The 115,343-nt window shown below is 70.9% G+C and carries 95 protein-coding genes and 2 pseudogenes (1 of these 97 cut by a window edge); 54 read left to right on the top strand and 43 right to left on the bottom strand.

Annotation, left to right across the window (positions count from 1 at the left end; all coding sequences use genetic code 11):
- Positions 1-173 carry the 5' portion of a hypothetical protein gene (locus KF837_09825; GenBank protein ID MBX3227602.1) on the bottom strand. 121 nt of this gene lie to the left of the window's left edge, so only the first 173 of its 294 coding nucleotides appear in the window; it begins with the start codon at positions 171-173; the stop codon falls past the left edge of the window.
- A gap of 157 nt (positions 174-330) precedes the next feature.
- Between KF837_09825 and KF837_09820 the strand changes: the two genes are divergently transcribed.
- Positions 331-978 carry a hypothetical protein gene (locus KF837_09820; GenBank protein ID MBX3227601.1) on the top strand — a complete coding sequence of 216 codons (648 nt, stop codon included), beginning with the start codon at positions 331-333 and terminating at the stop codon, positions 976-978.
- Positions 979-1,005: 27 nt separating this feature from the next.
- On the opposite strand, the gene hisN is transcribed toward KF837_09820, so the two are convergent.
- Genes hisN through KF837_09805 form a run of 3 tightly spaced genes read right to left on the bottom strand, consistent with a single transcriptional unit; the run spans position 1,006 to position 4,315 of the window.
- Positions 1,006-1,806 carry a histidinol-phosphatase gene (gene hisN, locus KF837_09815; GenBank protein MBX3227600.1) on the bottom strand — a complete coding sequence of 267 codons (801 nt, stop codon included), beginning with the start codon at positions 1,804-1,806 and terminating at the stop codon, positions 1,006-1,008.
- Positions 1,787-2,734: a hypothetical protein gene (locus tag KF837_09810; protein MBX3227599.1), complete on the bottom strand. Its 948-nt coding sequence runs from the start codon at positions 2,732-2,734 to the stop codon at positions 1,787-1,789. The genes hisN and KF837_09810 overlap by 20 nt, the downstream gene beginning before the upstream one ends.
- A gap of 45 nt (positions 2,735-2,779) precedes the next feature.
- Positions 2,780-4,315, bottom strand: coding sequence for a hypothetical protein (locus tag KF837_09805; protein MBX3227598.1), 1,536 nt, complete (start codon positions 4,313-4,315; stop codon positions 2,780-2,782).
- 91 nt (positions 4,316-4,406) lie between these two features.
- Between KF837_09805 and KF837_09800 the strand changes: the two genes are divergently transcribed.
- From KF837_09800 to KF837_09765, 8 genes are all read left to right on the top strand, one after another.
- The gene (locus KF837_09800) at positions 4,407-4,571 is read left to right on the top strand and encodes a hypothetical protein (GenBank protein MBX3227597.1); all 165 of its coding nucleotides are present in this window, start codon (positions 4,407-4,409) and stop codon (positions 4,569-4,571) included.
- Between the two features lie 93 nt (positions 4,572-4,664).
- Positions 4,665-5,651 (top strand): MoxR family ATPase, encoded by a 987-nt coding sequence (locus KF837_09795; protein MBX3227596.1) that lies wholly within the window; start codon positions 4,665-4,667, stop codon positions 5,649-5,651.
- A gap of 8 nt (positions 5,652-5,659) precedes the next feature.
- Positions 5,660-6,637: a DUF58 domain-containing protein gene (locus KF837_09790; protein MBX3227595.1), complete on the top strand. Its 978-nt coding sequence runs from the start codon at positions 5,660-5,662 to the stop codon at positions 6,635-6,637.
- Complete coding sequence (locus tag KF837_09785) at positions 6,634-7,893, top strand: hypothetical protein (GenBank protein MBX3227594.1); 1,260 nt, start codon at positions 6,634-6,636, stop codon at positions 7,891-7,893. The genes KF837_09790 and KF837_09785 overlap by 4 nt, the downstream gene beginning before the upstream one ends.
- A gap of 77 nt (positions 7,894-7,970) precedes the next feature.
- Positions 7,971-9,080, top strand: a complete 1,110-nt coding sequence (locus KF837_09780; GenBank protein ID MBX3227593.1) for a VWA domain-containing protein — start codon at positions 7,971-7,973, stop codon at positions 9,078-9,080.
- Positions 9,081-9,103: 23 nt separating this feature from the next.
- On the top strand, positions 9,104-10,309 hold the full coding sequence (locus KF837_09775) for a VWA domain-containing protein (GenBank protein ID MBX3227592.1): 1,206 nt from the start codon (positions 9,104-9,106) through the stop codon (positions 10,307-10,309).
- Positions 10,306-11,325 (top strand): tetratricopeptide repeat protein, encoded by a 1,020-nt coding sequence (locus tag KF837_09770; protein ID MBX3227591.1) that lies wholly within the window; start codon positions 10,306-10,308, stop codon positions 11,323-11,325. The genes KF837_09775 and KF837_09770 overlap by 4 nt, the downstream gene beginning before the upstream one ends.
- A complete protein-coding gene (locus KF837_09765; protein ID MBX3227590.1) occupies positions 11,322-13,970 on the top strand; it encodes a BatD family protein in 2,649 nt (882 codons plus the stop codon). Before KF837_09770 ends, KF837_09765 begins: the two co-directional genes overlap by 4 nt.
- Before the next feature lie 395 nt (positions 13,971-14,365).
- Here KF837_09765 and KF837_09760 read toward each other — a convergent pair whose 3' ends face one another.
- A complete protein-coding gene (locus KF837_09760; GenBank protein ID MBX3227589.1) occupies positions 14,366-15,364 on the bottom strand; it encodes a hypothetical protein in 999 nt (332 codons plus the stop codon).
- Between the two features lie 190 nt (positions 15,365-15,554).
- Here KF837_09760 and KF837_09755 point away from each other — a divergent pair, with 190 nt between their 5' ends.
- Entirely contained in the window at positions 15,555-15,776 is a 222-nt protein-coding gene (locus KF837_09755; protein MBX3227588.1) for a hypothetical protein, read from the top strand.
- A gap of 52 nt (positions 15,777-15,828) precedes the next feature.
- On the opposite strand, the gene KF837_09750 is transcribed toward KF837_09755, so the two are convergent.
- Both KF837_09750 and KF837_09745 read right to left on the bottom strand, forming a co-directional pair.
- Positions 15,829-17,103 (bottom strand): aminopeptidase P family protein, encoded by a 1,275-nt coding sequence (locus tag KF837_09750; protein MBX3227587.1) that lies wholly within the window; start codon positions 17,101-17,103, stop codon positions 15,829-15,831.
- Positions 17,090-17,518: a hypothetical protein gene (locus KF837_09745; protein MBX3227586.1), complete on the bottom strand. Its 429-nt coding sequence runs from the start codon at positions 17,516-17,518 to the stop codon at positions 17,090-17,092. The genes KF837_09750 and KF837_09745 overlap by 14 nt, the downstream gene beginning before the upstream one ends.
- 201 nt (positions 17,519-17,719) lie before the next feature.
- Here KF837_09745 and KF837_09740 point away from each other — a divergent pair, with 201 nt between their 5' ends.
- The 4 genes and pseudogenes from KF837_09740 to KF837_09725 all read left to right on the top strand — a co-directional run bounded on the left by KF837_09740 (position 17,720) and on the right by KF837_09725 (position 20,709).
- Positions 17,720-18,031, top strand: a complete 312-nt coding sequence (locus KF837_09740; GenBank protein ID MBX3227585.1) for a hypothetical protein — start codon at positions 17,720-17,722, stop codon at positions 18,029-18,031.
- Between the two features lie 167 nt (positions 18,032-18,198).
- Positions 18,199-18,318, top strand: a pseudogene (locus tag KF837_09735) (metallophosphoesterase).
- Between the two features lie 408 nt (positions 18,319-18,726).
- On the top strand, positions 18,727-19,314 hold the full coding sequence (locus tag KF837_09730; protein ID MBX3227584.1) for a hypothetical protein: 588 nt from the start codon (positions 18,727-18,729) through the stop codon (positions 19,312-19,314).
- Positions 19,315-19,416: 102 nt separating this feature from the next.
- Positions 19,417-20,709 carry an HTTM domain-containing protein gene (locus tag KF837_09725; GenBank protein ID MBX3227583.1) on the top strand — a complete coding sequence of 431 codons (1,293 nt, stop codon included), beginning with the start codon at positions 19,417-19,419 and terminating at the stop codon, positions 20,707-20,709.
- 15 nt (positions 20,710-20,724) lie between these two features.
- Here KF837_09725 and KF837_09720 read toward each other — a convergent pair whose 3' ends face one another.
- Positions 20,725-21,036 (bottom strand): hypothetical protein, encoded by a 312-nt coding sequence (locus KF837_09720; protein ID MBX3227582.1) that lies wholly within the window; start codon positions 21,034-21,036, stop codon positions 20,725-20,727.
- Positions 21,037-21,282: 246 nt separating this feature from the next.
- Positions 21,283-21,798 (bottom strand): Uma2 family endonuclease, encoded by a 516-nt coding sequence (locus KF837_09715; GenBank protein ID MBX3227581.1) that lies wholly within the window; start codon positions 21,796-21,798, stop codon positions 21,283-21,285.
- Between the two features lie 100 nt (positions 21,799-21,898).
- Here KF837_09715 and KF837_09710 point away from each other — a divergent pair, with 100 nt between their 5' ends.
- Both KF837_09710 and KF837_09705 read left to right on the top strand, forming a co-directional pair.
- Positions 21,899-24,484: a PQQ-like beta-propeller repeat protein gene (locus KF837_09710; GenBank protein ID MBX3227580.1), complete on the top strand. Its 2,586-nt coding sequence runs from the start codon at positions 21,899-21,901 to the stop codon at positions 24,482-24,484.
- A gap of 410 nt (positions 24,485-24,894) precedes the next feature.
- Positions 24,895-25,524, top strand: coding sequence for a hypothetical protein (locus KF837_09705; protein ID MBX3227579.1), 630 nt, complete (start codon positions 24,895-24,897; stop codon positions 25,522-25,524).
- A gap of 40 nt (positions 25,525-25,564) precedes the next feature.
- Here the strand turns inward: KF837_09705 and KF837_09700 are convergent, their stop codons facing one another.
- Positions 25,565-27,190 (bottom strand): urate hydroxylase PuuD, encoded by a 1,626-nt coding sequence (locus tag KF837_09700; protein ID MBX3227578.1) that lies wholly within the window; start codon positions 27,188-27,190, stop codon positions 25,565-25,567.
- Positions 27,191-27,285: 95 nt separating this feature from the next.
- On the opposite strand from KF837_09700, the gene KF837_09695 reads away from it, so the two are divergent.
- Complete coding sequence (locus KF837_09695; protein MBX3227577.1) at positions 27,286-27,855, top strand: hypothetical protein; 570 nt, start codon at positions 27,286-27,288, stop codon at positions 27,853-27,855.
- 12 nt (positions 27,856-27,867) lie between these two features.
- On the opposite strand, the gene uraH is transcribed toward KF837_09695, so the two are convergent.
- Positions 27,868-28,206 carry a hydroxyisourate hydrolase gene (gene uraH, locus KF837_09690; protein MBX3227576.1) on the bottom strand — a complete coding sequence of 113 codons (339 nt, stop codon included), beginning with the start codon at positions 28,204-28,206 and terminating at the stop codon, positions 27,868-27,870.
- Positions 28,203-29,747 (bottom strand): allantoicase, encoded by a 1,545-nt coding sequence (gene alc, locus KF837_09685; protein MBX3227575.1) that lies wholly within the window; start codon positions 29,745-29,747, stop codon positions 28,203-28,205. Before alc ends, uraH begins: the two co-directional genes overlap by 4 nt.
- A 158-nt stretch (positions 29,748-29,905) precedes the next feature.
- Here alc and KF837_09680 point away from each other — a divergent pair, with 158 nt between their 5' ends.
- Positions 29,906-30,598, top strand: coding sequence for a Uma2 family endonuclease (locus tag KF837_09680; protein ID MBX3227574.1), 693 nt, complete (start codon positions 29,906-29,908; stop codon positions 30,596-30,598).
- A 60-nt stretch (positions 30,599-30,658) separates the two neighbouring features.
- Here the strand turns inward: KF837_09680 and allB are convergent, their stop codons facing one another.
- A complete protein-coding gene (allB, locus tag KF837_09675; GenBank protein MBX3227573.1) occupies positions 30,659-32,029 on the bottom strand; it encodes an allantoinase AllB in 1,371 nt (456 codons plus the stop codon).
- Positions 32,030-32,056: 27 nt separating this feature from the next.
- On the opposite strand from allB, the gene KF837_09670 reads away from it, so the two are divergent.
- The 5 genes from KF837_09670 to KF837_09650 all read left to right on the top strand — a co-directional run bounded on the left by KF837_09670 (position 32,057) and on the right by KF837_09650 (position 37,688).
- The gene (locus KF837_09670; protein ID MBX3227572.1) at positions 32,057-33,421 is read left to right on the top strand and encodes an amidohydrolase family protein; all 1,365 of its coding nucleotides are present in this window, start codon (positions 32,057-32,059) and stop codon (positions 33,419-33,421) included.
- A gap of 52 nt (positions 33,422-33,473) precedes the next feature.
- Entirely contained in the window at positions 33,474-34,508 is a 1,035-nt protein-coding gene (locus KF837_09665; protein ID MBX3227571.1) for a hypothetical protein, read from the top strand.
- A 24-nt stretch (positions 34,509-34,532) separates the two neighbouring features.
- The gene (locus KF837_09660) at positions 34,533-35,240 is read left to right on the top strand and encodes a carbon-nitrogen hydrolase family protein (protein MBX3227570.1); all 708 of its coding nucleotides are present in this window, start codon (positions 34,533-34,535) and stop codon (positions 35,238-35,240) included.
- Positions 35,241-35,754: 514 nt separating this feature from the next.
- Complete coding sequence (locus tag KF837_09655) at positions 35,755-37,368, top strand: protein kinase (GenBank protein ID MBX3227569.1); 1,614 nt, start codon at positions 35,755-35,757, stop codon at positions 37,366-37,368.
- A gap of 14 nt (positions 37,369-37,382) precedes the next feature.
- Complete coding sequence (locus KF837_09650; protein MBX3227568.1) at positions 37,383-37,688, top strand: hypothetical protein; 306 nt, start codon at positions 37,383-37,385, stop codon at positions 37,686-37,688.
- Between the two features lie 646 nt (positions 37,689-38,334).
- Here KF837_09650 and xdhB read toward each other — a convergent pair.
- The 3 genes from xdhB to KF837_09635 form a co-directional block, all read right to left on the bottom strand.
- On the bottom strand, positions 38,335-42,165 hold the full coding sequence (xdhB, locus tag KF837_09645; protein MBX3227567.1) for a xanthine dehydrogenase molybdopterin binding subunit: 3,831 nt from the start codon (positions 42,163-42,165) through the stop codon (positions 38,335-38,337).
- Positions 42,166-42,183: 18 nt separating this feature from the next.
- Entirely contained in the window at positions 42,184-43,920 is a 1,737-nt protein-coding gene (locus KF837_09640; GenBank protein MBX3227566.1) for a hypothetical protein, read from the bottom strand.
- 108 nt (positions 43,921-44,028) lie between these two features.
- Positions 44,029-44,796, bottom strand: coding sequence for an XdhC family protein (locus KF837_09635; GenBank protein MBX3227565.1), 768 nt, complete (start codon positions 44,794-44,796; stop codon positions 44,029-44,031).
- A gap of 132 nt (positions 44,797-44,928) precedes the next feature.
- Here KF837_09635 and glgC point away from each other — a divergent pair, with 132 nt between their 5' ends.
- The 14 genes from glgC (at position 44,929) to KF837_09565 (ending at position 61,092) form a co-directional block, all read left to right on the top strand.
- Entirely contained in the window at positions 44,929-46,164 is a 1,236-nt protein-coding gene (gene glgC, locus KF837_09630) for a glucose-1-phosphate adenylyltransferase (protein ID MBX3227564.1), read from the top strand.
- Positions 46,152-46,886 (top strand): serine/threonine protein phosphatase, encoded by a 735-nt coding sequence (locus tag KF837_09625; protein ID MBX3227563.1) that lies wholly within the window; start codon positions 46,152-46,154, stop codon positions 46,884-46,886. The genes glgC and KF837_09625 overlap by 13 nt, the downstream gene beginning before the upstream one ends.
- 15 nt (positions 46,887-46,901) lie before the next feature.
- The gene (locus KF837_09620; GenBank protein MBX3227562.1) at positions 46,902-47,537 is read left to right on the top strand and encodes a hypothetical protein; all 636 of its coding nucleotides are present in this window, start codon (positions 46,902-46,904) and stop codon (positions 47,535-47,537) included.
- A gap of 48 nt (positions 47,538-47,585) precedes the next feature.
- A complete protein-coding gene (locus KF837_09615) occupies positions 47,586-48,881 on the top strand; it encodes a serine/threonine protein kinase (GenBank protein ID MBX3227561.1) in 1,296 nt (431 codons plus the stop codon).
- 45 nt (positions 48,882-48,926) lie between these two features.
- Positions 48,927-49,817, top strand: coding sequence for a hypothetical protein (locus KF837_09610; protein ID MBX3227560.1), 891 nt, complete (start codon positions 48,927-48,929; stop codon positions 49,815-49,817).
- Positions 49,818-49,830: 13 nt separating this feature from the next.
- A complete protein-coding gene (locus tag KF837_09605; GenBank protein MBX3227559.1) occupies positions 49,831-50,697 on the top strand; it encodes a 50S ribosomal protein L11 methyltransferase in 867 nt (288 codons plus the stop codon).
- The gene (locus KF837_09600; GenBank protein ID MBX3227558.1) at positions 50,694-51,410 is read left to right on the top strand and encodes a 16S rRNA (uracil(1498)-N(3))-methyltransferase; all 717 of its coding nucleotides are present in this window, start codon (positions 50,694-50,696) and stop codon (positions 51,408-51,410) included. The genes KF837_09605 and KF837_09600 overlap by 4 nt, the downstream gene beginning before the upstream one ends.
- 325 nt (positions 51,411-51,735) lie before the next feature.
- Entirely contained in the window at positions 51,736-52,407 is a 672-nt protein-coding gene (locus KF837_09595) for a hypothetical protein (protein ID MBX3227557.1), read from the top strand.
- Positions 52,408-52,833: 426 nt separating this feature from the next.
- On the top strand, positions 52,834-54,930 hold the full coding sequence (locus KF837_09590) for a hypothetical protein (GenBank protein MBX3227556.1): 2,097 nt from the start codon (positions 52,834-52,836) through the stop codon (positions 54,928-54,930).
- Positions 54,927-57,452, top strand: coding sequence for a hypothetical protein (locus tag KF837_09585; protein ID MBX3227555.1), 2,526 nt, complete (start codon positions 54,927-54,929; stop codon positions 57,450-57,452). The genes KF837_09590 and KF837_09585 overlap by 4 nt, the downstream gene beginning before the upstream one ends.
- Positions 57,453-57,736: 284 nt before the next feature.
- Positions 57,737-58,435 carry a Uma2 family endonuclease gene (locus KF837_09580; protein ID MBX3227554.1) on the top strand — a complete coding sequence of 233 codons (699 nt, stop codon included), beginning with the start codon at positions 57,737-57,739 and terminating at the stop codon, positions 58,433-58,435.
- Between the two features lie 710 nt (positions 58,436-59,145).
- Positions 59,146-59,433 (top strand): hypothetical protein, encoded by a 288-nt coding sequence (locus tag KF837_09575; GenBank protein ID MBX3227553.1) that lies wholly within the window; start codon positions 59,146-59,148, stop codon positions 59,431-59,433.
- Positions 59,434-59,497: 64 nt separating this feature from the next.
- The gene (locus KF837_09570) at positions 59,498-60,313 is read left to right on the top strand and encodes a DUF692 domain-containing protein (protein MBX3227552.1); all 816 of its coding nucleotides are present in this window, start codon (positions 59,498-59,500) and stop codon (positions 60,311-60,313) included.
- A complete protein-coding gene (locus KF837_09565) occupies positions 60,310-61,092 on the top strand; it encodes a putative DNA-binding domain-containing protein (GenBank protein ID MBX3227551.1) in 783 nt (260 codons plus the stop codon). Before KF837_09570 ends, KF837_09565 begins: the two co-directional genes overlap by 4 nt.
- Before the next feature lie 9 nt (positions 61,093-61,101).
- Here KF837_09565 and KF837_09560 read toward each other — a convergent pair whose 3' ends face one another.
- Positions 61,102-63,192: a M13 family metallopeptidase gene (locus KF837_09560; protein MBX3227550.1), complete on the bottom strand. Its 2,091-nt coding sequence runs from the start codon at positions 63,190-63,192 to the stop codon at positions 61,102-61,104.
- Positions 63,193-63,270: 78 nt separating this feature from the next.
- On the opposite strand from KF837_09560, the gene KF837_09555 reads away from it, so the two are divergent.
- Together KF837_09555 and KF837_09550 are read left to right on the top strand one after the other, a co-directional pair.
- Positions 63,271-64,788 (top strand): hypothetical protein, encoded by a 1,518-nt coding sequence (locus KF837_09555; GenBank protein MBX3227549.1) that lies wholly within the window; start codon positions 63,271-63,273, stop codon positions 64,786-64,788.
- Positions 64,788-65,891 (top strand): hypothetical protein, encoded by a 1,104-nt coding sequence (locus KF837_09550; GenBank protein ID MBX3227548.1) that lies wholly within the window; start codon positions 64,788-64,790, stop codon positions 65,889-65,891. The genes KF837_09555 and KF837_09550 overlap by 1 nt, the downstream gene beginning before the upstream one ends.
- Before the next feature lies 1 nt (position 65,892).
- Here the strand turns inward: KF837_09550 and KF837_09545 are convergent, their stop codons facing one another.
- A complete protein-coding gene (locus tag KF837_09545) occupies positions 65,893-67,398 on the bottom strand; it encodes a hypothetical protein (GenBank protein ID MBX3227547.1) in 1,506 nt (501 codons plus the stop codon).
- A gap of 77 nt (positions 67,399-67,475) precedes the next feature.
- Positions 67,476-68,180, bottom strand: a complete 705-nt coding sequence (locus KF837_09540; protein ID MBX3227546.1) for a hypothetical protein — start codon at positions 68,178-68,180, stop codon at positions 67,476-67,478.
- 123 nt (positions 68,181-68,303) lie between these two features.
- Between KF837_09540 and KF837_09535 the strand changes: the two genes are divergently transcribed.
- On the top strand, positions 68,304-69,101 hold the full coding sequence (locus tag KF837_09535; GenBank protein MBX3227545.1) for a GNAT family N-acetyltransferase: 798 nt from the start codon (positions 68,304-68,306) through the stop codon (positions 69,099-69,101).
- 32 nt (positions 69,102-69,133) lie between these two features.
- Here KF837_09535 and KF837_09530 read toward each other — a convergent pair whose 3' ends face one another.
- Positions 69,134-69,655 (bottom strand): DUF2505 family protein, encoded by a 522-nt coding sequence (locus tag KF837_09530; protein ID MBX3227544.1) that lies wholly within the window; start codon positions 69,653-69,655, stop codon positions 69,134-69,136.
- Between the two features lie 42 nt (positions 69,656-69,697).
- On the opposite strand from KF837_09530, the gene glyS reads away from it, so the two are divergent.
- The gene (glyS, locus tag KF837_09525; GenBank protein MBX3227543.1) at positions 69,698-71,809 is read left to right on the top strand and encodes a glycine--tRNA ligase subunit beta; all 2,112 of its coding nucleotides are present in this window, start codon (positions 69,698-69,700) and stop codon (positions 71,807-71,809) included.
- Positions 71,810-71,821: 12 nt separating this feature from the next.
- On the opposite strand, the gene KF837_09520 is transcribed toward glyS, so the two are convergent.
- Genes KF837_09520 through KF837_09510 form a run of 3 tightly spaced genes read right to left on the bottom strand, consistent with a single transcriptional unit; the run spans position 71,822 to position 74,233 of the window.
- A complete protein-coding gene (locus tag KF837_09520) occupies positions 71,822-72,508 on the bottom strand; it encodes a hypothetical protein (protein ID MBX3227542.1) in 687 nt (228 codons plus the stop codon).
- Positions 72,505-73,200: a hypothetical protein gene (locus KF837_09515; protein ID MBX3227541.1), complete on the bottom strand. Its 696-nt coding sequence runs from the start codon at positions 73,198-73,200 to the stop codon at positions 72,505-72,507. The genes KF837_09520 and KF837_09515 overlap by 4 nt, the downstream gene beginning before the upstream one ends.
- A 31-nt stretch (positions 73,201-73,231) precedes the next feature.
- Entirely contained in the window at positions 73,232-74,233 is a 1,002-nt protein-coding gene (locus tag KF837_09510) for a hypothetical protein (GenBank protein MBX3227540.1), read from the bottom strand.
- Positions 74,234-74,287: 54 nt separating this feature from the next.
- Here KF837_09510 and KF837_09505 point away from each other — a divergent pair.
- From KF837_09505 to KF837_09495, 3 genes and pseudogenes are all read left to right on the top strand, one after another.
- A pseudogene (locus tag KF837_09505) lies at positions 74,288-75,718 on the top strand (pyruvate, phosphate dikinase).
- Positions 75,719-76,498: 780 nt separating this feature from the next.
- The gene (locus KF837_09500) at positions 76,499-78,319 is read left to right on the top strand and encodes a hypothetical protein (GenBank protein ID MBX3227539.1); all 1,821 of its coding nucleotides are present in this window, start codon (positions 76,499-76,501) and stop codon (positions 78,317-78,319) included.
- A 109-nt stretch (positions 78,320-78,428) separates the two neighbouring features.
- Positions 78,429-79,568 (top strand): hypothetical protein, encoded by a 1,140-nt coding sequence (locus tag KF837_09495; GenBank protein ID MBX3227538.1) that lies wholly within the window; start codon positions 78,429-78,431, stop codon positions 79,566-79,568.
- A gap of 23 nt (positions 79,569-79,591) precedes the next feature.
- Here the strand turns inward: KF837_09495 and KF837_09490 are convergent, their stop codons facing one another.
- The 9 genes from KF837_09490 to KF837_09450 form a co-directional block, all read right to left on the bottom strand.
- On the bottom strand, positions 79,592-80,503 hold the full coding sequence (locus KF837_09490; protein ID MBX3227537.1) for a diguanylate cyclase: 912 nt from the start codon (positions 80,501-80,503) through the stop codon (positions 79,592-79,594).
- 15 nt (positions 80,504-80,518) lie between these two features.
- Positions 80,519-82,729 (bottom strand): response regulator, encoded by a 2,211-nt coding sequence (locus KF837_09485; GenBank protein ID MBX3227536.1) that lies wholly within the window; start codon positions 82,727-82,729, stop codon positions 80,519-80,521.
- Positions 82,726-83,310: a RedB protein gene (locus KF837_09480; GenBank protein MBX3227535.1), complete on the bottom strand. Its 585-nt coding sequence runs from the start codon at positions 83,308-83,310 to the stop codon at positions 82,726-82,728. The genes KF837_09485 and KF837_09480 overlap by 4 nt, the downstream gene beginning before the upstream one ends.
- Positions 83,311-83,340: 30 nt before the next feature.
- Positions 83,341-84,120 carry a hypothetical protein gene (locus KF837_09475; protein MBX3227534.1) on the bottom strand — a complete coding sequence of 260 codons (780 nt, stop codon included), beginning with the start codon at positions 84,118-84,120 and terminating at the stop codon, positions 83,341-83,343.
- A 190-nt stretch (positions 84,121-84,310) separates the two neighbouring features.
- Positions 84,311-86,002 (bottom strand): FAD-dependent monooxygenase, encoded by a 1,692-nt coding sequence (locus KF837_09470; protein ID MBX3227533.1) that lies wholly within the window; start codon positions 86,000-86,002, stop codon positions 84,311-84,313.
- Positions 85,999-87,285: a glutamate-1-semialdehyde 2,1-aminomutase gene (hemL, locus tag KF837_09465; protein MBX3227532.1), complete on the bottom strand. Its 1,287-nt coding sequence runs from the start codon at positions 87,283-87,285 to the stop codon at positions 85,999-86,001. Before hemL ends, KF837_09470 begins: the two co-directional genes overlap by 4 nt.
- 22 nt (positions 87,286-87,307) lie before the next feature.
- A complete protein-coding gene (locus KF837_09460) occupies positions 87,308-87,952 on the bottom strand; it encodes a hypothetical protein (protein ID MBX3227531.1) in 645 nt (214 codons plus the stop codon).
- 48 nt (positions 87,953-88,000) lie between these two features.
- A complete protein-coding gene (locus tag KF837_09455; GenBank protein MBX3227530.1) occupies positions 88,001-88,612 on the bottom strand; it encodes a hypothetical protein in 612 nt (203 codons plus the stop codon).
- A gap of 29 nt (positions 88,613-88,641) precedes the next feature.
- Complete coding sequence (locus tag KF837_09450) at positions 88,642-91,563, bottom strand: M20/M25/M40 family metallo-hydrolase (protein ID MBX3227529.1); 2,922 nt, start codon at positions 91,561-91,563, stop codon at positions 88,642-88,644.
- A gap of 183 nt (positions 91,564-91,746) precedes the next feature.
- Here KF837_09450 and KF837_09445 point away from each other — a divergent pair, with 183 nt between their 5' ends.
- From KF837_09445 to KF837_09430, 4 genes are read left to right on the top strand one after another with little or no spacing between them, the layout of a single operon-like run.
- Positions 91,747-93,105, top strand: a complete 1,359-nt coding sequence (locus tag KF837_09445) for a sigma 54-dependent Fis family transcriptional regulator (GenBank protein ID MBX3227528.1) — start codon at positions 91,747-91,749, stop codon at positions 93,103-93,105.
- Positions 93,105-94,229, top strand: coding sequence for a hypothetical protein (locus KF837_09440; GenBank protein ID MBX3227527.1), 1,125 nt, complete (start codon positions 93,105-93,107; stop codon positions 94,227-94,229). The genes KF837_09445 and KF837_09440 overlap by 1 nt, the downstream gene beginning before the upstream one ends.
- 32 nt (positions 94,230-94,261) lie before the next feature.
- Positions 94,262-94,540 (top strand): hypothetical protein, encoded by a 279-nt coding sequence (locus KF837_09435; GenBank protein ID MBX3227526.1) that lies wholly within the window; start codon positions 94,262-94,264, stop codon positions 94,538-94,540.
- Positions 94,537-94,911: a PIN domain-containing protein gene (locus tag KF837_09430; GenBank protein MBX3227525.1), complete on the top strand. Its 375-nt coding sequence runs from the start codon at positions 94,537-94,539 to the stop codon at positions 94,909-94,911. The genes KF837_09435 and KF837_09430 overlap by 4 nt, the downstream gene beginning before the upstream one ends.
- Before the next feature lie 7 nt (positions 94,912-94,918).
- On the opposite strand, the gene KF837_09425 is transcribed toward KF837_09430, so the two are convergent.
- The gene (locus KF837_09425) at positions 94,919-96,541 is read right to left on the bottom strand and encodes a protein kinase (protein MBX3227524.1); all 1,623 of its coding nucleotides are present in this window, start codon (positions 96,539-96,541) and stop codon (positions 94,919-94,921) included.
- Positions 96,542-96,571: 30 nt separating this feature from the next.
- On the opposite strand from KF837_09425, the gene KF837_09420 reads away from it, so the two are divergent.
- Together KF837_09420 and KF837_09415 are read left to right on the top strand one after the other, a co-directional pair.
- Positions 96,572-97,489 (top strand): hypothetical protein, encoded by a 918-nt coding sequence (locus KF837_09420; GenBank protein ID MBX3227523.1) that lies wholly within the window; start codon positions 96,572-96,574, stop codon positions 97,487-97,489.
- A 109-nt stretch (positions 97,490-97,598) separates the two neighbouring features.
- A complete protein-coding gene (locus KF837_09415; protein ID MBX3227522.1) occupies positions 97,599-98,363 on the top strand; it encodes an SH3 domain-containing protein in 765 nt (254 codons plus the stop codon).
- Here KF837_09415 and KF837_09410 read toward each other — a convergent pair.
- The 6 genes from KF837_09410 to KF837_09385 form a co-directional block, all read right to left on the bottom strand.
- On the bottom strand, positions 98,350-99,075 hold the full coding sequence (locus KF837_09410; GenBank protein ID MBX3227521.1) for a glutathione S-transferase: 726 nt from the start codon (positions 99,073-99,075) through the stop codon (positions 98,350-98,352). The genes KF837_09415 and KF837_09410 overlap by 14 nt on opposite strands.
- An 81-nt stretch (positions 99,076-99,156) precedes the next feature.
- Entirely contained in the window at positions 99,157-100,569 is a 1,413-nt protein-coding gene (locus KF837_09405; GenBank protein ID MBX3227520.1) for a hypothetical protein, read from the bottom strand.
- A gap of 157 nt (positions 100,570-100,726) precedes the next feature.
- A complete protein-coding gene (locus KF837_09400) occupies positions 100,727-101,782 on the bottom strand; it encodes a trypsin-like serine protease (protein ID MBX3227519.1) in 1,056 nt (351 codons plus the stop codon).
- A complete protein-coding gene (locus KF837_09395; protein ID MBX3227518.1) occupies positions 101,779-103,206 on the bottom strand; it encodes a hypothetical protein in 1,428 nt (475 codons plus the stop codon). The genes KF837_09400 and KF837_09395 overlap by 4 nt, the downstream gene beginning before the upstream one ends.
- Positions 103,203-103,946, bottom strand: coding sequence for a hypothetical protein (locus KF837_09390; GenBank protein ID MBX3227517.1), 744 nt, complete (start codon positions 103,944-103,946; stop codon positions 103,203-103,205). Before KF837_09390 ends, KF837_09395 begins: the two co-directional genes overlap by 4 nt.
- Entirely contained in the window at positions 103,943-105,058 is a 1,116-nt protein-coding gene (locus tag KF837_09385) for an HmuY family protein (GenBank protein MBX3227516.1), read from the bottom strand. Before KF837_09385 ends, KF837_09390 begins: the two co-directional genes overlap by 4 nt.
- 227 nt (positions 105,059-105,285) lie before the next feature.
- Here KF837_09385 and KF837_09380 point away from each other — a divergent pair, with 227 nt between their 5' ends.
- Positions 105,286-106,539 carry a serine hydrolase gene (locus KF837_09380; GenBank protein MBX3227515.1) on the top strand — a complete coding sequence of 418 codons (1,254 nt, stop codon included), beginning with the start codon at positions 105,286-105,288 and terminating at the stop codon, positions 106,537-106,539.
- Here KF837_09380 and KF837_09375 read toward each other — a convergent pair.
- The 3 genes from KF837_09375 to KF837_09365 form a co-directional block, all read right to left on the bottom strand.
- Complete coding sequence (locus KF837_09375; protein ID MBX3227514.1) at positions 106,530-108,395, bottom strand: TonB-dependent receptor; 1,866 nt, start codon at positions 108,393-108,395, stop codon at positions 106,530-106,532. The two genes, KF837_09380 and KF837_09375, sit on opposite strands and share 10 nt — an antisense overlap.
- A gap of 134 nt (positions 108,396-108,529) precedes the next feature.
- Positions 108,530-111,145 (bottom strand): protein kinase, encoded by a 2,616-nt coding sequence (locus KF837_09370; protein ID MBX3227513.1) that lies wholly within the window; start codon positions 111,143-111,145, stop codon positions 108,530-108,532.
- Between the two features lie 36 nt (positions 111,146-111,181).
- The gene (locus KF837_09365) at positions 111,182-111,856 is read right to left on the bottom strand and encodes a hypothetical protein (protein MBX3227512.1); all 675 of its coding nucleotides are present in this window, start codon (positions 111,854-111,856) and stop codon (positions 111,182-111,184) included.
- Between the two features lie 45 nt (positions 111,857-111,901).
- On the opposite strand from KF837_09365, the gene KF837_09360 reads away from it, so the two are divergent.
- Positions 111,902-113,242: a serine/threonine protein kinase gene (locus KF837_09360; GenBank protein ID MBX3227511.1), complete on the top strand. Its 1,341-nt coding sequence runs from the start codon at positions 111,902-111,904 to the stop codon at positions 113,240-113,242.
- Positions 113,242-114,252 (top strand): hypothetical protein, encoded by a 1,011-nt coding sequence (locus KF837_09355; protein MBX3227510.1) that lies wholly within the window; start codon positions 113,242-113,244, stop codon positions 114,250-114,252. Before KF837_09360 ends, KF837_09355 begins: the two co-directional genes overlap by 1 nt.
- A 225-nt stretch (positions 114,253-114,477) precedes the next feature.
- On the opposite strand, the gene KF837_09350 is transcribed toward KF837_09355, so the two are convergent.
- A complete protein-coding gene (locus tag KF837_09350; GenBank protein MBX3227509.1) occupies positions 114,478-114,741 on the bottom strand; it encodes a hypothetical protein in 264 nt (87 codons plus the stop codon).
- Positions 114,742-114,779: 38 nt separating this feature from the next.
- Here KF837_09350 and KF837_09345 point away from each other — a divergent pair, with 38 nt between their 5' ends.
- Positions 114,780-115,340, top strand: coding sequence for a hypothetical protein (locus KF837_09345; GenBank protein ID MBX3227508.1), 561 nt, complete (start codon positions 114,780-114,782; stop codon positions 115,338-115,340).
- The last annotated feature ends 3 nt before the right edge of the window (positions 115,341-115,343 follow it).

Raw genomic sequence — 115,343 nt, 5'->3', positions numbered from 1 at the left:
GAGATGTTCGCGCGGTAGACGCCGGAGGTGCTCGTCTTGAAGCACCCGACGTACTCGGCCTGACCGCCCGCCCCGACGCGGTACGCCTTGAAGACCGCCGCGACGCGCGCGGGCGACGGGCTCGCGCGATCCGTGGGGAGCAGATAAGACGTCCGTGCGCTCCTCTTGCGCAATTAGCGCAACCGGCGGGTAGCCAAACGTAGGTGGGTTGTCGCTAACTGGTCGGCGCTGCACCACTGGATCATGGTCCGAGGGGCACCATGCCACTCATTGTGCAAACTTACGCATACGCTGTACACGGCATGGAGGCTGCTACGGGGGCATCTCACGATGCCGCTCAAGCCGCGAAAGCCTGTCGTCGCTGTCGTGCACGAGCCGGCTCCATCGATCACGCTCGTCACGCCCCCCGCCGGGCTCCTGGCCCTGCCGGAGGAGTGCTCGAACGGCGACGACGTCAGCGTGGACGTCTCCTTCGAGTCGATCTCGCAACCGTCGACGTCGTTTTCGTCGACAGAGCCGATGCTCCCGCGCGTCGCGCCGTACCCGAGTTACGAGAGCTTCGAGAGCTTCGAGCCCGCCGCGAGCTACGCGCGATACGAGAGCTGCGAGGACTACGGATTCGCTCCGCGTTACAGCGAGCCGGTCCTCCCGCGCATGGTCACGATCGCGGACATCGAGGACGAGCGCCCCAGCTTCGGCCACCGCGCCGCGCGCGCGCTCACACGCCTCGCCGTCACGTCCGCGGCCTTGGTCGCGATCGTCACCGCGGTCGCGTTCGGAGTCTCGTGGAAGCTCGACGTGCCCGTCACGACGGTCCACGCCATCGCGGCCCGCGAGGTCAACGCGCGGTTGGACGTCGGCGCGGTCGAGCACGAGCCCATCGTCGTCACCCCGCTCGAGGTGCAGCCTCACGCCCCGGTCACGGTGCAACAGCCCCGCGCGGCGCGCCCCGGCACCGTCGCCCGCGCACGCCGCTGAGCACGCGTACGCCGCGGAGCCCGCGCATCACGCGACGCCGCGGAGCACCGCGAGCGCTTCGGTGTGCACGCGCGGGTCGCCCGCCGCGACGATGCGGCCGCCGTGTTGCGGGTCGCCGCCGTCCCAGGTCGTGATGATGCCGCCGGCGCCTTCGACGATCGGGACGAGAGCTTGCACGTCCCACGGCTTGAGCGACGCCTCGACGATGAGGTCGACGAAGCCCATCGCGAGGAGACCGTAGGCGTAGCAGTCGCCGCCGAAGCGCGTCATGCGCGCGGCGTCGCCGAGCTCCTGGAAGGCGGCCTGCTCCGCGGGAGTGAAGTAGCCCGTGGGGTGGGTCGTCGTCAGGACCGCGGTCGCGATCGACTCGCACGCGCGGGTGCGGAGCTTCTCGCGGCCGCTCGCGGTGACGAGGTGCGTCTCGCCTCCGGCGCCGATCCAGCGCTCGCGCGTGATGGGCTGATCGAGCACGCCGAGGATCGGGCGCGCTCCGTCGTTGAGCGCGATGAGGATCCCCCATTGCGTCTGCCCGCAGATGAACGCGCGCGTGCCGTCGATCGGATCGAGCACCCACGTGAGCGGATCGGCGCCGCGCTCTTCGCCGTGCTCCTCGCCGATCACGCCGTGGAGCGGGTAGCGCTCGGCGATGAGACGGCGCATCGCCGCTTCGCCCTCACGATCGGCCTCCGTGACGGGGTCGTAGCCCGCGCGGCCGCTGCCCTTGTCGACGACGTCGAGGCGGACGCGGAACCAGGGGCGGATCACGTCGCCCGCGGCGTCCGCGAGCGTGTTGGCGAAGGCGACGAGCTCATCGAAGGGCGGCGTCATCGTTCGACGATACGCGGGAAAGTCGCGCCGCGCAGCGCGTGACGAAGTCGTCCTCGGTGACGAACGGCGCGGCGTAGCCCTCGCACGTCGTCGTCGCGATCGACTGCGCGAGGATGCTCTGCACCGCGATGCTCTTCAGCGGCGTCGTCTCGTCATGGGTGCTCGACTCGAAGACGAAGAGGACGTCGTCGGCCGCGGTGCCGGCGCCGAGCGGGTCGCGCATCCCTGTCATCACGAGGGGCGCGCCGCGGCGGCCAATCGCGGGGACCGACCACGCCGCGCTCTCGGCGCGGAAGCCGGCGACGGCCTGCGCGACGTCGAGCTCGCCGATGATCTCCGCGAGGCGGCGCAGCGCGGGGCGGCCTCGTTCGAGCTCGCGCGTGAGGACGAAGGCGTCGACGTCGAGCCGGAACACGACCTTGACGAAGCCGAGGAGCGTCGCCGTCGTCTCCTTCACCACCGTGCGCCGCCACTCCTCCGCGACGACGAGCGCGAGGCGCAGCGCGTCGAGGTCGTCCGCGACGCGCTCGCTCTCGAGCGCCGCGACCGCGAGCGCGGCGGCGAGCAGGCGATCGATCGGCGCGAGGACGTCGCCTCGCTCGACGCAGGCGTCGCCCCAGAGGAGCCCCGCGAGCGCGCCTTCGCTCGCGAGCGGCGCCACCGCGCCCGCGAACCCCGCGCGCAGCGCCTCGTCCGCGGCGAACGCGCGCACGCGTCGATCGACCGCGGTGACGGCGGCGCTCCCGTCGCTCGCGCGGCGGAGGCGGCGATAGAGCGTCTGCCGCCCGATCTCGGTCGCGCAGCGATCGAGCCGCGCGAACACGTCGTCCATGCCGAGCCCCGACCAGGACTCGTCACTGACTCCGCGATCGTGCGGGTCCTCTCCACGTCGAGCGACGTAGAGGCTGCCGGTGGCGGGTACATCCATCGGTCTCTCGAGCGCGCGCATCCGTAAGGTCGCCACGGCGGGTTGTCATCCCCCCGTCATGCGATTTTCAGTCCTCGCGTCGGCGATGACGTCGGCCGGCACCCCGGTGAGCTCCAGCACCGCGATCGCGTTCCTCGGCGCCGCGCGGCCGGCGCGGAGGAGATAGTCGAAGGCGAGCGCGGCGCCCTCGACGCGCTCGGCGAAGTAGAACGGATCGAAGTCGCGGGCGAGGCGCGCGATCAGCTCGTCGTCGTGCGTCGCCGCGAGCACGCGCGCGCCGCGACGGTGGAGGCCGCGCAGCACCGCCGCGCCCGCCGCGACGCGCTCCGCCGTGTTCGTGCCGCGGAACAGCTCGTCGACGACGCAGAGCCGGTCCTTGTGCGCGCATTTGTCGTATTCATCACATTCATCATCCTCGCAGAGCATGTCGCGCACCGCCTCGGCCTCGACCTGGAAGTGGCTCCGCCCGCCCTCGACGTCGTCCTCGACGTGGATGAGCGTGCGCACGCGGAGCGGCGGGGCGGCGTAGCGCTCGCACGTGACCGTCGCGATCGACTGCGCGAGCACGACCTGGAGCGCGATCCCCTTCAGGCACGTCGACTTTCCCGACGCGTTCGAGCCGAGGACGAGCCAGCCGCGCGCGTCGATCCGGACGTCGTTCGGCACGGCGCCGGCGACGAGGGGATGGCGCATCGCGGTCATGACGATCGGCGCGCCCGGCGGCAGGAACGACGGGACCGCGTGCGCGTTCTCCGCGCGGAACAGCGCGACCGCGCGCGCGGCGTCGAGGTCGCCGGCGACGGTGAAGAGCGTGCGCAGCGCCGCGCCGCGCGCGCGCAGCAGGCGGAGCGACGCGACGAACGCGTTCACGTCGACGAGGAAGAACACGTTGACGTAGGCGATGAGTGACGCGGCGACCTCGTCGAGGCCGCGCGCGTCGAGCGTCGCCCACGTGAGCGATCGCCGCCACGGCGCGACGGCGGCGACGGCGGCGCGGAGCGTGCGCGCGTCGTCGCCGAGCGCGTCGATCGCGGCGACCTTCTCCGCTGCCGCGACGAGCGACGCCACGGTCGCGAGCGCGTCGGCGTGCGCGGTCATGAACGGATGAAGATGGAGCCGCAGCGCGATGTTGCCGAGGACGAGCCCGACGAAGACGAGGAGCGCGAGCGGCCAGACCGCCGACGCGACGGCGGCGGCGAACGTGAGCGCGGTCGCGACCGGGAACATCCGCGCGCCGCGCGGCAACGCGGGCGCGTCGCGAAACAAGACCGGCGCCAGCGCCGCCGAGCGCTCCGCCGCGAGCGGCTTCACCGCCCGCTCGAACCGCCGCCGCGCGTCCACCTCCCCGAACGCGCGAACCCGCCGATCGAACCGCCGCATCTCCGCGTCCGCATCGAGCTCGCTCGCCACGGGCGCGCCGCGGAGGCGGGCGTAGAGGACCTGCGCTCCGATCGCGGTCGCGCAGCGGTCGAGGCGGGCGAAGACGGCGTCGAGCGCGAGGTCGCGCCACGTGCGATCGGAGAGGCCTTGGCCGCCGGTCGCGGAATGGAAAGCGGCGGCCGCCGCTGCGTCGCGCGTCATCGGGCAGCATCGGTAAGCACCGCCGGGCGCTCCGTCAGCCCCGCCGCACGAGATCGTTGGAAATGCAGGCCGGTTCGAGTAAATCAGGCACATGCAGCGCGGCACCGCGGAAATTTTCCTTGGGATCGGTCTCATCCTCCTGGGCATCCTCGCGCTCAAGCTGACGGACCAGAACTACTGGTGGGCCGCGATCGCGCTCGGCGCCGCGGTCGGCTCCAAGGGCGGCATCGCGATCTCGCAGCGCGCCCGCGTCTAGTCTCGAGCGGCCGCCGGGAATTCTCGCGACGGTGCGTCGGTTCTGCACGGGCCGCGCTGCATCTGCAGCGCCGTTCGTGGTAGGAAGCCGCCGATGGTAGACGCCCGGGAGCTCAACGAAATCGTCGCGCGGGAGAGCGCGTTCGTCGACCGGATCCAGACGGAGGTCGGCAAGGTCATCGTCGGCCAGACCTACATGATCGAGCGGATCCTCATCGGTCTGCTCACCGGCGGGCACGTCCTCCTCGAAGGCGTCCCCGGCCTCGCGAAGACCCTCACCGTCCGCACGCTGTGCGACGCGATCAGCGCGAAGTTCGCGCGCATCCAGTTCACGCCCGACCTCCTCCCCGCCGACGTCATCGGCACCGTCATCTACAACCAGCAGAAGGGCGAGTTCACCTCGAAGCTCGGCCCCATCTTCGCGAACCTCGTCCTCGCCGACGAGATCAACCGCGCGCCGGCGAAGGTGCAGAGCGCCCTCCTCGAGGCGATGCAGGAGCGCCAGGTCACGATCGGCGATCGGACCTACCCGCTCCCGTCGCCGTTCATCGTCATGGCGACGCAGAACCCGATCGAGCAGGAGGGCACCTATCCCCTCCCCGAGGCGCAGGTCGATCGCTTCATGCTCATGTGCAAGGTCGGCTATCCCTCGCGCGAGGACGAGCGGAAGATCATGGACCGCATGACCTCGATGGTCCCGGTGAGCGCCGAGTCCGTCGTCACGCCGCAGGAGCTCGTCGAGGCGCGGAAGACGATCGGGCAGATCTACGTCGCCGACAAGGTGAAGGACTACATCGTCGACGTCGTCTTCGCGACGCGCGAGCCGTCGAAGCACGGCCTCAAGGACCTCGCGCCGCTCATCGAGTTCGGCGCCTCCCCGCGCGCCTCCATCGCGCTGAACCTCGCCGCGCGCGCGCACGCGTTCCTCCGCCACCGCGGCTACGTCACCCCCGAGGACGTGAAGGCGGTCGGCCCCGACGTGCTCCGCCACCGCGTCGTCCTCACCTACGAGGCCGACGCCGAAGAGGTGACGAGCGAGCAGGTCGTCCGCCGCGTGTTCGAGGTCGTCGAAGTCCCGTAGCGCCGCGCATGATTCCCCGAGAGATCCTGGCGGCGCTCCGCACGATCGAGATCCACACCGCGCGGCTCGCGAACGAGCAGCTCTCGGGCACGTACAAGTCCAGCTTCAAGGGCCAGGGCCTCGCCTTCCGCGAGGTGCGGCCGTACCAGCCCGGCGACGACATCCGCACGATCGACTGGAACGTCTCCGCGCGCATGAACGAGACCTTCGTGAAGGTCTTCCAGGAAGAGCGCGAGATGACGGTCATGCTCGCGGTCGACCTCTCCGCCTCGGAGCGCTTCGGCACCCAGCGCGCCCCGAAGGCCCGCGTCGCCTCCGAGGTCGCCGCCCTCCTCGCCTTCAGCGCGATCCGCAACAACGACCGCATCGGCCTCATCCTCTCCACGAGCAAGGTCGAGCGCATCGTGCCGCCGAAAAAAGGCGAAAAACACGTCATGCGCGTCGTCCGCGAGATCCTCGGATTCGAGGCGCCGCAGCCCGCCGGGGCGCGCCACGCGGAGGACCGGGTCGCGCAGAAGAAGCCGAAGAAGCGCGCCAACGACCGGTTCCCCGCCGCGCCATATCCCAACCTCGGCGCGCAGACCGATCTGAAGGCCGCCCTCGAGGCGCTCACGCACGTGTCGCGCCGGCGCTCGGTCGCGTTCATCGTCTCCGACTTCCTCGCCGCGGGGTGGGAGCGCGCGCTCTCGCTCGCGAGCGCGAAGCACGACGTGATCCCGGTCGTCCTCGTCGACAGGCGCGACTTCGAGCTCCCCGACGTCGGCCTCGCGACGTTCGAGGACCTCGAGAGCGGCGAGATGATCGTCGTCGACACGTCGGACAAGTACGTCCGCGCGCACTTCGAGTCCGAGATGAAGAAGATCAAGGAGGCGCGGCGCCAGGTCTTCCTCAAGCTCGGCATCGACGCGGTGGAGGTCGACACCGGCGGCTCGTTCGTGAAGCCGATCCGCGATCTGTTCGCCCGCCGCGCCCGGAGGATCCGGTGAGGCTCTTCGCTTCGCTGCTCCTCGCCTTGCTCCTCGTGAGCGCGCGCGCCTTCGCCGCCGACGCGACCGACGCGGGCGCGGGCGAGTCCACGTACGGCTGCGTCGAGCACGTGCCGAAGGGCGCGGAGAAGATGACGGTCACGGACACGTTCCCCGCGCGCGGCATCAGCGGCTACGCGGCGACGCTGTCGATCACGGTGCGCCACGGCAAGGGCGAGCGCGTGCTCCCCTCCGGCCTCGATCTCTCCGGCGCGGTCGAGGCGAAGAAGGTGCTGAAGCAAGCCGGCTTCGTCGTGCCGGAGCAGGACGCCGGCGCGGGCGCGCGCCTCTGGTCCGACGCGGAGGACACGGCGTCGGGGACCGCGGTCACGCACCTCGAGCTGCCGCTCGTGCTCCTCCCCGAGAAGCCGGGGCGCAACGTGATGGCCGTCCCTCCCCTCCCCGTCGCGGTGTCGCGCGCGAACGGCGAGATCGCGACGCTGTGCACGCACCCGCACACGATCCTGGTCGAGGACCCGACCGCGAACACGCCGGACGCGATGCCGCGCGAAAACCCGCCCGGCGTCCCGCAGCGCGAAGAGTGGACCGCGATGAAGAAGGCGGTCCTCTGGGGCGCGCTCGGGCTCGCGGCCGGCGCGATCATCGCGCTCCTCGTCCGGCGCTGGCTGAACCGCCCTCGCCCGGTGCCGCCTCCGCCGCCGCCGCGCCCGCCGTGGGAGGTCGCGCTCGAGGAGCTCGAGGCCGTGCGTCACGCGGGGCTCCTCGAAGCGGAGCGCTACGGCGAGCACTTCGATCGTACGAGCGACGCGCTCCGGCGCTACCTCGGCGCGCGCTTCGACTTCGACGGCCTCGAGTCGACGACGGACGAGATCCTCGCCGCGCTGAAGAAGAACGCGGGCGGCTTCATCCGCTTCGAAGACCCGGAGCCGGGCGCGGTCGCGTTCGCGCCGGGGATGTCGATCGAGCGCATCGCGACGTTCCTGCGCGACGCCGACCTCGTGAAGTTCGCGAACCTCACCCCGACCCCGGAGCAGTGCGCGCGCTCGATCACGAGCGGCGAGGCGATCGTCCGCGGGACGATGCCGTTCTCGCAAGGCGGCACGCCGGCGACCGACTTCGCGGTCGACGATCCCGTCGCCGCCGCCGGCCTCCGCTCGCCCGACACCGAGGCCGCGCCGCCCGCGCCGCCGAAAGAAGAGCGCTCGCCGTACGCGCCACCCGACGACTACGTGCCGCCGAAGGAGGGTGACTCGTGAGCCGCGTCGGCCGTGCGCTCTCGATCGTCTTCGGCACGCTGCTGCTCGTCGCGCTCGGCCTCGTCTACCCCGCGGTGATGCGGGGGGAGGCGTGGCTCAGCGCGATCTGGACCGTGCCCGTGCTCGCGTGGCTCCCGCCCGAGGCGCGGCTGCCGGTGCTCGGGGCGCTCGGCGTGGTCCTCGGCGCGATCGTGGTGTGGCGCACCACGCTCGGCGCCGACGCGCGCACGCCGCGCATGCGCATCGGCGCGATCGCGCCGCTCTTCACCGGTCCGCGCGGCTTCCGCACGAAGCTGCGCGACGTGCCGGGGATGATCCGCGGCGCCGCGATCGTGCTCGCCGTCCTCGCGCTCGGGCGCCCGCAGAACGTGCTCCGCGGCGAGAACGCGGACGAGAAGGGCATCGACATGGTCGTCGTGCTCGACCTCTCGTATTCGATGAAGGCGCTCATGGACGCCGACGCGACGGAGCCGGCCGCGCCCGGCGCCGCGCCGCGCCGTCCGGTGCAGCGCCTCACGCGCCTCGAGACGGCGAAGGAGGTCATCCTCGACTTCGTCGCGCGGCGGAAGAACGACCGCATCGGCGTCGTCGTCTTCGGGCGCAGCGCGTACATCCTCTCGCCGCCCACGCTCGACAAGTCGCTCCTCTCCACCCTCGTCAGCAAGATGGAGCTCGGGCTCATCGACGGCGCCGGCACCGCGATCGGCGACGCGGTCGGCACCGGCGTCGCGCGCCTCCGCCGCTCCACCGCGCGCTCGAAGGCGATCATCCTCCTCACCGACGGCGACTCGAACGCCGGCTCGATCGCGCCCGACTACGCCGCCCACCTCGCGCAGGAGCAGGGCGTGAAGGTGTTCACCGTGCAGATCGGCAACGGCGACGACGTCGACGTGCAAGAGGGCGTCGACCTCTTCGGCCAGCCGAAGTACGTGCGCGAGCACTTCCCGACCAACCCGGAGCTCTTGAAGCGGATGGCGTCGAGCACCGGCGGCGACTCGTTCATCGCGACGGACAAGAAGGGGCTCGAGCAGAGCATGCACTCGATCCTCGACAAGCTCGAGAAGACGATCTTCGAGCAGCAGCGCTCGACGATGGAGGACCTCTTCTCGCTCATCCTCGTCCCCGCGGTCGCGCTCGTCGCGCTCGAGGCGCTCGTGCGCCTCCTCGTCGTGCGGAGGTTCCCATGAGGTTCGCCTACGACCTCCTCTTGATGCCGTACCTCTTGATCGCGATCGCGTGCGTCGCGCTCGTGGGGGGGTTCGCGGCGTCGCTCATCCTCGCGTCGGTGCGGCGCGGGCGGGCGACGAAGGTGTTCGGCGATCCGAAGCTCGTGACGCGGCTCGAGACGTTCGACGCCTCGGGGCGGCGCGCGCTGAAGGGGGTGCTCCTCGTCGTCGCGATGGTGTGCGCGTTCCTCGCGCTCGCGCGCCCGCAGTGGGGCCGCGGCACCAAGCTCGTCCCCGCGACGAACCTCGACGTCGTCATCGTCCTCGACTTCTCGAAGAGCATGTACGCGCGCGACGTCGCGCCCTCCCGCATCGCGCGCGCGAAGGCGGAGATCGGCAAGCTCGTCCGCGAGCTGCCGGGCGCGCGCTTCGGCGCGATCGCGTTCGCGGGGGAGCCGATGAGCTTCCCGCTCACGAGCGACTCCGCCGCGATCGCGCAGTTCTTCCGCCAGCTCGAGCCGAACGACATGCCGGTCGGCGGCACCGCGATCGGCCGCGCGCTCGAGCGCGCGCGCGAGGTGTTCGCGCGCGATCCGAAGTCGAAGGACCACGTCCGCGTCATCGTCCTCGTCACCGACGGCGAGGACCTCGAGGGCGACCCCGTCGCGGTCGCGCGCGCGGCGGCGGAGGACAAGACGCGCATCGACGTGGTGCAGATCGGCGGCCGCATGCCGGAGGCGGTCCCGGAGGTCGGCCCCGACGGCCGCGTGACCGGCCTCCGCCGCGACGAGAACGGCGAGACGCTGATGACGTCGCTGAGCGCGGAGGGCGAGAAGCAGCTCGCCGACATCGCGGAGACCACCGGCGGCGCGATCGTCCGCTCGGCGAAGGGCGAGACCGGCATCGACGAGATCGCGCAGGGCCTGAAGCGCATGATGCGCGAGGAGCTCGCCGAGCGCGTCGAGATCGCGTTCGACGAGGAGTACATGTGGCCCCTCGGCGTCGCGATCGCCCTCCTCTTCATCGAGGGCATGGTCCCCGAGGCTCCGCTCCCCCGCCTCGCCTTCGGCTTCGTCGGCGGCACCGCCGCGGTCGCACCGGTAAAGAAGCGGAGCACCGGAAAAAGGAAGCGCGGGGACGTCTCCTCCCGGGGGTCCGGGGGCGTAGAGCGCGTCTCCGCGCGACCGGCCCCCGGCGGGGAGAGCTCGAGAGGGGCAGCGCCCCTCTCGAAGAAAAGAGCGAAGTCGTGACGCGGTTCCGGCGCCTCTTCTTCGTCGCCGTCGCCTGCGCCGTCGTGGCGGCGTGCGGCTGGGACCCGTCGCGACCCTTCGATCGGGAGTCGCCGCAGGTGAACGAGGCGCTGCGTGTCTACGACGCCGGCGAGGCCGGGAGCGCGGCGGAGCTCCTCCAGGACTACCTCGCGACCGGCGGCTGTCAGGAGGGCAACATCGGCACGCCGCCGCGGGTGCGCGACAAGTCGAACGGCAGCTTCGACCTCGGGCTCGCGCTCTTCAAGATCGCGGAGGCGTACGGCCATCGCTTCGGCGACGAGGAGAACGACGCCGGCTTCCTCGATCCGGACCTCCCCAAGATGCGCGGGTCGCAGGTCGACTGCGCGCTCCGCGTCGTGCGGGCGATCGCGGAGGACGCGACCCAGCCCGCCGCGCTGCGGGCGCGCGCGCGCTACCTCGAGGGCAACCTCCTCTTCTTGACCGCCGCCTACAAGGAGGCCGTCACCGCCTACGAGAAGGCGCTCGAGCTGATCCCGGCGATGGGCGACGCGGGGCCGATCGGCGCCGCCGCCGACGCGCAGGTCACCTGGGACGTCGACCCGATCGGCCGCGACGCGGCGTGGAACCGCGCCGTCGCGCTGCGGCGGATCGAGGACAAGAAGGACGCGAGCCCGCCCGACAGCGGCCCCGGCGACGGCGGCGGCGAGAACCAGAACGAGGACGGCGGGAACGACAAGCAGGATCAGGACGGCGGGGACGGCAAGGACGACGACAAAAACAAGGACGGCGGCAAAGACGATAAAGACGACCAAAACAAAGACGCGGGCAAGGACGCGGGCGGCGACGACAAGAAGGACGACCCGAACAAGGACGACCCGAAGGACGCCGGCCCCCCGCCGCCGCCTCCGCCCCCGTCGCGCCAGAGCCAGGACGAGCGCATCCTCGACCAGCTCGAGAACGCGCCCACCGTGCAGCAGGAGGCCGCCAAGAAGCAGGGGCGCGCGCGGAAGGTGAAAGGCACCGCCGACAAATGACGTGGCTCCGGCAACTCGCTGCGTTCCTCGCCGCCTTCGCGGTCGTGTTCCTCGCGGGGATGCCGCGCGCGTTCGCGCAGAGCCTCGACGTGACGTCGAACGTCGACGCGGCCGAGATCGGGCTCGGCGACACCGTCGTCTACACGCTGCAGGCGATGTCGCGGACGAAGGAGCAGCCGAGCGATCCGCGCATCGGGCAGCACCAGGGCTTCACGCTCGTGGACACGGGCTCGTCGCCTTCGCACATGGTGTCGATCGTGAACGGGCGCGCGAGCGAGCAGCACGGGCTCACGACGCAGTGGCGCCTCCGCGCCGATCGGCTCGGGACCTTCACGATCGGCCCCGCCTCCGTCGCGTTCGGGAACGGTCGCGTGAGCGGGCAGGCGCAGAGGGTCGTCGTCGTCGCGCCGGGCCAGGGGCACGCGAGGCCGCGCCGGCCGCGCGATCCGTTCGGCGGCGGCTCGCCCTTCGATCCGTTCCGCGGCATCTTCGGCGCGCCCGACGACGACGATCCTTTCAACGCGATCCAGACCGATCCGAAGCTCTCGCTCCCCGCCGAGCGCGCGCCGGTCGCGTTCCTCCACGCGACGATCGACAAGCAGCGCGTCGTCGTCGGCGAGCAGGTCACGCTCACGGTCTACCTCTACGAGGACCTCCATCAGCGCCAGGGCCGTCCCTCCGACGTCCACGAGGCGACCGCGAACGACTTCGTGAAGCGCTCGCTCATGCAGGACGAGTCGCGCGCTGTCCTCGTCGGCAACGCGAGCATCGGCGGCAAGGTGTGGAGCGTGAAGCTCGTGCGCAAGAGCGCGCTCTTCCCGCTCAAGACGGGGCGCCTCGAGATCGCGCCGATGTCGCTCTCGCTCCCGCAGGTGCGCGTCGGTCTCCGCGAGAGCGAGCGGCTCTACGTCGACGTGATCGAGCCCCCGGTAGAGGGCCGGCCGGCCGGCTTCCAGCTCGGCGACACGGGGGACTTCTCGCTCTCGGCGCAGGTCACGCCGCGCTCGCTCGAGCAGCACGGCGCGGTCGGCGTCACGGTGGAGCTGCGCGGCACCGGCAACATCCCGGCGACGATCCCGATGCCGGAGATCGCGGGCGTGGAGTGGCTCGAGCCCTCGACGCGCGACGCGCTCGGTCCCGCGAGCAACGACCTCTACGGCGGCACGCGGACCTTCGCGTACGTCGCGCGCGTCCACAAAGAAGGGGCGGTCGACCTCGGCGAGATCCGCCTGCCCTACTTCGATCCGAGGACGCGCGGCTACAGCGTGGCGCGCGCGGCGCTCGGCATCCTCTCGGTCGCGAAGTCCGACGGCCGCGACGGCGGGGCCGACGTGAACGAGCCGGTCCTCGCGAACATGCCCGCGCCGCGCGCGGAGCTCGAGGGCCGTCGCGCGGAGTCCTTCATCACCGAGCGCCCCGTCTACTGGGGCGCGCTCTTCGGCTCGCCGTTCGCCTGCGCGATCGCGATCGTGCTCGGCGACGCGGTCCGTCGCGCCCGCGAGCGCCGCGCGAGCGCGACCCCTTCACCCGAGAAGATCGCGAAGGACCGCCACGCCGAGGCCACGTCCGCGCTGAAGGGCGACGACGGCGCGAAGGCGGCCGCCGCGATCGCGCGCGCGGTCGAGGCCGACGTCCTCGCGAAGCACGGCGTGAACCTGCGCGGCACCTCCGGCGACGCGGCGCTCTCCGAGCTCACCGACGCAGGGATGGACGAGACGAAGGCGAAGGAGGTCCTCGCCGTCGTCGCCGCGTGCGAGGACGCGCGCTTCTCTCCGAGCGGCGTCGAGATCGAGCCGATGCGCGCGCTGTGGAAGCGCGCCCTCGCGGCGCTCGTCCTCGCGCTCTTCGTCCTCTTCCCCGCCCACGCCGGCGCCGCCGACGAGGGCGACGAGCAGACCGATCCCGCCGCGCTCTTCCGCGGCGCGACGCAGGCGCTCGCGGCCGACAAGCCGGCGGAGGCGATCGCGAAGCTCGAGGCGCTCGGCGATCGCGGCGTCGTCGACGCGGTCATCAGCTTCGATCGCGGGCTCGCCTACGCCGCGCGCGTGCGCCTCGGCGCCGAGCAGCCGGGCGACCTCGGCCGCGCGGCGCACGGCTTCGAGGAGGCGCGCGCGCTCACCTTCGACCGCCGCCTCGAGGACGACGCGACGAACGCGCTCGCGAGCGTCCGCTCCGAGGTCGCCCGCCGCCGCGCACGCACCGGCGACCCCGTCGAGATCGCCTCCGGCTTCTCCCTCGGCCGCTCGATCGTGGAGCTCTTGCCCGAGAACGCGTGGGCGATCCTCGCCGCGGTGATGGCGGCGGTGCTGACCGGCGCGATCGTGGCGCGCCGCCTCGCGGAGCTGCCGCGCGCGAAGGTCGCCGCCACGACGTCGGCGTCGATCGCGGGCGCGCTGCTCGTCGCCGGCGCCGTCCTCGCGTACGCGGCCCGCGACGCGCGCCTCCACCTCCGCGAGGGCATCGTCGTCGCCCCGAACGCCCGCCTCCTCGACGGAAAACACGTCGCGATCGACGGCGTCGCCCCGATCCCGGAGGGCGTCCGCGCCCGCATCCTCGAGGAGCACGGCGGCTTCAGCCGCGTCCACCTCTCCGGCGCCGACGGCTACTTGCCTTCGAGCTTCGTCCTGCCGATCGCGAAGCGGTAGCTACGGTGAGCGTGCCCGTGGCTGTTCAGGTTCTGGTCACGACGGCACGCGCTCGTCGATCTCGCCCCATTGGAGCTCCAAATCGCACTGCGCGACGACCCAGCGTCCCGATTCGTCGCCGAGCGGTGGTAGGTCTGCGGCGCGGCACAACAAGCGGACGAGGTCCAACGACACGACGTCGAGGACGAATGGGTCACGGTCTCCGAGGACCAAGCGGCGCGAGCCCCACCACCAGGCGCCGCCTTCGACGACCTTTCCCGATGGCAGAGTGCCGAGGCTCCGGAGAATCGCCTTCGCGGCTGCGCGCTCGACGGGGACACGTCGTTCCTCGCCCTTGCCGGAGACGATCAGCTTCCCTCGGTTCAGGCTGACTCTGTAGACGCCGTCCGGCGACGTCAGGCCCGTTGCCTCGGTCGGCGAGATCGAGCCGCCGCGAACCCGAAAGAGCCTCTTCGGTTTGGGTGCCTCCCCACGCGACTGTAGAGGAGGAGCCCATCCGACGACCATGAGTGCGGGCAGAGCGCCTCGTCCGGGAGGGCGTGCTCCGCCACCGTCGCGCCGTTCTCGAGGTCGATCACGCGCGTCGCCCATACCCATTCACTGGAGCCGGCCGACCGGCCGCTCACTTTTCGGGAACCAGAGATGGCAAGAGAAGCTCCACCTGGCTCCGCGACGACGTCGGCAAGCTCGAACTTCGCCGTGCTCTCGACGATCGTCCTCGTCTTGCCGCTCTCGAGGTCGACGAGGAGGAGGTACGCCGACGATCCCAGCCTCTCCATGGCTTGCAACTTCAGCATGGTGGCCGCGTGGCCTTCGTCCGCGGACGCGCCAAGCGCCTTTCCATTCGCCAGGAATGGCCATTCGGGAGCGATCAGAGCGATGACCTGATTGGTCCTCGGAGCCGCGATCAGTCGCGTCGCGAGACCGTCGACCTCGCAGACGCTGAGGGGAGGCTTGCTCGGGTCGCTCCACGCCAGGACCCGCGTCTTCCCTCCGAGCGCGTCGAGGGCGACGAGGCGCGTGCCCGCGGAGCGGAAGTCTTGAACATCGCGCGGCGCGGAGGCCACCGGAGAGAGGTTCTGAATGAGCGGCAGCGGGGCACCGAGCTCGGAAGCGCCCGACCTGCTCATGCGGACGAATCTACATCGGCCTGCGTCGGCCGGAAACTGGAAGGAGACGAACGCGGCGCCGGCAGCAACGGGCGAAGACGGCGCGATACGGCCGACGCCGACCGACGCGTCCGACGAGGGCTCGCCCGTCGCGGACGCCAGCGTCGACGCCGATGCCGACGTGCACGCCGATGCGTGCACGACCGAGCCGATCGGCATGACCTGCGCTGAAAATGCGGCGGCATCCAGAACAACTGCGGTGAAGAGGTGCTGTGCACGTGCCAATCCGGGGACGTTTGCACCGGCGGATTCTGCTGTGTCCCGCGTCCACCGCGACCACGTGTGCCGGGAGATGCGGCGTCGTCGAGAACAACAACTGCGGGCAGCTGGTCACGTGTCCGAACACGTGCACGCCACCCGCGCTCTGCGGCACCGGCGCGGCTGGACCGAACCAGTGCTGCACGCCGGTAGGGGCGTGCCCAACGAACCAGTGTGCCGGCACCCGATCGAACGCGGCGACTTCTTCCTCCTGGCGTCACGCGGGATCACGGAACGCTATCCGGCGGAGGAGCTCCGCGACGCGCTCCTTCGCCATCGCGCCGACGCCGCCCTCCGTCTGGTGGTCGAGCGGACGAGTGACGACTTCGAGTGGCATCCAGACGTCACCATGGCCGCGGTCACGGTCGAGGTCCTATAGTCACTCGTCCTCGCCGTGGGGTTGGGTGAATGGAGGGTGAATGGAGTCGGGTCTATAGACGAGGAGGCCTCTGCGATAGGACGCGGGCTCCCGTGCTCGTGCAGGCGACCTGCTCTTCGAGGCGAACGCCGAGCTCGTTCGGGATATAGATCCCAGGCTCGACGGAGAACACGAGACCGGGCTCGAGCGGACGGGGATTGCCTTCGACCATGTAGACGGGTTCGTGGCCGTCCATCCCGATGCCGTGGCCCAGGCGATGGGTGAATTGCGGGCCGAAGCCGGCGCGCGCGATGACGGCGCGGGCGGCCCGGTCGATGGCCTGGGCAGGGACACCCGGTGCGACGGCCGCGATCGCCGCGCTCTGCGCGTCGTGCACGAGGTTGTAGAGCGTCACGAAACGCGGTGACGGCGGCTCGTCGCCGAACCAGCGCGTGCGCGTCACGTCCGATTGCCAATCCTGGAAGGAGCAGCCGCCGTCGATCAGGACTGGGGTTGCGCTGGCGAGAGGCGCGGACGTCGGAGCCCCGTGCGGGAACGCGGCGCTCGGGCCGAACTGGACCAGCGCGCCGCCCCTCACGCCTCGGAGCCGATGCTCCTCTTCCACGATGCGCGCGACGTCTTGCTCCCGCATTCCCACGACGAGGCGCGCGAACGTGGCCGCGAAGGCGTCCTCGGTGATGTCGACCGCGCGCTGCATCCGCGCGATCTCTTCGTCGCTCTTCACGACGCGGAGCTCTTCGAACACCCCCGAGCCGTCGATGAGCGTCGCCTGCGAGCCCAAAGCCCGATGCACCGCGGCGGCCACGGCGTAGTCCGTGTGCGGCTCGAGGAGGATCGCGCGCCGCTCGCCGATGGCGTCTCGCACCTTGGCGATCGGATCCTCGCTCTCCTCCCAGCCGCGAAGGATGAGCGAGGCAGGCGGCGTCGCGCGGACGCGCTTCTGAACGCGTGCGAGCTCGAAGGAAGGCGCGAGCAAGACCGCGTCGCCGACGACGGACAAGACGAGCGCGATGAGGCGCTCACTTCGCCCGAAGTCCGCGCCGGCGAGGTATCCAAAGTTCGCCGAGCCGGACGTCGCGAGGATGACGTCGGCGCCGGCGCTCCGAGCGCGTTCACGCGCCGCCGCCCGCCTCGCGGCGTAGACCTCGTCGGGGAGCGGTGGAAGCGACGGGTACTCGGTGCGGACTCGAAACGTCGTCTCGGGGATCGTTCGGACCCGCGACGGCGCGCGGGATGGTCCGGTGCTCCGCGGCGCGCACGCGCCGAGCGCCGCGCCCGCGAGGCCCCCGAGGAGCTGACGCCTCCGAATGACATCAAACGTGCGCAACCTGTCGCCCTGCGAGCTCGCATACCACGTCGCGGCGCGTGCGTGACACCGTTGCCGTTCTCGTGAGGTTTCGGCGACGATGGGACGAAGTGTGGTGTCGGACGGTCTGGAAGAGCGGCTCGTCTTCGGTGACGAGCTCATGGCCAAGGGCGACCCTCGTGGGGAGCTCATCGTCGTGCAGTGCGAAATCGAGCGCGGAGCGTTCGACCGCCGACGCGGGATCGAGCTCCGGAAGCGGGAGGTGGCGCTCGTCCGCGAAGCCCGCGAGCGACTCCGAGACACGCCGCTGCACGACAAGAACGTTCGGTTTCGGCGCGGGGCGATCGACGAGATCCTGATCGACGTCCAGCTCTATCTTCGCGTCGAGGAGGCCATCTGGAAGCTCGCGCCGGAGCTCCGTCACGTCACTCTTCACGGGCTCGGGGACGATGCGAGCGGAGCCTGCTCGCGGAGGCGAGGACGCCTGGCCCGGAGTCGAAGAAGGACAAGAGGGCGGCGTCCGGTCGACCTGACCTCGCGGCCATCTGAAGTTGCCCCCACGGTCGGCCGCCCCCTACCCTCGCAGGATGAACACACGCGCTGCGATCGGGTCCTCTCTCTTTGTCTTGTCGCGACGGTGCTGATCGCCTGCTCGTTTCAAACCGCGGAAGAGGCGATTCGCGAGGTCGGGCAGGCGTTCTGCGCGAAGCTCAAGGAGTGCGCGGCGGAGGGCTACGCCAAGAAGTACGGCACGGACGACAAGAAGTGCTCCGACACGTTCGTGAATGCGCTTCCGGAGGACGATCGCGATCGCCGGAGCGCTTGCAACGAGGAAGAGATCGACACGTGCGAGAAGGACATCCGCGCGATGACGTGCGAGGCGCTCGCCGCGTTCGCCACCAGCGACGCGACGACGGCCGCGCTCCCTCCCTCCTGCCAGAAGTGCTGACCCGCGCGCGCCGAGACCGGCGCGTGAAAGTCGGCCGCGGCCGTCACCCCACGTCGAAGCCCTTCTCCTTGGCGACGGCGATGGCCGCTTCGTAGGTCGCGTTCCTCGGCGCGATGTCCACGTCGGTTGTCCTCGTACTCGTCGACGTGCAGAAGGACGCTCCGTGTGTCGACCTCACCGTCCATGGCCATGTCCACTCGTATTACGCGTTCGCGAACGCCGGCATCCCGGCGTTCATCACCGGCGGTGGCGGCGCGATCCCCGAGCGCTTCGACGCGATCGGCCGTCAGGGTCGTGACCGCGCCGCCGGCCGCAAAGAGCGCGAGCCCTTCACGTCGAAGAGCCGTGGCCGGCAGGCCTCGGCGTCCCGATCCCGGAGGGCGTCCGCGCCCGCATCCTCGAGGCGCTCGCGGGGTGCCTACCCTGGCAGCGAAGTCACCGTGCAAGGAAGCGGCCATCGACGCCCGCGGCGCGCTCGTTCGACGGTGCTCGCCCATGCGTACGCATGCTCCAAGAAGGACGAAGGCGCTGAAGGGCTGATAGCGCCTTTCCTTGCACGATGACTCGAGGCGACGCCTGCCTCGTCGAAGAAGACTGCACGAAGTGGGAAGAGAACAATGATCATGAATACGAGCACGAACAGCGCCTCCTGCACCCGTCGTAGCGTCCTCGCCTGCCTCGGTATCGCCGCGTTGATGGCCGTCGCCTCGGACGCCTCCGCCCAGTCGATGGGCACGCCCCTCAGCGACGCGGACATCGCCGCGTTCAGCAACGGGACAGCGAGGCACATGCCCGATGCCCGCATTCCGTCGACCGCGACCTCGCCCGGCTTCAAGGCGAGGATGAGGCGAGCTCTAAAGCCGGGCGCGCCCGCCGGATCGAACGGCAATATCGAGGTGACCTTCACCGGCCAGGTCTACGTGCCGCCGTTCTCGTTCCAGACGTACGAGGGGCCGCCGAACGGCAAGAAGGTCGTCACGAAGCAGTACCCGGGTGGCTTCATCACGGTCGGCGGTATGGAGAGGATGGATAAGCAGGCGTCGAGCCTCGTGTTCCCAGAGGGCGGGGGCATCTCCATGCCCGTCGATGGGAATCCGAGCGTCAAGCTCCACGTCTTCTTCAACCGGGTGAGCAGCCCGAAGACCATCCTCGTCAGCGTGACGCAACGGCAGCCCTTGTTTCATCCCACGATGCCGTCGTCGGGGCAGGTCGTGGGCTACCAGGACAAGCCGCTCGGCGCTGCGTTCATCTACCGCGTCAACCCCGACGGCGGCGGCGCCTGAGCGCTGGGCCTCCACGACCTCTTCGCGCGGACGTTCGCGCTCGACGTCCGCGCGCTCGCGGCCTTTCGCGTCTCTGTCGCGGCGATCGTCCTCGCGGACCTCGTGTCGCGCGCCTCCGATCTGCGTGCATTTTACACCGACGACGGCGTTCTCCCGCGCGCGGCGCTGGCGGAGCTCGAGGCCACGCTGGTCCGGAGCTGTCCTTCGTGGTCGCTCCACGCGCTGGGGGGCGGGGCGGCGTGGCAGGTGGCGCTCTTCGTCGTCGCGGCGGCGTGCGCGATCGGTCTCGCGCTCGGCTGGCGCACGCGGGCGATGACGATCGCGACGTGGGCGCTCCTCACGTCGCTCCAGGCGCGGATGCCGCTCGTGCTCTACCGCGGCGACGTCGTGCTGCGGGCCATGCTCTTCGTCGCGATCTGGCTCCCGCTCGGCGCGCGCTTCAGCCTCGACGCGCGGCGGCGCTCCGGCTCTGCGGATGCGTCCCCATCGCAGGTGTCCGGCGCGGCGTGCTTCGTGGCCGCGGCGCAGCTCGCGATCGTGTACCTCGTCGGCGTCGGACACAAGAGCGGTCCGACGTGGCGGGACGGCACCGCCGTCTACTACGCGCTCCAGCTCGACGACTACGTGACGCCGGCGGGTCGCTGGCTCGGCGCGCGCGCCGCGTGGTCGCTCGCGCTGACGTACGGCACGCTCGTGATCGAGCTCGCCGCGCCGCTCCTCCTCTTCGTGCCGTGGCGGCGCGACGTGCTCCGCATCGTCGCGGTCGCGGCGGCGTTCGCGCTCCACGCGGGCATGCTCGTCACGATGCGCCTCGCGCTGTTCCCGTGGATCATGTTCGCGTGCTGGGCGCTCTTCCTGCCGCCGCGCTTCTGGGACGCGTGCGGAGTACGTGGAGGTCCGGCGCGAGGCTCCGCGAGCGAGGACGGGCGCGGCCGGGCCCACGATCGACGGTGGGCGCCGGTCCTCGGCGCGGCGCTCTGTGCGATCGTCGGCTGGAACGCGGGCGAGCTGGCGGAGCCGCCGTCGCCGTCTCCAGCGCTCGGGGCCGTCCTTCGCCCGCTCGGGCTCGTGCAGCGGTGGTCGATGTTCTCTCCCGATCCGAGGCGCGACGACGGCTTCCTGGTGGCGATGGAGCGCCGCGCGGAAGGCGCGAGCAAGAGGCCGCTCCTCTACGACGACCTGCGGTGGCGGATGTACCTCGCGCTCGTCGCGCGCGACGCGAGCGGTCGTCTCACCGCGGGCCTCCTCGCGTGGCTGTGCAGGCGCGACCCGAGCGCCGAAGAGCTCTCGCTCGTCTTCAAAGGCGAATACACGATGCCCCCGGGCGAGCCTCCCTACCGCGACGACCGCTTCCTCGACGGCGCGACCTGCGAGACGACGACGCTCACGCGCTGAGTGGTCGCCTTTCTCTCAGGGGCGCTTGCAGACGACGTGCGCCTCGACCTGCGCGGCCGCGCTGGTATTGAAGAACCCGCAGGTCCAATTGAATGGGAGGCTCGGATTGCTCAAGTTGCTGCCTGGCCTGCTGACGGTGAGTCGCGCGCCGCTGTTGTCGGGGGCGGTACACCCGCCCGTCACCGGGATGTCGAACGCGTTATTGCAGTATGCCTCGCCGATCGTGACGCCACCGCTGCCGCTCGTGAAGGTCTTCTTCGCGACGTAGTACTTCTGGCGCTCCGCAGCCTGGGCGGCCTGGAGGGTCTGCGGGGTGGACGGTTGCACCGAAGGGCGGCGCGCGCGGCTCGAGCGCCGCGCCCTGTCGTTCGCTACGGCGCTCTACCGCTTTCCCCCCACGTCGCACGCGAGGCGAGCGCTACGCCGTCTCGAGCAGGTCGATCTGGTCGCGCGCGGATCGTGATGCCACCATCACGCTCTTCGTCTCGACGGTGCCCCGGCGTCGCTCGCCGATCCGGCCCGGTTTCGGCGCGTGAAGGACAAGCTCCCTCGGCCCCGAAGTTCCTCCGAAGCTCAGTCGAGCTCGAGTGCGTCGAACGGCTCTGCGCGAACGTGGTCACCACGCTCGGCTGTCAGCATGAGGAGGTATCCGTCCATGTGCCAACGAAAGACCTCGAGGGTCGCTTCGTCCGGATCGAGGATCCAGTAGTGGCCGACGCCGCTTCGATGGTACACGCGCCGCTTTCGGATGGTGTCGTTGCGCTTGTTCGAACGTGACAAGACCTCACAGATCCAGTCCGGGCGTGCGGTGACGGGGACCTCCTCGGGAAGCTCCGGGAGCCGGTCCCGTCTCCACCCTGACACGTCGGGCCGGTAGATCTGGGTCGCGGCTCGAGAGTCGAATTCGATCTCGACCTCCGTGGCGAACCACCAGCCGCCCGCGCCGCGCCGTGACGAGCTCACCGTCGACGATCTCGTGGAAGCGCTCCTGACGCGAAGGGCCAAGAAGGCCTTCGACACAGGCCCGTATGCGACCACGCGGTGAGCGGATTTCAGAAGCGAGGACTCGAGTCGCGATCTGCGGCCAATCGGCGGCGGATCGCGCGCGACGCAGGCCAAAAAAACCCTCGTGTTTTCAAGAAAGGCCCCGATGTAGGACTAGGTACGCGACCTGCATCGACGCGGAGGCATGCGAGCTCTCCGCGGTCTGGCCGTCTCGGTTCCCGTCCTCCTCCTCTCTCTCGTCAACGGATGCAGCGTCACCGACGAAGAGGCCGCGTCGTCGGAGGCGAACGCGAGCGTCGCGTGCGAAGGGGGCGGCGTCTGCTCCGATCGCCCGCTCGACCCGAAGAGCCCATGGCCGAAGTTCCGGCGCGGTCTTCGTCAGGACGGGCGGAGCCCTGTGCGCCCGCGGCCGAGCGACGTCGCGCCGTGGTCGTTCAAGACGGGGAAGGGCATCTTCTCGACCGCGGTCATCGACGGCGACGAGAACGTCTACATCGGCTCGGCCGACACGTTCTTCTACGCGCTCGATCGCAGGGGCGAGCTCCGCTGGAAGGTGAAGAACGGCGAGGTCATCGACTCGTCAGCGCTCCTCGACGACAAGGGCCGCGTCTACTACGGCGCCGGGGACGGCTTCGTGCGCGCGCTCGATCGGAGGGACGGGCGCGAGCTCTGGCGCTTCCAGGCGGCGGCGCCCGAGTCAACCGGCGGCTACATCAACTGGTTCGAGGGCAACGTCGCCATCGGCCCCGACGGGACGCTCTACGTCCCGAACGACAACCGGCACGTCTACGGCCTCGATCGCGACGCCGGGCGCAACAAGCCGGGTTGGCCGTGGACGATGAACGACCAGACGTGGTCTCTCCCGGCGATCGATCCGACGACGGGGAACCTGTACCTCGGCAACAACTACATCGCCGGCTACGCGTGGATGACGCACTTCTGGCGCAACACCTTCGCGCTCTCTCCCACGGGTCAGGAGCTCTGGGGCGACGGCGTGCAGGCGACCATCGCCGCGAGCCCGATGCTCTCCGAGGGGCGCATGGTCGTCGGCGCGTACGACGGCTACGTGCGCTCGTACGATCAGGCGAGCGGCCGCGTGGTCTGGTCGTTCGCCACGAACGATCACGTCTACGCGAGCCCCGGCCGCCTCTCGGACGGCACGATCATCCAGCCGTCGTCGGACGGCACGGTCTACGCGCTCGACGCCGAGAGCGGGGCGCTCCGCTGGCAGTTCGACACGCGCGAGCCGATCCGCTCGTCGCCGGCGATCGACGGCGACGACAACATCTACTTCGGCGGCGGCGACGGCCGGCTCTACGTCCTCGATCGTCACGGCGCGCTCCGCTGGAGCCGGCGCCTCATCAAGGAGGACCGCAACGACTTCGGCGGCTCGCCCGCGCTCGGCCGCGACTTCATCGTCATCGCGGGCGAGAGCGGCGAGATCTTCGCCACGCCCTACGACTACTGCCTCCGCGCCGGCGCGGCCTCCGATCCGGACTGCGTCGCCGGCGGCGGCGAGGCGATGCCGCGGGACGGCGCGAACCTCCTCTTCACGACGCCGCTCGGGAGCGTGCTCGCCGAGCCGCCGCCCCAGGTCGAGGCGAACCAGCCGCTCGCGTTCACGCTCACGAAGCGGGAGGGCGGCGACACCAAGCTCGCGCTCATCGACGACCGCACGCTTAAGGTGACGCTCGATCCGCCCGCGCCGGTCGACGTCGACACGTCCGGCGATCGTCGCTTCGTCACGATCGTGCCGCGCAACCGCTTCGCCGCGGGCGCGGACGGCAAGGTGAAGATCCGGCTCCGCGGCGACTACCTGATGAGCCCGACGCGCGAGGGCCTCCTATTCTCGGGCGGTCGCCGCGCCGGGAGCTTCGATCAGACCTTCGAGCTCGCGCTCGGCGCGGGCGGCCCGGCGGCGGAGATCCCGGTGCCCGCGCGGCCGGGCGACGCCGCCGGCGTCTTCGAGCTTCATCGCATCGCGGTCCCGTACCCGACGGTGATGCCGAGCTACAACCAGATCGGCTTCGACTCGCTCCACTACCTCGTCGGCATGGTCGAGGGCACGAGCGAGCGGCGCGTCGGCTGGGTGGTCGGCGGCATGCTCGACGCGGCGGGAGGCACCGTCGTCGATCCGACGACGCAGGTCCTCTTCCCCGTCGAGGCGACGTACAAGGACGGCCTCCTCAACCTCGTCAACGAGTCCGGGTTCACGGTGAAGGCCATGAACTTCGACATGCCGTTCGACGTCTTCCGCGTGAGCGCGCACCTCGGCGCGGATGGCACACCGCTCTCGCAGCCCGGCGTCCACGTGAAGACGAAGTGCGCGAACATCCCGTTCTACGGGCCGTTCCTCGCGAAGCTCGGCTTCTGCAACCCGACGACCGACGTGCTCAACGTCTTCGGCTCGACGAACATCCGGCCGCACGCGGGCGGCACGACGACGATGCCCGCGGGCGTCGGCGACGTGCGCTTCTCGGTCGCGGGCGGCTGGGTCGGCGGCCTCGTCACGAACCCGACCGTCACCGCGACGATCACCGGCTCGAGCCTCCGCGCCGACGAGCACAGCTTCGGCGTGCTGCTCGTCGACGCCGCCACCGGGCGGCCCGTGAGCCTCAAGTACGGCCTCGCCTCCACGACGACGCGGACCTCGACGCCGGCAGGCAAGATCGCCTCGGTGACGGTGAACCTCCCCGAGAGCGCGCGGCCCGCCCGGATGCGCGCCTACCTCATGGTCGACACGTACCCCGCGGCGTCGCAGTCGCTCTGAGGTGGAGCCGAGCGCCGAGCGCTCTTTCTCCGTCGCGCGCGCCCTACTCGCCGACCCGTGGTGGACGACCTCGACGTTGTTGCCGTCCGGATCGAGGAGGAAGCCCGCGTAGTAGCCGGGGTGATACTGCGCGCGGATGCCGGGGGCGCCGTTGTCCTTGCCGCCGGCGGCGAGGCCTGCGGCGTAGGCCTTGTCCACGGTCGCCTGGTCCTTCGCCTGGAACGCGAAGTGGGCGCGGCCCGTCAGCTCGCCCTGCGTCTCGGGTCCGCCCTTCGCGGAGACTCCGCGATCACGTCGCCGTTCTCGTGGTCGTCACCGATCACGGGCGGTGACGGGGGGAGCGCTGGACGTTTGACAGCCGGCGGACGGCGATGGGATGGTTCGAGATCCATCTTCGACTCAGGAGCCCCATGTCGCGTCTCGCAGTCCTGCTCACCGTGCTCATCACCGTCGCCTGCAGCTCCTCGGACGATCCTGGTACCGCCGGCAGCGGAAACGCGGACGCGGGCGCAGAGCAGGCCGACGCGACCGCGACGCCGGACGCCGCGGGGAGCGCGGGGAACACGGACGCCGGCACCTCGAGCGACGCCGGCGGAGACCCCGCGCCCCCCGGCGACAACAAGGCGTTCGTGCGCATCGATACGAGCGCGCGCGACGGCTACGAGCAGGCGCGCGTCATCGAGAGCTTCTGGACCCTCGGCGGCACGGACGATCTCGCGCAACAGAGCGTGCTCTTCCAGACGGAGCCGCGCGAGATGGAGCTGCGCCTCACGTTCCTACCGAAGGCCTCCGGCAGCTACGTGTGCGGCACGAACCCGACGCCCGGCTCCGGCCAGGCGCCGCGCGTCCAGCTCCAGCGCACGATCGCGCCGCTCTCGCAGTTCCGCGCGCGCGACGCCACTGGCGCGTGCGCGATCGAGCTCACCGTGACGGGCACCACCTACTCCGGCACGTTCACCGCCACGCTCGTCGACTCGGCCGGGCCCGACACGATCGCGATCTCCGGCTCCTTTCGCTTCACCGGCGAGAGCGGATCGTAGGTCGTCGCTCGACGCGCCCGGTCGAGGAGCCGGCCAGGCGCTACTCCGCCTTGAACGTCAGCGTGACGGTCACGCCTTCGCGCGCCTTCACCTTCGCCTTCGCGGTCTGCTTGCCGAAGACCTCGTGCCACGCCTCTATGTCATATTCGCCTTCGGGGACGTTCGCGAGGGTGAACGAGCCGTCGGGGCCCGTCACCGCGAAGAACGGGTGCGGGACGACGCCGATGAACGCCGCCATCCACGGGTGGACGTCGCACTTCGCGCGGACCGGGACCTCGGTCTTCTCGAAGACCTTCTCGAGCCGCATGTCCTTCGTCGGCATCATGTCGTTGAAGGTGCTGTTCGCGTCGGCGACGGAGCGCACGTTGTGGAGGACGGGGTCGCTGTTGAGGAACACGACCTTCTGCCCGACGCGCGCGCCGACGACGTGCGGCTTGTACTGACAAGCCTTCTGGTCCATCACGACGGGCTCGGGCGGCGCGGCGGGCCCCTTGTAGTCGTCGAGGCCGGTCTTGATCCAGACGAAGGCGTTCTGGAGCTTCCCGTCCGTCGAGAGCACCGCCTCCGTCGTCGTGGGCCCGGTCCCGTCGCTCACGCACGTGCCGATGTTGATCGGCTTGTTCGGCGGCGGCGTGCCTTCGAGGAGGACGCTCCCCTTGATCGTGCCGACGGTGGATTCGTTCGCGACCTTCTCCGGGCCGCCCTTGTTCGACGGCACCGTCGCGGTGAGCTGCACGTTCGGATCGGTCGCGCCGGTGACGGGCGCGGTCGACGTGAGCGATGAATGGAGGAGCGTGAGGAGCACGACGAGCGGGACGATGAGGACGACCGGCGAGAGCTCCTTGAACGTGTTCTGGAAGTGCCGAATCGACGCCGCGACGACGATGAGTCCGGCGAGGATGAGCCAGTTCGACTCGTGGCCGTAGAGGCCCGGGAAGTGGTTGCTCAGCATCGCGAGCACGACCGGATAGGTCATGTAGTTGTTGTGCCGCGACCGCGTCTTCGCGTGCTTGGCGAGGTGCTCGCTCGGCGGCTTGCCGCTCGTGACCGCGTCGACGAGGCCCTGCTGCGCCGGGATGATGTGGACCCAGACGTTGGTCGCCATCCAGGTGCCCATCATCGCGCCGGTGAGGAGGAACGCCGCGCGGCCGCTGACCTTGTGCGCGAAGAACCAGAGGACGCCGATGATGAAAAAGTAGGTGATCGTGCCGCCGACGTAGACGTTCTTCGCGAGCGGCGTCCGCCAGAAGATGTCGTAGACGAACCACGAGCCGATCAGGACGCCGATGACGAGCGCGGTCGCCATCGCGGGCGAGAGGCTCGAGACGTTCGGGTCGACGAGGGTGACGCCGCCGCCCTGGAAGAAGACGACGTCGAGGAGGAGCCAACCGGAGAGGAGCGTGAAGCCCGCCTCCCACTTGAACCAGTGGAGGCGCTTCGGCATCACCTTCGGCGCGACGAGCGTCTTCTGGACGTCGTAGAAGCCGCCGGAGTGGACCATCCAGAGCTCGCCTTCGAGCCCTTTCTTCTTCGTCTCTTCGTTCACCTCGATCCGGGGATCGAGCCAGTTGAAGAAGAGCGAGCTGCCGATCCACATGATCGCGGCGATGACGTGGATCATCCGGACGGCGAGGTTCAGCCACTCCGTGACGAATGCAGGGCTCATGGATCGGCCGATGATGAATCAGAACGGCACGAGCCGTCGAGATTTACGTCAGCGGGCTTGTCAGCGCCACGCGGGAGGGCGTAGAAGCGCGGGCGATGCGCCACATCATTCTTGCCCTCTCCACCGTCCTCGTGGGCTCGTTCGTAGCCTGCGGCGGCGACTCGTCCACCCAGCCGCCGCCGGTCACGCCGACCCCTCCGCAGGTCGAGGCCGACGCGAGCGCCCCGGGCTTCACCGCTCCCGACCAGCCCGGCGCCGACGCCGGCGGCGCGGCGGCTCAGCCCGGCGCGGACAAGCCGAAGGTCGAGGAGACGAACGCGCCGAAGTTCGACGATCTCCCGAAGGACAAGAAGGTGGAGGTCATGATGACGAAGGTCGTCCCCAACGTCGGGAAGGTCTTCAAGGAGCACGACGCGAAGCGCTACGAGAAGTTCGGCTGCGCGACCTGCCACGGCCCGAGCAAGAAGCAGGACCCGCGCGACGTCCTGCCGAAGCTCACGATGTCGAACGGCGGGCACGAGAAGCTGATGAAGGCGAAGCCCGCGATCATGAAGTTCATGGGCGAGAAGGTCGTGCCGGAGATGGCCTCCGCGCTCGGCGAGAAGCCGTTCGACCCCGCGACGAAGCAGGGCTTCGGCTGCGCCGGCTGCCACAAGATCGACTGACGATCCGCTCTCTCAGCTGCCGCGGTACGTCGAGTAGCCGTGCGCGCTGAGGAGGAGCGGGACGTGGTAGTGCGCGTTCGCGTCGCGGACGACGAAGACGATGCTCGCCTCGGGATAGAAGCCCTCGACGCTCTGCGCGGCGAAGTAGGCGCCGGTGTCGAAGGTGATGCGGTACGTGCCCGCCTCGAGCTGCCCTTCCGGCACGAGGTCCTTCACGCGCCCGTCGGCGTCGGTGAGGCCGCTCTTCAGCGGGAGGAACGCGTCGCCGCTCTTCTTCTCGAGCGAGACAGGGACCCCCTCCGCCGGCCGCCCGCGGTGGATGTCGAGGACGTGAGTCGAGACGCTCTTCATTCGCGCACCATCTTCTCGAGGCGGAGCTCGGTGATCTTCCGTTGTTCGTCGGCGGCGCGCTCGAGCTCGGCGTCGGGCGCGTTCTGCATTCGCTCTTTGGCAATCGCGAGCATTTCTTCTGCCGATTTGCCCGTCGCGCAAACGATGTAAATACGGCCGAATTTCTCCTCGTAAGCTTTGTTGATTTCGCGGAGCTCGGCCAACACCGCCTCGCTCGCGGACGCTACTTTGGATTGTTCGTTCGTCGACCACCCGTGGGCGGTCGCGCTCTGGTGGGCCTCCGCCTTCTTCTCGCCGATCCGCGGGTGGGCCTTGAAGGCCTCGTCGAAGTCGGGGGCGGAGAGCTTCTTCCAGAGCTCGCCGGCGCGCGCCTTCATCGCCGCGAGCGACGCGAACGGGCGCTCCTTCACCATCGCCGTGACCCACGCGGAGGAGCCGCAGCACGAGCGCAGCGCGGCCTCGAGCTCGGGCTCCGGCATCGCGCGCACGTAGCGCATGCCGGCGCGCTCGCGGCCGGCGTCGGTCGCGACGCCGAGGAGGCGGAGGCGCGAGACGCCGCCGTCGGGCCAGATGCGGAGGCGCGCGTGCGTGGCGGGCCCGCCGTGGGTGTCGAAGCGGTGCTCGGTGTGCGGCTGGAGGCTCGTCTTCGCGAGGAGCGGGAGCCAACCTTCGTCCTTCGCGCCGTCGGGATCGGGCGCGCCCTCGGGCACGGCGGCGACGTCGATCGCGCAGAAGTCGGGGGCGTTGCCCTTGAAGTGGAGCGTGTCGACGATCGCGCGCTCGATCGATCCCTCCGTCGCGAGGCGCACGACGACCCAGTCGGGGCCTTCGCGGCGCGAGCGCTTCGTCTCCCAGCCGTCGCCCATGTTCACGCCGCGGCCCGGCATGATGAGGTTGTGCCGCGACCCGAAGAACATGTCGTTGCACGAGACGACGAGCCCGCCGTGCTCCGCGGCGGCGAGGTCGACGAGCTGGGGGCGCGCGGGCTTGCCCATCCACCGCGCGCCGGGCATGACGTCGCCGTGGACGCGGAGGCGCGCGACGCCGCCGTCGGGATAGATGTGGAAGCGGAGGTGCGTGAAGCGCTGCGGCACGTCGACCGCGAAGAGGTTCTTGCTGTCGCCCTTCAGGTCGACGCGCGGGAGGATCGGCGTCCACTTCACCTTGTCGGAGGTGAGCTCGGAGACGTCGGGGTGCCCTTCGATGCTCGCGCCTTCGATCGCGCAGGCCTTCGGGTAGTTGCCCTTGAAGTGCGCGGTGTCGACGACGAAACCGCGCACGACGCCGGAGAGCCCGAGCCGGATGATGGCGGAGTCGAGGTCGGGATATTGCCGCGAGGACTCGGCGTATCGGCGCTTGCGCCGCGACTCCCAGCCATCCATCCACTTGCCGCGGTCGGTGTACTTTCCCTCGATGAACACGGCCTCCGCCGGCTTGAGGAGGTTCTCCTTCTCCGCGAAGAAGTCGTCCGTCGCCCAGAGCACGGACCCGCCGAGGCGCTCGGCCGCGAGATCGATCAATGAGGTGAAGTCATCCGCCATGGAGCGCCGAGCGTACTCCAACTGGCCCCTGGCCTGGCCCGTTCTGGCCCGGGCCAGGCCTTCCGCGCGGCAACGTCGCGAGACCATTGACCGGGGTCGCCGGCATGCGTCGTGCGACTCGCCGGGCATGACGGGCCAGCAGCGTGGAGGTACGATCGATGTCGATGTCCATGTCCCAGCCGCCGTTTCCGAGACCGGACGTGAGCCACCTCATCACCGAGGACGGCGCTCCGGTGGATAGCTTCTTCGCGGAGAAGGAGATGCGCCTCCTGACGCAGCCGCTCGCGGCGTGGAGGCATCCGGAAGGCAGGCGCCTCATCGCGGCGGCGAACGTCGGGGTCTTCGCGGTGATGAAGAACCCAGCGCTCGTGCCGGACGTGTTCGTGAGCTTCGACGTCGACCCGCCGCCGCTGTCCGGGCCGGAGCGGCTCAACTCGTACTTCATCTGGGAGTTCGGAAAGCCGCCGGACATCGTGATCGAGATCGTGTCCGACAAGGAAGGCGGCGAGCTGAGCGACAAGCTCCGCGCGTACGAGCGCATGCGCGTCACCCACTACGTGGTGTTCGATCCGCTGAATCGCATCAGCGAGGAGGAGCTCCTCGCGTTCTCGCTCCACGACGGCGTCTACGTGCGACGCGACGACCTCCGCTTCGCCGCCGAAGGCCTCGCGCTCACGTTCTGGACGGGCGAGTTCGAGAGCGCCCGCGAGCGATGGCTGCGCTGGACCGACCTCGACGGAAAGCTCATCCCCACCCTCGAAGAGCACGCCAAGCGCGCCGAGCGCGCGGCGGAGCAGGTGGAAGCGCTCCGCGCGCAGCTGCGTGCGCTCGGGATCGAGCCCGAGGGCTGACCCCGACCGCCGTGTCTGGGGCGGGGGTGTCGGGGGCAGAGCCCCCGACGTTGGGTGAAACTACGCGCGGCGGAGCCAGCGGCCGCGGGGCTTCGCGCCGAACGGGACGCCGCGCTCGTAGATGGTCTCGCCGCGGAGGAGGGTGCGCAGCGTCGAGCCTCGCAGCTTGCGCGCGTGGTACGGCGTGATCTTGTTCTTGTGCTCGAGCGTGGCGGCGTCGATCGTGAGCTCGGCGTCCGGGTCCCAGATCACGAGGTCGGCGTCGTAGCCCGAGGCGATGGAGCCTTTCCGATCGGAGAGGCCCGCGAGGCGCGCGGGGGCGGCGCACATCCACTCGACGACGTCGCGGATGGAGCGCCCGCGCGCGCGCGCCTCGGTCCAGACCGCGGCGAGGCCGAGCTGGAGAGACGAGATGCCGCCCCACGCCTTCATGAAGTCGCCGGAGCCGGAGCACTTCAGCTCCACGGTCGAGGGCGAGTGATCGGTGACGACCTGATCGATGACGCCCTCGCGCAGCGCGTCCCAGAGCTTCTCGCGGTTGTTGCGCTCGCGGATCGGCGGGGCGCACTTGAGCTCCGTCGCGCCGTCCGGGATCTCCTCCGAGGCGAACGTCAGGTAGTGCGGGCACGTCTCGACCGTGAGCGCCGCCTTCCGGTCCTTCGCGCGGCGGAACATCGTGATCGCGTCGGACGACGAGAGGTGCACGACGTGCGCGCGCGCGCCGGTCTCCTCCGCGAGGCGGAGGACGAGCTCGATCGCGGCGTCCTCCGCCTTGCGCGGGCGCGACGCGAGGTAGGTCGCGTACGCGCGCGGATCGAGGCCCATCGCGGCCTTCTCGCCTTCGAGGAGCGGCGCCGGGAGCTCGGCGTGGACGAAGAGCGGCGCCCCGATCCGCGCGAGCTCCTCCATCCCGGCGCGGAGCTCGTGCTCCATCACGTGCGAGAACTCGCCGACGCCGCTCTCGGCGAGGAAGCACTTGAACGCGAGCACGCCCTCGTCGAAGAGCTCCGCGAGCGCGCCCTTGCCGGCGGTGGAAGGGACGAGGCCGCCGCAGAGCGCGACGTCGACGCGCGCCTTTTCTTCGAGCGCCCGAACCTTCGCGCGGAGGCCTTCGAGCGTCGTCGTCGGAGGCACGCTGTTGAGCGGCATGTCGACGAGGGTCGTGACCCCGCCCGCCGCCGCGGCGCGGGTCGCGGTCTCGAAGCCCTCCCACTCCGTACGGCCGGGCTCGTTGATGTGGACGTGCGTGTCGACGAGGCCCGGCAGGATGCATTTTTCGCCGGCGTCGATCGTGTCGACGTCGCGCGGCGCCGCATCGAGATCGGTGACGGCGACGATCGTGCCCCACGTGCGATCGACGTGGATGGCGGCGGCGCGCTCACCGACCGGCGTGAAGACGCGCTGACCACGAACGACGAGATCGACCTTCATCGAGGGGCGAGCGTATCATCACGAGGAATGTGGCATTCGGAGAGCACGCTCCGATCGGCCGCGCCGCTCGTCCCCGACGACGAGGTCGCGCGCGTCACCGAGCAGGCGCTCGTCCTCGCGGGCGGGGCGTGCGTGGAGCTCCATCCGCCGAAGATCACCGCCGCGGACATCGTCCTGCGCGGCGCCGTCATCGAGCAGATCGGCGGGGAGATCGCGGAAGGTCTCCCCCGCGTCGACGTGAGCGGGTGCCTCGTGATGCCCGCGTTCACGGTCGCGCACACGCATCTGTACATGGCGCTCGCCGCGGGCATGCCGCCGCCGGCGAGGGCGCCGCGATCGTTCGCCGAGCACCTGCAGTCGGTGTGGTGGAACGTCGACAAGGCGCTCGACGACGAGCTCGTCCAGACATCGGCGCTCGTCGCGGCCGCGCAGGCGGCGAAGGCCGGCGCGGCGTGCGTGGTGGACCTACACTCGTCGCCGCGCGCGATCGACGGCTCGCTCGATCGTATCGCCGCCGCGCTCGACGAGGTCGGCCTCCGCGGGATCCTCGCGTACGAGACGAGCGATCGCGACGGGCGCGCGCGCCGTGACGCGGCGATGAAGGAGAACCGCCGCTTCTTGCAGAAGGTCGCGCGCGGCGAGACGCAGCACCGCGCCTGCGTCGGCGCGCACGCGCTCATGTCGCTGAACGACGACACGCTCGAGGCGCTGCGCGACCTCGCGAACGAGATGCGCGTCGGGATGCACCTCCAGCTCGCCGAAGACGGCTCCGACGCGCTCGACGCGGAGCGGAACCGGAGGACGCGCCTCGCGCAGCGGCTCCGGCTCCTCGAGGCGGTGCGGCGCGGGTCGATCCTTGCACAGTGCAACGAGCTGCCGCCCGAGCTCGTCGCCGGGATCGCGGACGCGGAGGCGTTCGTGGTGACGTCGCCGCGCTCCAACATGCGGCAGGGGCTCTCCACGTTTCCGGGGAGCGGGCCACACGTCGCGCTCGGGACCGACGGGCTCGACGGAGACGTGCTCGCGGAGGCGCGCGCGTACGCGCTGCGCCACGCCGAGTCGCGCGACGGCCTCGCGGCGGAGACCGGATCGCGGATCGTGGCGGGGCAGATCCTCTCCGCGCACCTCTTCGGCGATCGCATCGCGCCGCGGCTCTTGCCCGGCGCGCGCGCCGACCTCGTGGTGCTGGACTACGTGCCGTTCACGCCGCTCACGGCGTCGAACCTCGTCGAGCACCTCGTCCGCAACGTGTCGGCGGGGCACGTGCGCCACACCATCTCCGGCGGGAGGTTCATCGTGCGCGATCGCGCGCTCGTCACCGTCGACGAAGCCGCGCTCGTGCAGCGCGCGCGCCTCGCGGCGGCGCAGCTATGGGAGAGGACGCAGAGCTGACGGCGAAACATGGGTTGCGACGATCCGCGCGGGCGTCGATCATGGCGTGCACATGAAGAGGTTGTCGGTCGTCGTCGCGCTGAGCCTCGCGCTCACCTCGGGAGCGGCAGAGGCGCAGCCGCAGAAGGACGACCCCGCGACGGCGGAGGCGAAGGCGCGCTTCAAGGAGGGGATCGCGCTCGCGGATCAGGGCGATCACGAGGCGGCGCGCCTCAAGTTCGGGCAGGCGTGGACCCTCCTCAAGAACCCGGCCATCCTCTTCAACCTCGCGCGGTCGGAGCAGCTCTCGAATCACCTGCCCGAGGCGCACGCGCACTTCCAGCAGTTCCGGAAGACGAACGATCCGAAAATCACGGCGGATCAGCGCAAGCACGCGGACGAATACGTCGAGCAGATCGCGGCGCAGGTCTGCCTCGTCGACATCGACGCGCCGCCGAGCTCACGCATCGCGATCGACGGCCAGCCCACGGACTGGACGCCGGGCGCCGACCCGATCGCCGTCCTTCCGGGCACGCACACCGTCGAGGCGACGCTCGACGGCAAGCCGAGGTCGACGCAGGTCGACTGCCCGGCGGGCACCACCGCGAAGGCGAAGCTCCTCGCGGCCACCGCTCCCGCCCCAGCTCCGACGCCAACCCCGACCCCGCCGCCGACCGCGACGGAGACGCCGGCGTCGGCCACCTCCGAGGAGGGGTCGGGGTTCTGGACGACGGGCCGCGCGGTGGGCGTGGGCCTCGCGGGCGCGGGCCTCCTGGGAGTGGGGGCGGGCGTGCTCTTCCACGTGCGCTCGACGAGCGCGGCCGACGACGCCGACGGCCTCCGCCGGAAGCTGGGGCGAGACGGCTGCGCGGAGAGCGTCCAGCCGAAGCCGGCGGAGTGCGCCGACCTCGTCGAGAAGGACGACGCCGCGCGAAAGAGCGCCAACCTGCGCACCGCCTTCCTCATCGGCGGCGGCGCCTTCGTCGTCGGCGGTGCCGTCCTCTTCCTCGTCTCGTCGCCGAAGAAGGCGAGCGCCACCGGCGTGCTCCACGTCACCCCGTTCGCCTCGCAGCGCGACGCCGGCCTCAGCGTCTTCGGCCGCTTCTGATCCGCACGCTACGCTGCGTGAGTCGTGCGCGTCACGGTCGTCGAGCTACCCGCCACCTGGGGCGAGCCCGAGCGGGCGCTCGCCGAGGTCGACGCGATCCTCGCGGCCGGACCGGCGACCGACCTCGTCCTTCTCCCCGAGACCTCGCTCACCGGCTACGTCTCGCCCGCGCTCGACTTCGACCTCACGCGCTTCGCCGAGCCGCTCGACGGGGCGACCGCGCAGGCGCTCGCGGACCTCGCGCGCAAGCACCACACGCACCTCTTCGGCCCGCTCGTCCTCGCCGAGGGCGGACACATGTACAACACAACAATCGGCTTCGCCCCGACCGGCCGCCACGTGGCGACGTACAGGAAGCGCCACCCATGGATCCCGGAGACGTGGGCCAGCGCCGGACGCGAGCCCTATCCGCTGTTCACGATCGCCGGGCGCACGGTCACGATCGCGTGTTGCTACGACGTGCACTTCCTCGCCGACGACGCGGCCGGCGCGCTCGATCGCGCCGACGTTTTGCTGTTCCCGAGCGCGTGGGTCGAGCAGGTCTCCACGCGCCTCCGCCGCCTCGAGCGCCTCGCGCGCGAGCATCACCTCGCGATCGTCGCCGCGAACTGGGGACGCGGCCGCGATCTCGCAGTCCACGGCCAAGGCGACTCCGCGATCCTGAACGCAACCGGCGATCAGCTCGCACGCGTCACCCCACCCGCACGCCGCGCCGACGCCGAGCTCACATGAGTTTTCTCAACGTCGGGGGCTTTGCCCCCGACACCCCCACCCCAGACACGGCCCTCGCGCTTTGCGCTCGGGGCGCTTCGCGGCCGCTTGCGCGGCCGCTTCTGGGGCGCTCTCAACGTCGGGGGCTTTGCCCCCGACACCCCCACCCCAGACACGGCCCTCGCGCGGAGCGCTCGGGGCGCTTCGCGCCCGCTTGCGCGGCCGCTTCTGGGGCCCCTTCGCTAGCTGGTCAGAGTGGCCGTCGCGAGCACACCAATGATCCGCACCGGCGCGGATCATCTCGCCATCGTCGCCCGAACCGTCCCCGCTCGCTGGCGCCGCGTCCGCTGCACTGCCCGGCGCGGCGCGGCGCTGTGAGTCGCTTCGCGAGCGCTTGCGTGGGGTGTTTTGGGGCCCTTCTCGATGTCGGGGCGAGGCGGGGTTGGTGCCGCGTCTTCCGGTACCTGGGCGCCATCGCATCGCCCAGACCATATGCGGCGCGAATTCGGGGAAAGCTGCTATCTTGAGCGGTCGGATGGCCGCTCTTCGTGCCGGTCAGATGATGGTGGGGACGCCTTACCAGGTCGTGCGAGAGCTCGGCGCTGGTGGCATGGGTGTGGTCTACGAGGTTCAGCACGTCCGGCTGAAGAAGCACTACGTCGCGAAGGTGATCCTCGAGCAGGTCCGCGGCGAAGAGGGCGTGCAGAAGCGGATGGAGCGCGAGGCCGACGTCCTCGGGAAGATCAACCATCCCAACATCGTGCAGGTGCACGACGTCGGAACGATGCCGGACGGGACGAGCTACTTCATCATGGAGAAGCTCGAAGGCATGGACCTTCGTCACGCGATGCAGCAGGGCGCGATCGGGCCCTCGCATGCGCTCCGCATCGTCATCGACGTCCTCGACGCGCTCGAGCACGTGCACCAGCGCGGCATCGTCCATCGCGACATCAAGCCGGAGAACGTGTTCCTCGCGCAGCAAGCCACCGGCATCGCGACGAAGGTGCTCGACTTCGGGATCGTCCACATCGTCGACGGGGACGGAAAGGCCTCGCGCGATCGCATCACCAAGACCGGCGGCTTCGTCGGCACGCTCTACTACGCCGCGCCCGAGCAGATGCAGGGCAGCCGCCCGGCGCCCGCGAGCGACGTGTACGCCGCCGGCCTCGTCCTCTACGAGCTCCTCGCCGGTCGCGGGCCATTCGACGACGACGCCGGCGTCGGACTGACACGCTGCTTCAAGCCGGCGCCCGCCCTGCCGAGCGAGCTCGGCGCCGACCTCGTCGACACCGTCGCCGCCGCCCTCGAGCAGACGCCGGAGAAACGCCCGACCGCCGGCGAGATCGCGCGCCGGTTGCGGCACGCCCTCGCGGCGATGCCGGCCGACACGAGCAACGAGATCGAGCACCTCCTCCTTCAGGTCGGCGCGCAACCGCGCGCCGGAGCCGGAGGGATCGCGCCCACGGAGGCGCCGAAGACGCCGCTCATGCACGGCGCGCCGCTCACGCCAACGAACGCGCTCGCGCCGACGACGATGGCGGCGGCGGCGGCGGCGGACGCGGTCTCCGTCGCGCCCGCGTCGCCGCGCGCTGCGGAGGCGGTCTCCGTCGCGCCCATGTCGCCGCGCGTCCCGCCGAGCGGGCCGACGCTCTCCTCGCCGTCGCCAGCGGCGCGCGCCGACACGTCGCCGGGGACGTACAGTACCGTCAACGGCACGACGCCGCGGCCGCCGCGCGCTTCGGCCCTCGGCGCCGTCGTCGCGATCGGCGGGTTCCTGGTCCTCGTCGGGCTCGTCGTCTTCGGCGGCCTCAGGCTCCTTCGGCCCGGCCCCGGCACGGCGCTCCCTTCCGTCGCCGCGTCGGTCGAGGAGCCGAGCCCCGAGACGCCGACCGCGAGCGCGAACGCTCCCACCGCGAAGGAGCCGACCCTCGAGGCACCGAGCCCAGAGGCGCCGATACCCGAGACACCGACCGCGAAAGAGCCGATCGCGAAGGAGCCGACCCCCGAGGCGCCGACACGAGAGCCCGCGGCCGCCACGCCCACCGCCGTCGCCGCGCCCGCCGTCGCCGCCCCCGCGCCCGCGCCCGTGAAGCCGGCCGCGCCCAAGCCGGGGAAAGCCAAGAAGGAAGGCTACGTCGATCATCTGTGATGTCCTGACGAGCGATGAAGCGCCGCATCTTTCAGTGGTTCACGGCCACGCTCTTCGTGCTCTGTCTCTGCGCGATCTACGCGAACCTGCTCGTCGACGACGCACCCGTCCGCGCGCAAGCGCTGCAGACCGCGAAGACCGCGGCCGGCTGCGGAGACAAGTGCAAGCTCGACAGCTTCCACGGCGAACGCGGAATGCTCCAGATGCGCGGCGAATACGACATCGAGGGCAAAGGTCACTGGACCGTGATCTGCCGCCGCGCCTTCATCGTCGGCGGCGAATACAAATGCACCGCAACCGGCGCCGCCGAGCCGAAGTAACTCAGGCCGCCCAGAAGCGGCCGCCACATCAGTCGCGAAGCATGAGGCGCAGCACCAGCGAGCACGCACTAGCGAGCACGCCGCATGAGCGATCATGGTGAGCTCCCGGTAGGGCATCGATTCCTCCCGACGGCGACCGGCGCCGTCGTCGGGAGCGAATCCGATTCACTCCAGGTCGATCACCCCGGGTGGCCCCATGACCCTGCGAAAAACGGATCAGGGGTGGCCCCATGAGCCTGCGAAAATCCTCTCAAGCCTCCTTCGCCCGGTGGCCCCTTCATGCTGCGAAAGGGGTGGCCCCATGACCCTGCGAAAAACTGCTTCTGCTGGCCCCATGAGTCTGCGAACCGGCACCAGAAGCGGCCACGCAAGCAAGCCCAGCGGCTGGCGAACGGGGCACCAGAAGCGGCCGCAGCGGCCGGCGAGTGGCATGCCCCGCGCGCAAGCAAGCCCCCAGCGGCGAACGGGACACCAGAAGCGGCACAGCGGCCGGCGAGTGGCATGCCCCCGCGCGCAAGCAAGCCCGCAGCAGCGAACGGGGCCCCAGAAGCGGCCGCGCAAGCGGGCGCGAAGCGCCCCGAGCGCAACGCGCGAGGGCCGTGTCTGGGGTAGGGGTGTCGGGGGCGAAGCCCCCGACGTTGAGTGGCTACTCCGCGGCGCGGGAGACCGTTTGTGTGTCGAGGCGGGTCTTGATGGCGGCGCGGATGGCTTCGTGGGTGGCGGGGCAGCGGAGGGGGACCTCGCCGCCGGGGGCGCCGAAAGCCGCGACTGCGTCGCGGATGGCTTCGCGTACGCTGATCGCGAGCATGAGCGGGGGCTCGCCTACCGCCTTGCTCCCGTGGATGACGCCCGGCTGCGCCGCGTGCGCGAGGAGCTCGACGTCGAAGCGCTCCGGCGTGTCGCCGATCGCGGGGATCTGGTACGTGCTCGCCGAGTGGGTGAGGAGCTTGCCGTCCTTGTTCCACTTCAGCTCCTCCCCCGTGAGCCACCCCATTCCCTGGACGAACGCGCCCTCGATCTGGCCGCGGTCGACGCCCGGGTTCAAAGACTCCCCGACGTCGTGGAGGATGTCGACCGCGCGCACGCGCTTCATTCCCGTGTAGCCGTCGACCTCGACTTCGGTCACAGCCGCGCCGTATGCGAAATAGTAAAAGGGCTTTCCGCGGCCCTTCGAGCGGTCGTAGCCGATGCCGGGCGTGCGGTAGAAGCCCGAGGCCGAGAGCTGGATCTGCTTCATGTACGCGCGGTCGACGACGCGCGCCCAATCGACCTCCGCGCCCGGCGCCTGCGGGGCGCGGCACTTGCCGTCTTCGAAGAGCACCGCGCCGGGCGGGACGAGGACGGAGGACTCGCTCGTCAAGAGCTCCGCCGCGACGGCGGAGAGGCGCTCCTTCAGCTGCTCGCACGCGTTCTTCACCGCCTGGCCGTTGAGGTCGGCGCCGCTCGACGCCGCCGTCGCCGACGTGTTCGGCACCTTGTCCGTCTGCGTCTTCATCACGCGGATGAGCGACGCCGGAACGCCGAGCTCGCGCATCGCGACGCCGAGCATCTTCGTATAAAGGCCCTGCCCCATCTCCGTGCCGCCGTGGTTCACCTGCACCGTGCCGTCGCGGTAAATCAGGACGAGCGCGCCGGCCTGGTTCAGCCACGTCGCGGTGAAGGAGATACCGAACTTCACCGGCGTAATGGCCAATCCGCGCTTCGTGCCGGCCGACGCCGCGTTGAACGCCGCGACGGACTTGCGGCGCTCGACGAGCTTCGACGACGCGACGAGGCGCGACCAGATCTCCGGGATGCGCTGGTCGGCGAGCTCTTGCCCGTAGTGGGTAGTGTTGGTCTCGCCCTTGCCGCGATAGAGGTTCCGCTCCCGCACCGTCTCCGGCGAAATGCCCAGTCGGCGCGCGACGCGGTCCATCACCTCCTCGATGACGACCATCCCCTGCGGGCCGCCGAAGCCGCGGAACGCCGTGTGCGAGGTCACGTTCGTCTTCGCGACGCGGCTCTGGAAATCGACGTTCGGGAGATAATAGGCATTGTCGAGGTGGAAGAGGCCGCGGTCCGCGATCGACTCCGAGAGGTCGAGCGCCCAGCCGCCGTCGGCCGTGAGCGCGACGCGCGCGGCCTGGATGCGGCCGTCGTCGTCGAAGCCGATCTCGAACTTCGCGTGGAACGGGTGGCGCTTGCCGGTGAGCGTCATGTCGAGGTCGCGGTCGAGCTGCACGCGCACGGGGCGCTTCGTCTTCACCGACGCGAGGGCGGCGTAGGACGACCAGGTGTTGCCCTGCGTCTCCTTCCCGCCGAACCCGCCGCCCATGCGCGGCGACTGCACCGTCACCTTGTTCCGCGGGACGTCGAGCACGTGCGAGACGACGGCCTGCACCTCGGACGGATGCTGCGTCGACGACGCGACGAACACCTCGCCGTCCTCCCCCGCCTCCGCCCACGCGGCGTGCGACTCGAGGTAGAAGTGCTCCTGCCCGCCGATCTCGATGTCGCCGTCGAGCCGGTGCTTCGCGCGGGTGAGCGCGCCGTCGCAGTCGCCGCGCCGGATGACGTGCGGCTGCGTGTGGTAGCTCTCCTTCGCGATCGCCTCCCGCACGCCGACGACGGCGGGGAGCGGCTCGTACTCGACCTTCACCTTCGCCCCCGCGAGGCGGCAGGCCTCGTACGACGTGCCGACCACGATCGCGACGACGTGCCCGTGGTACGAGGCCTCGCCCCCGACCGCGGCGAAGAGCGGCTCGTCGTGGCGCACCGCCCCGACGTCGTTCATGCCCGGCACGTCCGCGGCGGTGAGGACCGCGACGACGCCCGGCTCCTTCGCCGCCGCCGACGTGTCGAGCGAGACGACGCGCGCGCGCGCGTGCGGCGACGTCACCGGCCAGAGCTCCAGCATCTCGCGCCGGTGCGCGACGTCGTCGACGTAGAGCGCGCCGCCGGTGACGTGACCGACCGCGCTCTCGTGCGCCTGGCCGCGCGAGGCGTCGTCGCAGGCGTGCGCTCCGCCGCCGCGCGGCTCGAAGACGAGCTGCTCGTCGACCGGGTTCGAGGTGTCGCCGCTCCAGAACTTCTCGAAGAGCGAGACGATGAGGTCGCGCCGGTAGGCCGCGCCCGAGCGGTGGTCGTCGAGCGGCGTGAACTCCGTCGCGAGGACCTCGCACGCGCCGGCGAGCGTGGCGGCGTCCCACTTCTTCCCGACGAGGAAGGCCTCCGTCTTCTTCGCGCGCGCGGGCGTCGCCGCGACGCCGCCGAACGCGAGGCGCGCGTGCGTGATCTTCTCCGCCTCGACGTCGACGACGAAGGCCGCCGCGGTGATGCTGATGTCGAGCTCGCGCCGCTTGCTGACCTTGTACGAATCCATCTTTCGCGACGGCGACTTCGCGTTACGCGGGAATACGATCCAGCGCACGACCTCGTCCGGCAGGATCGCCGGCTTTCGATAGCCGAGGAAGAACTCCGCGATCGGCACCGTGCGCGTGGCGCCCTGCTTCTCGAGCACGACGTCGGCGTCGAGCGCGAGGAGGATCGGCGGCATGTCGCCGATCGGCGACGCGGTGACGATGTTGCCGGCGAGCGTGGCGCGATTACGGATTTGCCGCGACGCAAAGGCCCAGAGCATCTTGTCGAGGAAGGGATATTCGCCGGCGAGCGCCTCCTCGATCGACGTGAGGGTGGCGTTCCCGCCGATGCGCCAGACTTTGTCGTTTTTCTCGATCGCGGCGAGCTCCCGCACGCCGTCGGTCGAGACCAGGAGCGGATAGCGGCGGTGCGCTTTGTTGATGTAGACGCCGATCTCGGTCGCGCCCGCGACCAGCTCCGCCCTCGCGCCGTGCTCCGCCTTCAGCGCCAGGAGCGCCGCGAGCGACGTCGGCCGGAGGAACGTCTCGCCGCCGGCCTCGTAGTCGACGGCGCGAGGCGCGACCTCGCTCTTCTTGAGCCGGAGCTGGAAGAGGTCCTCGCGCCCGGCGCGCCCCTTCTTCGCCTCGAGCGCGTCGAGCATCGCGTCGCGGATGGGGCGGTAGCCGGTGCAGCGGCACAGGTTGCCGTTGAGCTGATCGCCGATCTTCGCGCGCGGATCGTCGCCGAGGTCCTTCCGGTAGTACGCCTCGAACATCGAGACGACGAAGCCGGGCGTGCAGTAGCCGCACTGGGATCCGTAGCGCTGCACCATCGCGGTCTGCACCGGGTGCAGTCCCTCCGGCTCGGCGACCCCCTCCACCGTGACGATCTCGCGCCCCGCCACCATCGGCAGGAGCGTGATGCACGCGTTCACGGCGCGGAACGTCCTGTCGCCCTTCGCGTCCTCCTCCACCAGCGCGACCGTGCACGCGCCGCAGTCGCCCTCCGCGCATCCCTCCTTCGTCCCGGTGCGCCCCGTCGCGCGGAGCCATTGCAGGAGCGTCGTGTGCGGGGTGAAGCCCTCGGCCGTGACGGAGAGGCCGTTCACGACGAGCTCGATGGAGGACGAGCGAGACATGCCGCCGATGATACGCCCTCAGCGAGACGGCGCGAGACCAACCGCGACCTTGCTGAAGTCGCGGACGTAGTCGACGTAGCCGTTCCGGAGATCCGCCGGCGTGAGCGCGCGCGGGTAGTCGGGGACGACGCCGTCGTTCTCGATGTTCTCGATGCCGCCCTCGCCGTCGGCGGGGCCGAAGAGGCCGCTCGTCAGCGCGAGGTAGGCGTTCGAGACGGGGAGGGTGTAGTCGCCGCGCGGCCCACCCATGCCCGCCGTCCGCGCGCCGAAGGTCTTCGCGACGCCGCCGTTCTGCATGAGGGCGGGGAAGACGTCGCCGCACGATCCCGCCAGCTCGTCCTGGAGGACGAGGATCGGACCCTTCCACGTGACGAGCGGATGCGGAGAGAGCGTCGGCTCTCCCGTCGCGACCAGGCCGCGGCGCGGGACGGTGGGCCCCATGATCGCGCCCCAACCCGGCGTGAACGGCGCGAGCAGGTCGCCACGATCGTTCGCCGCCTCGATGCCGCTCAGCCGCGCGCGCCAGACGGTGTACGCGTCGAGATCCGACGCCGCGCTGTTCGCGTGCCCCACGTACCTCTGAACGAGGGAGCGGTTGGCGCGCTCGGCGATCAGCTCGTTCGGGATCGGCTTCGTGAGGAACATGCTGATGAGGCCCTCGACGTAGAAGAACTTCCCGCCCGGGTTGTGCGAGGTGTCGATGACGACGACGTCCGTGCTCGCGTCCGCGTTCGTGTCGTCGAGGAGCGCGCTCACCCACGCGACGTGCTCGTCGTACGCCGCCGACCGCAGGTTGAAGGTCGGGATCCGCAGGAGGAGGACGTTCTTGCCCTCGAAGGTGTAGCGGTACGCGCCGAGCTGCAGCGCCTCGCCGAAGTCGGTCGGGGCGCCGTACTTCGCGAGCGTCTCGGGGCGGGGAGTAACCGGCGCGATCCCGAGGTCCTTCGCCGTCGTGGGCGTCAAGAACCAAGGCTCCGCCGCCCCGCTCTGCCACCTCGATCCCTCCGGTCCGGATCCGAGGATGTGCTCGAGGGCGAGCGCGGTCCCGTCCGACGCGCCCGGAACCGGCGGAGTCGAGGCGAGCGGCGGTCGAACGAGCCCCGTCGTTCCGCCGGATTTCCTACCCCACGAAAGCTCGAGCCGCACGTTCACACCGTCGCGCTCGACGACGACGATCGCCGCCGCGCCGTGGGGCTGGAGCTCGGGCCCGGCGTAGAAGGGCCGCGTGCTCATCAGGTTCGCGACGCGGTGACGCGAGCTCTCGAGCGTGCCGATCTCGCAGAGCGGGAGGAGGAGCTGCTCGAGCTCGTGCGCCGTCTTGCCGTCGATCGAGACGAGGCGGTCGCCGACGAGCAGCCCGCTCGCGTCGTACGAGACGTAGTAGTCCTCGCCGATCGGCGTCAGCCACATCGGGATCGAGTGCTCGGTCGTCGAGGTCGCGCGCATCGTGAACGACAGGCTCACGTGGCCGTCCTTCAGCTTCGCGAGGAGCTCGTAGAACGGCCGAAGGCGATCGCCCTCCGTCGTCGCGGCGAGGATCTTCGTCCGCGCGGCCGCGAGCTCCGCGTCGAGGTCGAAGCCGAAGCGGGCCTTCTTGAAATCGAGGAGGCCGTAGCTCGTCCGGATCTGCGTGCCGAGCGCGTCGAGGTCGGCGAGCACCTCCGCTTCGGTGAGCTCTCGGATCTCGCTCGCGTCCGAAGCCGTGACCTCGTGCGCGTCGTCGGCGCAAGCGGCGAGCGGAGCTGCGAAGAGCAACGTAAGACCAAGGATCGTCCGTCCAAGCATTATGTAAGGCGATGTAAGCAACGATGGAGCCAAGCCCTCGCTCCCGCGGCTCTCGCGTAACCCTATGAAATTTGTGGATCATTCTGAGCGGTGCGGGATCACACCCTTGCGCCAGGCGATCATCTCCGCCGCGATCGCGATCGCGATCTCGTCCGGCGTTCGGGCCCCGATCGCGGCGCCGAGGGGCATGCGGACGCGCTCGCGATCGTCCTTCGCGAAGCCCTTCACCTCGAGGCGCTGGCGCGTGCGCTCCGCCTTGGCGCGGCTGCCCACGCCGCCGACGAACGCGAAGCCGCGGCCGAGGGCCCACTCGATGACCCGCTGGTCGAGGGCGTGATCGTGCGTCATGACCAGGCAGGCGCCGCGTGGATCGATCGCCTTCCCGGCGTCGTCGAAGTCCCCCGTCACGCACGTCACCCCCGCGATGCGGCGGTCCTCGCCCCAGGCGTCGCGTTCGTCGACGACGGTGACCGCGAAGCCGACCTTCGCCAGGATCGGCGCGAGCGCGGTCGCGACGTGGCCGCCGCCGGCGATGAGGGTCGGCACGAGGCCCGCGATCGGCTCGAGCAGCACCTCGAGCCGCCCGCCGCAGCACATGCCGAGCTCGGCGCCGAGCTTGAAGGTCCGGACCTCGTGCTTCGCCGCGGGATCTTTCGCCAGCGCGACGAGCGCCTGGAGGACCTCGTGCTCGACCGCGCCCCCGCCCACCGTGCCGATGCAGGTGCCGTCCACCGCGAGGTAGAGCTTCTGCCCCGGCGTTCCCGGCGCCGAGCCGTGGCGCGCGAGCACCGTCGCCATCGCGCCGGAGGCCCCGCGCAGGACGGCCTGCGCTGCGGCAGCGAGCACAGCGGAGGGATCGCCAGCGGCCGGAACCGGGACCACCGCACGATTCTACTCCGGCGCGCACGGATTGCCTTATCTTGGGCTCCTCTCATGCCGACGGCGAGCCCGCACTTCGATCCGAGTCAGGTCCTCGTGATGGTCCTCGCAGGCGGCGAGGGCAAACGCCTCTACCCGCTCACGCTCGATCGCGCGAAACCCGCCGTCCCGTTCGCGGGGCGCTATCGCATCATCGACATCGTCCTCTCGAACTTCGTCAACTCCGGGCTCACGCGCATCAAGGTGCTCACGCAGTACAAGAGCGCGTCGCTCGAAGAGCACATCGCGCGCGTGTGGCGTCTGTCGCCGCTGCTCGATCAGTACATCGAGGCGATCCCCGCCCAGCAGCGCACCGGCCTCTCCTGGTTCAAGGGCTCGGCCGACGCGGTCTACCAGTGCCAGCACGTCATCACCGACGAGAAGCCGGAGATCGTGTGCATCTTCGGCGGCGACCACGTCTACAAGATGGACGTCCGCCAGATGATCTCGGCGCACATCGCGCGGAACGCCGCCGCGACGGTCGCGGCGATCCCGGTCCCGAAGAAAGAGGCGACCGACTTCGGCGTCCTCGAGGTCGACAAGGACGGGCGCATCGTCGCGTTCCACGAGAAGGTGAAGAACCCGCCGACCATGCCGGGCAGCACGGAGATGTGCCTCGCGTCGATGGGCAACTACGTCTTCCGCACCGACGACCTCATCCACGAGCTCAACCGCGACGCCGCGGTCGAGTCGAGCAAACACGACTTCGGGCACGACATCCTCCCGCGCATGGTGTCCGACGGACAGGACATCTACGCCTACGACTTCGCGACGAACCGCGTCCCGGGCGAGGACGACCGCGCGATCGGCTACTGGCGCGACGTCGGGAGCATCGAGGCGTACTGGGAGGCGCAGCTCGACCTCATCGCGATCCACCCGCTCTTCAACCTGTACAACGAGCGCTGGCCGATCCGCACCGGCGTGACGCACCACCCGCCCGCGAAGTTCGTGTTCCGCGACGAGGCGCACGCGCGCGTCGGCATCGCGACCGACTCGATGGTCAGCCACGGCTGCATCATCTCCGGCGGCCGCATCCACCGCAGCGTCCTCAGCGTCGGGTGCCGCGTGAACTCGTTCGCCGAGATCGAGGAGAGCATCCTCTACGAGCGCGTCCGCGTCGGCCGCAACGCGAAGCTGCGGCGCTGCATCATCGACAAGGACGTCGAAGTACCGGCTGGCGTGGAAGTCGGTTTCAACGTGGAAGCCGATAAAAAGCGGTTCTTCGTCTCGGAGGGCGGCATCGTCGTGATCCCGAAGCGCGCCAAGCTCGACGACGAGAAGATGTGGCGGCTCTAGCTCCCCACACCGGCCGCACCATCGTCGTCGGCGACGTCCACGGCTGCGCCGGCGAGCTCCACGACCTGCTCGACCGCGTCGCGTTCGCGAGCGGCGACCGCCTCGTCTTCGTCGGCGACCTCGTCGCCCGCGGCCCCGACTCGCTCGGCGTGCTCGACGTCGTCCGCGCGACCGGCGCGCTGGTCGTGCGCGGCAACCACGAGCAGAAGCTCATCGAGTGGGACGACGCGCGCGCGCAGTGGATCCGCGGCGCGCCCGCCCCGCGGGTCGAGATCGGCAAGCTCCATCGCGAGCTCGCGCGGGCGCTGCGCCCGATCGACTGGTCGGTGCTGCGCGCCACGCCCGTCTCGCTCGACTTCCCGGAGCACGACCTCCGCGTCGTGCACGCGGGGCTCGATCCCGCGCTCCCCTTCGAGCAGCAAAACCCGGCGACGCTCATGCGGATCCGCACGGTCCCGTTAGCGAAGAAGGCGCACGTCCTCTGGGGTACGCGCTACGCCGGGCCGCCGCACGTCGTCTTCGGGCACAACGCCGCGCCGCGCCTCCAGCTCCACGCGTGGGCGACGGGCCTCGACACCGGCTGCGTCTACGGCGGCCAGCTCACCGCGCTCGTCCTCGCCCCCGGCGAGCGCATCCCGCGCGGGCTGGCCAGTCGCCGGACCAGGCTCGTCTCGGTCCCCGCGCGACGCACGTGGTTCGAGCCGACGCGCGCGGCGGGGTGAGCTACGCTCCAGCTCGTGCGGCGCTTCGCGACCACGTCGATCACGATGCTCGCCGGGCTCGTGATCGCCCCTGCGTGCGGCGCGGTCCTCGGCATCGACACCGATCGCCCGGTCGTCGACGACCTCGACGCGGCGTCCCCTTCCCCGAGCTCGACCTCGTCGACGTCGAGCAGCGGCAGCAGCTCGTCGGGAGAGCCGGGCGAGGCGGGCGGGACGCCGGGCGAGTGCGGGACCGGCTGCGGCGACGGCGAGTGCGTGAACGGTGAATGCGTGTTCCGCTGCGGGCCGGCGAAGTGCACGAAGAGCACCGTCTTCGCGTGCCCGGAGGGCGTCGACTGCCGCGTCGAATGCGGGATCGGAGCGCTCTCGTGCAAGGACGTCACGTGCCGCGGAGGCCGCTCCTGCACCTTCGCGTGCCAGAACGGGGACTGCCGAGGCACGACCTGCGAGTCGGCGGCGTGCATCTTCCAGTGCAGCAACAACAGCTGCGGCTCCAACGACAAGGATCTCGCGCGCTGCACCGACAAGGTGACGACCTGCGAGGTCGAGTGCCCGTTCGGCCCGTCCGGTCTCGGCAAGGCTTGCCTCGAAGGTGTCTGCTGCGAAGACCCCACCGAGTGCAAGCCGCGCGAGAACGATTGCGACGGCTGACGCGCGCTCTGGCGTGGAGGGACGACGGCCGATAGACTTCTCCCCGGAGTGTCACCCTCATTCCACCCGCCGCGGATCCCCGTCCCCGAGGGTTCGCTCCCCATTCAGTTCGGGGAGGTGCTCGCGGGGAAATACCGCGTCGATCAGGTCCTCGGGCAGGGCGGGATGGCGGTCGTCCTCGCCGGCACGCACGTCGAGCTCGACGCGCCGATCGCGATCAAGGTGCTGCTCCCCGGTCGGGCGGCCGATCCCGACGCGGTGAAGCGCTTCCTCACCGAGGCGCGCGCCGCGGCGAAGCTCCGCTCCGAAAACGTCGCGCGCATCTCCGACGTCGGCACGACGCAGACGGCGGCGGGGATGGAGCTCCCGTTCATCGTGATGGAGCGGCTCGACGGCGTCGATCTCGCGACGTTGATGGAGGCCAAGAAGCGCCTCCCGGTCGACGAGGCGGTCGACTTCGTGCGCCAGGCCGCGCGCGGCCTCGCCGAGGCCCACGCGCTCAAGATCGTCCATCGTGACATCAAGCCCGCGAACCTGTTCCTCACGCGCTCGCGCGACGGCGCGCCGATCGTGAAGGTGCTCGACTTCGGCATCTCGAAGACGCTCGCGGCGGTGGAGACGAAGGTGGAGCGCGCGATCACGGCCGACAAGGAGGTGATGGGCTCGCCCGGCTTCATGTCGCCGGAGCAGGTGTGCGCCGACAAGACGATCGACGTACGCACCGACATCTGGTCGCTCGGCGTCGTCCTGCACGAGCTCATCAGCGGACGCGACGCGTTCGGGGGAGACGCGCTCCACGAGATCTTCGCGAGCATCCTCCACGCCGAGCCGGCGCCGCTCGACGACGACGTGCCGGCCGAGGTGAAGGCGATCGTCCGGCGCTGCCTGCAGAAGGATCCGAACCAGCGCTACCAGAACGTGGTGCAGCTCATCGACGCGCTCTCGCACGCGGTCGATCGTCCGGCCGGCGTGCCGGCGCGTCCTCCGCTCGCGGGCCGCGGACCGCTCGTCGCGGCCGCCGCGGCGGCGCTCGTCGTCGTCGGCGGCACCTTCGCGATCATCGTCGCGCGCGGGCACGGCGACGCCGACGTCTCGTCGATGCCTCCCGCCGCCGCGCTCTCCCTCGAGAGCGCCCCCGTCCCGGCCGCGGTCGCGCCGGCGGTGACGACAATCGCAACGGTCACGAACGCGGAGGGGGTCACGCCGCCGAGCGCGGAGCCCGAGCCCGAGCCCGAGCCGGCCGCGGTGACACCGCCACCGCGATCGTCGCGTCCTCTCGCACGCCCCTCCACCTCGGCGCCGAGCACGAAGGGCCTGCCTACCCGCAAGCGCACCGACTGGTGATAGCCTCGCGTCCGCGGCATGAGCGGACGATCGACAGCGCGCTCCATGCTGCTCACCGTCGCGCTCCTCGCGGTCGCGGCGTCCGCGCGCGCGGAGGACCCGAACCGCGTCGCCGCCGCGATGCTGCTCTTCGACGAGGGCGTCCGCGCGCTCGACGCGGGGCACCTCGACGAGGCGTGCTCGAAGCTAGCGAAGAGCCAGGAGCTCGCGCCGAGCGGGGGCACGCTCCTCGCGCTCGGCGAATGCCACGAGCGCGCCGGACGCTTCGCGAGCGCGTGGGTGGCGTACCGCAGCGCGGCCTCGCGCGCGGCGGCGGCGGGCAAGAGCGACGCCGAGGCGAGCGCGCTCGAGCACGCCTCGAAGCTGGAGCCGAAGATCGCGCGCCTCACGTTGACGGCGTCCCCCTCCGCGCCGCCGAACCTCGAGCTGTTGCGCGACGGCGCGGTCGTGTCGTCGTCGGAGCTCGGCGTGGGCGTGCCGGTCGATCCGGGCGAGCACGAGATCCACGCGAGCGCGCCGGGCGCGGCGAGCTGGTCGACGAAGGTGACGATCGCGCCGGGGGCAGAGGCCACGGTCGAGGTGCCGCCGCTCGAGCCGACGGGCGCGCTCGCGGTGGAGGACGACACCGGACGCACGCAGCGGCTCGTGGGCGTCGTCGCGGCGGGCGCGGGCGCGGGCGCGCTGATCGGCGGCACCGTGTTCGGGCTCCTCGCGATGAGCTCGAACGACGCCGGCGAAGCGAAGTGCAACGCGGCCGCGTGCACGCCGGCGGGCGACGAGCTGATCCAGGAGGCGAGCAGCCGCGCGACGATCTCGACGCTCTTCTTCGTCGTCGGCGCCGCGCTCCTCGCGGGCGGGACCGTCCTCTACTTCACCGCGCCGAAGCCGCGTCACGGCGCGCACCTCGATTGGTCCACCGCGACGCTGCGCTGGTGAGAGTAGAGAGACGATGAGCGAACCGCGTTACCCCTACGTCCACGTCGACGTCGCGCCCGAGCAAGCCGACGAGATCGGCGGCCTCCTCTTCGAGCTCGGCGCGGCGGGGGTCGAGGAGCGAGACGCCGGCACGCTCGCGAAGTCGGCCGCGAGCGACAAGGTCACGCTCGTCGCTTCGTTCACGTCGCGCGCGGAGGCGGAAGAGGCGATCGCCTCGCTCGCCGAGCACGAGCTCGCGGGGCGCTACGAGGAGATCGTCGGCGACGCGTGGCGCGACGCGTGGAAGGAGCACTACCGGCCGTTCGCGATCGCGCCTGGCGTCGTCGTGCGGCCGCCGTGGGAGAGCTACACGGCGAAGGAGGGCGAGGCGGTCCTCGAGCTCGAGCCCGGCCGCGCCTTCGGGACCGGCCTCCACGAGACCACGCGCCTCGTCGCGCGCGCGCTCGCCGAGCACGCGAAGGAGCTCGCCGGCGTCACCGTGCTCGACGTCGGGTGCGGGAGCGGCGTCCTCGCGCTCGTCGCGCTCGTGCTCGGCGCGAAGGACGCGGTCGCGGTCGACGTCGACCCGGAGTCGATCGAGGTGACGAAGGAGAACGCCGCGCGGAACGGGCTCGCCGATCGCGTCGACGCGAGCACGACCGACATCGCCGACGTGACGCTGATCTCGCCCGTCGTCGTCGCGAACATCGAGGCGAAGGTGCTCGTCCCGCTCGCGGGCGAGATCGCGCGCCACGTCGCGCCGCGCGGGCTCCTCTTCCTGTCCGGCGTCCTCGTCCCGCAGGCGGACGAGGTCCGCGCGGCCTACCCGGGCTTCGAGGTCCTGTCCTCGCCGTCGCTCGGCGAGTGGACGCTCCTCGCGCTGCGCCGGACCGCGCCGTGATCCGCGCGCCGATCGCGGGGCTCGCGAGCGGCGTGACGACGATCGCGCCCGAGACCGCGCGTTACCTCGTGAAGGTGCGGAGGCTCCGCGCGGGCGACGCGTTCGTCGCGTTCGATCCCGTCACGCGGATGGAGGCCGACGCGGTCCTCGCCGACGAGAGGACCGCGCGCATCGCGGAGCTCCGCGCCGCCGCGGTCGTCGCCGAGCGCGACCTCGTCCTCGTCTACGCGCTCGCGAAGGGCGACAAGGTCGACGGCGTCGTGCGCGACGCGACCGAGCTCGGCGCCACGCGCGTGCTCGTGGCGCGCTCGGAGCGCTCGATCGTGAAGGCGGACGCCGAGCGCGCGGAGGCGAAACGTGCGCGCTGGGAGCGCGTCGCGGAGCAGGCGGCGCGCCAGTGCGGCCGCGCCGATCCGCCCGCGATCGAGGGCGTGCTCGACTGGCCCGCCGCCCTCACGCGCGCCGCCACGTGCGACGCGCGCTTCTGCCTCGATCCGCACGCGCCCGACGCGCTCGGCCCGCTCCTCGCGCCGTCGGTCGCGAGCGGCGCGTCGATCGCATTCGCGATCGGCCCCGAGGGCGGCCTCACGCGTGAGGAGATCGACGTTGCGGGGGCGGCGGGCTTCGTCGCGGTCTCGCTCGGACGCTTCGTCCTCCGCACGGAGACGGTCGCCGCCGCGCTCCTCGGCGCGGTTCGCGTGCTCACGCACTGAGCAAGGAATTGCCTATGGTGCCTGGTCGCGGCGGACAGATATGGAAGTCACCGTGAACCTTCTGCGAGCTTCCCAACGAAGTGCCCTGCCCTGAGCGCGGCAGACCTGCCGCTCGGAAAAGCGCACGCCTACGGGTTCCTACGGATGGGCATGACGGCGCGGCTCGATAGGTTGGACCGATGCTGCGCGCTCTTCGAGCTCACGGAGGCCATCGCGATCCTGAAGGGGCGGAAGAATGAAGTTAGTAGCTATAGTGAAAAAGCAACTTCGAGCTCAAGCCAAGCAGCCATCGCGACTGCTTGTGTCGGGTATGCGTGCAAGAAAATTGCTCGAGCGCCGGACTGAACGCGTCTGGACTCTCTTCTTCGCTCGCATCGCCGCCGTCTCCACCTGCGTCGCCATCCTGCTCTGGGCGGGGACGGCCTCCGCCGCCTTCGAGTGCTCATCGACGACCGTCGGCGAGGGCTGCACGGTCGAATACTGCATCGATGCCGGCACATGCGAGGCCTTCTACAGGTCGAGCGCCGGCCGCTTCACGTGCGAGTCCTGCACCGACGTCGGCGGCTGCGCGAGCGCGGCCGCGCGCAGCTGCCGCGGGACCAGCGCCCCTGAAAGTGGCTCGTCCAGCTCCGGTGGATCGTCCAGCGCTGGCGGGAACTGCAAGCCCGTCAACACGATCGGGAGCGACAAGCACTACTGCGAGATCGAGATGTGCACCGTGGCCTACCAGGATCAATGCACCACGTACCTCGTGGTCGACGGCGGCACGGCGCAGATCAAGTGCCCGGGCTGCCTGGAGGCGAGCAACGCCTGCTACGACGAGGCGGCAAGAGCCTGCCTCGACATCCTCGACGAGAAGGACGCCCGTGACGGCTCATCCGCCGAGGATGACTCGTCCGGCTGCTCGGTGTCCGCCACCGCAAGCCCGATCCGGGGAGCCTTCGAGCTCGCGCTGGCGGGCATCCTCGCCATCAGCTGGCGACGGCGGCGGGCCTGACGAAACAACGCCCACTCACAATCCAACGAGATTGGCCAACCCAAGTGCCTCATGCCGTGAGGCACCGTCCGCATCATGGGCCACGCCGCGACGGCCTCCTCGATCGGCTCTACACCGGCGCGCTCGCGTGGCTCCTCCGCCGCCGTTGCGTCGACGGCGTCCGCCGCCGAGAACGCGGCTCCGGAGCTGCACCAACTCTTCGGCGTGCAAGAAATTGCCTATGGTGCCTAATCGCGGCGGACGGATATCAAAGTCCTTGAATCGGTTCGGCCAGCTCGGGCGAAGGGACCCGACCCTTCGTCGTCTGGTAGCACCGCCTCCCTACGAGTTTTCCCGTATTGAGCTCGCCCCGAATCGCTGCCTAATTATCTAACTAAAGTCGATCAGTCGATCGCGCGCGCGTGATCGATCCGGAGGGCGTGGGACATGAACGAGCGAGCGCGCGTGTGGTTGTCGGCGGTCTGGTCGGTCCTTGCCGTCACGTTGATGCTCCTGGTGAGCGGGTGTGACGTCGACCACGCGAGCGACGCGGCGACTCCGGGCGCGGACGCCGGCGACGCGGCGGTCGCGCCCGGGAGGGGCGAGGCGGGCGCCGGCAACGGCGGCGCCTCGGAGGCGGGGACCGGAGACGACGGCTGCCCCGACGGGACGTGGGATCACGACGGCGACGCGGCGACGGCGTGCGTCGCGTGGACGGTGTGTCCTCCGGGCGCGTACGTCACGACGGCGCCGTCGGGCAGGACGGACCGGACGTGCGCTGCGTGCGCGACCGGCAGCTTCAGCGAGGTCGACAACGCCGCGAGCTGCGCGCCGTGGAGGACGTGCGCGCCGGGCAGCCACGTGAGCACGCCCGGGAGCTCGACCTCGGAGCGCGCGTGCGCGGCGTGCGCGGCGGGGACGTACTCGTCGTCCGCGAACCAGGCGACGTGCGTGCCGCTCGGTGCGTGCGCCGCGGGCACAGTGCAGACGTCGCCTGCCACGGCGACGACGCCCGCCGTGTGCGCGCCGTGCGAGCTCGGCACGTACTGCGCCGGAGCGACGGCGCCGAAGGCCACCTGCGCCGAAGGAACGTGGGACCACGACAACGATCCGGCGACGCAGTGCGAGGCGTGGACGAGCTGCATGCAGGGACAGTCCGTCGGCGCGGACGGGAGCGCGACGACCGACCGGACATGCATCGCATGCGCGAGCGGCAGCTTCAGCACGGCGTCGAACGCCGCGAGCTGCCAGGCGTGGAGCGCGTGCGCGCCGGGCACGTACGTGCACGTGCCCGGCACCGCGACGGCGGATCGGACATGCCTCCCGTGCACGACGGGGACCTTCTCGCCCGGGATCAACCAGAGCACTTGCCAGCCGCAGGGCGCGTGCGTCGCGGGGACGGAGCAGACGTCGCCCGCGACGCCGACGACGCCGGCGGTGTGCGCGCCGTGCGCGGCGGGGACGTACTGCGCGGGCGGCGAGGCGCCGAGGGTGGCGTGTCCGGGCGGGACGTGGGATCACGACGGCAACGCGGCGACGGCGTGCGTCCCCTGGACGAGCTGCGCGCCGGGGCAGTCCGTAGGTGCGACCGGAAGCACGACGGCGGACCGGACGTGCACCGCGTGCGCGAGCGGCGCCTTCAGCCAGACCAACGACGCACCGAGCTGCACCTCGTGGACGAGCTGCGCGCCGGGGACGTACGTGAGCGCGCCCGGCAGCACGGTAGCGGATCGGCAGTGCGCGACGTGCGCGGCGGACACGTACACGTCCGCCGCGAACCAGACCGTGTGCCTGCCGCAAGGCGCCTGCGCCGCGGGCACGGAGCAGACGTCGCCCGCGACCGCCACGTCGCCGGCGGTCTGCGCGGTCTGCCCGGCCGGCACGTACTGTCCGGGCGGCGCGACGCCTCGCGCCGCGTGCGGCGCGGGCACGTGGGATCACGACGGCGACGCGGCGACGGCGTGCACGCCGTGGACGAGCTGCGCGGCGGGGCAGTCCGTCGCGACGGCGGGCAGCGTGACGACGGACCGGACGTGCACCGCGTGCGCGAGCGGGAGCTTCAGCGCCACATCGAACGCGCCGAGCTGCGCGGCGTGGAGCACGTGCACGGCGGGGACGCACGTGAGCCAGGTCGGCACGGCGAGCGCGGATCGGCAATGCGCGACGTGCGCGGAGGGAACGTTCACGTCGAGCCCGAACCAGGCGGCGTGCCTGCCTCAAGGCGCGTGCGCGGCCGGCACGGAGCAGACGTCGCCCGCGACGCCGACGTCGCCTCCCGTGTGCGCGGCGTGCGCGGCGGGCACGTACTGCGCGGGCGGCGCGGCGCCGAAGGTGGCGTGCGCGGCCGGGACGTGGGATCACGACGGCGACGCGGCGACGGCGTGCGCGCCGCGGACGGACTGCGTGGCAGGGCAGCGCGTCGCGACCGACGGCGACGCGACGACGGACCGACGTGCGCGGCGTGCTCGAGCGGGAGCTTCAGCACGACGTCGAACGCGCCGAGCTGCGCGGCGTGGACGAGCTGCGCGCCGGGGAGCCACGTGAGCGCCTCGGGCACGGCGACCGCGGATCGGCAGTGCACGGCGTGCGCGGCCGGGACGTTCACGTCGAGCCCGAACCAGGCGACGTGCCTGCCGCAGGGCGCGTGCGCGGCGGGCACGGAGCAGACGTCGCCCGCGACGCCGACGTCTCCGCCGGTATGCGCGGCGTGCGCGGCGGGCACGTACTGCGCGGGTGGCGCGACGCCGAAGGTGGCGTGCGCGGCCGGCACGTGGGACCACGACGGCGACGCGGCGACGGCGTGCACGCCGTGGACGAGCTGCGCGGCGGGGCAGCACGTCGTGTCGAGCGGCAACGCGACGGCGGACCGGACGTGCGCGGCGTGCGCGAGCGGGACGTTCAGCACGACGTCGAACGCGCCGAGCTGCGCGGCGTGGAGCACGTGCGCGGCGGGGACGCACGTGAGCCAGGTCGGCACGTCGAGCGCGGACCGGCAGTGCACGGCGTGCGCGGAGGGGACGTACACGTCGAGCCCGAACCAGGCGGCGTGCCTGCCTCAAGGCGCGTGCGCGGCGGGCACGGAGCAGACGTCGCCCGCGACGCCGACGTCGCCTCCCGTGTGCGCGGCGTGCGCAGCGGGCACGTACTGCGCCGGAGGGACGGCGCCGAAGCTGGCGTGCGCGGCCGGCAAGTGGGACCACGACGCGAGCTCCGCGACGCCGTGCGTGGACTGGTCGAACTGCGCGGCAGGGCAGCACGTCGCGGCGGCGGGCAGCGCGACGACCGACCGGACGTGCGCCACATGCGCGGGCGGGACGTTCAGCGCGACGTCGAACCAGCCGAGCTGCACGGCATGGACGAACTGCGCGGCGGGGACGTACGCGACCGCGAGCGGCTCGGCCACCGCGGATCGGCAGTGCTCGGCGTGCGACGCGGGGACGTACACGTCGAGCCCGAACCAGACCACGTGCACGGCGCACGGAGCGTGCGCGGCCGGGAGCGAGCAGACGGCCGCCGGCACGCCGACGTCGCCGCCCGCGTGCGCGACGTGCGCGGCGGGGACGTACTGCGCGGGCGGCGCGACGCCGAAGGTGGCGTGCGGCGGCGGCACCTGGGACCACGACGGCGATCCCGCGACGGCGTGCGCGCCATGGACCGACTGCGCGGCCGGGACGCACGTCTCGGGGGCGGGTACGGCGACGACGAACCGGACGTGCGCTGCGTGCGCGGGCGGGAGCTACAGCACGACGACGAACGCGCCGAGCTGTACGGCGTGGACGAGCTGCGTCGCGGGGCAGTACGTCTCGACGGCCGGCACGGCGACGGTGAACCAGGCATGCACGCCGTGCGCGCTCGGGAGCTACAGCGCCGCGGCGAACGCGCCGAGCTGCGCCGCGTGGACGACCTGCCAGCCCGGCACCTACGTCGGCGCGGACGGCTCCGACACCGCCGACCGCGTGTGCACGCCGTGCCCGGCGGGACAGACGAGCACGACGACCAACGCGCCAGCGTGCGTGGCGATAGACGTTGAGGGTGTCGCCGCGGGCGGGAATCACACATGCGCGCGGCACGCCGACGGCACCGTGAGCTGCTGGGGACGCAATGGGTTCGGCCAGCTCGGCGACGGAACGTTCGTCAGCAAGTCGTCTCCCACCGTCGTGCCCGGTCTCGTCGGCGTTACCGACCTCGCCGCGGGCGAGGAGCACACGTGCGCGCGGCATAGCGACGGCACCGTGAGCTGCTGGGGAAGCAATCTGTTCGGCCAGCTCGGCGACGGAACGAGCAACAGCAAGCCGTCGCCCACCGCCGTGCTCGGCCTCACCGATGCTACCAACCTCGCCGCAGGCGGGAACCGCACGTGCGCGCGACATACCGACGGCACGGTGAGTTGCTGGGGATTCGCTCAGGTCCTCGAGGGAACGGTCCTCCACAACAAGTCGTCGCCCACCCTCGTGCCCGGTCTCTCTGGCGTCACCCACCTCGCCATGGGCTCGTTCCACGCGTGCGCGCGACATGGCGACGGTACGGTGAGCTGCTGGGGGCTCAACGCGACCGGCCAGCTCGGCGACGGAACGTTCGTCGACAAGTGGTCGCCCACCGTCGTCGTGCCCGGTCTCTCCGGAGTCACCGGCCTCGCCGCGGGCAATGGGCACACGTGCGCGCGGCACAGCGACAGCACCGTGAGCTGCTGGGGACGCAACGGGTCCGGCCAGCTCGGCGACGGAACGGTCGTCAACAAGTCGTCGCCCACCGTCGTGCCCAGTCTCACCCATGTCACCGACCTCGCCGCGGGCAATGAGCACACGTGCGCGCGGCACAACGACGGCACCGTGAGCTGCTGGGGACACAACGGGTTCGGCCAGCTCGGCGACGGAACGCTCGTCGCCAAGTCGTCGCCGACCGTCGTGCCCAGTCTCACCGATGTCACCGATCTCGCTGCGGGCTTCGGGCACACGTGCGCGCGGCACAACGACAGCACCGTGAGCTGCTGGGGACTCAACGGGGCCGGCCAGCTCGGCGACGGGACCACCACGAACCGCCCAATTCCCACGCTCGTCGTCTGGTAGTCAAACGGAGCTCGCAGGCGCTTCGGGTTTGGGTTGGCATCTGGCCTGGCCCAAATGGCCCGTGCCAGGCGCGAGCAGCCGGAAAGCATCGAGATCATAGAGCGCGGCTCCAGGTACGCGGGATGCACCGACCCTCCGAGTGACGACCGTAACGACGCGAGGTAGGTTTCATGTCGATGTCGCAACGCTCTCCGCAACCGCAAACGGAGTCTCGACCGGCGGCGACGACGGAGGACCCGCCGCGTCCGCGGGTCAGTCATCTCATCACGGAGGACGGTGAGCCCGTGGACAGCTTCCTCTCCGAGAAGCAGATGCGGCTCTTGACGACGCCGCTCTACGCTGGCTGGAGACCGGGCACCCCGTTCGTCGTCGCGGCCAACGTCGGTGTGTTCGTCGCGGCGAAGAACCCTGCCATCGTGCCGGACGTGCTCGTGAGCCTCGACGTCGAGATGCCAGCGCTGACAGGCCCCGAGCGCGTTCGTTCCTACTTCGTCTGGGAGCTCGGCAAGGTCCCGGACATCGTCATCGAGATCGTCTCGGACGCAGAGGGAGGCGAGCTGAGCTCCAAGTTGCGCGCCTACGAACGCATGCGCGTTCCGCACTACGTCGTCTTCGATCCGCTGCGGAAGCTCGAGTCGCAGGAGCTGATGACCTTCTCGCTCGACGGCGCGCTCTACACCGAGCGCGACGACGCGCGCTTTGTCTCCCAAGGGCTCGCCCTGACACGCTGGATGGGCTCCTTCGAGGGACGCCGCGAGAACTGGCTCCGCTGGACCGACCTCGACGGCCGCCTCTTCCCGACCCCCGAAGAGAGCGAAGCTCGCGCCGACGACGAAAAGGCGCGCGCCGACGACGAGAAGGCGCGCGCCGACGACGAGAAGGCGCGCGCCGACGACGCGACAGCAGAAGCGGCGCGCGCGAAGCAACGAGCGGAGGAGCTCGCTGCCCGCCTGCGTGCCCTTGGTATCGAGCCCGATGGCTGAGAGCTGTCCCCCGGACATCGCGGGATGCGAAGTGGAGGCACCCGGTCAGCGCAGCCGACCCCCTCCACTTCGCTTCCCGAGCGCACTACGCGAACTGGAGGCACCCGGTGAGCGCAGCCGACCCCCTCCACTTCGCTTCCCGAGCGCACTACGCGAACTGGAGGCACCCGGTGAGCGCAGCCGACCCTCTCCACTTCGCTTCCGGAGTGCCCCACGCGAACTGCAGGGGCCCGGTCAGCGCAGCCCACTTCGCTTCCGGAGTGCCCCACGCGAACTGCAGGGGCCCGGTCAGCGCAGCCGACCCTCTCCACTTCGCTTCCGGAGTGCCCACGCGAACTGCAGGGGCCCGGTCAGCGCAGCCGACCCACGCGAACTGCAGGGGCCCGGTCAGCGCAGCCGACCCACGCGCGAACTGCAGGGGCCCGGTCAGCGCAGCCGACCCTCTCCACTTCGCTTCCGAAGTGCCCCACGCGAACTGCAGGGGCCCGGTCAGCGTAGCCGACCTCCTCCACTTCGCTTTCCGGAGCGCAACGATCCGATCAAGACGCGACTCCCGATCGCGCTCTACGGCGGCGTGGCGGCGAGACGTCCGTCATGACGGAGGAGCACGGCCCCCGTTCGTCTGAAATGCAACCAAGCCCCTCGACCTGGCGTACGTTCGGCGCCGCGGCGCTCCAGCGTCGCTCGGACGCTATTAAGGAGAGACATTCATGAACGCCAAGAAGAACGCCCTCATCGCTGCTGCTGCCGCCGGTATCCTCGGAGGCCTCGTGGCGTGTGGTGGCGGCGACAAGCCGGCCAACGCGCCGGAAGGCACCGGCGACGGCGCTGGCGCGACGACGACGCCGAGCACGACGGAAGGCGCGCCGGCCGACGCCGCGAAGCACGCGTGCAAGGGCCAGAACGAGTGCAAGGGCCAGGGCGGCTGCAAGACCGACACGAACGCCTGCAAGGGCCAGAACGAGTGCAAGGGTAAGGGCGGCTGCAAGACGGCCTGAGCTCGTGCCGGGGAGCGCGAGGCCCGGCGGGTCTCGCGCTCTTCGTTGTTTTCGCAGTACCTCGATGAAAAACCGCTTCGGCTTGCCGGCGCTGGGGACCGGGATCGGTCTCAGGACCGTGCATTATGCACATATCCTCGAGCACGCGCCGCCGGTCGACTGGTTCGAGATCCTGAGTGAGAACTACATGCTCACGGCGGGGCGGCCGCTCGCGATCCTCGACCAGATCGCGGAGCGTTACCCGATCGCGATGCACGGCGTGTCGCTCTCGATCGGCTCGGCCGATCCGCTCGACCGCGCGTACCTCACCGAGCTCCGCGCGCTGAAGCAGCGGACGCGGGCGCGGTGGGTCTCCGATCACCTCTGCTTCACGGGCGTGAGCGGGAAGAACACGCACGACCTCTTGCCGATCCCCTTCACCGAGGAGGCGCTCCGCCACGTCGTCGCGCGCGTGCGGGAGGTGCAGGACTTCCTCGACGCGCCGCTCGCGCTCGAGAACCCGTCGAGCTACCTCGAGCTCGCGGGGGCGGAGCTGACCGAGTGGGAGTTCCTCACCGCGGTGGCGAAGGAGGCAGATTGCGCGCTCCTCCTCGACGTGAACAACGTCTACGTGAGCTCGCAAAACCACGGCTACGACGCGGACGTGTACCTCGACGCGATCCCGTGGGACCGCGTCGTGCAGCTCCACCTCGCGGGGCACACCGATCACGGCACGCACATCGTCGACTCGCACATCGGGCCGGTGCCCGATCCGGTCTGGGACCTCTTCAAGAAGGTGCGCCCGCGCACGGACGCGTCGGTGCTGCTCGAGTGGGACGCGGAGATCCCCGCCTTCGAGGTCGTCTTCGCCGACGCGAAGCGCGCGGAGACGATGACGTGAGCGACCGGCCTAAGACGCGATCGGAAGACCGATCGCTCCGCGAGACGGAGGAGTGGCTCGTCCGCGCGATCGTCGCGCGGGAGGAGGCGCCCGACGTCGAGGCCCGCGTCACCGCGAGCGCGAAGCAGTCGCCACGCGATCGGCTCCACGTCTACCGGTATGCCTACGTCGCGCGGCTGCTCGAGTGCCTCGAGGACGACTACCCCGCGGTGTTCTTCGCCCTCGGCCAGGAGCGCGCGGAGGAGACGTGCCGCGCGTACGTCGAGGCGCATCCGTCGACCGCGTTCAGCCTCAACGTGTTCGGGCGCCACATGAGCGCGTTCCTGAAGACGCGGGGCGAGGCGTTCGCGGCGGACCTCGCCGCGCTGGAGTGGTCGATCGTCGAGGCGATCCACTCCGCCGAGGCGCCGAAGATGGCGCCGGACGCGCTCGCGGCGCTCGATCCCGCGGAGTGGGGGAGCGTCACGCTCGTCGCCGCGCCGAGCCTGCGGCTCCACGCCTTCGACTACCCCGCCGACGCCTACTACAAGGCGTTCCACGCCGACGCGGCGCCCGCGCCGCCGGCGCCCGAGCCCTCGTGGCTCGCGGTCTATCGCGCCGGCATGAAGATCTGGCGGATGCCGCTCTCGCGCGGTCAGTACGCGCTCCTCGCCCCCCTCGCCCGCGGCGCCTCGCTCGAAGAGGCGTTCGAGGTGGACGCCGGCGAGGCGGCCGACGTCGGCGCGTGGTTCCGGCAGTGGACGGCGGAGGGGTTCTTCTCCGCCGTCGCGCGACGCTGAAGCGTCAGCTCACCAGACCTCGCAGCGGTCCTTCCGCACCATCTTCGCGTCGGCCTTGCACGAGAACGCCTGCGCGAACTCGGGGAGGTTCGAGAGCGGGCCGTTGACGCGGAACATCGGCGGCGAGTGCGGGTTCGTCTTCACGAGCGTGAGGAGCTGCTCGTCGCGCATCTTGGAGCACCAGCTCTGCGCGAAGCCGAGGAAGAGCTCCTGCTGCGGGGTGAATTCGGGCTTGCCGCCCGGCGGCGCGGGCGGGAGCGACATCAGCGCCTTGTACGCGAGCTTGATGCCGCCGAGGTCGGCGATGTTCTCGCCGAGCGTGAGCGCGCCGTTGACGTGGACGTCGTTCAGCACCGTGTAGTCGTCGAACTGCTTCTTCACGCAGGAGGCGCGGCGCACGAACTCCGTGTTCACGTTCGGCGCCCACCAGTCCTTCAGGTTGCCCTCCGCGTCGTACTGGCGGCCTTCGTCGTCGAAGCCGTGCGTGAGCTCGTGGCCCATGACCATGCCGATGCCGCCGTAGTTGGTCGGGCGCGGGAGGGAGTTCGAATAGAACGGCGGCTGGAGGATGCCGGCGGGGAACACCATCTCGTTGAGCTGCGGATCGTAATAGGCATTCACGGTCGGCGGGCTCATTTGCCACTCCGCGCGGTCGACCGGTTTGCCGATCTTCGCGACCTGGCGGGCATATTCGAACGCCGACGCCTTCTGCGAATTCTCGACGTAGCTCTTGCGCGTGATTTCCAATTTGGAATAGTCGCGCCACTTGTCGGGATAAGCGATCTTGTTCGCGATCTTCCCGAGCTTCGTGAAGGCGGCCTTGCGCGTGGCGTCGTCCATCCAGGCGATCGTCTCGATGTTGGCGTGCATCGCCTTCTCGATCACCTGCACCATCGCGACGACGTTCGCCTTGCCCTCGCTCCCGAGCGTCTGCTTCACGAAGGGCTGCGCGAGCGCCTCGCCCATCGACGCGTCGACCGTGCGCACGCAGCGCTTCCAGCGCTCCGGCAGCTTGTCGGCGCCGGTGAGCGCCTGCCGCCACTTGAACTTCTCGTCGACGAACTTCTTCGAGAGCTCGTTGCCGTGGATCCGGAGCACGTGCCAGCGGAGGTACGTCTTCCAGTCGGCGACCGCGACCTTCCCGCCGAGCATCGCGCCGACGGCCTTCAGGAACTCGGGCTGACTGACGTTGAAGACGGCGACGTTCTTCGCCTTCGCGCCGTCGAGCCACGCGTCCCACTGGATGCCGGGCGCCGTCTTCGCGAGCTCCGCCTTCGTCGCGCGGTGCGCGATCTTCTTCGGCTCGCGCCGCTCCTCCTTCGACATCCACGCGTCGGCGAGCTGCTTCTCGATCGCGAGCACCTTCGTCGCGTTCGCCTTCGCCTTCGCCTCGGGCTCGCCCGCGAGCGCGAACATCGCGCCGACGTGAGCCTCGTACTTCGTACGGAGCTCCGCCATCTTGCCCTCGTTGACGGTGTAGTACTCCTTCTCCGGCATGCCGAGGCCGGACTGCCAGAAGAGACCGAGGACCTGCGTCGCGTCGGAGAAGTCCTGCGCCGCCTGCATGTCGAACACGACGCCGGTGCCGAGCTCGGACTGGAACCGCCCGAGCAGCTTCGTGAGCGAGGCGGCGTCCTTCACGCCGTCGATCGCCTTCAGCCACGGGTCGAGCGGCGAGAGGCGCGCCGCCTCGATCGCGGCTTCGTCCATGCACGAGCCGTAGAAGTCGCCGAGCGCCTTCGCGTACGGCTCGTCCTGCTTCTCGCCCTTCGCGTACGCCTCGAGGATCTGATGGAGGATCTCCTCGTTGCGCTCGTGGATGACGCTGAAGCTCCGGCTCCACGAGGACTCGTCGGCCGGGATCTGCGTCGCCTTGGTCCAGCCGCCGCAGGCGTACTGGTAGAAGTCGTCACACGGCGCCGTGTTCGGATCGATCGCCGTCTTGTCGACGCCGGTGGGCGCGGGCGGCTGGCCGGAGATGTTCTCCGGCGGCATCTGCACGACCGGCGGCGGCTGCGGCACCGCCGGCGGCGGATCGTTCCCACACGCGAGGAAGAGACCGGCGATGCCCAGCGAAGCGAGGAGAGCGGCGGAACGCATCGCCGCGCTATGCCCGCGTTGCGACGGCGCGGCAAGGTGGTCAGCGACCAGCGACGAGCGTATTCTCGGGACCTTCGGATGCTCGAACGCATCGCGCTCCATCAGACCCGTCTCCGGACGCCGGGCCTCGGCCTCGAGGGCAAGGGCGTCGCGCTCGGCGCCAAGGGGCTCGTCCTCCTCCCCTCCCTCGATCGCCTCGTCGCGTGGCTCAGCGTGTACACGCGCGAGCACTCGCTCGAGGACCTGATGTCCTCGCTCGTGATCGAGATCGTCCAGTCGAAGCTGGGGACGAAGGAGATCACGCTCACGTTCGCGGCGGAGTCGAGCGACCGCATGGACCGCGTCTCCGAGACCGCGCGCCTCGTCGGCGGCTTCACCTTCACCGGCACGAGCCGCCACTTCGTGCAGTACCGCGACGCGGCCGCGCCCTTCGGCTACGACGCGACGCAGCTCATCTCCACCGACGCCGCGCTCGTCCTCTACCACGATCGCTTCACGCAGGTTTACGGCGTCGACAAGACGGTCGGCCTCAAGTCGCTCCTCCTCCGCCTCATGCCGCACGTCGATCCTTCGACGATCGAGGACAACGGCCCGCGCTTCATCGTCGCCGAGCAAGGGCTCGGCCCCGCGCTCATCCACTACTTCGTGCGCTCCCGCGTCGAGGGCGAGGTCGCGGTCGGCGAGTGGCCGCCGGAGAGCGCGTTCGACGAGGGGCCGGTGCGCCGCTACGTCATGCGCGTCCCCGAGCTGCCGAAGCGCATGCGCGCGCTGATGGCGAAGACGCCCGGCCTCACGACGTTCCTCCCCGCCGGCCCCGGCGTCGCGGTCGAGATGGGCTATCGCCACCCCGTCGCGCTCCGCGCGTGCCCCGTGTTCGACCCGCACGGCCTCGTCCTCCTCCGCGGCCGCGGCGACGAGCCGTGGACGCTCGAGAAGATGCCGCAGATGGGCGACCTCCGCGCCTTCGCGCGCGTGGAGCTCCGCAACGAACAAGGCGCCGACGCGCTCAAGGCGATCGCGACGAAGCTCCCCGAGCCGGTGCGCGTCCCGCTCCGCGTCGTCCCCTCCCCCTCCCCGTGGAAGAACGTGACCGCGACGTGGATCCCGCCCGCGCAGCTCTCCCTCCTCCGCCGCATCGCGTACGCGCTCCCGCACCAGACCATCCTCCGCACCCAGATCGCGCTCACGGAGAAGGGCGCCTTCCTCCGCTCGAACCAGGGCATCGAGGCGATCCCGCTCGGCACGTTCTTCGTCGAGTTCCACCCGAACCTCTTCATCCCCGCCGGCTACGACGTCACGCCCGCGGTCGCGCCGGAGGTCCTCTATCGCGCGCTCGGGGCGGCGGCGTCGCAGGTGCTCTTCATCGACACCGGCGCGCGCGCGATCGCGGTCGAGGAGAGCGCGTTCTCGCCGCTCGAGGCCGCGCTCCTCGAGGCGCAAGCGTGGGAGCCGATCGTCGCCGACGCGATCGCGCACGCGCTCGAGGAGAAGCCGGTCGACCTCAAGCTCGAGCCGCTCGGCATGTTCGCGCTCTCGCAGGTCACGCCGCCGGAGCCGCCGCCGCAAGGCACGCCGCAGCTTCCGCCGGGGGGCTGATGGCGAAGGTCGATCCGCAGGAGCTCTGCGAGCGGCTCTTCAGGACGTTCCTCGGTCCGCTCGTCGTCGGCGGCGCGATGGTCCCGGAGAAACCGTTCGGGGGAAAGAACGCGCTCCTGATCGGCGACGGCCGCCAGCCGGTCCTCGATCCCGATCTCCTCTCGCGCTGCGGCCTCGCCCGCGTCCGCATCGCGCGGAAGCTCGCGCCGGTCGACACGTTCGATCCCGCGCCGACGGGCGCGGAGTGGGCGCTCGCCGCGGTCCTGCACGACCTCGTGCAGGCGACGCACCCCGGCTTCGACGCCGCGTTCCGGCGCAACGGGCCGAAGCGCCTCCTCGAGGTCGCGCAGCTCACGCTCGATCGCATCGCGCCGCCCGAGAACGTCGGCGAGACGCTCTCGCGCCACACGTGGTTCGCGCGCATGTTCGAGCTCGCGCGCACGGACACGGACCTGCGGTGGTGGACGGGCTCGCAGCGCTTCCTCGGCACCGAGCCGCCCACGCGCCTCACGGCGTGGCCCGAGCTCCGTCGCGTCACGCAGACGAAGACGCCGCGGCCGCTCATGGACCTGCCCACCAGCGGCGCGGCGGTGGACGTGCAGCGCTTCGGCGCGGTCGTCGAGTCGCTCCTCACGAAGACGCCGCTCACCGATCTCGCGACGGTGGACCGCGCCGCGCCGGCCTTCCAGTGGACGCACGCGACGCTCTCGCTCGCGGCGACGCGCGGCGGACGCACGATGGTGACGCGCGCGCTCGCGCTCCTTCCCCAGCGCCAGGTCGACGCGGCGCTGGGGCGCGCGACGAAGCGGCTCTTCCTCTCGAAGGCGGTGCGCGCGCTGTTCGTCGCGGTCGATCTCCTCCGCGACCGCGCGCTCGCGGCCGCGAGCCAGCAGCTCGGCAAGGACGATCCGGAGCCGCTCGTCCTCGGACCCGATCAGAACGACGCGGCGTTCGCGCTCGGCGCCGGCGCCCTCGTCGCGAGCCACTGGATCGCGCAGACGGGCGGCGGCTTCAGCGAGAACGAGCGCCGCACGATCCTGCAGGTCCTCGCGCCGGCGGCGAGCTCCACCGCCGCGCGCGAGGTTCAGCAGCTGCTCACCTGAGTCAGTGGCAGCGCTGGGTCTTGGTGCCGGCCGACGCGGTGCCCCCGGTGCCGCCGGCCGCCGTGCAGCTCGTGCACGTCGTCGAGAGCGCCGGCGTACCGCACGCCACCGGGTTCGTGAACGCGGCGTCGTTCTTCGCTCCGCACGGGCAGGAGCGCGCAGGCGCCGAGGTCGTGCTCGGGCACGTCGTCGAGAAGTACAGACGGGGGCAGATGATGAGCCCCTCCGGCTCCGACATCAGCGGCTCCGGCTCCGGCTCCGCCTCGCCCCCGAGCGGGATGAAGACGAGGTTCCGGCAGAACCCGCAGCCACCCTCGAAGATCTCCTTCTCCACCGTCCCGCTGCAGTTGTAGTCGAACGACTGCGCGCCCGCGGAGTTCGTGTACGCCGCGGTGAACCAACCCGTCTGGTTCGGGCGAACCTGCGCCGCGATCGGCAACGCAGAGTCGAGGCAGTCCGTGTTGTCCTTCACGAAGCCCGCCGGCGTGTTGCTGCCGTCCGCGCACGCGTACACCGCGCGACCGTTGCCCGGTCCCGCCGACGAGGGCGGAACGCCGTCCTTGTCGCCGAAGCCGTCACCGTCCTCGTCGCGGTAGAAGACCGCGCACGCACCGCCCGGACATGCGTCGCACTGGCACGTCCCGACGCTCCCCGCCTTGCGGCACGTGCCGCCCGGCGTCGTCGTGCAGTCGATGTTGCAGCAGACACCGCCGGCGCCGCCCGTCGTGTCGCAGACACCGCTCTTGCACTGATCGGGCAGACTGCAGGCCGACGCGAGATCGAGCTTCGGCCTGCACGTCTGCGTGCCGCTGTCGCAGTAGTGCGTCGCGAGGCAGTCGAGCGGGCCGGTGCACATGTCCTTGCAGCCCGGGCTCCCGTCGCGGCACGCGTAGGCGCTGCACAGCTCGCGACCGTAGAGGCAGTGGCCCTTGCCGTCGCACGACGCGCGGCCTTGCTCCTCGTTGTTCCCGCAGAAGGAGGTCCCGCAGGTGACCTCCTTCCCCGCGTACGCGCAGGCGCGCTTGCCGTTGCAGTGACCGGCGCACTGGTTGTCGTTCACCGCCGGGAGCCCGCCGTCGGGCACGTTGAACGGAGGTCCCGCGTCCTCGACGGCGCCGCCGTCGGCCGGCGCGCCCGCGTCGACGTCCTCCTCCTCCGGGAGCGGCTCGGTCGGACATTCCTTGTCCGGGTCGGTGCCGTCCGGGATCGGCTCGCACTTGCCGAGGAGGCTCGGGAGGTTGCAGCGCTCGCAGGTGCCGCTGCACGCGGACTCGCAGCAGACGCCGTCGACGCACTGCCCGCTCTGGCACTCCGTTCCGACCTTGCAGCTCTGCCCGTTCGTCGTGAGGACGGCGGGCGGAGGTGTCGTCGGAGCGTCGTTCCCGGCGTCCGCGACGGGCGCGGGCGGGATGGCGGGATCGTCCCCCACGCACGCCGAAATCGCGCTTCCCCCGAGACCGCACGCGAGCGCGGCCAGACCAATTGCGACGAAACGCCTCGAGCTCATGCGGGGGAGACTAGCGCTTCCGCGGCCCGAATGGGTATAGTCGAGGGTTTACGTTTGCGTCGCCCGAACGGACGACGTCACTTGTTCTTGAACGCTGCCGGAGACGGCGCGGGCTCGACGTACTCGACCTTCTCGTACGTCATGACGCCGTTGACCGGATCCGACACGAGGCCGCTCGAGGCCTTCGAGAAGACGTAGCCGTACTTGCCGGTCACCTTGACCTTCGCGCCGACGGAGGGGAGCGGGTACGGGACGTCGACGCTCCACTGGTCGTCCTTGAAGTAGTCCTTCTCGGGGTTCTTGATTTCCTTGATGTGCTTGTACTTCTCCATCGCCTCGAAGACGGTCGCCCAGTTCTTCGCCCACCCGAGGACGCGGATGCGCGGCTTGTCCGGGCCGGCGTCCTTCTCGTCCGCGATCCAGAACGAGGGGATCTCGATCGGCGGCTGACCCGCCGCCGGACAATCGTCCGGGTCCTTCTTACCGAGCTTGTGGATCGCGCACTTCGGCGCCTCGGCGATGTTGTCCGCGACGATGTAGCCGATGATCGTGATGTTCGCCTTCGTGACGTCCTTGTCGTGGATGCGGCTCCGGAGGTGATGCGAGGCGCCGTGGATCGTGTAAGCGTCGGCGACCTTGATCGGCGTCGTCGGCAAGGACGGCGGCGCGGGCAGGGTCGGCTTCCGCCCGGACCATGCCGGCGCCGGCTTGTACGGCTCGTCCGCACCGCTGGAACAGCCGACGAGGACGGTGAGGGCGAGGCCGAGACGCCAGGGCTTCATGGTGGCCGAGGAATACCACGGTCAAAACGAGAGGGACAAGGTTAGATCCATGGGTTTTTCAGGGCTCTCGCGCTTTCTCGGCGTTGCGTCGAGCGCGTGCGATGCGCATTCCTCTTCTCCGTCATGACGCTCCGTATCCGCGAGGCCACCCGCGACGACTTCCCGGCGTACGTGCGCCTCTTCGTCGAGCTCGCGATCGACGACGACCCCGGCGACGCCGAGAAGTTCGCGCGCGAGATGATGCCGACGACGCTCCTCGCCGAGCGCGACGGGGCGGCGGTGGGCTACGCGTTCTACCGCGTGCTCGACGGCAACGCGCACCTCGGACACCTCGTCTCCGCACCGGAGGCGCGGAGGACCGGCGTCGGGCGCGCGCTCATCGCGGAGACGGTCCGCCGCGCGACGGCGCTCGGGGCGAAGGAGATCGCGCTCAACGTGAAGCCCGCGAACGCGAACGCGATCGCGCTCTACACGAGCGCCGGCTTCGTCGCGCGCGAGACGGTCACGCACCTGCGCGCGGAGTGGAGCGTCCTCGACCGCCTCGGTCCCGCGGACTTCGCGCTCGCCGGCGAGGCGCGGTCGTTCGATCCCGCGCTCGACGCCGCGTTCGAGGCGCGCTTCGACCTCCCGCGCGGCCTCTTCGAGGGGCAGCGGCGGCGCGGGAGCTACACCCTCCTCGCGATCGGTGAGCGCGCGGTCGCGGCCTTCGACCCGACGTTCCCCGGCGCGTATCCGTTCCGCGCGGTCGACGGCGCGCACGCGCGCGCGCTGCTCGCCGCGCTCCGCCCCTACGCGCGGCCCGACAAACCGTTCCTCAACGTGTCGCCCGGCACGAGCGCCGAGATCGTCGACGCGCTCCTCGCGCTCGGCGCCACCGTGCGCTTCCAGACGACGAAGATGGTGCGCCGCCTGGACCCGTAGGCGAAGCAGCAGAGGGGTCGCGAACGCGACCCCTAGCTGCGAGCGGGGTGCAGGGGCGGAGCCCCTGCGTTGACGACGCGGTTGAAGTACTCGGCGCTCTTGGCCCAGCCGTCGCGGAAGCTCTTCTCCGTCATCTTCTCGATCATGCCGCCGACGCCGAAGACCTTCGCCTCGGCGACGATGTCGACGACGCGGACGCACTTGTCGTCGCCCTTCGGCTCGAGGCGCACGCTGCCCTCGTTCTTCAGCTTGTCCGCGAGCTGGGTCGGCTTGATCACGAACTTGTAGACCTTCGACGTTTTGTCGAAGCGGCCCTCTTCGGTGTAGCCGAAGCCGGGTCCGAGCAGCTTCGCGACCGGGCCGGGCGCGTCGAGCTTCGGCACCGCCTTCACGATGCGGACGATCTCCTTGTCGGTGTCCTTCTGCTCGAGCACGTCCCACTGCGGGAACTCGAGGTCCTTGAAGATCTTCTTCTGGAGCTCGTTGTCGAAGAAGAGCTCCCAGAACTTCTCCGGCGTGCAGTCGATGTCGTGCTTCATCTGGAAGGTCGTCATGGCGACGAAGGTACCTCGATCTGCTAGGTTGCGGGCACTTCGATGCCCACATCGCTCTTGCTCGAGATCGGAACCGAGGAGCTCCCTTCTTCCTTCGTCGACGCCGCGCTCGCGGCGCTGCCGGGGCTCGTGAAGACGAAGCTCGCGAGCCTCAGGCTCGCGCACGGTGAGGTCAAGGCGCTCGGCTCGCCGCGCCGGCTCGCGGTCCACGTCGCCGCCGTCGCGGAGCGGCAGCCCGACCTCGACGAGGAGGTCATCGGCCCGCCCGAGACCGCCGCGTTCAAGGACGGCAAGCCGACGAAGGCGGCGGAGGCGTTCGCGAACAAGCTCGGCGTCGCGCTCGACGCGCTGAAGGTCGAGGACAAACCCGCCGCCGGCAAGACGAAGGCGGGGCGCTACCTCGTCGGCCGCAAGCAGGAGCAGGGCAAGGACGCGCGCGAGCTGCTCGGCAAGGCGCTCGCGGAGGTGTGCGCGGAGATCCCGTTCCGCAAGTCGATGCGCTGGGGCGCGGGCGACGCGACGTTCGGGCGGCCGGTGCAGTGGCTCGTCGCGCTCTCGGGCACCGAGCCCGTCGACATGTCGTTCGCGGGCGTCCGCTCCGGCAAGACGTCGCGCGGCCATCGCTTCCTCACCGACGGCAAGCCGATCGAGATCGCGAGCGCGGACGCGTACGTGGACGCGCTGCGGAAGGCGCACGTCGTCGTCGACCGCGACGAGCGCGCGCGGACGATGATGGAGCGCGTCGCGGCGGCGGCGAAGGCGGCCGGCGGCGAGCACGATCCCGATCCGAGCCTCATCGACGAGAACGCGTCGCTCGTCGAGGAGCCCTTCGTCGTCACCGGCGGCTTCGAAGCGGAGCTCCTCGCCCTCCCCGCCTCCGTCATCCGCGCCGCCGCGCGCGGCCACCAGAAGTACTTCTGCGTCTCGAAGCCCGGCACCGACGAGCTGCTCCCTCACTACCTCACGGTCGTGAACACCGCGCTCGCGCCCGCGAACGTGGCGAAGGGGAACGACCGCGTGATGCGCGCGCGCCTCGCCGACGCGAAGTTCTTCTACGAGGAGGACAAGCGCGCGAGCATCGAGTCGCGCGTCGACAAGCTCGCCGGCATCGTCTTCCACAACCGCCTCGGCACCGTGCGCGAGAAGGTGACGCGCCTCGAGGAGCTCTCCGCGAAGCTCGCGAAGGAGGTCGGCGCGGACGAGGCCCTCACGCGCCGCGCGGCGCACCTCTGCAAGTTCGATCTCGTCTCGCTCATGGTCGGCGAGTTCCCCGAGCTCCAGGGCGACATGGGCCGCGCCTACGCGCTCCACGCCGGCGAGAGCGCCGCGGTCGCGAACGCGGTGCGCGATCACTACCGCCCGATCGGCGCCGACGGCCCGGTCGCGGAGGACGACGTCTCCGCCTGCGTCGCGCTCGCGGATCGCCTCGACTCGCTCGTCGGCTGCTTCGCGGTGGGCCTCTCGCCGACCGGCGCGGCCGATCCCTTCGCGCTCCGCCGCGCCTGCATCGCGATCCTGCGCACCCTCGTCCTCGGCGCGGCGCGCAACCCGGCCTACGCGAAGCTCGCGCTCGCGACGCTCTTCGGCTGGGCGTACGACGGCGTCGCCGCTTCGGGGAAGAAGCTGGATCTGGGGAAAGACGCCTGCCTCGAGAAGGTCGGCGAGTTCACCGCGGAGCGCCTCCGCGGCCTCATCGCGGCGCAGACGTCCAACGCGGTCGCGGACGCGGTCTGCGCCGGCGGCGACCTCGAGCACCCGGTCCACGCCCTCGCGCGCGCGAAGGCGCTACAGAGCGCGGTCGCGACCGGCGGCGCGTGGCTCGCGAAGGCGAAGACGGTGGCGAAGCGCCTCGCCGGGATCTCGAAGGAGTCGAAGCCGGTGCTCCACGGCAAGGACACGTTCGAGAAGGCCGACGACCACACGATCGTCGACGTGGTCTCGAAGATCGACGCGTCGACGAAAGCGCTCGAGACGGAGGCGTCGGTGACCGCCGCCCTCGCCGGCGCGGAGGACCTCGCCGCCCGCCTCGACGACATCTTCACCCGCACCCTCGTCAACGACCCGAAGGACGAACGCACCCCCAAGCGCCTCGAGCTCCTCTCCTACGGCGCGCAGGCGATGTTGCGCATCGGCGACTTCTCGCGCCTCGCGTGATCGCTCGGAGCGCTACGGGATCGCCACGCCGCACTCGTACCAGCGCGACGTGTAGAGGTTGTACTGCGGCCACGCCTCGAGGTTGAAGTAGTCGCCGAAGAAGCTGCGCGTGTAGACGAGCGCGCCGGTCGGGTGGTCCCACGCCATCTCGTTCGCGCAGGACGGGCAGTTGCTGCCGGCCCAGCTGCTGTCGGACGGGCCCATCACGAGGTTCGGGTTCACGAGCTCGCAGTGGTCCTCGCCGCCGCCCGCGCCGTCGGCGATCGGGTAGAAGGTCCCCGCCGCCGAGTCGGAGAGGTAGATCTTGTAGCGCGTCGACCAGCAGAGCTCGACGCCGACCCACATGCCGAACTTCGTCGCGCGGACGTAGCGCGTGCCGCCCGTGCAGCCGGACGTCGTCGCGTCGCTCATCGAGAACGGGTACTGCCGCCACGCGCCCGGCGGGAGATCGGGAGGAGGAGGCGGCGGCAGCGGCGGCAGCGTCGATGCGTCGATCGGCGGCGGCAGCCACGGACGCGGCGGGCTCGGGGAGCTCGTCGGTCGCGGGGACGGGCCGACCGGCGTCGGCTCGCTCGTCGTCGGGTCGTCGTCGCACGTGGCGCCGCTGCAGAACGTCGAGCCTTCGCTCGAGAGCCTGCCGCCACACGCGACCGCGGCGGCCGGGGCGACCGCGAGGACGAGAACGGCGACGCGCTTCATTCGCAGACGCCGGTGATGACGTCGACGTTCACGTCGTCGCGATCCGAGCCCCAACCTTCGCGGCAGATCGCGACCACCTGCACGTCGCGGGCGGCGGCGAAGCGGGCGGTGTATTCGCCCGGCGCCTCGATCGCGGTGATGACGTCGCCCTTCGTGAGGGAGGCGCGATCGAGGCCCGCGTAGGTGCCGAGCGTGCGGCCGGTGCCGCAGCCGGCGTCGCTGCCTTCGAGGCATGGCGTCGCCGCCCCGCACGCGCTCGCGCTCGGCGCGGCGAGCACGCGGACGCCCGTGAGCTGGACCACCGCGCCGAAGTCGACGCCGATGCACCCCGTCACGCGCTTGCCGTCGAGGAGCATCTCCTCGCCGCGCAGCCGATCGAGGCCCGCGAGCTGGCCGTCCTGGACGAGCACGTTCTCGACGTTGCACGTCAGGCCGCCGTCGATGCCGAGGTCGAACGCGGTCTTGGCGGCGATGCGCGCGCCGTTCAGGCACGCCGGCTTCGCGGGCGCGCCGTCGAGCCCGCCGTCGGCGGCGTCCGGCGACGGGGCTTCGCCGTCCGGGAGCGCGGCGGCGGCTTCGTCGCCGGCGTCGGTCTCCTCCTTCGCCTGAGCGCCGCCCGTGAGCTTGCTCTCGTCGATCGTGAGGTAGCACCCGGCCATGACGAGCGCGAGCAGCCAAGCGAGCCGATGCACGCTCCAAGTGTGCCATCGCGGATGGCCCGCGTCACTGCCGCGATTCGCCGACCTCGAAGGTGTACGTCGCGCCGGGGTCCGCCTTCGCGAGCGCCGCGCCGAGCGCCTTGCCGAAGCTCTTTCGGAGGTCGTCCTCGAGCTCGTTCGCCTTCACCTTCTCGCTGCTCTCCGCCTTGAACGCGTAGCTGCCCGCGACCTTGCCGCTCGGGAGCTCGAAGACGGTGACGATGCCCTCGACGAGGCCGCCGTGGAAGTTCGTGAGGTCGTTCTTGTCGACCGGCTTCTCGAGCTTCGTCGTCTTCACGACGAGGAGGGTGGTGAGCTGCGAGCACCACTTCAGGATCGCGGCGAGGTCGGCGTCGCTCTTGAACTGGCGGTTCTTCGCGCGGACGGCCGCGCCGCACGTGCGGAGGTCGTCGCCGTCGAGCGGGTAGTCCTTGCGGTAGGGCAGCTTCAGGTCGACGAAGCGCGGGAGGTCGTCGTCGTAGACCGCGGCCACCTCCTTCGACGCGAGCACGTGCTTGCCGCCGGTGAGCTTCACCGTTCCCGTCGCGGCGCCGGGGGGCACGCGGAGCTTCGCGATCGCGGCGACGTTCGCCTCGAGCGGACCGCGCATCGACGAGATGATCGCCTCGAGCCCGGGGTCCGGCCCGGCGGGGCCGTCGGGGAGCTTCTCCGCGACGACGCCGGTGACCTCCTTTCCGTCCGGTCCGAGGACCTTGCTCGAGCTCGAGCAGAGCTGCCTCACGTGCGCGAGCTTCGTGACGCGCCCGCCCGGGTAGTACCAGGTCCGCGACAGGTTCCCCTCGCAGCCGCCGATCGCGCCGGTACGGTCGCACGCCTTCTTCTCCGCCCACACGCCGCGGTCCTGCGTGTTCGGCGCGGACGTGCACTTGTTCTCGGCCATGTCCTTGATCGTGGAGGCGGTGATCTCCTCGCACTCGAAGGCGTTCGCGCGCCGATCGCAGCTCCCTTTCACGCCGCAGCCGGCGACGAAAACAACGAAGACGACGAACGCGACGAAGGAACGCATCGGCGTGGGACCGTACCCCAACCGGGGACGAAAATCGGATAGAGTGCGCGCGATATGAAGTTCGTGTTCTCGTTCGGTGACGGTAAGGCGGAGGGGGATCCCACGCGTCGCGACATCCTCGGCGGCAAGGGGGCCGGGCTCGCGGAGATGACGTCGCTCGGGCTCCCGGTCCCGCCGGGGTTCACGATCTCCACCGAGGCGTGCCGCGGCTTCACCGCGACGGGGCAGATGCCCGCCGAGCTCGCCCCCGAGGTCGACGAGGCGCTCGCGCTCCTCGAGAAGCGCATCGGCATGCGCTTCGGCGATCCGAAGGCGCCGCTCCTCCTCAGCGTTCGCTCCGGCGCGCGCGCGTCGATGCCGGGGATGATGGACACGATCCTGAACCTCGGCCTCAACGACGCCGCGGCGGCGGGGCTCGTCGCGAAGACGGGCAACCAGCGCTTCGTCTACGACGCGTACCGTCGCTTCGTCGCGATGTACGCGGACGTCGCGCTCGGCGTGAAGCGTGAGCACTTCGAGCACGCGCTCGACAAGGTGCGCGCGAAGATCGCGAAGGACAAGGGCATCGACGCGACGAAGCTCAACGCGGAGGAGCTCCGGCGCAAGGTCACCGACGCCGACGTCCCGGCGGAGGAGCTCTCGGAGCTGGTCGGCGTCTTCAAGGGCATCGTCAAGGAGCAGACGAAGAAGGACTTCCCCGAAGATCCGAAGGAGCAGCTCTGGTACGCGATCCGCGCGGTGTTCCACTCCTGGATGAACCCGCGCGCGGCGGTGTACCGCAAGATGCACGACATCCCGGAGAGCTGGGGCACCGCGTGCAACGTGCAAGCGATGGTCTTCGGCAACCTCGGCGACTCGAGCGCTACGGGCGTCGCCTTCACGCGCGACCCCGCCACCGGCGAGCGCCTCCTCTACGGCGAGTGGCTCCCGAACGCGCAGGGCGAGGACGTCGTCGCCGGCATCCGCACGCCGATGCCGCTCCGCGCGATCCTTGGCAAGGAAGACGAGTCGCTCGAGAAGCGCATGCCGGAGCCGTTCACGAAGCTGGTCGAGATCGCCGAGCGCCTCGAGAAGCACTTCCGCGACATGCAGGACCTGGAGTTCACGATCCAGGAGGGCACGCTCTACATGCTGCAGTGCCGCTCCGCGAAGCGCACCGGCCCCGCCGCGGTGCGCGCGGCGGTGGAGATGGCGAAGGAGGGCCTCATCACGAAGGAGGAGGCGGTCTCGCGCGTCGATCCGTCGAGCCTCGATCAGCTCCTCCATCCGACGCTCGATCCGAGCGCCCCGAAGAAGCTCCTCGCGCGCGGCCTCGCCGCGAGCCCCGGCGCCGCGCAGGGCAAGATCGTCTTCAGCGCCGACGAAGCCGAGCGCCGCGCCGGCCAGGGCGAAGCGGTCGTCCTCGTCCGCGTCGAGACGAGCCCGGAGGACATCCACGGCATGAAGGCCGCCCGCGGCATCCTCACCGCGCGCGGGGGGATGACGTGCATCGCCGGCGAGACGCGGGTGCTGACCGACAAGGGGCTCCTCTCGGCGGAGGAGACCTTCACGCGCTTCGAGGCGGGCGAGGTCCTCAAGATCATGTCGTTCGACTCCGCCGCGATGAAGCCGGTGTGGCGCGAGGTGATCGCGGCGGGCAAGAAGCCCTCGGAGGTCATCACCGTGTCGGTCTCGCAGACCGGGCGCGTGGACGAGAACCACCTCCGCATGACGGCGGACCACAAGATGTTCGCGCTCGAGAAGCGCCGCCTCGTGAAGAAGCCGCTCGCGGACGTCCTCGCGAAGGAGGACTTCGTGACGGTCGTCGCGGACCTGCCGGGCCTCGGCGAGGCCGTGGTCTCCCCTGCCCTCGCCTACGTCGCGGGGGCGATCCTCTCGGACGGCCACATCCGCCTGAAGGAGACGAAGGGCTCCGTCACGTTCGTGCAGAAGCCGACGCCGGAGAAGGCAGAGTTCATCGCCGCGGTGGAGCAAGCCTTCGAGCGCGCGTTCGGCGTGCCGTTCACCTACCTCCGCGAGCGCGAGACCGTCGCGGAGCTGAAAGGCCGCACGATCCACGGGAACGTCGAAGATCGGATCTGCTTCAAGCGCGACCCCGCGGCGCGCCTGATGGCGATCAAGGAGAACCTCGCGGCGTGGGTTCTCACCCTCGACCGCACGGCGCTCTTGCAGTTCCTCGCTGGCTACGTCGACGGCGACGGAACGTACGCGGAGGAGAGCAGCGCAGTCCGTCTGCAGATCAGCGTCTCGGGAGCGCGCACGAGCATGCTCGAGGGGCTCGCGCTCGCTTGCTTGCGGCTCGGCATCGTCCCGCAGATCACGAACAACCGCGAGAACTGGTCGCTCCAGATCGCGGAGCAGGTCGACGCGATCGTCGCGTTCACGCACCGCGTTCGACCGGAGGTGCCGCCGCGTGGCTACGCCTCACGCTGCCTGAGCGTGCGCGGCCTCTTCGCCGACATCGTCGAGCACGTCAACTTCATGGGCCGCGCGCGCGAAGGCTTGAAGCGCAACCTGCTCTTCGGCGCAGACAAGGTCCTTCGCGACTACCTCCCGCTCTGCCCCGCCGACGCGCGGCGCGATCTCGAGGCGGTCCTCGCCTCGTCGATCCGCTCGTTCCGCGTGAAGCAGACCGCGCAGGCCGAGCCCGCGACGGTGTACAACTTCGAGGTCGACGCGACCGACGAGATCGACAAGTGCTTCGTCGTCTTCTCGGATCGCCTGACGCCGGTGCTCGTGAGCAACAGCCACGCCGCCGTCGTCGCGCGCGGGATGGGGAAGCCCTGCGTCGCGGGGTGCTCGGCGCTCGCGGTCTCCTACGCCGAGCAGACCGTCACCATCACGCAGTACGACGAGGAGGGGCGATCGCACGACACCGTGACGCTCAAGAAGGGCGACGTCGTCACGATCGACGGCGGGGCCGGGCACGTCTACCAGGGCGCGGTGCCGACCGTGAACGCGGCGCTCACCGGGGAGTTCGGCGAGCTCATGGAGTGGGCGGACGGGATTCGCACGATGAAGGTGCGCGCGAACGCCGACACGCCGCTCGACGCGCGGACCGCGCGCGGGTTCGGCGCGGAGGGCATCGGGCTCTGCCGCACCGAGCACATGTTCTTCGACGAGGAGCGTATCCGCGCCGTGCGCGAGATGATCCTCGCCGACGAGGTGGGCGCGCGGGAAGCCGCGCTCGCGAAGCTGCTCCCGCACCAGCGGCAGGACTTCGTCGAGATCTTCCGCGAGATGAAGGGGCTCCCCGTCACGATCCGCCTCCTCGATCCGCCGCTCCACGAGTTCCTCCCGACCGAGAAGAAGCAGATCGAAGAGCTCGCCGGCCTCCTCAACGTCTCGGTCGCCCGGCTCGAGAACCGGATCAAGGACCTCCACGAGTTCAACCCGATGCTGGGGCATCGCGGGTGCCGGCTCGCGATCACGTACCCCGAGATCTACGCGATGCAGGTGCGCGCGATCCTCGAGGCCGCGGCGGAGGTGGGCGCGGAGGGCAACTCGGTGCAGCCCGAGATCATGATCCCGCTCGCGATGACGCGGGAGGAGCTCGTCCGCATGCGCGCGATCGTCGACAAGGTCGCGGACGACGTTTCCTCGAAATCCGGGGGGAAGACGCGGGTGCCGTTCTCGTTCGGCACGATGATCGAGCTGCCCCGCGCCGCGCTCCGCGCCGGCGAGCTCGCCCAGGTCGCCGAGTTCTTCTCCTTCGGCACGAACGACCTCACGCAGTGCACGATGGGGCTCTCGCGCGACGACGCGGGCAAGTTCCTCCCCGCCTACGTCGAGACCGGCGTCCTCCCGAAGGACCCGTTCGTCTCGATCGACGTCGACGGCGTCGGCGCGCTCGTGCGCCTCGCGGTCGAGCGCGGGCGCATGACGAAGAGCACGATCAAGCTCGGGATCTGCGGCGAGCACGGCGGCGATCCGGACAGCATCAAGTTCTTCCGCGACGCGAAGCTCGACTACGTGTCGTGCTCGCCGTTCCGCGTCACGATCGCCCGCCTCGCCGCGGCGCAGGCCGAGGTCGCGCAGAAGAAGACGCCGCGCCCGAGCACGACCAACCTCCAGTCGTTGCTCTGACGCCGTAGATGCGCTCAGATCGAGGGCGCGATGCTCACCGTCGTCGTTCGTGGGCGTGCCGCCGCCGACGGTGGAGCCTCCGCCCACGGTGTGAGCCTGCCGCGCGAAGATGACCGAGCCCCTCCTCGTCCGCATCGGCCTCCGCACCCTCCGCGGCTTCGCGGAGAAGGGCCGTCCCGCCGCCGGCGCCGACGCGATCCACCTCCTGAACGCCGAGGAGCGGAAGACGCTGCGGCGGATCGAGCGCGGCGCGATCGTGCGCGCGGCGATCGCGGGCGCGCTCTCCTCTCTCGTCGCCGCCGTCGTCGAGCTCGAGATCGCGCGGCCGCTCCTCGGCGCGCGCCCGCGCTACGCGACGTTCGGCGAGCAGGCGCGCTTCTACGCCGTCGTCGGCGCGGCGACCGTCATCGCGTCCGCGATCGAGATCGGGTTCCTCTACTGGGACGGGCTCCGCTCCGTCCATCGCCTCGCGCACGAGGCCGGGCTCGACCTCTTCCCCGAGACCGAGGACGACGACCGCGCGATCGCGACCGCGATGGCGCGCGCGGCGCTGGAGCTCCCGAACCCCAACGCGAGCGTCTTCGGCGTGAACCCGCGGCGCGAGGCCTCGCGCCTCCGCCTCCTCGTCGCGTCGCTCGTCTACAAGGCGAAGATCAGCGTCACGAACTTCATGATGAAGATGCTCGTCCGCCGGATGCTCGGGCGCGCGGCGGTGCGCTCGTGGCTCCCCTTCGTCGCGGTGCCGTTCACGGCGCTGTGGAACGCGTACATCTGCCGCCGGATCATGCACGAGGCGCGCATCCGCGCGATGGGCCCCTCCGCGGCGAAGGAGCTCGTCGGCTTCGCGCTCGCGATGCACGAGGGGACGCCGAGCGACGAGGCGCTCGCCTGCACCGTGCGCGCGGTCGCGAGCTCGATCGTGCGGACCGAGGACCTGCACCCGAACCTCGTCGCGCTGTTCCGCGATCTCGCCGGACGCGAGGCGAGGACCGACGACGACGTCGACGACACGCGCACGTTCCTCGCGCGGCTCGCGGCGCTGGCGCTCGCCGACCAGACGCTCGTGCTCCGCGTCCTCTCGATCGCGTCGGTCATCGACGGCCGCCTCACGAAGAACGAGCGCCGCCTCCTCACCGAAGCGCGGACCGCGTGCGGAAAGGACGCCGACCTCGCCGCGGTCGAGGCGCTGCGCGCCGCGTTCGTCGCGGGCGACCCGCTGCCGCCCTCGCTCGTGACTGCCCTCGCGTGAGCGGGAGGAGCACCGAGCGTGCGCTACGCCGCCTTCGCCCCCGCGTCGCGGGCGATCTCCACGCGGTCGCGGCCGTTCTGCTTTGCGTGGTAGAGCGCGGCGTCGGCGGCGGCGACGAGCTCGGCCGGGGTGCGGACGCCGACCTCGCGCAGCTCGGCGACGCCGAAGCTCGCGGTGACCTGGATCCGCTCGCCGCGCGGCGCGAGATCGAGCCTCGCGAAGGCGCTCCGGACGCGCTCGGCGACGCGTGACGCGATCGCGGAGTCGACGTTCGGCAGGACGAGCACGAGCTCCTCGCCGCCGTAGCGGCACGCCGCGTCGCCGCCGCGCACGCAGCCCGCGACGAGCTCGCCGGCGCGCTGGAGGACGAGATCGCCGAACGGATGGCCGAAGCGGTCGTTGAGCGACTTGAAGCGATCGAGGTCGATGAGGACGACCGAGCAGGGACGCTCGAGCCGGATCGCCTCCGCGATCGCCGACGCGAGGAACTCGTCGAAGAAGCCGCGGTTGTGGAGCCCGGTGAGCGCGTCGAGCTTCGCGCGCGCGCCGAGGAGGTCCTGATAGCGCTTCGTCCGCAGCGCCGAGCGCACGCGCGCGCGGAGCTCGGCGGGGTGGAACGGCTTCGTCACGTAGTCGATCGCGCCGAGGTCGAAGCCGTGCACCTTCGTGTTCACGTCGGTGGCGCCGGTGAGGAAGATGATCGGGATGTCGGCGGTGCGGGGCTCGGCCTTCAGCGTCCGGCACAGGTCGAGGCCGGTGTGCTCCGGCATGTCGACGTCGAGCAGGATCAGATCGGGCAGCGTGCTCAGCGCGAGGTCGAAGCCCTCCCGCCATCCCATCGCGCTCAAGAGCTGCACGCCCTCTGGGCGGAGCCTCGCGGCGAGGAGGGTGTGGACGTCGGGCGCGTCGTCGATGACGAGGACGGTGGTGCTCATGATGCTTCGTTCCCCTCAAGCCGCGCGAGCGCGGCGGCAAAGGCCAATCACTTCGGAGAGCTTCTCCGAGACGTTCGCTTCACGCTTCCGGACCGCGTCCTCGAGCGAGGCGGCCGCTTCCGTGATCGGCGTGAAGCCGTAGCCGCCGGCGGCGCCCTTCAGCTGATGCGCGATGCGCTGGAGGACGACCATGTCGCCAGAGGCGAGGGCGACCTGCGCGCGCTCGATCGAGTCGGGGAGGCCCTTCACGAAGGCGTGGATGATCTCGGTCATGTCGGCGTCGGCGGCGAGCTCGCTGACGAGCGGAGCGTCCTCCGGGCCGGCGACGGGGACGATGCCGCTCGCGTGCTGCGTCTCGAGGAGCGGGACGCCGTGCGGCGGGGACTTCGCCGCGTGCTCGGCGACGGCGTCGATCAGCTTCTTCCGCGCGATCGGCTTCGTCAGGTAGTCGGTGCATCCCGCGGCGATGCAGCGCTCGCGATCGCCCGCCATCGCGTGCGCGGTGAGCGCGACGATCGGGCCCTCGTAGCCCTTTCGCCGGAGCTCCGACGTCGCGGCGTAGCCGTCCATCACCGGCATCTGCATGTCCATGAGGATCACGTCGTAGGGGCGGCCGGCCATCGCCGCGGCCATCGCCTTCTGGAGCGCGAGCTGGCCGTTGTCGACCACCGTGACGGTGACGCCGGCGCGGGTGAGGTGCTTCGCGATGAGGACCTGGTTGTCGAGGCCGTCCTCGGCGAGGAGCACCGACGCGTCGAGGCGCGCGAACGGCCGCTCCGCCGTGACGACCGCCCCCGTCTCCGGGATCCCCGCCTCGGTGAGGTCCTCGAACATGCGGACCCCCTCGAGGTCGCCGGTCGCGACCGTGAAGCGGAAGCTCGAGCCGCGGCCGAGCGAGCTGTCGACGGAGATGTCGCCGCCGAGCATGTGCGCGAGGCGCCGGCAGATGACGAGGCCGAGGCCGGTGCCGCCGAACCGGCGCGTCGTGGACGAGTCGGCCTGGACGAAGGGCTGGAAGAGCTGCGCCTGCTGCTCCTGCGTCATGCCGATCCCGGTGTCGACGACCTCGATCTCGAGGCGCGAGTCGGCGCCGTCGGGGACGCAGCGCGCGAGGAGACGGATGCCGCCCGTCTTCGTGAACTTGATCGCGTTGCCGACGAGGTTCATGACGACCTGGCGCAGGCGCGTGGGGTCGCTCTTGATCGTCTCCGGGATCGCGGTCTGGTAGTGGACCTCGAAGAAGAGCCCCTTCTCCGCCGCGCGGACGCGCATCAGCGACGCGACGTCGACGATGATCATGCTCGGGGAGCACGGGACCGCCTCCATCGTCATGCGCCCGGCCTCGATCTTCGAGAGGTCGAGGATGTCGTTGAGGATCGAGAGGAGGTGCTCGCCGTTGCGGCGGATCGTCTGGATGTGCGCGCGCTGCTCGGACGCGGTCGTCTCCGGGTCGAGGAGGAGGTCGGCGTAGCCGATGATCGCGGTCATCGGCGTGCGGATCTCGTGGCTCATGTTCGCGAGGAACTCGCTCTTCGCGCGGTTCGCCTCCACCGCGCCGGCGCAGCGGACCTCGACGTCCTTCGCGCGCTCGAGCTTCGCGTGGCGCTTCGCGATGCGCTTCATCTCGATGACGCCGCGCGTGCACGAGAACCAGAGGCAGACGTCCTCGAACACGACCCAGCCCGCGTGCTCGAACCAGCGCAGCGGCTCCACCACCGCGGCGCCATAGATGCTCTCGGGGAAGAAGAGCCCGCGGCCGACGTGGTCGACGACGACGACCGCGGTCCCGAGCGCGACGACGCGGAAGTCGCGATAGAACGCGATGAAGGCGAGCGATCCGAACACGTGGAAGTGCGTCTCGATCCGCCCGCCGGTGAGGTGGATGAGGAGCGTCCCGAAGAGCATCTGCGCGATCGCGATCACCGCGCGCGTGACGAACGCGCCGGGACGGAGGACGACGAGCGCGACCGGGAGCGTGGTGAGGAGCCCGCCGAGGAAGATCGCCGCCCACACGTGCGGGTGCGTCGACGCCTCCGCTCCGTTCCACGCGCGCGGCGTCCGCCAGAACGCGAGCACGATCGCGAAGAGCCACTGCGCGCCGAAGACGAAGGCGAAGAGGCGGTCGACCTTGCGCGCGAGGTGATCGTAGGCGGCGTCGAAGAGCTCGGCGCTGCGCGCGGCGATCTGGGCGTCGACGGCGGCGGGCGGATGGGATGCAGCGATCATGGTGTGGTTCGTGCGAGCGGACAACCGAAGACGGGGGTGGTGGCGTGGCCGCGCGTGGCGCCGGCGACGAGCGCGCGGATCTCGTCGGCGCCGGCGCTGTCGCCTTCGTGTCCGCGCGACGGGGTGATGCCGCCGGAGAAGCGCAGCGCGCCGTCGGCGTCATAGAAGAGGACCGTGCCCGAGGTGTGGGCGCCGAGGCTCTTCGCGATCGCGCGCGCGGGATCGTCGACCACGCGCGCTCCAGGGATCGCCTCCGCCGCGCGCCGCAGCTCGACGCCGACGCGATCGCGTTCGCTCCCGGCGAAGAGGACGACGACGTCGGCGGCGCCGTGGGTGTCGCGCGCGATGCGATCGAGCTCGCGCAGCGTCGCGCGCGTGCACGGGCAGGAGGGGTGCGCCGCGACGACGATCGTGGCGCGGCCGCTCGTGTGGAGCTCGGCGCGGAGGGTCTCCGGCGCCTCCGCCGCGGCGCCCGCCCGCGCGCCGTGCGCCGCGACGGCGTAGAGCCCGCCCGACGCGGCCGCCGCCCACACGACGAGGGCGACGACGACCCTCCGTTCGATTCGACGCTTGGCGAGCATGATGGATGAAACGGCCGGGCTGAAGAGGGGTTAAGGCTCACGCCGCGCGCACGCCGCTTCGCTGATGCTCGCGAAGCCGTAGCCCGCGGCCGCCCCGCGGAGGCGCTGCGCGATCTGCTCGAGCTCGGCGGGCGAGCTCGGGCGTTCGAGCTCGTTCGCGATCTGGCGCAGGCGCTCGACGAAGCCATCGAGGAGCTCGTGCATGTCCTCGTCGCCCTCGAGGTCGCTGTAGATCGAGAGCTCCTGGTGCGCGCGCGGGCGGAGGGTCGGCGCGGTCGCGATCACCTCGGTCATGTCGACGACGCGAGGGACGACGAGCGCGCTCACCGGCACGCGCCCCCCCGGGCCCCAGAAGCGGCCGCGCAAGCGGGCGCGAAGCGCCCCGAGTCTTCGAGGGCCGTGTCTGGGGTGGGAGTGTCGGGGGCGAAGCCCCTGACGTTGAACGAGCGCGACGACGCCCACCCACACGAGGTGCTGCGCCCACACGCCGGGGGCGATCGCCGCCTCGAGGACGACGACGCCCGCGGCGGCGAGGATCACGCCGGGCGAGCGGTACAGCGCGAGCAACGCGAGCGACGCGAACGCGTGCCCCGCCGTCCCGAACGCGCCGCCGGTGACGTGGACGAAGAGCCCGCCGTAGAGCATCTGCGCGACCGCGATCGCGTAGCGGGTCCGACGCGCGCCCGGCGCGAGGACGACGAGCGTCGTCGGCGCCGTCGCGATCGCGGCGCCGATGATGAGGTCGTCGACCTTCCCCGACGTGCTCCACACATAGACGCCCCCGACGAGCCACTGCGCGAGAAAGAGCACAGCAAAACCCCGGTCGAGCTGACCCGATCGATTCAGCGCTCTCACGCACGGATGAACGGCCCCCCGGCCCCAGCCTTGAGCCTCAGACTCCTAGAGAACTCCTCTCGGGGGGCCCGGGGGCGCGGAGCGCGTCTTCGCGCGACGGCCCCCGGCGGGAGAGCTCGAGAGGGCAGAGCCCTCTCGAACAAGACTAGACAAGCAACGTGTCGAGGTAGGCGGCGAGCTCCGGACCGTCCGCAGGTTGGCTGCGGAAGCCGACGTAGAGGTCGGGGCGGATCAAGAAGAGGCACTCGGTCCGCGCGGCGTAGCGCTGCTCGAGCTCGCTGTCGTCGTCGTGAAGGACGGTGATGTCGGCGGAGAGCTGCGCCGGCCGCTCCTTCTGCGGCGTGACGACGAAGACCGCGACCCGATCGCCCCAGCGCGCGCGCGTCTTCTTCGCGATCTGCTCGAAGTCCTCGTAGCCGTCGGCCGACGAGCTGCGGCCGTCGAAGAGGAGGAGCGTGAACCGGGTCCCGCCCCACAGCGAGGAGAGGCGGACGGTCTCGTCGCCGCGCCGCACCGTGCCGTCGGGCGCGCGCGCGCCGGCCGCGGGGCCGGTCTGGAACGCGAGGCGCGTCCCGACGGTGGGGGTCTCGCCGTCGGCGGTCTCCCCGATGCGCGCGGCGAGGAGCGGGCTCGTGTGCTCGCTGTTGATCGGGCTGTACTCGTACGCGACCGAGAGCTCGGAGAGAGACTCGACGATCTTGCGGCGCACCGGATCGAAGCCGGTGAGGAACTTGGCGAGGTGGTTGCGGACGCCGATGAGGGTCGGGCTCTTGATCGTCCCGAGCTTCGTGCCGATGTCGGTCGAGCGCAGGAGCGCGGCGCCGACGGCGTGCCGCTCGATCGCGTAGCTGTCGAGGAGCACGTCGCGTCCCTTGCCCTGATGCACGAGCGCGAGCTTCCACGCCAGGTTGTGTGCATCCTGCATGCCGGTGTTCATCCCCTGCCCGCCGGCGGGGCTGTGGATGTGCGCGGCGTCGCCGGCGAGGAACACGTGGCCCTTGCGGTAGCGATCCACCTGCCGGCAATGGATGCGGAACGTCGTGAGCCACGCACAGTCGCTCATCGGCGCGGGCGTGCCGGCGCGCTCGGCGATCGACGCCTCGAGCGCGGCGAGCGTCGGCTCCTCCCCCGCCGCGAGGCCGGGCGGCGCGCTCGCGACGACGCGCCAGCGGTCGCCGAGCATCGGGAAGAACGCCGCGATGCCGTCCTCGGCGAAGAAGGTGGTGACGCGATCGGGCGCGACGTCCCAGTCGATCTTCACGTCGGCGAGGACGAAGGTGTCCTCGTAGGGATGGCCCTCGAAGGAGGCGCCGATCGATTTCCGGACGATGCTGTGCGCGCCGTCGCAGCCCACGAGCCAGCGCGCGCGCACCGTCTCGGTCGCCTCCGTCTTCAGGTTGACGAGGTCGGCGTGGACGACGCCGTCTTCTTCGCGCAGGCGCACGAGCTTCGTGTCGCGCTCCACCTTGCCGCCGCGGGACTCGAGGAGGCGCGTCAGCACGCCCTCCGTCTCCGCTTGCGAGATGCTGAGGACGAACGGGTACGGCGTCTCGAGGCCGGCGAAGTCGACCTTCGCGAGCTCCTCCGTCTTCGACCAGAGCGTCGCGCCGACGAGCTTCACCCCGCGCGCGAGGAGCTGGTCGGCGACGCCGAGGTCGGCCGCGATCTCGAGCGTGCGCGCGTGGACCGCGATCGCCTTCGAGAGCGTGGTCGGCGCCTCGCTCTGATCGATGACGCGAACGCGGAGCCCGCGGCGCAGGAGCTCGCCGGCGAGGGTGAGGCCGGTCGGGCCCGCGCCGGCGACGAGGACGTCGGTGTCGAGGTTCGCGCCGCTCACTTCGCCGCCTCCGCGAAGGACTCCGCCGCCGCCGCGATCGTACGGTCGACGATCGCCTCGCTGTGCGCGGTGCTGAGGAACGCCGCCTCGAACTGCGACGGCGGCCAGTATTGCCCGCGCGCGAGCATCGCCGCGTGCCACTTGCCGAACCGCTTCGTGTCGGACGCGACCGCGCTCGCGAAGCTCGTCACCGGTCCCTTCGTGAAGAAGGGCGTGATCATCGAGCCGACGCGCTGGACGCAGACGTCGAGGCCCGCCTTCTTCGCGCCGTCGACGAGCCCCGCCTCGAGCCGCGCGCCGAGCGCCTCGAGCTTGTCGTAGACGCCGGCGTCGAGCCGCGTGAGGAGCGCGAGCGCGGCGCTCACCGCGACCGGGTTCCCGCTCAGCGTGCCGGCCTGATAGACGGGCCCGATCGGCGCGACCTTCTGCATGATGTCGCGGCGGCCGCCGTACGCGGCGAGGGGCATGCCGCCGCCGATGATCTTGCCGAGGCAGGTCATGTCCGGCGAGAGCTTCGCGCGCTCCTGCATCCCGCCGCGCGCGACGCGGGAGCCGGTCATGACCTCGTCGAAGATCGAGACCGCGCCGTGATCCTTGCAGAGGCGGAGGATCGCCTCGAGGAACCCGGGCGCGGGCGGGACGACGCCCATGTTGCCGACGACCGGCTCGACGATGACGGCCGCGATCTCGCTCCCGCGCTCGGCGAAGACCTTCTCGAGCGCCGCGACGTCGTTGAACGGCGCGGTGATGGTGGCCTTCGCGGTGGCGCTCGGGACGCCGGCGGAGTCGGGCACGCCGAACGTGAGCGCGCCGGAGCCGGCCTTCACGAGGAGGAAGTCGGCGTGGCCGTGGTAGCAGCCCTCGAACTTCACGATCGCCTCGCGCCCGGTGAAGCCGCGCGCGACGCGGAGCGCGGCCATGCACGCCTCGGTGCCGCTCGACACCGCGCGCATCATCTCGATCGACGGGTACAGCTCGATGACCTTCTCCGCGAACCGGACCTCGAGCTCGGTCGGCGCGCCGTAGCTCGTGCCGTTCCGCGCCGCGACCGTGATCGCCTCGACGATCGCGGGGTGCGCGTGGCCGAGGATCATCGGGCCCCAGGACCCGACGTAGTCGGTGTACTGCTTGCCGTCCGCGCCGAAGAGCGAGGCGCCCTCCGCGCGCGTGATGAAGACCGGCTGACCGCCGACGCTGCGGAACGCCCGCACGGGGCTGTTGACGCCGCCGGGGATGAGCCGTTCGGCGCGCGCGAGGAGCTCGATGGACTTCGGATCGGACATGGTGCCCGACACTCTAGCCCGGTTATTTCGAAACGGTGTACACGGCCTTGTCGAGCGCGTACGTCCCGACCGGATTGCAGCCCGCGCCGGCGTCGCCGCCGGTCCGCGTCCCTTCGGTCGCGATCACCATCGTGCACGGTGTCCCCGGCGCGCCGGCGGGATCGCTCTGGACGAACATCACCGTCTTGCTCGAGACCTTGGCGCCGTCGAAGTCGAAGAGGTGCGACGGCGAGAGCTTGACGTCGATCTCCTTCTCGTTCGCGTCCAGCGTCTTCTGGCCGATCGGCTGCTCGCCGCCGGCGAGCTGGCAGCGATCGTCGGCCTTCAAGAGCGCGAGCGCGTAGTCGTTCACGCCGTCGATCGTCATCAGGAACCCGTTCGCGGTCTCCGCGATCGTGATCTGGCGGCGCGTGTCCTGCGAGTTGCCGGCGGCCGCGTAGGCGTCGCACACCGCGGTGTTGGGCGGCTCTTTCGTCGATCCGGCGTCGTCCTTGGCGCCGCCGCCGCCGGCGTCCTTGGTGGTGCTGTCGTCGTCGTCATCGTCGTCGTCGTCACCTTCGGTGACCGTCGTCGACGTGCTGCTGCACGCGAGCATGCTCGACGTCGCGGCGAAGCCTCCGAGCGCGATGACGCTCGCAGCCGTGAACAAACGAACGATGACAGCCATCTCCCACCTCCCGGCGCAGCGAACGCTACTCCGCGACCGCAAGCGCCGCTACTTCTTCGTGCCGGTCGTCTCGAAGGCGAGGTCGCAGGGGAGGCCCTTGGCTTCGCCCGACTGCGCCGTGAGCTGGGCGCGGCCGGAGTACACCGCCGTCGCGCCGTCGAAGACGACGAGGGTGAGGCCCTTGAGGTCGGCCTTCACGTCGTTGCCGTCCTGGTCCTTCACGCCGATGCCGGTGAGCGACTGCGGCCCCGAGAGCGCGCACTGCCCCTCGTCGTTGGGGACGACCGTCATCGGGTTGATGCCGCCTTCGACGTCTTTCTCGCTGAAGGTGCCGTCCGCGTTCTTCTCGTAGGTGTACGTCTCGCCGGGGCGTCCGTTGAGGTTCTTCGCGAAGTCGGGGCAGATGCCGTCGTTGCCGATCCACGCCGGCGAGCCGAACTCGTAGGTCCCCGAAGGATCGCAGGTCGGCGCGTTCCCGCCGCCGCTGCTGCTCGTGCTCGACGTCGAGCTCTTGCCGCTGCTCCCGCTCGACGACGACGACGAGCTCGTGCTCTCGCCATCGTCGGCCGCCTCCTCGTCGCCCCCGCCGCACGCGACGGCGAGCAGCGCCGCCGTGAGCCCACCGAGCGCGATGACGTTCGCCGTTCCGAGCTTCTTCATCGAGCCTCCCGTGAAGGCTCGATTGTAGGTCACTTCGGGCGCTGGCTCTCCTGGAACGTGACCTCGAGCTTCACTTCCTTGCCGTCGCGGAGGACGACCGCGGGCACCGTCTCGCCGGGCTTCGAGCCATTGAGCACGAACATCAAGTCCTCGACGCTCGCGATCTCGCTCTTGCCGAGGCGGACGAGGACGTCGCCCTTCTTCATGCCCGCCTTGTCGGCGCCGCCGCCGGGGCGAACGCCGGCGAGGAGGACGCCCTTCTTGCCGGGGCCGGGGCCGCCGTAGTCGGGGATCGAGCCGAGCGACGCGTTGAAGCTCCGCATGTCGCCGTGGGGAGCGGGGCCCTCGGCGTCGGACTTGAACGTGAGCGGCGCCTCGCGCTGCGACGCGGCGAGCGCGACGTCGGCGCAGATCTTCCCCGTCTGCATCGCGCCCGCGGCGTTGATCTTGTCCGCGGTGTCGGAGGGCTTGTGATAGTCGGTGTGCGTGCCGGTGAAGAAGTGCAGCACCGGCGCGCCGCCCGAGAAGAAGTTGATCTGATCGCTCGGGCCGTAGCCGTCGCCGCTCGGCGCGCAGAGGACGCGGCTCTCGCCGCACGCCTTGTCGAGCATCTCGTTCCACTCCGTCGCCGTCTCGGCGCCGAGGACCTGGAGCCGGTTTTCGCGCATGCGGCCGACCATGTCCATGTTCAGCATCGCGTAGAGATCGGTGAACTTGGTGCTCGGCTTCGGCGCCTTGCCCGTCTTCGGGTCCTTCGGCGCGTGCTCGTTCGCCCACTTGATCCACTCGTGGACGAAGTGCGCCGAACCGAGCACGCCCTCCTCTTCGCCCGAGAACGCGACGAACACGACGTCGCGCTTCAGCTCGGTCTTGCGCGCGGCGAGATCGCGCGCGACCTCGAGGAGCGTCGCCGCGCCGGAGCCGTTGTCGTCCGCGCCGACGTGGGGCTCGTTCGAGTGCGGCGCGAGCGAGTGACGTCCGCCCTTACCGAGGTGATCGTAGTGCGCGCCGACGACGATGACGCCGGGGAGCTTCTTGCCGTCCTTCGGCTCCGCGACGAGGCGGCCCGCGACGTTGAACGCCTGCGACTGCACCGGCGTGAGCGCGACGACGATCTTCGCGCGGACGGCCTGCTTCTTCTGCAGCTTCTCGATGATGGCGTGGCCCGTCGCGCGCTTCAGCACGACGACGGGGAGGCCCGCGTCGGCGTAGCCCTCGGCCTGCTGGGTGGGGAGGCGCGCCTCGTCGGGCGCCTTCCAGTCGGCGGGCTTGTTCTCGGGCGGCGCGGGATCGTCGACGACGACGAGCGCGCGCGCGCCTTTCTCCCGCGCCCAGAAGGCCTTGCGCCGGATGTCGCCGAAGCGCCGCTGCGCGTCGGGCGTGCCGAAGCCCTTCGCGTCGGGCACGAAGCGCCGCACGACGACGATTTTGCCTTTTACATTGAGCTTCGCGTAATCGTCGCGTTCGATGTCTTTGTCTTTTGCGGTGATTCCGTAGTCGGCGAAGACCATCTCGCCGTCGACCTTCGCCTTCATCGGCGAGTAGCCGAGGACGACGTACTCGTCCTTCGCGAGCGGCTTGCCGGCGACGTCGACCGTGGTCGCGTCTTCCTGCTTCAAGCTCGTCGTGACGGGGAACGCCTGGCGGAAGCTCTCCTTGTCGCCCTCGCCCTTGAAGCCGAGGGACTTCATGCGCTCCTCGATGTACGCGCCGGAGGCCTCGAGGCCGGGGGTGCCGATGCCGCGGCCCTCGCGCGCGGGGTCGGCGAGCCACGCGATGTCCTTCTTGATGCGGTCGGCGCCGGTCTCCACGACCTTCGTCTCGCCCGCCTCGTTCCAGCGCGCGAGGAACACGTTGGTGTCGTGCTTGCCCTCCGGGGTCGCGCGGTTCGAGGCGAACGCGAGGAGCGAGCCGTCGGGCGAGAACATCGGGAAGCCGTCGAAGCCCTTCGCGTAGGTGATGCGCTCGAGGCCGGTGCCGTCGACGTTGATCGCCCAGATGTCGAACTCGCGCCCCTTCGGGTCTCCGTAGTTGGAGGAGAAGAGGATGCGCTTGCCGTTCGGGTGCCAGTAGGGCGCGAACGAGGCGGCGTCGAGGTACGTGAGCTGCTGCGCCTCGCTCCCGTCCGCGTTCGCGACCATCAGCTCGAGCTTCGACGGCCGCACGAGCGGCGGGTTCTCGGCGAGGAGGCCCTTGTAGTCGTCGAGCTCCTTGCCCGGCTTCGGCCGGGACGCGCGCCACACGATCTTGGAGCAGTCGGCGTTGAAGAACGCGCCGCCGTCGTACCCGGGCGTGCTCGTGAGGCGCTTCACGTTCTTGCCGTCGGCGTCCATGCGATAGAGATCGATGTCGCCGTCGCGGAGGCTCGTGAACACGATCGATCCGTCCTTCGCGCAGACGGTGGCTTCGGCGTCGTAGCCCTTCGCGTCGGTGAGCCGCACGACGTTCTTGCCGTCGGAGTCGGCGGAGAAGATGTCGTAGGTGTCGTAGAGCGCCCAGACGTAGCCCTTCGAGTGATCGGGCTTGGGCGGGCACGCGTCGCCGCCGAGGTGGGTCGAGGCGTAGATGACCTTCTGGTCGCCCGGCATGAAGTACGAGCAGGTCGTGGCGCCCTTGCCGCTCGACACGGGGATGAGCGGCGGCACGCTCTGCGGCGTGCCCGGCGGCGTGAGGACGCTGCCGAGCGGCATCCGATAGATGCGGTCGCACTGCATGTCCCCGGAGCGCGACTGCAGGATGAGGTCGCGCCCGCCGAACGCCCAGTACGCCTCGGCGTTCTCGCCGGCGAGCGTGAGCTGCTTGATGTCGGTGAGGTGGGTCTCCTCCGCCACCGGCGGCACGGGCGTGAGCGGGATCTTCGGCGGTTCGGCCGGCACCTTCGGCGCGGATTTCTCTCCGCAAGCAGCAACGAGGAGGAGGACGGCCGGCCCGAGCAGCAACACACGCTTCATGACGCGCGCGACTCTAACATTACTCAACGTCGGGGGCTTCGCCCCCGACACCCCCACCCCAGACACGGCCCTCGCGCTGGCGCGCTCGGGGCGCTTCGCGCCCGCTTTCGCGGCCGCTTCTGGGGCCCCGGTCCAGAGGTCAGGTGAATGTCCGGCGGTGCGGCATGATGTTATGAAAGCAGCATGTCGATCGGGGACGTTACTCGCTCCGCTACTTCCGGCGGGAAGCCGATACTGATCGTTCGGGCGGCGGCGCTTACGGTGGTGAAGGGGAACGACGTCGGCAAGGGGGCGCGCACGACGTCGCCGTCGTTCGTGATCGGGTCGGGGCCCAACGCCGACTTGCAGGTGTCCGACCACGCCGTGTCGCGCGAGCACGTCATCCTCTCCCTCGAGCCCTCCGGTATCCGCCTCCGCGACCGGAGCAAGAACGGCACGAAGATCGGCGGCGTCCGCGTCGTCGAGGCGGTCATCACCGCCGACACCGTGCTCACCCTCGGCGGCACGTCCATCGCGCTGCAGCTCGAGGCCGAGAAGCTCGTGCTCCCGCTCTCGGAGCAGTCCACCTTCGGTGACGCCTTCGGCAGCGCGCCCGTGATGCGCCACCTCTTCTCCGTCCTCGAAGAGGCCGCGCGCTCCGACATCTCCGTGTTGCTCGAAGGCGAGAGCGGCGTCGGCAAGGACGTCCTCGCGCGCGCGATCCATCAGACCTCGTTGCGGCGGGATGGGCCCTTCGTCGTCGTCGACTGCGGGACGATGCCGCCCAACCTGATCGAGAGCGAGCTCTTCGGTCACGTCCGCGGCGCCTTCACCGGCGCGACCGAGGACCGGCGCGGGCTCTTCGAGGAGGCCGACGGCGGCACGCTCTTCCTCGACGAGATCGGCGAGCTCCCGCTCGACATGCAGCCGAAGCTCCTCCGCGCGCTCGAGACGAAGGAGGTCCGGCCCGTCGGCGGCAAGAAGACGAAGAAGGCCGACGTGCGCGTCGTGTCGGCGACGAACAAGAAGCTCGCCGAGGGCGCGAAGCGCGGCTCGTTCCGCGAGGACCTCTACTACCGCCTCGCGGTCGCGCGCGTCACCGTCCCCTCCCTCCGCGATCGCCCCGACGACGTGCTCCCGCTCGCGACGCGTTTCCTCCGCACCACCACCGGCGACGACGCCGCGCAGATCCCCGCCGACCTCGCGGCGATGCTCGCGGAGTACAGCTGGCCCGGCAACGTGCGCGAGCTCCGCAACGTCATCGAGCGCCACGTCGCGCTCGGCGACACCGCGATCGCGCTCCTCGTCGACGAGAAGAAGGTCCGCGCCGCGAGCGAGCGCGACGACCTGTCCGCGCACCCGTACCACGAGGCGCGGCGCCTCGTCCTCGAGCGCTTCGAGCGCGAGTACATCCCCGGCGTCCTCGCGCGCACGAACGGCGTCGTCGCCCGCGCCGCGGAGCACGCGCAGATCGCGCGGCCCTCCTTCTACCGCCTCCTCGAGCGCCTCCGCATCGCGGACGAGCAAGCGGAGCTCAAGGCGGGGGGCGACAAGGACACGTAATGAGGAAGCTCGTCGCGGCCCTCTGCGCCGCCCTCGCCGTCTGGACCGGCTGCACGATCTGGAACGACGCGGAGCTGCCGCAGGCGATCGGCAGCAGCAGCTCGTCGTCGAGCAGCTCCTCCTCTTCGAGCAGCGGCAGCAGCTCCGAGTGCCCGAACGCGGCGACGGTGCCGGTCAACGCCCCGTCGCCCGACCTCGGCACCGGCGGCGAGCTCCAGATCGTCTTCGCGCTGAAGGAGATCTCGCTCGGGATCGAAGGCGGGGCGGTCGATCCGACGCTCGGCTACGATCTCGACGGCGTCTGCTCGTGCCAGCTGAACGAGGGCTCGTGCACGCCGCGCAAGGAGGCCCCGAGCGACGCCGGCATGTGCGACGGCGTCGACGGTCGCGACAACGGCACCGGGACGCTGATGGCCGAGCTCGCGAACGCGGTGAAGGATCCGTCCTTTTACGCGAACGAGGCCCTCGCGAAAGGGGAGCGCGGGATCATCGCGCGCATCGAGCGCTACAACGGCACCGCCAACGACGACGAGGTCCGCTTCGCGCTCTACCGCGCGCGCTCCGCGAGCGGCGGCGCGCCGGCGTGGACGGACCCGGACGACAAATGGGACATCGACCGAGCGGACGTGAAGCAGGGCGGCATCGATCCGCTCGAGCCGAGCGAGATCTCGACCGGCTTCGTCCGCGACTGGAAGCTCGTCATCAGCGATCTCGCGACCACGCGCATCCCGTTCAACTCCGACGCCGACCTCCGGCTGCGTCAGGTCCGCTTCACCGGGACCCTCGCGCGCGACGCCGCGACGGGTCGCTGGACGGTCAGCGACGCGGTCGCGGTCGGACGCTGGCCGCTCGAGGACGCGCTCGAGACCGTCGCGCGGGTGCAGAACCCGACCGACGCGAGCAAGCGACTCTGCGAGAGCGACACGCTGATGGCGCTCGTGCGCGCGAAGATCTGCGGCGCCGCCGACATCATGGTCGACCCGACCCAGGACCGCGACGGCCGCGTCTGCAACGCCGTGTCGACCGCGATCGGCCTCACGATGGTCCCCGCCGCGCTCGGCCAACCCTTCGAGCCGGAGCGCGACGAGACGTGCATCGGCAAGGACATCGGCGCCTGCGAGTGACGTGCTAGACTTCCTACCCCGAGGTAGGAACCATGGCCGCCAAGCTCAGCATCTCGATCGTCGATCCCACCCTCGTCGAGTGGGCGCAGAAGCGCGCGGAAGACCAGGCGACGAGCGTGTCCGCGATCGTGAGCGACGCGCTCAAGGCCGCGCGACGGGAGCAGGCCTGGGCTCGCTACTTGGAGTGGGCAGGGCCGGTGGGGGAGCTGACGCCCGAGCTCGAAGCCGAGATCGGGCTAGAGATCGATGGTGCGCCGCCCGCGAAAAAGAGCGAGCCTCGGAAAAAGCCCACGAGGAAGAGCCGCCAGTGAGAACGATCACCTTCGATACAGGCGCGCTCATCGGCCTCGAGCGGAAGAATGCGCGTATCGTCGCGATCGGCCGCGTCGCCAAGAAGCGCGGAGACCTCATCATCGTCCCCGCGGCGGTGCTCGCCGAGTGGTGGCGCGGTCGCTCCGACGTGCGCGACATGATCCTCGGGCTCGTCGACGTCGAGCCCCTCGACGCCGAGCTCGCGAAGGTCGCCGGCGAGGCCATCGCCGCGGTGAAAGGCGCCACCGTCGTCGACGCGATCGTCATGGCGTCCGCGGCGCGCTCCGGCAGCGCGGTCTACACGTCCGACCTCGACGATCTGCAGCGGCTCCAGGCCTTCTTCCCCGACACGCGCATCTTCAAGGTGTGAGCGCGCGTCAGTCGTAAGGGCTCTTGTGAAGCTCGTTCGGCGTCGACGCCGGCTTCGGCGGCGGCCTCGCGCCCGGCTTCGGCTTCGTGCTCGGCACCGTGACGAGGCGAATCGTCGTCGGGCCGCCCGGCTTCGCGACGCCCTTCGCGCGCGCGCCGTTCGCGAGCTCCACCTCGATCGCGAGATCGCTCTTCACCGCCCCTACGCGGAGGAGCGCCTTGCCGTCCTCGAGGAGCTCCACCCGCTGCCGCGTCGGCCGCACCACCTTCGCGATCGCGCCGTCGGCGATCAGCTCGAGCGGCGGATCGCCCGCAGGCTCCGTCACGCTCGACGTCGCCGCGACCGACGTCGCCGCCGGCGGCTCGGCGAGCGGCAGCTCGGCGAGCGGCGGCTCCGGTTGCTCGAGCGGCGGGCGCGCGCGCAGGCGATTCACGACGAGGCCGCCCGCCGCGATCGTGACGACGAGGCCCGCGCCGAACGCGAGGCCGAGCACCGAGCGCGCGCGGCGCTTCTTGCGCATCGACGGCGCGGTCATCGCGGCCGCCATCTCCGTGCCCGTCACCGGCTCCGCGCCGCCGATCGGCGGGAGCGGACCCGAGCCGAGCGACGCCGGCCGCTGCGAGCGGAGGTCCTGCACGGTCGCCTTCTCGTCGAGGCTGTCCTCGAGCGTGAACGTCTTGTCGTTCGGATCGCGGAGCTTCGACGGCGGGACCGGCGCGACGATCGGCGCGGCCGAGGCGGCGACGGCGCGGATGCGCGGGAGGAGCGCGGCGCGCTCGGGCGACGCGAGCGGCGCGAGCGCCTCCGCGAGGTCGCTCACGCGCCGGAAGCGGTCGTCGAGCGAGCGCGTGAGGCAGCGCTGCACGATCGCCGCCATCGCCGGCGACGCCTTCGAGCCGAGCGGCGGCGTCGGCTTGCTCATCACCGCGACGAGCACCTCCGCGAGCGAGCTGCCGCTGAAGGGGAGCGTGCCCGTGAGCGCGAGGTACATCGAGATGCCGAGCGACCAGACGTCGGCGCGCTCGTCGACGCTCGACGGGGACTGGAGCTGCTCGGGCGAGACGTACTGCGGCGAGCCGAGGAGCGCGGCGCTGTCCGTCACCGTCGTCGTCTTCTCGCGGTTCTCGTACGCCTCGTACGAGGTCATCCGCGCGATGCCGAAGTCGAGGACCTTCAGCGTCCGCTCGCGGCCCGCGAGGACGAAGAGGTTCGACGGCTTCACGTCGCGATGGACGATGCCGAGCGCGTGCGCGTGCGCGAGGCCCTCGCAGGCCTGGAGGAAGAGGTCCGCGACCGCGCGGTCCGGGAGCGGGCCGTCCGCGACGAGGTCCTTCAGCGTCTCGCCCTCGAGCCGCTCCATCACCATGAACGGGACCGTGTCCTCGATCGTGCCGACGTCGACGACGCGGACGACGTGCGCGCTCTGGATCCGCATCGTCGCCTTCGCCTCGCGGCCGAACCGCGCGACGTGCTCGGGCGTGGCCTCGAGGACGACCTTCAGCGCGAGCGGCGCGCCGGTCTCGACGTCGACGACCGCCCAGACCGCGCCCATGCCACCTTCGCCGAGCACGTCGTCGACGCGGTAGCGGCCCGCGACGACGGTGCCGATCGAGACCGCCGGCGCATCCATGGACCGCTCCCGATGTTAGCATCGCTCGCCGTGCTCTTGCGTCGCTTGCTTGGGACCGCCGCGATCGTCGGGATCGTGCTCGCCGGAACCATGCGCCCGGCCGCAGCCGACGACGACAAGACGACCGCCCACGCCCTGTTCCTCGCCGGGCAGAAGGCCTTCCACGCCGGCGACTACAAGACCGCGGGCTCGATCTTCGAGGAGGCCTACCGCAAGAAGCCGCACCACGACGCGCTCTGGAACGCGGCCTCGGCGTGGAACCGCGCCGGCGAGGACGTCCGCGCCGCGAACCTCTACGCGAAGTACCTCCGCGAAGCCCCCACCTCCGCACAGGACCGAAAGGCCGCCGGCGCCGCGCTCGGGACCTTGACGTCGAAGCTCGGCAAGGTCGTCGTCCACGCACCCGCGCTCTCGGACGTGAAGGTCGACGAGACGCCGAGCGATCCGGACGGCCTCTTCGTCGCCCCCGGCGAGCACGTCGTGAGCGGCCGGAGCGGCGACGTCCCGGTGAAGAAGACGGTGACGCTCGCGGCGGGCCAGACGCTCGAGGTCACGCTCGAGCCCCCTCCCCCGCCGCCGAAGAAGCCCGAGCCGGCGCCACCGCCTCCCCCAAGGAAGGAAGAGCGCTTCCACCTCCCGTGGGTCGTCGTCGCGATCGGCGGCGCGCTCGCGATCACCGGCGGCGGCGTCACGCTCTGGTCCGGCCTCGACTCGAGCACGAAGCGCGAGCGGTTCCGCGATCGCGTCGACTCCCGCGAGGCGACGAAGCAGGAGCTCGACGACGGGCGCGCGACGCAATTCCGGACCAACATCCTCCTCGGCGCGACGATCGGCGTCACCGCGCTCACCGGCGTCGCCGCGCTCTTCGTCGACTGGGGCGGCACGAAGTCGGGCGGCCTCTTCGTGCGCCCCGCCCTCGGACACGTCACCGTCGGCTACCGGCACTGACGTCACCCGCTCATGACACTGATCTCGGCGATCACTCCATGATCGATCCGCAGAAACCCCGTGAATCCTGCACCTATCGCGCGGCACATGGGTTGCTGCAGGTGGGAGCATGTCGTTCCTCAAATCGGTCGCCATGATCTCCCTCCTCGCCCTCGGCGCGTGCGCGACCGAGATGGCGGACGAGGAGAGCGGAAGCACCGAGTCTCGGATCACCGGCGCGACGACGGAGGGCGCGACGCTCGTGACGACCGCGCGCCTGAACCTGCGCGCGACGCCGTCGACCTCGGGGAAGATCCTGCTCACGATGCCGCTCGGCGCGAGCGTCACCGCCCTCGCGGCGAACCCGAAGGGGGAGTTTTACAAGGTCGAGTACGACGGCAACGAAGGCTGGGCGAGCGGCCGCTACCTGAAGGCCGAGAGCGGCGCGCCGGTGAACGTGAGGGCGGCGGAGGACGAGGCCGAAGCGCCGGCGCCCGAGCCGGCCGACGAGGCGGACTTCAACGGCCGTAAATACTCCGGCGTCACCATGCTCTGGCAGGGCAACTGGGACTTCCTCATCAAGTGCGATTCGTACTCGCGCAAGGCCGGCAAGGTGACCTTCTACTGCGGCCCCTCGGAGTCACGCTCGTTCGTCGACGACGAGGCCTGGATCGCGGTCCCGAGCGGCATGATGTCGAAGAAGCTCTGCAACACGAAGGCGCGCGTCTGCAAGGGCGACGCGTGCGTGGTCGCGACCGTCATCGAGCGCTCCGTCACCGCGAACCGCTGGGAGGGCAGCACCGCCGTGCTCGAGGCGCTCGGCGTGAGCCCCAGCTTCAAGAGCTGCACGAGCTCGCAAGGCACCGCGACGGGCGTGACGGTCACGCTCGAGTGACGTCGAGCTCCGGATAGCGCCGGAAGATCCCGTCTTCGTTGAAGGCGAGCCGCCGCGGCGACGCGAGGTACTTCGCGATGTTGGGGCGCACCGCGACGCGATCGCGCAGCGCGAGGACGCGCGGGTGCTTCTTCCTCGTGTTGGCGAACGCCTTCGGGAACGCGTAGGCGAGGCCCTGCACGATCTGGAAGAGCGAGAGGTCCACGTACGAGAAGCCGGGCCCCAGGAGCGTGCCCGCGACCTCGTTGTCGTGGATGCACGACTCGAAGAAGCCCAAGAACTTCGGCACGCGATCGGTGAGGAACGCGGCCGCGCGCTTCTTCGCCTCCGGCTTCTGGTCCTCGTAGTACTGGCTCGTCGCGATCGGGTGGTGCGTGTCGTGCGCCTCCGCGACGAAGTCCGCGATCGTGAGCTGGAGCTGGAGCGCGCGGCTCCGCGTCCCCGGCTCGCTGTCCGGGAGGAGCGACCGATGCTTCGACGCGAGGTAGTCGAGGATCGCGGCCGTCTGCGAGACGAGCACCTCGCCGTCCTTCAGCACCGGCGGCGCGAAGTGGCGCCCGCCGCCGGCCTTGCCCTGCAAGACGGGCATCATCTCCTTCGTGCCGCTCTCGCGCGCGACGTCGACGTACGCCAGGCCCGCGTCTTCGAGCGCGAGGCGGACGAACTCGCCGCGGCCCTGGATGCTCGGCCAGTAGTAAAGCTCGTAGGTCATCGCCGAACAGCGTAGCAAATCGAAAGGCCGCCTCGCTCTCTCGAGCGGGCGGCCTTCTCCGTGTCCGACGGATTTGCTGGATCAGCGGACGTCGGCGTCGCTGCGGGAGCGCGCGCCGTCGCAGCCGCACGCGCCGTAGCTGATGTTCTGGTCCGGGATGCCGCCGCCGCACTGGCTGCCGGTGCAGCCGTCGGGCTCGGGCGGGCAGACCTCGGGATCGTCGCTCGGGCCCTGGCAGGCCTCCTCGTCGTCGACCGCGCCGCCGGTGCGGCCGCCGTTCGTGTCGTTGTCGTTGCCCGCGCTCGCCGTCGCCGACGCGCTCTCGCCGCCGCCGCTCGAGCTCGACGAGCCCTGGTTCGGGTTCGAGCCCGACGAGCCGACGCCGTCGCTGTTCGCGTCGCCGCCGCCGCCGTTCGGGCCGCCGCTGCCGGTGGCGCTGCTGTTGCCGTTCGGGCCGCCGTTGTCGCCGCCCTGGTTCGGGTTCGAGCCCGAAGAGCCCGAAGACCCCGAAGAGCTCGAAGTCCCCGTGTTCGCGCCGTCGCGGCCGTCGTCGCCGTCGGTGTTGCCGTTCGGGCCGCCGTTGTCGCCGTCCGTCGTCTTGTTGATGCCGCCGCACTGGCCGCTGCACACGCCGTCGTTGTTCTCTTCGCAGCTGCCGCCGGTGTCGCCGCCGTTGGTGGAGGACCCGTCGTTCGCGCCGCCCGACGACGAGGCGTTGCTGCTGCCGCCGATCGGGTTGCCGTTCTCGTCGCAGATCTCCTGCGACTTGTCCGCGCCCACCGCGTAGGTCGCCTTCGCCGTGCCGCCGGCGCACGCCACCTTCGCCGAGAGCCACGTGCTGAGCTTGTCGGTCCGCGCGACGTAGAGCTTCCCGGTCGTGAGGCCGCGGCCCGACACGACGCCGATGATGCCCTCGTCGTTGTAGACGGCGCCGCCCGTGTCGAGCGTCTCGCCGCCCTTCATCTCGCCGAGCAGGTTGTTCGGCGTCGTCTTGACCTTGTTCAGGAACACCGACACGTGATCGAACTTCGCGCCGGTGTGACGGACACGCGTCGCCTCGAGACCGTTCACCGGCTTGCCGGCGACGAGCTTCGGGTACGCGTCGAGCTTGATCGGAGCGTCGAGGTGGATGACGCCGACGTCGTGACGGCGCGGGTGCGCCAGCGTGCTGTCGTAGGTCATCCAGTCGTAGGTCATTCCGCGCGAGCCGGTGACCTTGGTCTTGCCGTCCGCCGACGTGATCTCCCACTTCCCCTTGCCGGAGATCGCGTGGCCCGCCGTCAGCACGAGCCGCGGCGCGAGCAGAACGCCGGAGGCCGTGCCGACCTTGTTGCCGTTCGAGTCCAGGAGGCTGATCGAGACGCTCGCCGCGCTGGTCGCCTGCGCGGTCGAGACCGGTTCCTTCTCCGGCGCGCTGCACGCGACGAGCGACGTGCCGATCGACGAAGCAAGGATGGTCGCGCAAAGAGCTCCGAGAAGACGCGTCGCGTTCATCTGATTCAGCCTCCGCGCCGATGTAGTGCACGGACCCTGCCACGCGCTGATCCGAGGCCGCACCGCAAAAACCCCGATAAAATGTGGGTGATCCCACCTCGAGAGGCCTGCGTGCGGTAGACCTCACGCTGGATCGGACGTCCGCAGGGGACGCCGCTCACCAGTGTCGAACGCGTGATCTGGCTGGATTTCTGCGGCGGCGACACAACAAAAGAACAGCCACGATGAACGCTGGCGATCCGTGGACGGAGCGCGCGACGTTGCAGCCTTCGTCCTCCGGCGCCGGCGGCGGCGCGGACGTCGCCGGCGGGGCGCTGGTCTCGAGCGGGCTCGGCTGCCCTTCGATCCAGGGCTCCTGCCCGACCTTCGCGTAGCCGGACCGGATGAAGTCGCGATGGCCGGCGATCGACGTGAAGATGTTCGTCGCGATGTTCGTCGCGCCGTCGTCGACGCACCCGCCCGCCCCCGCGCCCTTCTTGCCGTTGCCGCCGCGCGAGAGCGCGCCGATGACGGCGCCGGTGCCCGCGACCGCGGGGCCGCCGCTGTCGCCCGCGCACGTGCCCTCGGAGGTGCGGAACTCGGTGGGGCTGAGGCCGTCGGCGGGCCCTACCTCGAGGATCTTCACGCCGCTCCGCTCGAGGCGCTTCGGCGGATCGTTCTGTGTCTCGGAGATCCCCCACCCCACCACCGTGACGATCTCGTTCTCGTTAGGTCCGCCTTCGAGGCGGATCGGCGTGATGACGGCGTCGGGCACGTCGCGCTCGAGCACGATGAGCGCGATGTCGTTGTTGCAGATCGTCGTCGCGCCGGTCGTGAGGAGCTCCACGCCGCGAATGGGCTTCGCCGTGCCGGCGAGGAAGTCCGGACGCTCGCGGCCGCCGAAGACGTAGACCTTGCTCGGCTCGAAGTCGCTGTCGACCCCGCCGCCGGAGATCGGCTTGCCGGTGGAGTCGCACGCCGCGCCTTCGTCCGTGTTCGCGACGCAGTGGCGCGCGGTCAAGACGAGCCGCGGCGCGAGGAGCGATCCGGTGCAGCCGCTCGCGGCGCCGCCGCCCTTCGCGAGCGCGTCGTAGTGCATGACGAGGACGGTGGAGTCGCTCTCTGCGCCGGACTCGGTGCCCTTCACGATCGCGGACGCGGCCGTGCCGGTGGGCTCCGGCGCGCTCGTGCAAGCGCCGGCGAGGAGGAGGAGCGCGAGAGGACGAAGCTTCAAGGCCGACGACGCGATCCCAGCGCTCGGTCCTCCGAGCGCGCCTTGCCCAGCGCGACGAGCGCGAGGAGCGCCAGGAACGCCGCGCCGGCGGGGGTCTCCGAAGACGGCGCCGAGCGGCAGCCGCCGTCGTCGCCGCCGGAGGACGTGCCCGCCGCGGGCGGCGCGTCCACACCCGGGCCCGTGCTCGCGCCGCCGCCGTCGGGCGTCTCCGCGTCGGGAGGGAGCGGATCGGCGAAGCGGATCGTGAACGGCGCGTCGCTCTTCTTCGTCGTGACGCCCGCGACGACGACGAGGACCTCGCCGTCCGCGTTGGCGGGGAGCTTCTTCGCCTTCGCGAGCTGGAGGGTGCCGTTCTCGAACGGGACGACGACCCCGCCGTTCCGCGTCGCGTCGGTCTCGAGCGCGATCGCGGCCTCGCCCGAGAGCTTCCCGCGGTACGCGAAGTACGAGAGCCCCGACGTGATCGCGCTGAGGCCGTCCGCGAGCTGCCCCATCTTCACGCCCGGGTACTTCGCGGCGTCGGGATAGCCGCCGGTGGAGGCGACGTCCTTCGTCCCGACGTTCCACGCGCCGAAGAGCGGGTACTCGTCGGCGAGGGAGGAGCCCTTCGCCTTCAGGAGCTCGTCGATCGCGGGGAGCGGCTCGGCGCCGGTCTCCTCCTTCTCGTAGACGGAGCGGATGAAGTCGGGGCCGTGACGGAGCGAGAGGAAGAGCGGCCACACCGACGCGCCGTAGAGGTAGCCCGCGGTCACGCCCGACGGCGGCGCGTCGAGGGAGCGGGTCGGCTCGGCGAAGAACGCCGGCAGCGCGCGCTCGAAGTCGGCGAGCTCGGGGTGGACCCGCTTCATCGCCCACTGCGCGGTGCCCTCCGCCCAGAACGAGGCGTCCCCCGGTTTGTATGTATTTTGCACGGCGTGGAAGAGCTCGTGCGTGACGACGGTGCGGAAGCCTTCCTCCGCGTCCGCGTAGCCGCGGTTCTTGAACGTCGACTCGACGAGCGCGAACGACGAGCACGCGCCGCCGTTGCACTCCACGATCGTGGAGCCGTCGGCGCCGTTGAACTTCACGAGGTAGATGTCGACCTTGTCGTCGCCGCCGTTCGACGGGCAGGCGGTGTCGCTCGGGACCGCGTGGTAGCCCCACTCCGCGAACTCCCGGAGCGCGGTCTCGCCCGTCTCCGCCGCGTAGGCGACGGAGTCCGGCACGCCGTCGGCGCGCGTCGACGTCAGCACCGGCGCGTGCGCGCCGGTCTTCGCGTAGTGGACCCGCACCTTCGTGAGGGCGAAGGACGCGACCTCGGCCGCGCCGTAGTCGTAGCCGTTGAGGCCGCCGCTGTCGGTCGGCCGGCCGGCGCAGGCGGCGGAGGCTTCGCGCGCGGCGAGGGTCGCGACGACGGCGACGAGGGCGACTGTGACGCGCTTCAAAGCTTGCTCACCTGAAGGAGGTAGTACGCGGTGACGGGGTTGTTCGTCGTGCCGTCCGGGTTGGCGGTGTTGCTGATGATGCCGACCTTGTGGAGGGTGCCGTCGGCCGACTTCACGACGAACGAGGTGCCGGGCTTGGCGCTCGGGATGTTGTTCGACTCGGCGTAGTTGTACCAACCGCTGAAGGTGGTCACGATGAACGAGGCCTCGTCGATGTTCCGCTCGCAGTCGCCGGTGAAGAAGACCTCGGGCCGGACGCCCGCGCCGTCGGCGGCGGTGACGGCGCCGAAGTCCTTGTTGACGAGGCGCCCTCCGCCCTCGCCCGGGCCGGCGTCGCCGCCGTTCGTGTAGATGTCGACCCGCTTGAGCGCGAGGTCCCAGTCGCTCGAGGTGAAGGACTCCTGATCGGTGATGTCGACCTTCGTCCCGTCGAGCTTGATGTAGACGCGCGGGTTCTTCTTCGCGTTGTTGATGCCGCCCGCGGTCGCGTCGACGAAGATCTTCGTGACGCCGTCCTCGTTCGAGAGAACCTTCACCTCGCCCGTCGACGTCGCGGCGACGGGGCCGAGGTGCGACTCCCGCGCGGCGGTGCACTCCACCTTCGGCGTGTCGTCGTCGTCGTCCGCGGGCGTGGTGCCCGCGTCGGGCGCGGGGACCACCTGGTAGACCGTCTCCTTGGAGGAGCACGCGAGCGTGGTGAGCGTCGCGACCGGGAGCACGAAGAGGAGCTGTTTGTTCATTGGACCGCCTTCACGCGCATGACGACGGTGCCGACGCTGGTCGCCGTCGCTCCTTCGAACCGAGAGAAGCCGACGAGGTAGCGCTTCTTGCCGTCCGCGCCAACCACGAGCCACGCGTTCTTCGCGGGGGCGACGGGGCTCGCGCCCCTCTCGAGCCAGAGCAGGCTGAAGGCGCTGACGACGCGATCGCCGCGGAGGGCGGCGCCCTCGAAGCTCGCGGCGGTGACGGCGTCGAAGCGCGCGAGCTCGCCCTCCTCCGTGCGCGCGCCGACCTCGTCGGGGGTCTCGCTCGCGACCTTCTCCGCCTCGAAGTCCACCGCGGTGACGCCGCGCGGCCCGCCCTCCTCGCCGTTCACGGAGATCGCCTCGCGGCGGAAGCAGAGGTGCCACGCGGAAGACGCCCGCTGCTCGGCGGGCGAGAGCATCGTCCGCGCGTCGGTGCCGAGATCGAGGCACTCGCTCTTCGCGTCCGGAGCGCCGTTCGCGCCGCCGGCGGTGCCGTCCAGCTTGTCGAGCACCTTCGCCGGCTGCCCGACGAGGCCGTAGCGGATCTTGTAGAGCGCGCCGACGCTGGTGCCGTCGCGCTCGCCGTAGTAGCCGAGGACCTGGACGCGATAGAGCTTGTCGCCGTCCTTCACGCCGAACACGTGGAAGCGGCTGTAGAGCACGTGCTCGGGCGCGCCGGAGTAGAGCCACCAGCGGATGAACGCGCCGCCGGTCTTGTCGCTGAAGAGCGGGACGCCGGTCGGCGCGACGTCCTCGAGGAAGACGATCGGCTCGAGCGGTCCGAACGCGCTCCCGGCGCCGCCGCCGGAGGGACCGCTGTTCGTGAAGACATCGGTCCCCTCGAACGCGAGGTCCCACGTCTTGTCGGTGGCCGGCGCAGCGGGTGTCTGGATCGACGCCGGGCTCGCGAGCGAAACATGGACGCGCCCCCCCTCCGGCACCGGAACGCGAAGCTCCTCGCCGGTCGAAAACTCGACGCCTCCGCCGTCCTCCGGAACGCCGCCGTCCCCACCCGGCGTCGCCTGGTTCTTGTTGCCGACCTCTTCACTGCAAGCAGCAGGAGCAAGGACGAGCGCAGCAATCGAAAGGAGAAAAGAACATCGCATGGGCGAGCCCCTTCCTTATAGCGCACGGACGGCTCGGTTCAGGGCTCGGGGACACGTCGCCACGACGGCCGCAAACGCTGACCGCGAACGGGCTGGCGAAGGGGCCCCAGAAGCGGCCGCGCAAGCGGGCGCGAAGCGCCCCGGCGTCTTCGCCGGGCCGTGTCTGGGGTGGGCTGTCGGGGCGAAGCCCCGACGTTGAGTAAGTGAGTGCTAAGCTTGGGGGTTCGATGTCTCGTCTCCCAGAGAGCCGCCGGCCGATGTGGGCGCTCTTCCTCGTCGCCGCGGTGGCGAGCGCGTGCAGCACGCAGCCGCGTGTGAGGAGCATCGTCGCCGCCGACATCGTCGCGCCTCCGCCGCCGCCGCCTCCGCCGAGCCCGGTCGACGAGATCGCCGACCTCGAGCCGATCCTGCGCAGCGATCCCGAGCTCGCCGCGTGGATGGACGACGCGCAGAAACGACGGCTCCAGGTCCTCGTCGCGGTACCCGAGAAAGAGGAGGGCGCGCAGCCCACCCTCCGCCGGATGGGGTACCGCGCCGACGCCGAGTACTTCTACCCCGCCAGCGCGGTGAAGCTGTGCCTCGCCACCGCGGCGCTGGAGAAGCTCGACGAGATGCGCGAGAGCTACGGCGTCAAGCTGAAGCCCTCGACGCCGCTCCGCTTCGTCACCGGAGAGGGACGGACCCGGCGTGTGCTCGACACCTCGCTCGGACGCGACATCGAGCTCGCCCTCGTCATCTCCGACAACGACGCGGCGAACCGGCTCTTCGCGTTCGTCGGCACGGAGGAGCTCGCGGAGCGCCTCGATCGCGTCGGGCTCAAGCGCACCCGGATCGTGCAGACGCTCGGCGAGGTCGTGCGCGGCCCCGAGCCGATGATCGAGCTCCGCGCCCCGAGCATGACGATCCCGGTCGGACGGCGGATCGGCTTCCCGCTCACGCCGGCGCCGCCGCCGATCCTCGTCGGGCGCGCGCACGTCGACGCGCAGGGCCGCACCGTCGCCGCCCCGCTGGACTTCGCCGACAAGAACGCCGCCCCGCTCCGCGAGCTCCAGGACCTCCTCGTGACGATCATGCGCCCCGACCTCGTGGCCGAGCGCCCCGCGATCGCCGCCGCGGACCGGACCGAGCTCATCGAGGTCCTCGCGCGGCTCCCGAGCGCGCTCGGCGGCCGCTCGCGCGCGCGCGCCCCCACCGCCCGCGATCGCGACGCGAAGCCGCTCCACGTCGCGATCGCGCAGACCGCGCCGCCGGGGGCGATCAAGGTCTCCGGCAAGGGCGGGCGCGCGTACGGCTTCTCGGTCGAGAACGTCCACGCGGTCGACACCCGCACCGGTCGCTCCTTCTTCGCCGCCGCGACGATCCTGTCGAACGAGAACGGGACGATGAACGACGACCGCTACGACTACGAGTCGGTCGCGAACCCCTTCATCTCCCGCCTCGGCGTCGTCCTCGCGCAGAAGCTCCTCGGCCCTCAGGGCTGATCCCACGGCAGCTCGGCGCGGAGCCCGACGTAGAGGACGCGGCCGAGCGGCGGCCGGGTGTCGCCGATGCGCCCCGGGTCCTGCCTCACGTCGGTGACGTTGAGCGCCCCCACGTAGAGCTGCGAGCGCGGCCAGAGCGCGCGTCCCGCGCGGAGGTCCACCGTCTGGTAGCCCGGCGAGCGCATCTCCTCGTCGAGGAACGAGCTCGTCGTCACGCGCACGCGCGTGATGAACTCGAGCTTCCACCCCGGCTCGAGGCGGAGCGAGCTCGTCACCGCGTGCGGCGGGCGGCCGGGGAGCGGCCGCTCGTTCGTGTCGTCGCGCGTCCACGTGTAGGCGTAGCTCGTCTCCGCGCTGATCCACTTTGCCGGTTTGAAGCGCGCGTCGAGCTGGCCGCCGGCGGTCCGGGCGCGGCCGAAGTTGGTATACGAATACGTCGCGACGGTGCCGTCGAACACCCCATTACCGAGGTCGAGGTCGATGAGGTCCTCGACCCAATTCGCAAAAACGGAGCCACGCAGCAGCGCCGCGTCCGCGGCGCGCCCCGGCAACACCGTAATATCGGCGTTCACGCCCCACGATTTCTCCGGGTTCAAATCGGGATTCCCGTTGATCCGATATCCAAATACGGAGTGGTCGAACACGAAGCCGAGCTCCTTCGCGCTCGGCGCGCGGAAGCCGCGGCCGGCCGACGTGCGGAGCGTGACGCGCGGCGAGACCTGCCACGAGCCGGCGAAGCGCGGGGTGAAGGAGGCCCCGTAGCGCGTGTGGACCTCGGTCCGGAAGCCGGGCATCAGCGTGAGGGGGCCGACCTTCCACGTCGTCTGGGCGTACAGCGCGGCGGTGCCGTAGGCGAGCGGCGTCACCTCCGGCGCGGTGGTGGTGACGGGGCCGTCGGCGGTGCTCGAGGTGCGCGTGAGCGTCTGCGAGAAGTGCTCCGCCTCGAAGCGCGTCCCCGCGACCCAGGTGAGCGGGCCGTTCGGGATCGTCGCGACCGCCTCGATGCTCTGCATGCGCTGGGTCCGGTCGTGCCGCTCGTCGATCGGCGAGCTTCGCCGGTCCACCGCGGTGAAGTTGTCGAACTGCTGCCGCCCCACCGTGAGCCGCAGCGTCGACGCGTCGCCGATCCTCGTCTGGTGGATGACGTGGAACGTGTAGCGATCCGTCTCCGCGGGGCGGTCGGTGATGAAGCGGCCGAGCCCCGGCGCGAGCCGAGACTCGACGCCGTCGTTCCGATCGCGGAAGAGCCGCGCGCGCACGCGGACGTCCATCCGATCGCTGAGCCGCACGCCGGCGCGGAGGCCGACCATGCGCCGATCGGTCTCCGGGATCCGCGTGTCGGGGAGCCCCGCCGTCTTCTCGACGCCGTCCATTCGCGTGTAGTTTGCATCGACCTGCGCCCACGGATCGCGGAGGCCGAAGAGCGGCGTCTCGCTCTTGAACGCGCCGTTGCCTTGCAGCACGACGCCGTTCAGCGAGCGGTACTCTCCGCGCGCGCGGGCGCTCGCGCCGTAGTCCCGCGGGGGCGCGGTGATGATGTTGACGACGCCGCCGAGCGCGGCCGAGCCGTAGAGCGAGCTCGCGGGGCCGGTGACGACCTCGACGCGCGAGACGTCGCCGATCGGGATCGCGGAGAGATCGATCGCGCCGCCGACGTCGCCGACGACGCGCTCGCCGTCCTCGAGGATGAGCACGCGGTCGCGGTCGAAGCCCTGGATCTGGAGCGCGCTCACGCCGCCGAGGAACCCGTAATTTCCGGGGTTCACGACGAGGCCGGGCTGGGTCGCGAGCGCGTCGGCGACGCTCACCGCCCCGCGGCGCTCGGCCTCCTCCCGCGTCACGACGTCGGTCTTCACCGTCGCGCGCTGGATGTTCTCGGGCGTGCGCGTGCCGGTGACGACGACGGTGTTGGTGGGCTCGTCGGCGCGCGCGAGCGCCGGCGCGAACAGGAGCGCGCCGGCGATCGCGAAGCGGACGCGCAAGGTCCCCGCTACTTCGGGACTTCGAACGAGTGCTTCACCGACTGCGGCGAGCCTTGCCACGGGGTCGTCTTCTGACGCTTGAACTGCCCCGCGACGCAGTCACCGGTCGGCGTCCCCGCGTAGGGCGCGTCGATCGCGACCGACGTCACGCTGCCGTCGGGCGCGAAGGTCACCGTCGCGGTGCCGGGCCCCGTCACGCCGCCTTCCTTCTTGCAGAAGACGAGCACGCCGTTCGCCTGCGCGAGGCGCGAGCGCGCGGTGCCTTCGTTGAAGGCGTTCGGATCCGCGGGCGGGCCCGCGTCCTTCACCGCCGGGGTCGGGGTGGGCTGCGCCGGCGGCGGCGTCCACGGCTGACCGGGGTTCGGGTTCGCGGGCTGCGCGACCGCGGCGCCGTTGTTCGGGTCCGGCGCCGGATCCGTGTTCGCCGCTTGCGCGCCGGCGTCGACCTCGACCTCGGCGACCGCGCCCGCGTCCTCCTCCGCCGGCGGCGGCGGTGTCTCGTCGGGCTCGGCGGTCGGCGGCGGCTCGGCCGTCGCCGGGATGGGCGGGACCTCGACGGGGACCCCCGACGCCGAGGCCGACGCGACGGTGGGCGCCTTCGAGCCCAGACCGACGACGACCAGCGCGGCGCCCACGCCGCCGAGAACGAGCAAGCCGAAGATGATCCCGATGATGAGCCCCGCGCTGCTCTTCTTCGGGACCCCCGCCGGCGCGAGCGACGCGTCCGCGGCCATCGCCGGCTGCTGCCCGTACGGCTGCTGCTGCTGCGGCGGTTGCTGCCCATAGCCCCCCGGCTGCTGCATCGGCTGCATCGGCGGCTGCTGCATCGGCGGCTGCATCTGCGGCGGCGGTTGCTGCATCTGTTGCGGCGGAGGCTGCTGCATCTGTTGCGGCGGTTGCTGCATCTGTTGCGGCGGCGGTTGCTGCATCTGCGGAGGAGACGCCTGCATCTGCTGCGAAGGCGACTGCTGCATCGGCGGCGGTTGCTGCTGCATCTGTTGCGGCGGCGGTTGCTGCATCTGTTGCGGCGGCGGCCGCCCCGCCTGTTGCGGGGGCGGGGGGAGCGGACCGAAGCCGCCCTGCCCCGGCGCCATCATCAGCGTGCCGGCCATCGCCTGCGGAGCGCGGGCTTGCTGCTGCGGCGGCGGCGGCGGCGCGGGCTGCTGGGGATACGGCTGCGCCTGCGGGTGCTCGCCGGAGGGCGGATGCCCCGCCGCGGGCCGATTGTTCTGATTACCTTGCGACACTTTGGTCATCGTAACAGCCCCCGCGCCTCCGCGGAGTTCGACGTCGGCGAGGCCTCGCAGGACCTCCGCGGCCGGGGCGCCGACGCGCGTGACCTCGTCGCCCTCGTTCTCGTCCGCGAGCACGGGAAGCGCGCCGCCGGTCGGGGACGCGCCGATCCGCGTCGCCTCGTCGTAGCCGGCGTCCGCCCCGGGCGGCTCGGACGGAGGCGCGGCCGGCGCCGGCGCCTCGATGCGCGGAGCCGAGGGCGGAATCCCCCGTGGCTTCTGCGGGACGTTCGGCATGACGGCCCCCACCGGCACTGTCTTGTCCATCCGCTTCATTCCGGGACTCTTTCCTTGTCGCTGGGCGGGGGGCGCCATCCCCGTCTTCGTGCTTCGGGCGCCGGTCATGGGCATTCCGAGAGAGGGTGTCTCGAGGGCGGCCTGCGCGTGGCGCTCCTCGCTCGCCGCGCTCGTGGCGTGCTCGAGCGCGTTCCAGAACTCGCTCGCGCTCTGCCAGCGCTCGTTCGGCTTCACCTTCGTCGCGCGCGCGAAGATGAGCTCGATCTCGTCCTCGACCTCGATCCCGAGGCTGCGCGGCGTCGGGCGCGTCCGCGGATCGATCGCGCGCTGCGCGAACTCGCCGAGGTGCGTGCCGTCGTTGACGGCGCGATCGCGCAGCGACTCCATCAGGATGAGCGCGAACGAGTAGACGTCGGACGCGGCGGAGGTCTTGCCGATCGAGTCGTCGAACTGCTCCGGCGCGCCGTAAGCCGGCGCGAAGATGCGGATCTGGCCGACGGTCTGGTTGCGCTCGATGTTCAGCGACGAGTCGTCGAGGATCTTGGCGACCCCGAAATCGAGGATCTTCAGGCGCTGCCCCTGCGGGGTGTTCGCGAAGAAGAAGTTCCCCGGGTTGAGATCGCGATGGATGACGCCCTGCGCGTGCGCGTAGCCGAGCCCGTCCGCGGCGGAGGCGAAGACCTTCATCACCTCCCCGAGCGGCCGCCCTTGTTTTCCGACGGTGCGGCGGATCGTGAGCTCGTTCGCGAGCGAGCGCCCTTCCATCCATTCGAGCACCATGAACGGCACGAGCGCACCCATCGGCGACTGCCACGTGCCGCCCGCGATGCTGCGGACGATGTTGAGGTTGCCCTGCGACAGCCGGTAGAGGATGCGGCTCTCGTCGCGGAACCGCCGCTCGAACTGCTCGACGAGCTGAGGCTGCAGCGTCGGCGGGAGCTTGAGGCACTTCACCGCGATCGGCTCGTCGAGCCCGAGGTGGTAGCCGCGGTAGACGGCGCTGAAGCCGCCCTCGCCGACCAGACGATCGACCCGGAACTGGGAGTCGAGCACCTGGCCGATGATCCCGAACGGATCGACGGCTTGGTTCAGCACGGCCCTATCGGAGCACGGAAAACCCGGCTGATCGAGTTAGTCGGACTTGTTCCCGGACGTGTAGAGGGCGACCCGAAGGCCGAGCGAGAGCCAGTTGCGGTCCGACGGCTCGGAGCGCACCGCGTCGTACTCGAGATAGGGACCCACGGACGCATGTGCGCCGAGGAAGTCCACGAAGCGCCACTCATGGTGAACCCCGACTCCGACGAACGACTGGACGCCGTCGGACGTCGGGTACGGTCCATGGGCGCGGAGGGCGACCGCGCCGACCCCGACCTGCCCGTAGATCGCGAGGTCGGCGAGGCGTGGGACCGCATGAACGAGCGGGAAGAACTCGGCGCGGAGGCCGCCCGCGAGCGCGGTCGACTTCCACTGCGCGGTGTCCGCTTCGGAGATCGTGAACGAGGGACCGACGCTCACCCAGTCGGTCAAGGCGAGCATCGCGAAGAAGGAGGTCGACCACCCCACGAGGAGCGGCGTCTCCGAGTAGTAGTCGCGGTCGTTATAGAACTTCGCGTTGTTCGGGTACCCGCTCGCGCCGATGAGCCCGAGGCCGCCGGCCGCGCCGACGACGAGCCCGCCGCGCCGCTCGTGGACGACCGGCAGCGCCGCGACGTCGCCGGCCTCGGGCGTGACGGTGAGCGCGTCCGCCGACGCGACCGACGCCACGAACAGACTGCTTGCGGCGGCGGCCAGCGGTCCGAGCTTCACGGCGGCGTACCTTAGCCCAAACCGGGTAGACTGGGGACCGTGGACGTGGACGACGACGCATCGCAGTGGCTCCCTCCGCCCGGGGCGGTCGTCGCGTCGCGTTATCGCGTCGAGCGCGTCATCGGCGAGGGCGGCATGGGCGCCGTCGTCGCGGCGGAGCAGCTGCCGCTCGGCGGCAAGGTCGCGATCAAGTTCCTCCACCCGAAGCTCGCGAAGGACACCGAGAACCTCGAGCGCTTCGTCCGCGAGGCGAAGGCGGCGCTCCTCATCAAGAGCGAGCACGTCGTCCGCGTGGTCGACGTGGGGACCACCGAAGCGGGCCTGCCGTACATCGCGATGGACCTCCTCGAGGGCGCGGACCTCGGGCAGGTCCTCGCGAACGGCCCGCTCGCGAGCCAGCTCGCGGTCGACTGCGTCCTCCAGGCGGGCGAGGCGCTCGCGGAGGCGCACACGCAGGGCATCGTCCATCGCGACGTCAAGCCCGCGAACCTGTGGCTCTCCTACCATCGCGACGGCTCGCCGTTCGTGCGCGTCCTCGACTTCGGGATCTCCAAGCTCATGCCCGCGAGCCACGGAGCCGGCGACATCACGAGCACGCAGTCGTCGTTCGGCTCGCCCGCGTACATGTCGCCCGAGCAGATCCGGAGCGCCAAGCACGTCGACGCGCGCACCGACGTGTGGGCCCTCGCGGTGGTGCTCTACGAGCTGCTCGCGAAGGCGCTCCCGTTCCCTGCCAACAACGTCGCCGGCATCTTCGCGGCGGTGATCTCGGATCCCGTCCGCCCGCTCCACCACGCGCGCCCGGACGTGCCGCCCGAGATCGACCGCGCGATCCGCCTCTGCCTCGAGAAGGACCCGACCTTCCGCTGCTCGCTCGCGGAGCTCGCGGCCGGCCTCCGTCCGTTCGCAGGCCCCACCGGCCAGCTCGCGGCGGACCGCATCGCGCGCGCGGGCGCGCCGATCGCGAGCCTCCTCCCGCCGAAGGGCGCGCCGTCGAGCGAGGACCTCATCGCGCTCGGACGCACGGAGCCGGCGTCGAGCGCCGCGAAGCCGGCCTCCCGCATGCCGCTCTACCTCGGGGTCGGGCTCGGCACGTCGCTCGTGGTGCTCGCGGCGGCCTATGCCCTGACGCATCGCGCGCCGCCGCCGCCGGAGCCGCTCGCGGAGGCGCCGCCACTTCCGCCGGCCACCTCGGCGCCCGCGGTCGCGCCGCCGCCCGCGTCGCAAGCGCACGTCGAGCCGCCGCCGCCTCCTCCGGTCGCGTCGCAGGCGGCGAGCGCAGCCGCGCCGGCGGCGCGCACGAAGCTGACGACACGTCACCGGCCGCACCCGCCCGCCCCGGCGCCGGCTTCGAGCGCGCCCCCTTGGTCGCCCGAGCGTCACTGATGAAGCGCCGTCTCGTCGCGTCCGTGCTCCTCGTCTTCGCGCTGTTCGGCGGGACCGCACACGCCGACGCGACCGCGACCGCGGAGGAGCTGTTCCAGCACGCGAAGACGCTCATCTCCCAGGGCAAGTGGTCGGAGGCGTGCCCGCCCCTCGCCGAGAGCTACCGGCTCGATCCGGCCGGCGGCACGCTCCAGAACCTCGCCGTCTGCTACGAGACGACCGGGCGCTGGGCGAGCGCCGTCGCGCGCTTCGAGGAGCTCAAGACCATCTCGAAGACCTCGAACCCGCCGCGGCTCGATCGCATCAAGCTCGCGGACGAGCACCTCGCGAAGATCCGGTCGAAGGTCTCGCACCTCGTCTTCTCGCTGCCGGACGACGCCGAGGTCGAGATCGACGGCGTGACGTACCAGCGCGCGTCGTGGTCCCTCGGCATCGCGGTGGATCCGGGCCCGCACGACGTCGTCGTCCACGCGGTGGGCAAGAAGCCGTTCAAGACGTCGGTGACGACGCCGAGCGAGGCGACGGAGCAGAACGTCACCGTCACGCTCGAGGACCTCCCGCCCGCTCCGCCGGCGCCCACGCTCGCCGACGACCGCCACTCGAAGGAGGAGCAAGCGGCGAGGGACCGCGCCGAGTCCGCGCGTACGGCGCGCCGGAACGGCTACTTCATCGGCGGCGCGGGCCTCGCGCTCGTCGGCGGCGGCATGCTCTTCGGCGCCCTCGCGATGGGGAAGAACGACGAGGCGGAGCGGAGGTGCAGCGACGGCGCGACCGCGGACGACTTCAACAAGGACGGCCGCTGCATCAAGGGCTCGCCGACGTACAGGGACGCGAGGAACGAGCAGTCCGACGCGCGGCGGCTCGCGACGGTCTCCACGATCCTGACCGCCGCCGGCGTCGTCGGCCTCGGCGTCGGCGCCTACTTCGTGTTCGTCCGCGGGCGGACCACGGCGGCGACGCTGCGGCTCGGTCCCACCCTCGGCGGCGCCTTCGCGGAGGGCACGTTCTGAGATGAAAGCAGGCCGCGTCGCCTTCGCGCTCGCCTCGTTCGGCGCCGCCACGCTCGCATGTCACGCGATCATCGGAATCGGCGATCTCGGCGGAGATCCCGATCCCCCGGACGCGCGCGAGGCGGACGCGCCTCTCGATCCGTGCGTGAAGTACCGCGCGCGTGAGCGCCTGCGCTCGCCGGACGCGGAGCTGCCGGCCGAGGACGACGGCGGCGATCGCGACTACTACTTCGGCGCGCAGACCTTCTTCATCCGTCCCGACGCGGGGCTCGTCGGCTTCGACCTCGACGAACACTGCACCGGCATCGAAGGCTCGACGACGCGAGACGCGAGCTGCACGCTCCCGCCGAAGGCGAGCTCGGTCGTCGACGGTGACGGCGGGATCGACAACGCGTTCGCGCTCGCGCTCGCCGCGATCCCGCGCGCGGGCGACGATCCCGGCGCGACGCTGATGAACGAGAGCGTGAGCGCCGGCGGCGTCACCATCATCGTGCTCGGGCTGGAACGGGAGGGCGAAGGACGACCTCGTGAAGGTCTCGTTCCTGACCGGCGCGCGACGAGACTGCCGCGACGACGGCACGCCCTGCGACCGACTCCCGAGCTGGGACGGCAACGACCCCTGGGTCCTGCAGGACCCCGAGGAGATCAAGATCGCACAAGGGTTCGAGGGCACCGTCGACGACTGGGTCCTCCGCATCTCGCTCGAGCGGACGCTCAGCTTCGGGTTCGCCGGCGCGCGGATCGAGCTCTCGCGCGGCGTCTTCGTCGCCGACATCCAGAAGGTGGACGGCGGCGTCGGGCTCGTGAACGCCGTCGTCGCGGGCAGCTCCCCCGCCGAAAGCCTCCTCCACTTCGTCAACCGCGCCGAGTTCACCACCGGGTCGAAGATCTGCAACAGCAACTTCAGGCCCGTCGCCGAAGGAGTCGTCTGCTCCCTGCGCGACCTCCGCTCGGACATGACGAATGGTCCGTGCGACGCGCTCTCGCTCGCGTTCGGCTTCAGCGCCGTCCCGGTGACGCTGAGCGATGCGTCGCCGCCGCCGTTCGAAGAGGGGTGCGAGGGCATCGAAGCGTCGGTCTGCCCGTAGCTG

Origin of the sequence: Labilithrix sp., from assembly GCA_019637155.1 — a bacterium.
Classification (GTDB): Bacteria; Myxococcota_A; Polyangia; order Polyangiales; family Polyangiaceae; genus Labilithrix.
The sequence above is the reverse complement of the archived record's forward strand: the minus strand, read 5'-3'. Positions and strand labels throughout refer to the sequence as shown.

Excerpts from the sequence above, each read along its gene's own strand:
- KF837_09425 (MBX3227524.1), bottom strand. The coding sequence starts at position 96,541 with ATGGATGCGCCGGCGGTCTCGATCGGCACCGTCGTCGCGGGCCGCTAC.
- KF837_09500 (MBX3227539.1), top strand. The coding sequence starts at position 76,499 with ATGCTCGAGGGGCTCGCGCTCGCTTGCTTGCGGCTCGGCATCGTCCCG.
- KF837_09800 (MBX3227597.1), top strand. The coding sequence starts at position 4,407 with ATGCAGCGCGGCACCGCGGAAATTTTCCTTGGGATCGGTCTCATCCTC.
- alc (MBX3227575.1), bottom strand. The coding sequence starts at position 29,747 with ATGGCGGATGACTTCACCTCATTGATCGATCTCGCGGCCGAGCGCCTC.
- KF837_09455 (MBX3227530.1), bottom strand. The coding sequence starts at position 88,612 with ATGAAGAAGCTCGGAACGGCGAACGTCATCGCGCTCGGTGGGCTCACG.
- KF837_09575 (MBX3227553.1), top strand. The coding sequence starts at position 59,146 with ATGAACGCCAAGAAGAACGCCCTCATCGCTGCTGCTGCCGCCGGTATC.
- KF837_09550 (MBX3227548.1), top strand. The coding sequence starts at position 64,788 with ATGGCGAAGGTCGATCCGCAGGAGCTCTGCGAGCGGCTCTTCAGGACG.
- glgC (MBX3227564.1), top strand. The coding sequence starts at position 44,929 with ATGGTCCTCGCAGGCGGCGAGGGCAAACGCCTCTACCCGCTCACGCTC.
- KF837_09765 (MBX3227590.1), top strand. The coding sequence starts at position 11,322 with ATGACGTGGCTCCGGCAACTCGCTGCGTTCCTCGCCGCCTTCGCGGTC.
- KF837_09665 (MBX3227571.1), top strand. The coding sequence starts at position 33,474 with ATGAAGAGGTTGTCGGTCGTCGTCGCGCTGAGCCTCGCGCTCACCTCG.
- KF837_09380 (MBX3227515.1), top strand. The coding sequence starts at position 105,286 with ATGTCTCGTCTCCCAGAGAGCCGCCGGCCGATGTGGGCGCTCTTCCTC.
- KF837_09530 (MBX3227544.1), bottom strand. The coding sequence starts at position 69,655 with ATGACGACCTTCCAGATGAAGCACGACATCGACTGCACGCCGGAGAAG.
- allB (MBX3227573.1), bottom strand. The coding sequence starts at position 32,029 with ATGAAGGTCGATCTCGTCGTTCGTGGTCAGCGCGTCTTCACGCCGGTC.
- KF837_09805 (MBX3227598.1), bottom strand. The coding sequence starts at position 4,315 with ATGACGCGCGACGCAGCGGCGGCCGCCGCTTTCCATTCCGCGACCGGC.
- KF837_09545 (MBX3227547.1), bottom strand. The coding sequence starts at position 67,398 with ATGAGCTCGAGGCGTTTCGTCGCAATTGGTCTGGCCGCGCTCGCGTGC.
- KF837_09795 (MBX3227596.1), top strand. The coding sequence starts at position 4,665 with ATGGTAGACGCCCGGGAGCTCAACGAAATCGTCGCGCGGGAGAGCGCG.
- hemL (MBX3227532.1), bottom strand. The coding sequence starts at position 87,285 with ATGTCCGATCCGAAGTCCATCGAGCTCCTCGCGCGCGCCGAACGGCTC.
- KF837_09350 (MBX3227509.1), bottom strand. The coding sequence starts at position 114,741 with ATGATGGTGACGCCGCCGGCGCTCACGCTCTCGTTCATCAGCGTCGCG.
- xdhB (MBX3227567.1), bottom strand. The coding sequence starts at position 42,165 with ATGTCTCGCTCGTCCTCCATCGAGCTCGTCGTGAACGGCCTCTCCGTC.
- KF837_09610 (MBX3227560.1), top strand. The coding sequence starts at position 48,927 with ATGCTGCTCACCGTCGCGCTCCTCGCGGTCGCGGCGTCCGCGCGCGCG.
- KF837_09440 (MBX3227527.1), top strand. The coding sequence starts at position 93,105 with ATGAGGAAGCTCGTCGCGGCCCTCTGCGCCGCCCTCGCCGTCTGGACC.
- KF837_09730 (MBX3227584.1), top strand. The coding sequence starts at position 18,727 with ATGGCCGTCGCCTCGGACGCCTCCGCCCAGTCGATGGGCACGCCCCTC.
- KF837_09445 (MBX3227528.1), top strand. The coding sequence starts at position 91,747 with ATGTCGATCGGGGACGTTACTCGCTCCGCTACTTCCGGCGGGAAGCCG.
- KF837_09555 (MBX3227549.1), top strand. The coding sequence starts at position 63,271 with ATGCTCGAACGCATCGCGCTCCATCAGACCCGTCTCCGGACGCCGGGC.
- KF837_09810 (MBX3227599.1), bottom strand. The coding sequence starts at position 2,734 with ATGGATGTACCCGCCACCGGCAGCCTCTACGTCGCTCGACGTGGAGAG.
- KF837_09495 (MBX3227538.1), top strand. The coding sequence starts at position 78,429 with ATGACCGAGCCCCTCCTCGTCCGCATCGGCCTCCGCACCCTCCGCGGC.
- KF837_09710 (MBX3227580.1), top strand. The coding sequence starts at position 21,899 with ATGCGAGCTCTCCGCGGTCTGGCCGTCTCGGTTCCCGTCCTCCTCCTC.
- KF837_09695 (MBX3227577.1), top strand. The coding sequence starts at position 27,286 with ATGCGCCACATCATTCTTGCCCTCTCCACCGTCCTCGTGGGCTCGTTC.
- KF837_09435 (MBX3227526.1), top strand. The coding sequence starts at position 94,262 with ATGGCCGCCAAGCTCAGCATCTCGATCGTCGATCCCACCCTCGTCGAG.
- glyS (MBX3227543.1), top strand. The coding sequence starts at position 69,698 with ATGCCCACATCGCTCTTGCTCGAGATCGGAACCGAGGAGCTCCCTTCT.
- KF837_09705 (MBX3227579.1), top strand. The coding sequence starts at position 24,895 with ATGTCGCGTCTCGCAGTCCTGCTCACCGTGCTCATCACCGTCGCCTGC.
- KF837_09650 (MBX3227568.1), top strand. The coding sequence starts at position 37,383 with ATGAAGCGCCGCATCTTTCAGTGGTTCACGGCCACGCTCTTCGTGCTC.
- KF837_09355 (MBX3227510.1), top strand. The coding sequence starts at position 113,242 with ATGAAGCGCCGTCTCGTCGCGTCCGTGCTCCTCGTCTTCGCGCTGTTC.
- KF837_09510 (MBX3227540.1), bottom strand. The coding sequence starts at position 74,233 with ATGCGTTCCTTCGTCGCGTTCGTCGTCTTCGTTGTTTTCGTCGCCGGC.
- KF837_09490 (MBX3227537.1), bottom strand. The coding sequence starts at position 80,503 with ATGAGCACCACCGTCCTCGTCATCGACGACGCGCCCGACGTCCACACC.
- KF837_09535 (MBX3227545.1), top strand. The coding sequence starts at position 68,304 with ATGACGCTCCGTATCCGCGAGGCCACCCGCGACGACTTCCCGGCGTAC.
- KF837_09790 (MBX3227595.1), top strand. The coding sequence starts at position 5,660 with ATGATTCCCCGAGAGATCCTGGCGGCGCTCCGCACGATCGAGATCCAC.
- hisN (MBX3227600.1), bottom strand. The coding sequence starts at position 1,806 with ATGACGCCGCCCTTCGATGAGCTCGTCGCCTTCGCCAACACGCTCGCG.
- KF837_09390 (MBX3227517.1), bottom strand. The coding sequence starts at position 103,946 with ATGAACAAACAGCTCCTCTTCGTGCTCCCGGTCGCGACGCTCACCACG.
- KF837_09590 (MBX3227556.1), top strand. The coding sequence starts at position 52,834 with ATGAACGAGCGAGCGCGCGTGTGGTTGTCGGCGGTCTGGTCGGTCCTT.
- KF837_09385 (MBX3227516.1), bottom strand. The coding sequence starts at position 105,058 with ATGCGATGTTCTTTTCTCCTTTCGATTGCTGCGCTCGTCCTTGCTCCT.
- KF837_09570 (MBX3227552.1), top strand. The coding sequence starts at position 59,498 with ATGAAAAACCGCTTCGGCTTGCCGGCGCTGGGGACCGGGATCGGTCTC.
- KF837_09820 (MBX3227601.1), top strand. The coding sequence starts at position 331 with ATGCCGCTCAAGCCGCGAAAGCCTGTCGTCGCTGTCGTGCACGAGCCG.
- KF837_09405 (MBX3227520.1), bottom strand. The coding sequence starts at position 100,569 with ATGAACGCGACGCGTCTTCTCGGAGCTCTTTGCGCGACCATCCTTGCT.
- KF837_09410 (MBX3227521.1), bottom strand. The coding sequence starts at position 99,075 with ATGACCTACGAGCTTTACTACTGGCCGAGCATCCAGGGCCGCGGCGAG.
- KF837_09450 (MBX3227529.1), bottom strand. The coding sequence starts at position 91,563 with ATGAAGCGTGTGTTGCTGCTCGGGCCGGCCGTCCTCCTCCTCGTTGCT.
- KF837_09700 (MBX3227578.1), bottom strand. The coding sequence starts at position 27,190 with ATGAGCCCTGCATTCGTCACGGAGTGGCTGAACCTCGCCGTCCGGATG.
- KF837_09540 (MBX3227546.1), bottom strand. The coding sequence starts at position 68,180 with ATGAAGCCCTGGCGTCTCGGCCTCGCCCTCACCGTCCTCGTCGGCTGT.
- KF837_09775 (MBX3227592.1), top strand. The coding sequence starts at position 9,104 with ATGCCGTACCTCTTGATCGCGATCGCGTGCGTCGCGCTCGTGGGGGGG.
- KF837_09460 (MBX3227531.1), bottom strand. The coding sequence starts at position 87,952 with ATGGCTGTCATCGTTCGTTTGTTCACGGCTGCGAGCGTCATCGCGCTC.
- uraH (MBX3227576.1), bottom strand. The coding sequence starts at position 28,206 with ATGAAGAGCGTCTCGACTCACGTCCTCGACATCCACCGCGGGCGGCCG.
- KF837_09605 (MBX3227559.1), top strand. The coding sequence starts at position 49,831 with ATGAGCGAACCGCGTTACCCCTACGTCCACGTCGACGTCGCGCCCGAG.
- KF837_09485 (MBX3227536.1), bottom strand. The coding sequence starts at position 82,729 with ATGATCGCTGCATCCCATCCGCCCGCCGCCGTCGACGCCCAGATCGCC.
- KF837_09670 (MBX3227572.1), top strand. The coding sequence starts at position 32,057 with ATGTGGCATTCGGAGAGCACGCTCCGATCGGCCGCGCCGCTCGTCCCC.
- KF837_09480 (MBX3227535.1), bottom strand. The coding sequence starts at position 83,310 with ATGCTCGCCAAGCGTCGAATCGAACGGAGGGTCGTCGTCGCCCTCGTC.
- KF837_09520 (MBX3227542.1), bottom strand. The coding sequence starts at position 72,508 with ATGAAGCGCGTCGCCGTTCTCGTCCTCGCGGTCGCCCCGGCCGCCGCG.
- KF837_09680 (MBX3227574.1), top strand. The coding sequence starts at position 29,906 with ATGTCGATGTCCATGTCCCAGCCGCCGTTTCCGAGACCGGACGTGAGC.
- KF837_09415 (MBX3227522.1), top strand. The coding sequence starts at position 97,599 with ATGTCGTTCCTCAAATCGGTCGCCATGATCTCCCTCCTCGCCCTCGGC.
- KF837_09560 (MBX3227550.1), bottom strand. The coding sequence starts at position 63,192 with ATGCGTTCCGCCGCTCTCCTCGCTTCGCTGGGCATCGCCGGTCTCTTC.
- KF837_09780 (MBX3227593.1), top strand. The coding sequence starts at position 7,971 with ATGCGGGGGGAGGCGTGGCTCAGCGCGATCTGGACCGTGCCCGTGCTC.
- KF837_09655 (MBX3227569.1), top strand. The coding sequence starts at position 35,755 with ATGGCCGCTCTTCGTGCCGGTCAGATGATGGTGGGGACGCCTTACCAG.